The organism is Sphaerisporangium rhizosphaerae, from assembly GCF_042665155.1.
Taxonomy (GTDB): domain Bacteria; phylum Actinomycetota; class Actinomycetes; order Streptosporangiales; family Streptosporangiaceae; genus Sphaerisporangium; species Sphaerisporangium rhizosphaerae.
In genome coordinates, this window is record NZ_JBHTCG010000018.1 from 1 (window position 1) to 115,343 (window position 115,343).

Genomic DNA, 115,343 nt, shown 5'->3' on the forward strand with positions numbered 1-115,343 from the left:
GTGGTCGACATGTGGCCGCCGACACCCTCGATTACCGTCATGACCATCCCCCGAAGAAGTGAGCCCTCGCCCACAGATGACTTGCTTCCCAGCAAGATCACTTCCCACACCTAGAGGGATACCCCCGCCGGGCACGCTCAGCACGGAGTCGGCGGCGGTCGAGGCGTTGCCGTTGGTGGGCACGACCGACCACTCCGATGTGCGAGCGTAGCCGTTCTCGTTGCCGACCCAGCGCACGTCCGGCCCGCCGTCGTTCTCCATGACCGCGTTGGGCTGCAGCCTGCGGGCCATCGCGGCCCAGTCCGAGAAGTTGTAGGGCTGGTTGCGGCCGGTCGGGTTGGCTCCGTCCCACCACAGCTCGTCGATGGTGCCGTAGCGGGTCATCAACTCGTAGAGGGTGTTCTCGAAGTAGGTGTTGTAGTCGTCAGAGGTGAAGGTGAACGTCACCCCGTTGACGACCGAGGAGGAGTCGGAGGGGATGGTCACCTGCCTGGAGCGGCTGCCGTTGGCGAACTTCCCGCCGGACTGGTTCTCGTGCAGGTCGGCGGGAGACACGTACAGGCCGACCTTCAGTCCGTACTTGTGCATGGAGTCGGTGAAGTTCTTCACCACGTCGCCCCTGCCGCTCGACCAGGAGGAGGACGCGACGCCGAAGCTGCTGTACTTGGAGGGGAACAGCAGGAAGCCGTCGTGGTGCTTGGCGGTGAGGATCGCCCCCTTGAACCCGGCGCTCTTTATCGAGGCCGCCCACTGGTCGGTGTTCAGGCTGGAGGGCTGGAACGAGTTCGGGTTCTCGGTGCCGGTGCCCCACTCTCTGCCGGTGAAGGTGTTGATGCCGAAGTGGATGAAGTTGTACTGCTCGAGCCGCTGCCAGGCCATCTGACGCGACGAGGGGACGATGTCCGCGGCCTTGGCGATGATCGTGGCGGGCGAGTCCGACGACGCCACCGACGCGACCTGGACCGTGGCCGCGAAGGCGGGGGCGGCCGGGGACAACGGGGACAAGACCAGGCTGAGCACCGACACTGCTGTCAGCGCTCTCTTGGCCCGGCCGCGCATCCTGCTCGCTGAGCCGTGCAGATCTTGCGAATCCATGTACGGTCCTTTCTCGGAACCCTTGATCTCGCTTGTCGGCCAAGACGGCGGGGCCGGAGTGGGGTGTCGCGTCGGGGGGTGACGCCGGTCGGCCGTCTTGCGTACGGCCGGTCGGCTTCGGTGATCGGGCGATCGGTGGACGTCGAGGCACCGGGCCGCGTTGACGTTGCTCACCAGCGTCGTTGCCGCCGTGGCCGGCAACGGCTTTGAGATTCTCGAGTTGGGCGGTCTCGCCTTGGCCGTTGCCGTAGCCGGCTCATCCCGTGGCGCGGCCAGGGTGGCGGCTCCGATGCTCGACGCCGAAAGCGCAGGCGGTGGCCGCCTGCGCCCCGGACGGCAGGGCACCCCGATGCTCGCTGTCACGACGTGCTCAGTGGTCGTGACCAGTGCCATCGTGGTCCTGGACCAAGACCTCGAAGATCGCTGGCGCCGCCACCGCGCCGAGTGCCGTCCGTGACCGATGGCATTCAAGTCGCATTCTGCTGGTCCTTCGGATTCACAAGAGGGGTTGTCGCGATCCGGAAGCCAGGTCACGCCCACTTCGAGAGCCAGGGGATTTGCTGGCATAGACGTAGGATGTCTTTGTAGGCGGACAGTACGAACTGCCCTGTTCACCGTCAATCCCCACACCGGCTCCGAGCGAGGCGGTGATGCCGGGCACGCGGGTTCGCCCGCCCTCGGAATGGTGGTGATGCGGATCGGACCAGATCTATGTCGCCCCACGTCAAGGAGCGGATTCGCCGGTATCGCGCCAGGAGTGGTCGCCGTGGACCGCCTGGTCGCGGGCGCCGCTGTACGCCGGGCCGTAGGGAGGGAGATGCATGAAACTTACAAATCCGCGACGCTCCTGCCCTCACGTATGGCGCGCGCGACCCCAGTTAGATGGGATGTTCTGGCCGGAGTAGTGCTGATATACGGGTACATGCCGACGCGTGCTCACCGGCCGCAGGGGACCTCAGCGGCCGTGTGACGCCCTCGTAGGGGTGCTCCGCTCCCCGGCTGCTCATCCTCTGACACATCGCCGCACGCCGGCTGGAGAGATGATCCCCGCCTCCAACATGTACACCACTGACCGGTCGGACAAAGCCCGCAGTGGCGTCGTGGACGTCGTCTCATTCGGCTGTTGCCGCCAGGTGCATCCGGTGGTGGCCACGAAGTTGATCACTGCCTGAAATTTCACCTGTACATCCGAGGTTCTGGCTTGGAGCCGCTCGCGCCTTGAACCCGATCGCGGCCTGGGAATTCAGGTACAGAGTCCAGTATCTGCGCAGCGGCGATAGGCGGGGCCGCGAAGGAGTCCATTGATCGGATGTGTTGACGCGGACGGATGTGCTGAATAGCGTCCGGATCGGCAAGTGAACTGCGTCAAGATCGACAGCACCTGACAGCCGGGTGGATCATTCCGGGCGAAAGCAATCCGGACCTCGGATGTTAACGTTCACATCCCTCCGAGACAACGACGCCGCTCGGCCGCCACCGCGGTCGGCTCGCACCCCCCAGGAGGATCGTTGCATTCCCCCCCTCACTCCCGCAGGAAGGCATTGCTCGCCGTGATGGCGGCCGCGCTGGTGACGGTGCCGGTGGCGGCGCTGGCATGGGCGGCGCCGGCGTCGGCGGCGGCGTCGCCGTTGGTCAGCGCCTCCTCGGGCCGGTGTCTGGACGTGGCGGGAAACTCCGACGCGGCGGGTACCGCCCTGCAGATCTGGGACTGCAACGGGCAGGCCAACCAGGCGTTCGAGTTCACCTCGGCCGGTGAGCTGCGGACCTACAACGGCACACGGTGCGTGGACGCCAACGCCGGAGGCACCTCGCCGGGCACGAAGGTCGTCATCTGGTCCTGCAACGGGCAGAACAACCAGAAGTGGCGGCAGAACGCCGACGGGTCGGTCACCGGCGTGCAGTCGGGTCTGTGCCTGGACGTGAACGGCAACGGCACGGTCAACGGGACCGCGGTCATCCTGTGGACCTGCGGTGGCCAGGCCAACCAGAAGTGGAGCACCGCCGGAGGCGGCCCCAGCCCGACGCCCACCCCCACCCCGACCCCGACCCCCACGCCGACCCCGACTCCGTCACCCTCGCCGTCGACCAGCCCGCCGCCCGGCACGAGTGCACGGCAGAAGGTCAACTTCAACCGGGGGTGGAAGTTCATCCGTGCGGACGTGACCGGCGCCCAGAACCCCGGCTTCGACGACTCCCGATGGGTCCCGGTGGCGTTGCCGCACGACTTCGTCGCCCCCTACAACGTGGGCGGCTCCGCCGGCGGGGCGAGCTTCTATACGGGCGCGGGCTGGTACCGCAAGCACTTCACCGTTCCCTCGTCCTGGAGCGGGAAGCGCGTCGAACTGCAATCCGAAGGCGCGTTCTCGGTCACCGACGTGTGGGTCAACGGCACCAAGATCGGCACCCATCGGGGCGGCTACACCGGATTCGCCTTCGACATCACCGCCTCGCTCCGCACCGGTGACAACGAGATATCGATCCGGGTGGACAACCGCTGGCAGGCCGACCTCGCCCCCCGGACGGGCGACCACCAGTTCAGCGGCGGCCTCTACCGCGACGTCTCCCTGAACGTCACCGACAACGTCCACGTCACCTGGTACGGCACCTTCGTCACCACCCCGGCGCTGACCAACCCGACGTGGGACACCGGCAACGCCGCGTACTACCGCAACATCGACCTGTCGCAGTACCCCAGCGACACCGACCTGCGCGCGAACCTCGCCGCCCGCCGCTCCAACGTGAGGGCGCAGACCGAGGTCCGCAACGACGGTTCCGCCGCGGTCGACGTCTACGCACGCCAGGAGGTGCGCAAGCAGGGGTCGAGCACCGTGCTGGCGAGCTTCGACTCCCCGGCCAGGACGCTCGGCGCCGCGGCCACGACGACGCTCGACGCGCTGAGCGGTTCGCTCTCCAACACCTCCGCGATGCTGCAGGGTCTCGATCTGTGGGCGCCGAACAACCCCGCGCTCTACACCGTGACCACCTCACTGGTGGTCGACCGCACCCCGGACGGCGTGGTCGATGACGGCGCCGTGGTCGACGCCTACGACACCACGTTCGGGTTCCGCAGCGCGCAGTGGAAGGTGGACGGCTTCTACCTCAACGGCGCCAAGACGCTGCTCGTCGGCGCGGACGTGCACCAGGACCACGGCGGCTGGGCCAACGCCGTCCCCAACTCCGGATTCGACCGTGACGTCCGCCAGATCCGTGAGGCCGGCATGAACTTCATCCGGGGCTCGCATTATCCCCACGACCCGTCCTTCGCGGACGCCACCGACAGGCTCGGCGTCATGTTCTGGTCGGAGGCCACCTTCTGGGCGACCGCCACCGCCGGCAAGGAGCCCACGCCGACCGGCACCGTCAGCGACTACCAGGCGGACGGCTATCCGCAGAAGACGGCCAACCAGGCGGCCTTCGAGCAGAGCGCCATGGACGGTCTCCGCGACATGATCCGCGTCAACCGCAACCACCCCTCGATCATCAACTGGTCCATGGGCAACGAGGTGTTCTTCACCTCCTCCTCCACCCTGGGCAACGCCAAGGCGCTGGTGAGCAAGATGCGCGACTACTCCCACCAGCTCGACCCGACGCGCAAGGCGGGGATGGGCGGCGTGCAACGCAACTCGCTCGACCAGCTCTCGGTCAGTGACGTCGCCGGGTACAACGGCGACGGCGGGAAGATCACCAACACCTGGATGCCGAACGTCGTCTCGGAGTACGGCTCCTCCACCTCCGACCGGCCCGGCACCTACGACCCGACGTACGGCGACGTCAAGGACCCCTCCGACGGCACCAGGTTCAAGCTCACGACCGGCAGCGCCGGACTGGCGATCTGGGCGGGCTTCGACCACGGCACGATCTTCAGCCCCGCCTACGCCCGGATGGGCATGATCGACTACTACCGGCTGCCCAAGGACCAGTGGTACTGGTACCGGGCCAACAAGTCGAGGTGGTCGGGCAGCACCACCATCGCCGACCCCACGCCCGTGGCCCGCGAACAGTCCACCAGCGGAACGGCGACCCGGATGACGCTGGAGGCCGGCAGGAACTCCTCCACCACCATCACCGATGACGGCACCACCGACACCCAGCTCGTGGTGACGATGCGGAACTCCTCGGGCGCCTGGGTCAACGACACCCGCAACGTCACGCTGACCGTCACCAGCGGCCCGGGCATCCTGCCCGGCGGCAAGTCCTACACCTTCACCCCGAACATCTCGGCCTTCAACGGCAAGATGGCGATCGAGTTCCGCTCCTTCTACGCCGGCACGACCACCATCACGGCCAAGTCGTCCGGCCTGCCCGACGCCACCATCACCATCACGACCACCGACACCGTCGGAGCGGCGGGCGAGACCGAACCCGCCAACTTCGGCAACGCATCCCTCTGGGGCTGACCCACCCCTCACCGGGTGTATTGCGGGCGGCTTTCGCCCGGAATACCGCGGACGCCTCCGGCGAGTCAGGAAGTGCTTTCTCGGCTGGCCGGCGACGTGCTCGGCCAGATGCCGGACCACTACTGGACGGCCCCGGCCTGGGTGCGCTCCGGGATGCTCAAGGACCCCGCCCTCCCCGCGCCGGCACCCTCCACGCCGGCGCGGGCTTCGGCATGCCCGGCTGAATCCGCACCCCTGCTGACCAGGGGGCCTGCCGCGCGCCACATGCCGCACTCTCGAAGAAGCATCTTTCAGCGTGCTGAGTGATCGTCATATCAGCGCAGCATGCGACACTCGGCGCGGCTCTGGCGTCGTTCCGAGTCGCTGTGCACCTCGCTCCAGATCCGCCCTCGTGACCGCACACGATGGAAAGTTGATCTTGACATGACGAGCAATCCCAGCAAGGGCACCGGAACGCTGATCCAGGAACGGCGCGCATCGCCGACCACGTTGCGCCGGGTTCCCGACACCAGCCTGCGAGACCAGCTCGGCGGCGTGTTCGCGATGCGGAACGACCAGGTCGGCTTCCTCTCGCGAATGATCGACACCTACGGCGACATCGTCCGGATCCGGGTGCTCGGCATTAAGATGATCATGCTCAACAACCCCGACTACTTCGAGCGCGTCCTGGTCAGGAACCACGAGAACTACGACAAGAACACCTTCCTGTTCCGGGCCGTGGAGCCGATCCTGCGCGGCGGCCTCATCGGCAACGTGGGCGGCGAACCGTGGCGGCGGCAGCGCCGCATCATGCAACCCTCGTTCCACCGCCCCCAGGTCGCCGGGTTCGCACAGAACATGTCGGACGAGACCTCCCGCATGCTGCGGCGCTGGGACCGGGAGTACAAGTCGGGGGACGTCGTCAACGTCAGCACCGAACTCGGACAGCTCGCGATGCGCATCGTCTTCAGATCACTCTTCGGCGCGGACGTCGGATCCAGGGGAGACGCCATCGAGGAGATGTTCCTGGAGGCCAACCAGATCGTCGGCGCCTTCTTCCGATTCCCGTTCCCCCCGCTGAGCTTTCCCACTAAGGGCCATCGCCGCCTCAACGAGATCATCCGGACGATGGACGGCTTCATCTCCGACGTCATCCGCAAGCGCCTGGACAGCGACGAGGAGCACCACGACCTGCTGACGGCGCTGATGAACGCCGTCGACGACGAGACCGGCACCGGGATGACCCCGCTGCAACTCCACCGCGAGGTGCTGAACATCATCATCGGCGGGTACGAGACCACCAGTAACTCCGTGGCCTGGCTGGTCTACCTGGTCGGCCAGCACCCCGAAGTGCAGGAACGGCTGCACGCCGAGGTCGACAGCGTCCTCGGCGGCCGCGCGCCCACCTTCGACGACGTGCCACGGCTGACCTACACCCGCATGATCGTCGACGAGACGCTGCGCCTGTACACTCCGGCCTGGCAGACGATGCGGCGCGCCAACGAGGAAGACGAGATCGGTGGCTATCGCATCCCCGCGAAATCCGACATCTACCTCAACATGTTCACCCTGCACCGGCACCCGGACTTCTGGCCGTCCCCGGACACCTTCGACCCGGAGCGCTTCACCCCGGGACAGATCGCCCGGCGACCGCGCCACGCCTACATCCCGTTCGCCAGCGGACCGCGCAACTGCATAGGCAAGCACTTCGCGCTCACCGAACTCACCATCATCCTGGCCATGATCGCCCAGGCGTACCGGGTCGAGATCCCCGAGGACCGCCGCTCCGTGGAGATCGAGCCACTGATCACGATGCACCCCAAGGGCGGCATCCACACCCGGATGGAACGGCGATGACGGCCCCGCCCGCCACCGTCGACCACTGCCTCGACGTGCTCCTGCCGACGACCCTGGACGTGTTCCCGCCCCTGCTCAACGAGCACCTGCGCGTCGCGCGCGACCACCTCTCCGAGTGGGTGGTGGAGCACGACCTGGTCCGCAAACCCGCCGCACGGCGTCGCTTCGAGCACGCCGACTTCGCCTGGTTCGCCGCCGTGACCTATCCGGCCGCCGACGAGCGGGGCCTGTGCCTGATCGCCGACTGGTTCGCCTGGCTGTTCCTGCTCGACGACCAGTTCGACGACGGCGCCGTGGGACGCGACCCCGCGCGCGTTCAGGACCTGATGGGACAGCTGGCGGCCGTCCTCCTCCAGGACGGCGATGACCCGGGCACGGCTCGGCCGGCCATCGTGGCGGCGCTGGCCGATCTCTGGCGCAGAACGATCCCGCGCGCCACGCCCGCGTGGCGCGACCGCTTCGTCCACCACATCGCCGAGGGCGGCGCCGCGGCGATGTGGGAGGCGGGCAACCGCACCCGCGGACTCGTGCCGGACGAGGCCACCTACATCACCAAGCGCAGGCACACCGGAGCCATCTACGTCTGCATGGATCTCATCGAACCCGCCGACCTCGCCGAGGTGCCCGCGGCCGTATACGACCACCCGGCCTACCAGGACGCCCTCCGCGCGGCCTGCGACGTCGTGTGCTGGACCAACGACGTCTTCTCGCTGGAGAAGGAACTGTCGGTCGGCGAGTACCACAACCTGGTGCCGATCGTCGAGCGCGCCCGCGGCCTCACCCGCGCGCCCGCCGTCCAGCACGTCGTGAGCGCGATCGCCCGCGAGGTCGACCGCTTCCTGCTCGGCGAACGCGAAGCCCTGGCGGCCCTCCCCGGCCACGCCGCCGAAGCGGCGAGGAACTTCGCCGGGATGCGTTCATGGATGCGCGGCAACCTCGACTGGTCCGCCAGGACCAAGCGTTACCGCGACGCCGGCGAGGAGACCGCGCACCGGCCCGCCGACTACCTCGACGCGCTGGCCGAGGCGGGAACATGATCGAAAGCCCGGTGTCGACGGCGCCCCGTACCGCCGCGACCGAAACCCGCCGCACCCCGGCGCATGCGGGCATGCCCGTCCCGCGAGGCGTCCTGCACGCCCGCCTGCTGCTCCCGCCCGCGCTGACGTACTGCATCGACCGGCTGGAACCGCGGCTGCGCGACATGTGCGGTTACCAGCTCGGCGTCCACGACGAGCACGGACATCCGACCGGCTCGGCGCACGGCAAGCTGATCCGCCCGGCGTTCGCGCTGCTGTGCGCGAAGGCCTGCGGCGGCGAACTCGTCGACGCCGTCCCCGCGGCGGTCGCCGTCGAACTCGTCCACAACGCCTCCCTCGTCCACGACGACATCATGGACGGCGACCGGGAACGACGGCACCGGCCGACCGTATGGGCGCGGTACGGCATCCCCATGGCCATCCTCGCGGGCGACGCGATGTTCGCCCTGGCCTTCGAGGCGCTCGGAACACCCGAACGGCGGCCCGCCGACCACCACCTGGCCCGCACTCTGCGGGAACTGATGGCCGGGCAGAGCCGGGACCTGCGTTTCGAGCGGCTCGGCGCGCCGTCGATCGGCGAGTGCATCGACATGATCGAGGGTAAGACGGGGGCACTCCTCGGCTCGGCGTGCCGGCTTGGCGCGCTGTACGGCTCGGCCCCCACCCCCGTGGCGGAGGCGTTCGGGCGCTTCGGTCTCGACCTCGGGGTCGCGTTCCAGCTGCTGGACGACCTGCTCGGCATCTGGGGCGATCCGAAGGCCACCGGCAAACCGGTCGGTTCCGACCTGCAGGCCCGCAAGAAGAGCGCCCCGGTGGTGGCCGCGCTCACCGCCGGCCGCGCCGCGTCCCGGCGGCTGGCCGAGCTGTACCAGACGTCCGGGCCGTTCGAGACCGGCCAGCTCGTGCTCGCCGCCGAGCTCATCGACGCGGCCGGCGGGCGGGCCTGGGCACGCGAAGAGGCGCGGCGCCGCATCGACGCCGCCTGGCAGCACCTCGCTGCGGTGGACATTCCCGGCGAGGCGCGGAACGACCTCGAAGAACTCACGACATTCCTCATCGACCGAGAATGGTGACCGCCCATGACCAGCACGAACACCCCGGACCGTCCGGCCGAGGTCATCCGCAGATGGTTCGAATGCTTCAACACCCACGACCACGTCCGCTTCGCCGAGTGCTACACCGAGGACGCCGTCCTTGAGGACATCGCGCTCGGGCGTACCTTCAAGGGGCGCGAGGAACTCGCCGAGTTCATGCGGGTCTGGGTGGAGGCCTGCCCCGACACCCGCTGCGAGCCGGGAGAGGTCATCCTCGACGGCGACCGCGCCGCCGTGCCCTGGAACGGCACGGGCACCCTCCTCGGCACCTTCCCCCACCTGCCGGACACCGCCGTCAAGGGCAGCCGCATCGACAACCGCGGGCTCAGCGTCATGGAGTTCGCCGACAACGGCCTGATCAGCCGCCAGACCGACTATTACGACACCATGGCCATCCTTCGCCAGATCGGCCTCATCCCGCAGTGACCCCCTCGACACCTGGAGCGACCATGAACGCGCAACGCGTCGCCATGACCACCGAGGACGTGGGCCGGTTCTTCGACGAGAAGGGCGACGTGCTCAGCGAACTGCTCGGCGGCAACATCCATTTCGGGTACTGGCTCGGCCCCGACGACCCCAGCACCTTCGCCCAGGCGGCCGAACGCCTGACCGACCACATGATCGAGACGCTGGCGCCCAAGCCGGGGGAGCGGATCCTCGACCTCGGCTGCGGGAGAGGCCGCCCGGCGGTCCGGCTGGCCCGCGCGGCCGACGTCGAGATCATCGGGATCTCGGTGAGCAGGCGGGACATCCAGGTGTCCACCGAACTCGCCCGGGCCGAGGGCCTGCAGCACCGCGTGTCCTTCACGCATGCCGACGCCATGGATCTGCCGTTCCCCCCGGCGTCCTTCGACGCGGTCTGGGCCCTGGAATCCCTGCTGCACATGCCCGACCGCCTGCGGGTGCTCAAGAACATCGCCACCGTCCTGCGTCCGGGCGGCAGGCTGGTGCTCTGCGACGTCTCCGGCACCACCCCCACCACCACGGAGGCCCAGGAGGCACTCCAGGAGGTCCTGCGTGACTGGGCCGTCGAGTCCCTGATCACCCCCGACGAGTACGCCACCCTGATCGCGGAGGCCGGACTGGAGCTCAAGCAGATCACCGACGTCGGCGAGCGCACCCGCTACTCGCCGGCCAAGGTCGTCGACATGATGCGGAAGATGATCGAGGCCCAGGGCATCGCCGTCGACTCGGTCGACCTCCCCATGGACGTGTGGGAGAAGTCCTTCACCGCCTTCGAACACATGGGCTACCTCCTCCTCACCGCCCGACGCCCGATTTCCTGACTGCCCTCCCCTGCGGCCGCTTACTGCCGTGGGTCGTCGGCCAGGCCGCGCCAGAACCGCGCCTGGTGATTCGGGCCCGCTGGCGGTCCGCTCGGCCGGTGCGCGTCCGGCATCGGCTGCGGCTGCGCGGGCTCGTCCAGGTCCTCGGCCCACTCCTTGACCTGCTCGACGCTCGGACGGCGCCGGAGCAGCGCCCGGGGCGGTGGCTGTCGAAGGCGGACGGGCTGCTGAACGTCTGGTGGCGGCCGGCGCAGTGCGCGACGCGCAGGCCGGTCCACACCTCGGCGCGACCTCCGCAGGTACGAGATCCAGCGCCTCCTGATAGGCCGCGCCGTCACCGGCCTGCAGGTTCAGTGATCACGTCCTTCCGGCGAGCACCGCGCATCGCTTCCTGTGCCGTCGCTGTTCCGTCGGACACGGCGCGAGGACGGAACCGCCGGTCGCCGACGGCCCGCCGGGCGCGGTATCCGTCGGAGGCCTACCACGCATCCTCGCCGGCCGGCAACACCCTGGGGGTGGAGATAGGTGCACCTCGGCCGGGTACCCAAGCGGGTTCTTCCGACACGGCCACAGGCTCATCATCATGACCATGAACATTTCCAAGGCGAGCCGCAGAGTTCTGGCCGTGATCTCGGCGGCGATGGCCTGTTTGACGATGGGTGTGCCCGCCCAGGCGGATACCGCGAGATCCACCGAAGGCGCCGTCGTCAAGACCGACGCGGGCGCGGTGCGCGGCACCGTCGCCGCCGATCACCGCCTCTTCCAGGGCATCCCCTTCGCCGCGCCGCCGGTCGGCGCGTTACGGTGGGCGCCGCCGCGTCCGGCGCAGCCGTGGCGGGGGGTACGCGATGCCGCCCGGCCGGGGAACCGCTGCGCGCAGAACGCCGACGCCATCTCCGGGCTACCCGGCAGCGCCTCCGAGGACTGCCTCTATCTCAATGTCACCACGCCGCGAAGCTCGCGCGGCCTCCGGCCGGTCATGGTCTGGGTACACGGGGGCGGGTTCACCGGCGGCTCCGGCAGCGACTACGACGAGCGGCGCCTGGCCGTCCAGGGTGACGTCGTGGTCGTCACGATCAACTACCGGCTGGGCGCCTTCGGATTCTTCGGGTACCCGGGACTGGCCGGCTCGGGCGCCTTCGGGCTCATGGACCAGCAGGCGGCGCTGCGCTGGGTACGCCGCAACGCGGCGGCGTTCGGCGGGGATCCCGGCCGGGTGACGCTGTTCGGCGAGTCCGCGGGAGGTGACAGCATGTGCGCCCAGCTCACCTCGCCGGCGGCGCGCGGGCTCTTCCACCGCATGGTGATCCAGAGCGGGTCCTGCACCGAGCTGAACGTGCCCGACGTGATCTTCCCCGGCGTGGGCGCCGAGTACGACACCTGGAAGCCGCGCGCGCTCGCCGAGAGCATCGGCTCCCGGGTGGCGCCCCGGCTCGGCTGCGCCGATCCGGCCACGGCCCTGGAATGCCTGCGCCGGGTCCCCGTGGCCGACCTGCTGGCGCCGCAACAGCCGCCGGTGTTCTGGAGCCCGGCGTACGGCACGCCCACGCTTCCCGTACATCCCGCGCTGGCACTGCGCGACGGCGCGTTCAACCGCGTACCGGTGCTCGCGGGGACGACCCGCGACGAGGGCTCCTTCTTCGTCGCCACGTACCCGCCCCTGGACGAGACCGCCTACCGGGGCCTGCTCGCGGTGTCCTTCGGCGGCGACGCCGAACGGGTGGCCGAACTCTACCCGGCGGGAACCTCGCCACGTCAGGCCTTGGGCTCGGTGATGACCGACCGCGGCTACGCCTGCCCGAACCGGCGCAACGATCAGGTGCTCGCCCGCTGGGTGCCGGTCTACGGGTACGAGTTCGCCGACCGCGACGCCCCGCAGTCGTTCGCGTTCCCGCAGCCGCCGGACTTCCCGCTCGGGGCCCACCACGCCTCGGAGCTGCCCTACCTGCACGACATCGTGGGCCTGGACGTCACCCTGAGGCCGGACCAGCGACGGCTGGCGGACACGATGATCGGCTACTGGAGCCGCTTCGCCGCCGCGGGTAAGCCGGACGCCGCCTGGCCGCGGGTGCCGCTGGTGCGGTCGCTGGAACCGGGTGGCGTACGCACCGCCGACCTGAACACCCGGCACAACTGCGAGTTCTGGGATTCGCTGCTCTGAGCCGGCGGCTGGTGTCGTCGGCGGGAGGCGCGTCACGGCGACGATCGCCTGCCACCGTTGGATCAGCCCTGACGTTCGCCTGGGCCGACGCGTTCACTCCCTGAGGATGCTCTGCCAGCAGCATTCCACCAGGTCGCGCCGCTTGTAGGTCTCAGCGTCGAAGGCATAGGGCGGCCTCCATGGCTGCCCTTACGCTTGCGGTCGGCGATCTGGCCCTTGCGCTCGGGAATGACCGCCTGGACGCGGGGCGTACGCCATCGCCCGTCGCGCCGAGGAGTTGATGGTCTCCGTCAGCTCCTCGGCAGGCAATCGACGTCGGTGTCCCTCGGCTGCGAACGGCCGCCGTCAGCAGGCCGCCCTCGTCCAGTCAGGATTCGATGAACGCGAGAAGGTCGGGGTTGAGGACGTCCGCGTGGGTGGTCAGCATGCCGTGCGGGAAGCCTGGGTACGCCTTGAGCACACCGTTCGCGAGCAGGTCGACCGCGCGCGGCACCGAACTGGCGAACGGGACGATCTGGTCGTCGTCGCCGTGCATGACCAGGACCGGCACGGTGATCTTCTTCAGATCCGCGGTGTAGTCCTCCAGCCACGAGAAGACCGTCTCGTAGTGGGCCTGGGCGCTGCCGGCCATGCCCTGCCGCCACCAGTTCGCGATCACCGCCTCGGACGGCTCGGCGCCCGGACGGTTGAATCCGTAGAACGGACCCTCCGGCACTGCCCGGTAGAACTCCGACCGGTTGCCTAACATGCCGGACTTAACCGCATCGAACCACTCCTGTGGCTGACCGCCAGGGTTCGCGTCGGTTTTCACCATGTTCGGGGTCAACGAGGCCACCAGCACTGCCTTGGCGACCCGCTTCTCGTAGCGAGCGACATAGCGGGCCACCTCATGACGGGACTCTGTATCTGCCGATGATGTCATCCGCGCAGGTCATCGAGCTTGTTCGACTCCTCGTCAGACCTTCCGCGAGTACCTCCCCGATGTGCTGGAGCGTGCACCAGCGGCGTACATCTCGCCTGACCTGCCAGATCGGTGCGGTGCCCTTGAGCCAGCCTGGCCGGGCTGTGTTGACGAAAACGGCATGCGGAGGACCGATTCATCTCGGCCTCCGCTGCCTCTGTGCCGGTTTCGGTCAGCCCGCGATGAAGCGCCAGCCTTCGGTGACGGTCGGAGCGTTGGTGGTGCCCCGCTGGGTGCCCCGGTCGTAGCACTTCTCGCGCGGCCGGTTCTCGTTCGCCGGGGAGGAGTACACCGTTTGAACGTCGTAGACCACGTCGTAGGCCTGCACACCGTACTGCCCGGTCACCCGGCTGTGCGGGGGGACCACGAGGCTGGCGTTCACGCCGATGGCGGTGGTCCGTTCTTGCACGATCTGCGTGCTGACATTGGTCTGCAGATATTTGGTCAGCTCGGCCGTCGCGCCCACGGTGACGCTGATCCGCCAGGTCCGTGACTGCGATGAGCTGAACGTCGCATTGATCGGCGTGTCAAGGGTGTTGTCCACGATGCGGCCGTCGCTCACGTTGAACGTCGAGGCGGTGGAAACCGCGGTGTATCGGTACCCCGCTAAATAGGGGGTGCGGCCGTAGAACGCCAGTCGCCAAACGATAGTGGGGTCGGTAGGGCAGGAAATCTGCGGACCAGGCCCGTCGGCGTGCGCGACACCCGGTGTCACGGTCACACCCAGACCTGAGATCAGGGCCGTGAGCACCGTGAACGCGGTGAGTCTTCTCCGTCGTCCGTTTGGTTTTCCGGCCGCTCCCCGCCGCCGGTCGTGCGCTCTGCTTCGAATGCCGGCCAATCTCCACCTCCATGCGACTTGATTTCGGCCCGGTCCACAGGCGCGGCCGGGTCTTCCACCCGGCGCGCTGCCGAGCCGCTTTACGAGTGCTGCATTGAGGGGTACAAACGCATACTTTGATCGCTGTCCGGGCACCTGTCAACAGCCGGGATAGCGCCCGGTCACTCGGGTCTTCGGTGTCTTTATCCAGGCGATGAGAAAGGGCACCTCATGAAGGAGCGGTCCGCAGCGAGGAGTCTTACCTGGTGGCTCACGGCGTGCCGAGAAGGGCGCGGATGTGGTCGCGGAGGGTGGCCGCTCGGGTGGAGAGGGCTTGGAGGGCGACCGTCTCGGGGTCGGGTGGGGTAGGAGCGCCGAAGGTGAGCAGCGTTGTGAGTTTGTCGAGCATGTCGGCCATGCTCCGTAGGTCCGAGACGGTGAGCGACGGGTCGGGGAGGGCTTCGGCCAGGGGGAAGATGACAGCGGCGGCTTCGGCCGCGGCGCGGCGTTGCAGGAGCTGCTCGGCCTTCGGGTCGGGGTTCTGGGGGTGGACGGACGTCTCGTGGTGACGCAGGGAAAGGGCGGCCCAAATCGCGGCGATGTCGATGCGATGGTCGCGGTCGGTCAGGTGGGCGTAGACGAACCGGGCCAGTTCGGCCGCCTCGACGCTTGGGGCCGAGTCCGGACCACCGTAAGTGAGCAGGCCCAGAAGGCGGGTCAGTATGTCCGCCATGCGCTGCAGGTCCGAGACGGTCGGCGACGGGTCGGGCAGCGAGCGGGCCATGGGGAAGACGACGGCGGCGGCCTCGGCCGCGGTCGTCCGCTGGAGGAGCTGTTCGGCCACCGGGTCGGGATTGCCCGGGTTGAAGGAGACCTCGTGATGGAAGAGGGATTCGCCGGTCCAGGAGGCGGCGATGTCGAGCCGGTGGTCACGGTCGGTCAGGCCCCCGTAGAGGTGGCGGACCAGCGCGGCGGCCTCGCCGGCCAGGCGCGTCGTGGGCGATCCGAATGCCAGGAGCCCGGTGAGAACGGCGATCCGCGGCGCCAGAAGCGCGCGTTGCGCCTCGTCAGCTCCCGGGCGGGTCGCCAGGTAACGCAGGATCTCCCAGGCGTTGTCCGCCGCCGCGCGCTGGACGGGGATGTTCCCGGGATGCGCGGCCGTGGCGATCCCTAACCACATCTCGGCTATCTTCCGCAACGGCTCGATGGTGATGCCCGGATTGACGGCGATGACGTTCTGGAAATGGGTGACGCCGTTCTTCGTCGTCCGCAGGGCGTCATCGTACCGGCCCTTTTCGAACAGGTAACGGGCGCGTTCCCCGAACGCGGCGATCGTGTCCAGGTCCCACTGCGGGCACGCGGCTGAATTATCCAAGCGGGCCGGGTGCATGGGATCGCGGTAGTCGAGGACGAGCGCCGTCCGGCACTCGCCGGGGTTGCGGATCTCGATGTACCCGTCGAATCCGTCCGGCGAGAGAAGATGCGGCCCATCGACGAGTCTGGGCCGGCTGGAGAAGTCCGGCAGGAGGTCGTCGTCCTTCGACAGGACTCGCGCCTGGTATTTGTCGCCTTCGGTTCTCACGAGGAACGTGAATGTCGGCCCGTCGGGGGCGTGGAAGGTGTACTTCTCGCCGTACTCCAGCTCGCCCGGGTAGGAATTCTGACCGAGGGTCCGTTGTTCGAAGGTCTCGAAGTCGATGCCGACGGTGTCCGCTTCGACGGCGTAGAAGAAGCCGACGTTCTCCGGGGCCACGCCGTACAGCGACTGCAGGTCGCTCTCGTTGGAGACCGGCGCCCGGAAGGCGGCCACGTAGAAGCCGAGCGGCCCCATGCCCGGCAGGTCGACGTTCAGATTGAGCACGAACCAAGGCCCCGCGGGCGAGACGCCCGTCGCGTTCAGCCACCTTTCGGGGATCCGAAGATTGGCCCCGCAGGCGAACCCCTCATGCACCCCGGTATTGACCGGACGGCGCTTGTCCTGGATATCTGGGTAGCGGTCGAACCGGATGAGGTCGGCGAACGTCACGTCAGCGCGGGTGGGGAGCAATGCCGTCGACTGGGCGATGGCGACGCCATTGGTGCCCGTCGCGACCTGGACGTGCTCGTCGCTGCCGTAACCGCTGTTGAGGAACATCCCGCCCGCACTGACCACGAACGACGGCGACTTGTAGTAGATCTCGACGCCCGGGTCCGCCTCTTCGCCCAAGGTGAATGTGGGACGGCGGCCCTGGAAGAAAACGTGCTGGCTCGCCGGGTAGGGCGTCAGCGCCAGCAGGTACGCCGCGGCCGGCGGCCGGTAGGAGGACGTCCCCGCGATGAGCGCCTCGGCCACCCAGGCGTCGGGAAACCACCGAGAAGGCTTCCCGGAAGCCTCGGGCCGGCCCAGATACATCAGGAAGAAGCCGGTCTGCGGGTGCCCCGTCTTCCAGTAGAGGTCGTTGAACTCCCAGTCGTCGGGCCGGTTGAGTTCCTCCTTCTGCCGGCGGAAGGGGCCCACGTGGCGCAGCCGGCTGCTGGAGACGGCGAACTTCACCGCGGCGAAGTCGAGCAGGTTCCCCGCGCCCGTCTTGACGGCGGAGTCCGTCGAGAACTCCTGCAGGTTCAGCAGCGCATGCACCGACAGCCGCTGGTAGCTGCGCGAGTTGAACTCCATGAAGTCATGCTTGGCGATATTGTGCATGAAGATGAGCAGCCAGTCTCTCAGCCCATTCTCGAGGCTGTCGTAGATCGGCTCCCCTGTGCGCTCGAACAGCGCCTGGTTCACCAGGAACCGGCACGACTCGATCATCAGTTGGTGGTTCTCGGTCTCCGCGCCCAGGAAGCTGAATCCGAACCCTGTCACCAGGTGGGTCTCGGTCGTGATGTTGTGGCCGCCGTGATGCCCCTCCGGGACCAGGTCGTCGATGATGGAGGCGAGCTGGCCGGGCGACAGGAGCGCCGAGTAACGCCCGACGACGGTCATCAGGCCTTTCAGGGTCATGTCGTAGTCGCCGTCCGTGCCCATCTTCTTGACGACGATCGCGCGCAGGCACAACGCCACCAGGATGCTGCTGCGCGGCCGTCCAGGGCTCCGATGCGCCGGATCACGCGTCATTGAGTGCAGCAGTGCGAACAGGTGGAAGGTGACGTCCTCGCCGTCCGGCACCGCCCTCCAGTCGACTGGACGCGTCCGGAGGAAGTGGTCGGCCACCGCGTCCAGACGGTCGCTGTGCGCGGCGAACGCGTGATGAGGTGTCTCGTCGACCGCGGGCGGATCGAGCCACACGTCAAAGGCGTGAAAGACGAAGGGCACCTGCGCCTGGAAGACGTGGCCGACGAAATCGGTGATCCGGATCCGATAGGGCCGCGGCGTCCCGGGGGTGCGCGGGTCGACCCCTTCCCGGCCGGGAGAGAACCGGAAGTAGCCCGAGCTGTAGCCGTCGAAGGCCCAGCGGAAGGCGTCCAGATCCGTCGGCCTGACCCAGAAGCCGAACTCGGGATCGGGGTGCTCGCTGTCCGCGGGCGTCGCCTCGAAGCGCGTCTCCATCGAAATGGCGTCCGGGATGTGCCCCCAGTGCACTTCGACGGACCCGCCGGTCTGGTGCGCGACGACCGCCATCTCCGCGTCGATCAGGGGAAAGGTCGTGATGACGCCGTGCTCGAAGGTCTGCATGCGAGCGCCGTCCCCGCCGTCCGACTCCGTATCGACCGGACGTCCTAGTGGCCCTTCGACGCCACCGAAAAGCTGCCACCGATCGGCGATCCTGCCCAGGACCGCCGGATCGCCGGGATCAGGGGTGCTCGCCGCGCCCACGGTCAGATGGACGGGCCCGGTCCAGCCCTGCCGGCTTTCCTCGGAGCCGACCGTGGGATTGTCACACCCCTTGACCTGGAACGCGTATTCCCCCAACGCCGGCAGGAACAACCACTGCCGCCCCTTCTTCGAATCGTGGACCTTCATGTTCGCGTGCCCGTGCCCCGCGAACCGCGCGCCCGTGTCCCGCCGGTACAGCACGTCGAACCGGAAATAGTCGTAATGCAGATCCGACGTCGGCAGCAGGGTCCATTCGAAGCACGCCTCGTTCCCGAGCCGGAACACGCTGATGACCATCTCCTGGTCGGGCATCCACGCGATTTCCCCGCGCTCGAACGACTGTCTCCGGCCGCGAGCGCCGTCCGGTAGATCCATTTCCGGCCCCACCGGACAGCCGAAGGGGCCACTTTCAGCCCCTAGTGCCTGCCATCGGTCCCCCACCAGCCCGCCGACAGAGAATGCACACCCCATGACCGCTCCTCGCATACCGACTCCCCGTGCTGCCGAGTATGCGGCAGAAGATGCGCCCGCACCCGGCATTTTCCTCGCGGGGCCGGTCGGTGAGCACAGCCTGCGTGGCTTGGCCACGGCCGCCTGACGGACCGGGGCGCGATGGGAGAGTGGGACGTGCGGCGGGGGCGCGGTGGAGTCGCATTGGGACGACCGGGCGTTGGCGCGGTCCGGAAGTCCGCCTGAAACTTACAGGGGCATCCGTCGCGGACCAGCGCTTCGAGCGAGTCGTCTCCCGTTCTGTTGACGCACTCCCGCCTCCTCTCTAGCGTGAGGCCCCCGTGGGTGATCGACATTCAGTTGTTAACGCTAACAATTGGAGAGGTGTGGAGACAGGAGAGCCGGTCCTTTCCGATGTCTCCGACCGGCCCACCCGCCGTTCATCCATAGCCATTTCGCCCTCCTGCCCGTTGTTCCCGTTTCCGCTTCATGGCTGTCGGCTGCGGCGAGGTGGCCGTGACGTACGTCAGCACCACGATGCGCACAAGTGCACGTGTGTGCCCGGCAATTCAGATTCAGTGATGGGAGTTTCATGGCACTGATCATGGCCTCTGATGGTCACTCATCAGGACCATCGCGGAGCACCCGGCCGTTACACCGGTTGCTGATCGGGCTTGTGGTGACCGCGCTCACCGCAGTGGCAGCCCTCGTCTCCGCGCCGTCGGCCCATGCCGCCACCAGCCAGTTCCGGGGCATGAACTGGGCCGTGCTGGGTGACAACTTCAGCACCAGCCCGCTCGTCGTGCAGGGCCTGAGCCAGTCCGACAGCAACGCGACGGTACGGGCCAAGGCCAACTCGCTCTACGACTACATGGAATACATCATGGGGGTGAACACCGTCCGGTTGCCCATCAACACCCACACCGTGGCCAACACGACCTGGTGGAACTCCTACCGTGGCGCCATCGACGCCGCCACCGAGCGCGGATTCAAGGTCATCCTGGCCTATTGGGAGGACGGTGCCGCCACCGGCGGCAGGATCACCAACCTCTCCGCGTGGAACGCGATGTGGTCCAGCGTGATCAGCACGTACGGCTCGAACGGCAACGTCTACTTCGAGCCGATGAACGAACCGCACGGCTACTCATCGACGGAGTGGCGCAACGTCGCGGCGAACTGGCTCAGCTCGCACACCTCGGCGGTGCCCGGCCGGGTGCTCATCGGCGGCACCGGCTTCAGCCAGGACCTGCGGGACATCTGCAACGACAGCCGCTTCAACTCGACGCTGCTGTCCTTCCACTACTACGCCTTCTTCTACGGCGCGATGACCTACGACGAGTTTCGAAGCCACATCCAGACACGTCTGGGCAACTGCGCCTCCCGCGCGGTCGCGACCGAGTACGGCGCGCCGATGGCCACCGGCCTCAACTACGCCGACGCGAACAGCGGCGACAACTTCGTGCGTTACCTCCGCGCTGTGGCCCAGGTGATGCGGGACAACCAGATGGGCGGCACCTACTGGCCCGCCCTCGGCGGCAAGGTGACCGCGGGCCTCGGCTACGACCACTACTCGATGTACGCCCTCGGCGGCAGCGGCACCAACCTCACCTTGGCCGTCCGCAACCAGTCCGGCGCCGACCGGGTCCGCTACGGCTGGGGCGACGCCGTGCGCGACCCCACCCCCACTCCCACCCCCACGCCAGAGCCGGATACGTACTACAGCCTCACCGTGCGCCACAGCGGCAAGGCCATGGACGTCCAGCAAGCGAGCACCGGCAACAGCGCGCGCGTCGACCAGTACACCTACGGCGGCAACGCCTGGCAGCAGTGGAGGTTCCAGGACGCCGGCAGCGGTTACTGGCGCGTCATCAGCCGCCACAGCGGAAAGTGCCTCGACGTGACCAGCGCCTCGACCGCCGACGGCGCCGAACTCATCCAGTACACCTGCGGCACCGGCAACAACCAGCAGTTCCAGATGGTCGCCAACGGTGGCTACTTCCAGCTCCGCGCACGCCACAGCGGCAAGTGCGTGGACGTGCCTTCCGCCTCGACCGCGGACGGCGTGGTCCTCAAGCAGTACACGTGCAACACCGGCACCAACCAGCAGTGGTCGCGCACGGCCGTCTGACGGTCGTCTCGACGTAAGCGCGGATTCCGCGGTACAGCCCGCACGCCCCCGGTGCCGATCTCCTGCTGTGCGCTCCGTGCCGGGGGATCCGGATCGCGGCGCTGTGCGGTCGGCCCGGGGTGCGGTGTCGGTGTTGCCACCGGTCCGTTTCCCCGGGCCGCCGTCCTGAATCGGACGTGCGAATCTCGCCACCGCGGCGCAGGCCGCCGGCGCGTAGGCGGCGACGGGGAGGAGTGGCGTCCTCGACATGGGATGTCTACGGTCGGCTTTTTTGGGCTCATACCTTTGCCGGGGCGGCGGTCACCCGGTGATTCCGGGGTGCTCGGGGGGTGCGCGGTCGCGCGAGGTGCGGGGGAGAGGGGGCCGTCGTCATCCCATGTCACTGGGAAACTTTCAGAGCGGGCGCGTCACGCCCGGCCTCTTCCCGCGTCCGAAGAAGCCCTCCTCCGGCCGGCGCCGGCGTCGAAACTCCTGGTCCGGGGGCGACGCCGCATCGCGCTGAGGTAGAGGTCCGACCTGTCCCCGCACAGTATGGCGTCGGCCCCGCTTGACACCTGGAAATGCCCGCTTAACGTCGGGTGTCTGGCAACGAGATCCTTTTGCGAAGCAGGGGCGGCACCTCTGCGAGCAACGCCCTATTTCGGCAGCGCGGCGGCGCGCGTCATGCCTGACTGGACGTTCATGTCAGGAAGGAACCATCCGTCCAATGCCCCGACGTCCGTGGCTCCCGACGCCGGCCGCTCCTCTACGGTCCCCGGCTGCGCCCCGCGGTGTTCGCCGGGGCCGGAGCACCGTCCGCAACCCCTTCGGGATGGAGAAGCAATATGTCTGATTTGTCGCGTCGGCAAGTGCTGCGATTCGGCGCGGCCGGCGCCGGCGCCGCGATGTTGCCGTTCCAGTGGACGGCGGCCGCGCGAGCCGCGTCAGTGGCGCCCGCGCAGGTGGCCGCCGCGAACGATCTGGCGCTGTGGTACGACGAGAGCGCCGGGACCGACTGGTTGCGCGCGCTGCCGATCGGCAACGGGCGCCTGGGCGCCATGGTGTTCGGCAACGTCGACGTCGAACGGTTGCAGCTGAACGAGGACACCGTCTGGGCCGGCGGGCCGTACGACCAGAGCAACACGCGCGGCGCGGGGGCGCTGGGGCAGATCCGGCAGCTGGTCTTCCAGAACCAGTGGAGCCAGGCCCAGACCCTGATCGACCAGAACATGCTGGGCAGCCCGGCGGGCCAGCTGGCCTACCAGACCGTCGGCAACCTGCGGCTCACCTTCAGCGGCGGCTCCAGCGGCGTCTCGGGGTACAACCGGCTGCTGGACCTGACCACGGCCACCACGGCGACGACGTACGCGCAGAACGGCATCAACTACCGGCGTGAGACGTTCGCCAGCGCGCCCGACCAGGTCATCGCCATCCGCCTGACCTCCGACCGGGCCGGCTCGATCACCTTCTCCGCGACGTTCGACAGCCCGCAGCGGACGACACGCAGCAGTCCCGACGGCACGACGGTGGGCCTCGACGGCATCTCGGGCGACTTCGAGGGCAAGAGCGGCTCGGTGCGGTTCCTGGCGCTGGCCAGGGCGGTCGCCGACGGCGGCACCGTCACCAGCTCCGGCGGCACGCTGCAGGTGCGCGGCGCCAACAGCGTGACGTTGCTGATCTCCATCGGCTCCAGCTACGTCAACTACCAGAACGTCGGCGGCGACTACCAGGGCATCGCCCGCAACTACCTGAGCGCCGCCGTGGCCAGGACCTACGACGACCTGCGCTCGCGGCACGTGGCCGATTACCAGCGGCTGTTCGGGCGCACGACGCTCGATCTGGGCCGCACCTCCGCGGCCGACCAGCCGACCGACGTGCGCATCGCGCAGCACAACAGCACCAACGACCCGCAGTTCTCGGTGCTGCTGTTCCAGTACGGCCGCTACCTGCTGATCAGCTCCTCGCGTCCCGGCTCGCAGCCGGCCAACCTGCAGGGCATCTGGAACGACTCGCTGACCCCGCAGTGGGACTCGAAGTACACCATCAACGCCAACCTGCCGATGAACTACTGGCCGACCGACACCACCAACCTGTCGGAGTGCTACGAGCCGGTGTTCAAGATGATCAGCGAGCTCGCGGTCACCGGCGCCCGCACCGCCCGGGTGCAGTACAACGCCGGCGGCTGGGTGACCCACCACAACACCGACGCCTGGCGCGCCTCGTCGGTCGTCGACGGCGCGTTGTGGGGCATGTGGCAGACCGGTGGCGCGTGGCTGTCCAGCCTGATCTGGGACCACTACCAGTTCACCGGCGACGTCGGATTCCTGCAGCAGTACTACCCCGCGATGAAGGGCGCCGCGCAGTTCTTCCTCGACACCCTGGTGAGCGAACCGAGCCTCGGATACCTGGTCACCAACCCCTCCAACTCCCCGGAACTGCCGCACCACTCGGGCGTCAGCGTGTGCGCGGGCCCGACGATGGACAACCAGATCCTGCGCGATCTGTTCAACGGCTGCGCCCAGGCCAGCCAGGTGCTCGGCACCGACGCCGACTTCCGCACGCGGGTCCTGGCGGCGCGTGACCGGCTCGCGCCGATGAAGGTCGGCTCGCGCGGCAACATCCAGGAGTGGCTGTACGACTGGGTGGAGACCGAGCAGAACCACCGGCACATCTCCCACCTGTACGGTCTGCACCCCAGCAACCAGATCACCAAGCGCGGCACCCCCTCGCTGTACACCGCGGCGCGGCGGACGCTGGAGCTGCGCGGCGACGACGGCACCGGCTGGTCGCTCGCCTGGAAGATCAACTACTGGGCGCGCATGGAGGAGGGCAACCGGGCGCAGACGCTCATCCGTCTCCTGGTCACGACGGCGCGGCTCGCGCCGAACATGTTCGACCTGCACCCGCCGTTCCAGATCGACGGCAACTTCGGCGCCACCTCCGGCATCGCCGAGATGCTGCTGCAGAGCCACACCGGCGAGCTGAACGTGCTGCCGGCACTGCCGTCCGCCTGGCCGGCAGGGAAGGTTCAGGGCCTGCGAGGGCGCGGCGGCTACACCGTGGACGCGACGTGGGCCTCCGGCGCGGCCACCGAGATCCTCGTCAAGTTCGACCGCGACGGCACGGTCAACGTGCGCAACCGGATCTTCACCGGCACCTACCAGGTGGTCGACACCGCGACCGGCGGCGCCCTCACCGTCACCAAGCCCGAGACCGACGTCGTCAGGTTCACCGGCCAGGCCGGGCACACCTACAAGCTCACGGGCACCGGCACGACGACGCCGCCGCCCTCCACCTACGTGCGGGTCTCCAACGCCGCCACCGGGCTGGTGCTGGACGGCGCCGGCAACGTCGCTTCCGGGTCGAACCTGAAGCAGTGGGCCTGGAACGGCGGCAACAACCAGCAGTTCCAGCTCGTCGACCTCGGCAGCGGCTGGTACCGCATCGTCAACCGCACCAACGGCCTGGTCATCGACAGCCAGGGCAACGGGTCCAACGGCGCCATCGCCAAGCAGGCATCGTCGAACGGCAACAACAACCAGCAGTGGCGGCTCAACGACACCGGCAGCGGCCGCTACCAGATCATCAACCGCGCCACCGGCACGGCCCTGGACGGCATGGGCTACACCGGCGCCGGCTCCGACGTCGGCATGTGGACGCCGAACGGCAACGGCAACAACCTGTGGACCATCACGAACCTGTGACGGTCGCGGGCCCGCCGCACCTCTGAGCGGCACCACGCGCTGCGCCGCGACCGGCCACCGGTCGCGGCGCAGCGCCTCAACTGGTGGCGCCCCAGGTGAGCGACAGGCCGGTGGCGGCGCGTTCGGCGCGGATCTCCATCATGCTGCCCAGGATGGTGGCATGGTCCGACACCACGGGCGTGGCGTCGAGCGTGTAGGTGATCCGGTGGCTGACGAGCACCGGGCTGCCCTGCGGCTCGTCGAGATGGCGGGCGGCGGCGGCGTCGAGCAGACCGGGCCGCACCACCTCCGACGCCCGGGCGACCGTCACTCCCGCGTCGGCGAGGGCGGTGTAGAGGGAGACGACGGTGAAGTCGCGGTCGCGGATGCGGCCGGCCGCCGGCCGCCGGACCCAGGACACCTGGTGCACGGCGGGACGGCCCGCGAACTCGCGGACCCGTTCCAGCCGCAGGGCGGTGTCGCCGGGACGCAGCCGCAGCTCCGCGGCGATGCGGGCCGGAGCCCGGCGCACCGCCCGCCCGGCCACCGCGGTGCGCACGTCATGGCCCTGTTTGCGCAGGTCGTCGACCAGGCTGCGGAGCGAGTCGAGCTGGTAGGCCGTGTGCGGCGGGGCGACGAACGTGCCTCTGCCGGGCTGCTGCACGATCAGCCTCTCGTCGCTGAGCTCCCGCAACGCCTGGCGCAGCGTCATCAGGGTCACCCCGTAGGAGGCACTCAGCTCCCGTTGCGGCGGCAGGGCCTCACCGGGGGCGTAGTGTCCCGACCGGATCTTCGCGGCGAGGTCGGCGGCGATGGCGCGGTATCTCGCCTCGTGCCCGGCGTCGGGGGTCATCGTGGTCGGTCACACTCCTGGTCGAGGGCTCGCCGCAGGGTCGCGAGGAAGGCCCGCAGGTCGTCCGGCCCGGCGCCGTCGAGCACCCGCTGCATGACCGCGGCGCCGACCACCACGCCGTCGGCGTGCCGGCGGGCTTCGCGTGCCTGGTCCGGGGTGGAGATGCCGAATCCTAGCAAGACCGGCCGGTCGGTGAGGTCCCTGATCCGCTCGGTGAGCTCCGCCGCCGAGGCGGCGAGGGCGGCCCGCTCACCGGTGGTGCCCATCACCGACACCGCGTAGACGAATCCGCGGCTGCGGCGCGCGATCTCGGCCAGCCGCGGCCGCGGCGTCGCGGGCGACGCCAGCAGCACCGGCTCGATCCCGTTGGCGGCGGCCGCGCCGGTGAGCTCGTCCGCCTCGTGCACCGGCAGGTCGGGCACGATCAGGCCGCCGACGCCGGCCCGGCGCAGCGCCGCGCAGAACGCCTCGGGGCCGTCGTGCAGCACCAGGTTGTAGTAGGTGCTGGCGACCAGCGGCACGCCCGGATCACCGGCCTCGGCGAGGCCGGCGAGGATCCGGCGCACGTTCGCTCCCCGGCGCAGTGCCGCGTCACCGGCCTGCTGGATGGTGGCGCCGTCCAGCGTGGGGTCGGAGAACGGCAGGCCGACCTCGATGGCGTCCGCGCCGGCGGCGGCGAACGCCCGCAGATAGTCCGTCCAGCCGGCCGTGATCCCTCCGGTGATGTACGGCATGAGCAGGCCGCGGCCGGTGTCCCGGCGGGCGCGCAGGTGGCGTTCGACCGCGCCCGCGGCCAGGGTGGTGGGGTCGGTCACAGCAGCTCCTTCAGGATCGTCAGGTCCTTGTCGCCCCGGCCGGACAACGTCATCAGCACCGTCGATCCCGCCGGCAGGTCGCCGCCCGCCGCGCGGATCACCCAGGCGAGGGCGTGCGCCGATTCGAGCGCCGGGACGATGCCTTCGGTGCGCGCCAGCCGTACCGCCGCGCCGACCGCCTCCTCGTCGGTCACCGTGACGTAGCGGGCCCGGCCCAGGTCGCGCAGGTGGGCGTGCTCCGGGCCGACTCCCGGATAGTCGAGCCCGGCGGCGATGGAGTGCGGTTCGGTGATCTGCCCGTCGTCGTCCTGCAGGAACAGCGAGCGGCAGCCGTGCAGGACGCCGAGCCGGCCGCGGGCCGCCCCGGCGCCGCCCTCCGCCTCGACGCCGACCAGGCGCGCCGGGGTGTCGGCGAATCCGGCGAACGTGCCGGCCGCGTTGGAACCGCCGCCCACGCACGCGACCACGTGGTCCGGGACGCCGGTCCGCAGCTCGGCGGCGCACTGTTGCCGGGCCTCGTCGCCGATGATCCGCTGGAACTCCCTGACCATCCACGGGTACGGATCCGGCCCGACGACCGAGCCGATGCAGTAGTGCGCGTCGCCGGTCGCGCCCACCCAGTGCCGCATGGCCTCGCTGGTCGCGTCCTTGAGGGTGCGGCCGCCCGTGGTCACCGGGACCACCTCGGCGCCCAGGATGCGCATCCGGAACACGTTCAGCGCCTGCCGCTCGATGTCGCGCTCGCCCATGAACACCGTGGCCTCAAGCCCGAGCAGCGCGGCGGCGGTCGCGGTGGCCACCCCGTGCTGGCCCGCTCCCGTCTCGGCGATCAGCCTGCGCCGTCCCATCCGAGTGGCCAGCAGGGCCTGGCCGAGCACATTGTTGATCTTGTGGGACCCGGTGTGGGTGAGATCCTCGCGCTTGAGGTAGAGCCGTACGCCCAGCGCCTGCGACAACCGGCGGGCCGGTGTGAGCGGGGTGGGCCGCCCGGCGTGCACGGCGAGCAGCCGCGCCAGGGCGCCGCGGAAGCCCGGATCGGCCCATGCCTCCCGGAACGCCTCCTCCACCTCCCGGCACGCCTCGACCAGGGACTCCGGCGCGTACCGTCCGCCGTACCCGCCGAACCGTCCTCTCGCCCGGGGCTCGCCCATCGTCCCGTCCGGTGGGACCGGTTCCCGCCATGGCGACACCTCTCGCATGCCATGCTCCGATCGTTCTATAACTCTTGAGTGAGTTCTATAACAGTCAGTGTGGCATGGGAGGCGTGGAGGCGCCACCGCCGATGTCCGGTCCCAAGACGCCCGGCGGGCGGATGGGCCCTCGCTGTGAAACCCCTGGTGGTACACGATCAAAGGGCGAGGTCCGGACCGCCTGACGCGGCATGGCACTCGGTCATAATTGGCTGAGATCGCTAGGGAGGAGCGCCGTGACCGACACCCCGCGCGAGGGCGGATACCGGCCGGGCTACGAGGTGGCGGCCGAGCAGGTGCTGGAGCTCATCGCCCGGCTGGGCCTGCGCCCGGGCGACCGCATGCCGACCGAGAACGACCTGGCGCAGCGGCTGGGCACCAGCCGCACCGTCGTCCGCGAGGCGGTGAAGATCCTCTCCGCGCTCGGCCGGGTACGCGCCCAGAAGGGTCGCGGCCTGTACGTGGCCGACGACGAGGGAATGCTCGGCGCCGGGCGGCTGGCATCGCTGTTCCTCCCGACCGACCTCGACCACGTCTACATGCTGTTCGAGTTCCGGCGGGCGCAGGAGATGGAGACCAGCCGGCTGGCCGCCCACCGCGCCACCCCGGCGGAGCTGCGGGCCATCGAGGAGGCGGCCGAGGTGTGCCGCCACGGGTTCGAGACCGGACGCGTGGATGTGTTCAACGAGGGCGACGACGCCTTCCACGCCGCCATCGCCACCTCCTCGCACAATGTGTTCCTGCAGATCGCGGTGGGGGAGGCCCGCCGGCTCCAGGCCCAGTCCGCCATCATCGGGCTGCGCGGCTCCGTGGGCGGGCACGCGGCCAAGGCCGTCGAGGAACACGGCGCCATCTACCGGGCCATCCGCGCCGGCGATCCCGAAGCGGCGGCCCGCGCCGCGGCGGCCCACATCGACAACACGCTGGAGGACTACCGCAGGGAGATCCAGCAGCTGCTGTTCTCCTCGGCCGACGGTCACCACCCGGCCGCCCGCACCAGCGGTCCGGCTCCGCAGTGACTCCGGCCCGTCGTGGCGGTGGTCGCCACGACGGGCCGCTCGTGTCAGGTCAGGTGCGGGTCCACTTCTGGTTGGTACCGCCGTTGCAGGTCCACAGGATCACCGTGGTGCCGTTGGCGGTGCCGGCGGCGTTGGCGTCCAGGCACAGCCCGGACTGGACGTTGGTCACGCTGCCGTCGGCGTTGAGGTTCCACTGCTGGCTGGTCTGCCCGTTGCAGTCGCCGATGACCGCCCGGGTTCCGGCCGAGGTCCCGCCGTTCTCGGCGCTCAGGCACTTGGTGCCGTACACCTGGAGCTGCTTGGCGGAGGTGAGGGGCCACTGCTGGTTGGCGCCGCCGTTGCAGTCCCACAGCGCCACCTGGGTGCCGTTGGTCTGCGACTGGTTCGGCACGTCGATGCAACGGCCGGAGGCCTGTCCGCGCAGCAGGTTGCCGTTTCCGGTGCCGCCGCCCTGGCCCGGGGTGATCGTGAGGTTGTCGAACTGGGCGGTCTCGGTGGTGCTGGTGCCGATGCCGACCTGGCCCGCGCCCCAGGTGCCGTCGGTGACCGAGCCCACCTGGGCGCCGTCGATGCCGGCGGTGATGGTGCCGCCCGAGAAGCCGAGCGTCAGGGTGTGCCAGCGGCCGGTGCCGAGGGAGGCGACGGTCCCGCTGCGCAGCGTGGTCATCTGGTTGTCGATGTTGTTGCGCAGGATCTGCCAGGCGCCGCCGTCGGTGACGCGCAGGTAGTAGGCGTTCAACCCCTCGGGGCCGAAGGAGTGCTGGCCGCCGGCCCTGCCGATCACCTCGGCGTAGCCGCTCTGCTCGAGCAGCACGTCGGTGGAGACGGTGTAGTTGGCCCAGCCGAGATCGCCCAGCAGGGCGTAGGGGTGGGAGCCGCCGGTCCACAGGATCGGCTGGCGGGGGGCCATCTGGCGCACGCACTTCCCGGTGCGCCCGCCGCCGCAGCCGGTGACCTCGAAGGAGCCCTGCATGTCCTGCAGGTACTTCGCCTCACGGCCGGTGGCGTAGGAGTCGAAGGTGTCGGAGTAGGGCAGGGCCAGCGAGCCGCGGGCGGGGCTGGTGGCGGTGCCCTTGCCCTGGCCCGTCGTGGTGGTGATCGTGTACACGTAACCGGGCTGCACGGTCAGCGAGAACGCGCCGCCCGAGGGCGTGAGGTCGGTGGTGTGGACGAAGTGGTCGGAGGCGTTGCCGGAGTTGAGGTTGGTCGCCCACACGTGCACCTGGCCGGTGGACAGGCCTCCGGTGACGGTGAAGTTCAGCGTCTGGGCGGCGGTGGCGTCCATGGTCTCGATGATCGTGCTGTAGTCGGAGTTGTTGGCCGACTTCAGCGAGACGTAGCTGCCGTTGTTGCGGTTGCCGCCGATGTAGCCGGTGGAGGAGTCGAGGTACTTCCACCCCGGCGTGGTGAACTGCGTGGTCTGCGCCATCACCCAGGCGTTCTTGCCGATCGCGTAGTAACCCGACCACGGCTGGGGAGCCACCGCCACGCCCATCGTGGAGAAGGGCAGGTTCGGCGGGATCGCGGCGATGACCGGCCAGTTGATGTAGGCGGTCATCTTCCCGTCGATGTAGTCCCGGTTGATGCCCCGCGCCAGCGCCTTGGCGCCGTCGTTGTAGTCATCGGAGCCGTTCTCGCTGGCCCACAGCACCTTGCCGGAGTTGATGGCGGTGGTGGAGCTGGGGCAGTTCTGCTGGGCGCCGCGGTAGCCGCACACGTAGTGGCCGCCGAACACGTCGACGGCGTTGCGGAAGGCGGTGTTATTGGCCGCGTCGTTGGCCACGTCGAAGCCCCAGTCATCCGAGGCGATGATCTTGACGTTGCCGAATCCCCGGGAGTCCAGTGCGCTGTTCAGGTTGACGTACCAGTTGAGGTCGCGGCCCTTCTCGTTCCAGCCGCCGAGGTAGTCGATGGTCAGCCCGTGGCTGTTCTTGGCGCAGCCGAGCCAGTCGACCAGGTAGTTGATGGTGTCCTGGGACCAGAAGTTGCCGTTGCCGAGCCAGCCGGGCGCGCCCCAGGAGAGGCCGACCAGCTTGATGTTGGGGTTGCGGGCCTTGGCCTGCTCCATCAGCCACCACTCGTAGCCGCGGTTGCAGTCCAGGTCGGCGGAGGTGTGCCGGTGGCTCGGCTCCGCGCCGTCGGTGGAGTTGGTGTCCCCGCCGATCTCGACCTTCAGGATCTGCATCGCCGCGCCGTACCCGGGCTTGAACAGGTAGTCCAGGATCTGGCCTCGCTGCGGCTCGGGGTAGTCGATGAGCAGGCGGCTGTTGCCGCCGCCGCCGCTGATGGCGCCGACGCCGTCGAAGGTGCGGCCGCCGGAACCACCGTTGATCGTGATTCCGACCGCCGCCTGGGCGGCCGAGGCGCCTATCAGGGACATCATCGCGATGGTCAGCAGCGCGACCAGGGCTCTAGCGGCGACGCGCACCGTGCTTTCTCTTCGCCGGCTCATGGGGGTCCTTTCGGTGAGGGGCGAGATCGATGTGATGAGACGCCGGCCGGAGGCCGGCGTGGTCAGGGGTGACCGCGGCCTCGGGCACCGGCCGCGGGAGATGCCCGGCGGTGCGTGCCGCCGGCAGCTACCCGGCGCCCCGCGGCAGCGCGCACGCGCGTCATCGCGGGGTCGGCCGCGCCGGTCCCACCCGGTCGTACCGCGGTGATCGGCGTCCTGCGGGATGCGAGCGGTGGCAGAGCGGCGAGGGCGGCACCGGACCTCCGAGGCATTGTTAGCGCTAACAATCAGCGACGCGTCTTATGGACTCGACGTGACGGCTTGTCGGGCGAAGAAGACCGCTCGGCGCGGTCGACGTTCCCACGTCTCCGCGCCTGCCCCGAGAGATCCCCTCGGGCGGTATAGGTACTAATTACCGGCCTAAGGCTAAGGTCCGTCAAGCCGTAAGTTTCAGACTCAGCACATCGGGCTCCGCGTGCCGTGCGCCCTCTCCGGGCCCCGGCGTCGCGGTCGCACCCACCGAAACCCGTCCCCCGTGCGCTGCCTCGTGTGAAGTGCCGGACGCCATATGCCCTGCTCACCATCGGCAATGCCGGCCGGGGGCGCCTTCGGGTACGCGGGCGGTCGCCGCGGGGGCGCGTCGCGGCGGCCGCAAGGGACCGCCCCGGCGGTGCCGGACGGCCGAAATGTAAGTTTCACACTCACCGCTCGGTGACCACGCCGGCGAACTCGGCCGCGAAGCCGGCGGGCCACGGCCATGTCGGCGGCCATGTCGGCGGAGACGCCGCCGGAGCCTTCCCGTCACACCGCCGCATCCGGCCGCTCGGCTCGCCGGGACGGCATCGCCGTCCCGGTATATGTCGGCAGTATTGACGTGAGACGTCATACGAGTTACGTTTTCGCGCGGATAGTGATCAACGGCACATTCGTCACATATGCGGCGGGCGCACCAATGAACCACACCGTTCGACGCGGGCCGCCGTACAGCATCCCTGTGCCGAACGAAAGGAGCACACGTGCGTTCGTCACTCGTGTCGCACAGGCGAACATCGGTCGCGGCATCCGCCGCCCTGCTGATCACGATGGGATCACTCATCGCACCGGTCGCCGCGCAGGCCGAGGCGGCCAGGACGGGCCACACGATCGTGGTCGCCCCCGCCGGAGCCGCGAACGCCGACGACAAGGGTCCGGGCAGTGCCGGCCGGCCGTTGGCGACCCTTGCGGAAGCACAGAGACGGGCGCGCGAGGCGGCGGCCGAGGGGAAGCGCGACGTCACCGTCGAACTCCTCGACGGCACCTACCGGCTGACCTCGCCGCTGCGGTTCGACGCCGCCGACTCCGGCCGCGCCGGGCACACCGTGACCTGGAAGGCCGCGCGTGGAGCCAAGCCCGTACTGAGCGGCGCCAAGCCCGTCACCGGATGGGAACCCGACGATGCCGCCACGGGCGTCTACAAGGCCCAGGTCGGCAGCGGATTCGACAGCCGGCAGCTCTACGTCGACGGCGTTCTCGCACAGCGGGCGCGGACCAAGATCGCGCGCAGCGACATCACACTCAACGCGACCGGTTTCACCGTCAACAACCCCGCCCTGGGCTACCTGGCCACGCTGCCCGACCAGAAGCGCGTCGAACTCCAGGCGATGCTGTCCTTCACCAACCGGTTCGCGCCTGTACAGAGCATCTCGGGTTCCACGGTCGTCATGCAGCAGCCCGCGTGGGACAACAACACCTACGGCTACGACACCATCCAGTCGCCGCTCCGCACGCCGACGTTCTTCCTGCTGAACTCCAAGAGGTTCCTCGACGAGCCCGGCGAGTGGTACCTGGACACCACCGCCGGGACTCTGTACTACAAGCCGCTCCCCGGACAGGATCTCTCGCGTGCGCGCGTGGAGCTGCCGCGGCTGGAGTCGCTGCTCCAGGTGGGCGGCACCTACGACCAGCCGGCACGCGACCTGCGGTTCGCGGGCCTGACCTTCACCGGCACCACGTGGCTGCACCCGAGTTCGCCCGACGGGTACGCCAACCAGCAGACCGGCGTGTTCATCTCCGGTGTCCAGCCCGACCGTCCGGCCGACGCCTTCACCTCCTGCGGGTTCGGCTGCAAGGGATTCGAGGGCTCGCGCAACGGCTGGGCGCAGTCGTCCGCGGCGGTGCAGGTGTCGGCGGCCGAAGGCGTCCGGTTCACCGGTGACACCTTCGTGAACCTCGGTTCGCTCGCGCTCGGCATCGGCAACGACGCCAACGCCCACGCCTCCGGCGTCGGGCTGGGCGCGCACGACATCGCGGTCGAGGGCAGCACGTTCACCGCGAGCGCCGGCGGTGGCATCATGGTCGGCGGCGTACGGCCCGACGCCCACCACCCGTCCGACCCCCGCATGGTCAACAGCGACATCCGGCTCAGCGACAACCGCGTCTACGCGACCGCCCGCGAGTACCTGGACCAGGACGCGATCTTCGCCAGCTATGTCACGCGTCTGACCATCGAGCACAACTACGTCTCCGACATGCCCTACACCGGCATCGGGCTCGGTTACGGCTGGGGCGCCAACGACGCCGGGGGCAGCCCCGAGTACCTCAACCGCGGCCTCTACGACTTCCAGCCGGTCTACGACACGCCGACGACCTCCAGCGACGTCCGCGTCGTGGGCAACCACGTGCGCAACGTCGTCCAGACGATGTTCGACGCCGGCTGCATCTACACGCTCTCGGCGATGCCGCGCAGCACCATCGACGAGAACTTCTGTGAGAACAGCGGGCAGCTCGGGCTGTACTTCGACGAGGGTTCGCGGTACCTGAGCGCGAGCCACAACGTGTTCGTCAACACCGCCGCGCAGTGGGCGCACGCCAACAACCAGAACGGCAACCACACCGGCGACTTCACGCTCGTCGGCAACTACACGACCAACCCGGCCATCACCGGCATCGTCAACGGCAGCCGCGGGAACGTCGCCCGCGACAACGTCACCATCTCCGCCGGCAACCCGCCGATCGAGGCCGGCCGGGTGATCTACAACGCCGGCCCCAGGGGTCCGTACCGCGGGTCCCCGGACCCGCAGCGACCTCCGCTCGGCGCCTATCTCACGGTCGACCCGGCCAATGTGAGCGCCGGCGAGACCGCCACGCTCACCGCCACGGTGGCGAACGTGAGTGAGGGCCGCGCCGACAAGCTGAGCGCCTCGGTCACCGTCCCCGAGGGCTGGCGGGCCGAACCCGCCGGCGGTCCGGTGAAGCCCGGGCTCGCCCCCGGAGCCTCGGTCACCATGTCCTGGAAGATCACGGCGCCGGCGTCGTTCGCGGCGCCGGTCAGCCGCGCGCCGGTCGCGGTGTCGGTGAGGTTCCGGGCCGGCAAGACCGACTACGAGCTGAAGCGGTCGGCGACGGTGACCGCGCTCAACCCGCTGATCTCCCTCAAGGGGCACGGCTCGGTGCCGAGCCGGTTCGCCGAGGCCGCGGGCGCCTACGCCATCCTGACCTCCGGGACCGACATCTGGCAGGACGGCGGCGGCTCCTTCGACGAGTACGGCGCCCTCTACCAGGACGACGCGGTCGCGGGAACCACCACCGTGACCGCGCGGGTCACCCAGATGGACAACACCAACGCCTGGGCCAAGGCCGGTGTGGTGATCCGCAACGACCTCACCGCCGCCGCGTCGTCGCCCGGATACGCCGCCCTGGTCGTCACCCCTGGCAACGGGGTCGCCTTCCAGTGGGACGCCAACGGCAACGGGTACCTCGACTCCTTCGCCGGAGCCTCGGGGGTCAAGGCGCCGGCCTGGGTCCGTCTCGTCCGCGCCGCCGACGGGGTCAGCGGCTACCACTCCACCAACGGCACCGACTGGACCAAGGTGGGGCCGACCGTCACCCTGCCCGGCATCGCCGAGACGCAGGACGCCGGACTGATCGCCACCTCGCACGCCGCCGGCGTGACGGGGCAGTTCGGCTTCAGTGACTTCAGCGTGACCCGGTAGGGACGACGCGGTGGGGGTGCGCCGCCACAGCGGCGCACCCGCACCGTCGTCAGGGTGCCGCCGTCCTCACGGGCTGGTGCAGGTGAGGGTCGGTGTCGACGGGCTGCCGCCGCCGGTGAAGCCGAACGTCGTCGAGGCGGACGCCCCGAGCGAGCCGTTGTAGGAGGCGTTCTTCACCGTCACGGCGGAACCGCTGGTGCTCAGCGTGCCGCTCCAGAGCTGGGTGATGCTCTGCCCGCTCGCCAGGGTCCACTTGACGGTCCAGCCGTTGATCGCCGAACTGCCGGCCGTCACCGTGACCTCGCCCTGGAAGCCGCCCGACCAGGAGTTGGTGGTGCGGTAGACCGCGCTGCAGGCGCCGCCGGGGGTCGGCGTGGGCGTGGGCGTCGGGGTGGGAGTGGGGGTCGGCGTGGGGGTGGGGGTCGGCGTGGGGGTGGGCGTGGGCGTCGGGGTCGGCGTGGGGGTGGGCGTGGGCGTCGGAGTGGGGCTCGGGCCGCCGGAGCCGGTGAACTGCCACCAGTTCACGTTGAACAGGGTGCCGCTGCCGCCGGTGTACCTGAAGTACAGGTCGTGGGTTCCCGTCGCGCCGTTGACCGAGCAGGAGACGGTCGTCCACGCCTGCCAGCCGCCGGTGCCCGGGACGGAGCACGTCCCCACCAGCGTGCCGCTGGTGCCGTCCAGGCGCAGCTCGATCTTGCCGCCGCTGGCGCCCGAGGCGACCCTGGCGTTGAAGGTGGTCGCGCCGCTGCCGAAGGCCACGCCCTTGACCTTGACGTAGTCGCCGTTCTCGATCCAGCCGACGTTCATGCCGCCCTCACTGGCGGCCTCGGTCTCCACGCCGGACTCCCAGGCGATCGTCTCGGCCTCCTGCCGGACGTAGGGGTCGAGCGTGCCCACCTGGGGAGCGCCGGTCGTGGTCATGTTGATCGTGGGAATGGTGCCGTCGGATCGGTAGCTGAACTTCTCCACGGCGACCGAACGGGTGTAACCGCCGCCTCCCGGCAGCGCGCCATTGTGGTAGAAGAAGTACGAACCGCCCTTGTAGTCGATGACGCCGGGGTGGTTGGTGAAGCTGCCGCCCTGCGTCGGCATGATGGTTCCCCGGTAGGTCCACGGGCCGGTCGGGCTGGTGGCCGTGGAGTAGGCGATGAACTCCGAGCAGCACTTGGCCGCGAACACGATGTAGTACAGGCCGTCGCGCTTGTAGACCCACGGCCCCTCTTCGAACAGGGTCGGCCGGTTGGCGTCCCCACTGCGGCTGCCGAAGCCGGCGGTGGTGAGCTGGATCTGCGACACGCCGCCCGAGTAGGAGATCATGTCGGTGTTCAGCTTCACGTACGACAGGTGCGGGTTGCCCCAGTACAGGTAGGCCTGACCGTTGTCATCGATGAACACCGTGGGGTCGATCTCACCGTTCTCCACCAGCGGGCGGCCGATGGCGTCCTTGAACGGCCCGGTGGGACTGTCGGAGACCGCCACCCCGATGGCCATCCGGCCGGTCGACCGGTTGGTCGTCGGGACGTACCAGTAGAACTTGCCGTTGCGGTAGATCGTCTGGCCGGCCCACGCGTCCGACTTCGCCCAGCTGAAGGTGGCCACGCTGAGCGGCGAACCATGGTCGGTCCAGTTGACCATGTCGGTGGTCGACCACACCCGCCAGTCCTTCATGGTGAAGTACGTCGAGCCGTCCTCGTCGTGCCCGGTGTACAGGTACAGCCGGCCGTTGTACTCCAGCGGAGCCGGGTCCGCGGTGTAGACGGTCTGGACGATGGGGTTGTCCGCCCAGGCCGCGGCGGCCGGGAGCAAGGTCATCATGCACAGCAGGGCCGCGAGCCAGGCGGCTGCGCGCCTGAACCCCGCTCTGGCGGGCTGTGGAATCGCTGGTCTCACGTTCACTCCTGAGGTGGTGAATTTCTCCCTCTGCGCCCCGTCGTCCCGGGGAGCGGCCCTCTGGCGGGCGCCGGGCCCCGCACGTCTCCGAAGACGGGACCCGATGCCTGTTAGCGCTAACATCGGTGCATCGTGGTGCTCGTGCTCACGTGAGACGCCGGTGGCCCGCCTCGTCCGGCGATCACGATCGGCCCGGCGCCTGTTACCGCTAACACCAACCGCGTCGAGGCCGGGGTCGTGATTGGTGGTGTGCGGCGGAGCAAATACGACGCGGCCCGGCCCCGTCAAGGCGGTCCCGGGCCGCCGGGCGCTCCGCGCCCGCGTCTACCTGCGCCAAGCCGGCTTACCCACCCGGCCTCGGCCGTGAATATTTCAGCGGTCCCGTCCGGGGCGCGAGCCGCCCCGGAAAGGACCGCACCGGACGGGGCCGGAGGATGTCAGGCGCGGGCCCAGCGCTGGTTGGCGCCGCCGTTGCAGTCGTAGATGACGATCTTGGTGCCGTTGGCCGTGGCGTTGTCGGCCGCGGTCAGGCACTTGTTCGCGCCGACGGCGGTGATGGTGCCGTCGGAGTTGAACCGCCACTTCTGGTTGTTCTGCCCGTTGCAGTCCCAGATGATCACGCTGGTGCCGTTGGCCGTGCCCGCGCCGTTCACGTCCAGGCACTTGTTGCCGTAGACCCGCAGCTCACTGGCGCTCGTGGAGCTCCACTGCTGGTTGGTCTGGCCGTTGCAGTCCCAGATGATGACGCCGGTGCCGTTCGCGGTGCCGGCGTTGTTGACGTCCAGGCACCGTCCCGACGCCGTGCCCTTGATCGAGCCGCCCGCCGGCAGGGTGGGCGTGGGGGTCGGGCTGGGCGGGGTGCCGCCGCCGGACACGATGTACATGGCGGCTCCGTGGGCGGGCACCGAGGCGCTGATCGTCCCTGCGGAGGAGCCGGTGGTGTGCGCCCACAGGTCGCGCACCGAGTAGGAGGATCCGGAGCCGAGCCCGAGGGCGGTGGCGGTGGTGGAGACGGTCGCGGTGCTGGTGCCGCGGTTGAGCAGGACGGTCGCGACCGAGCCGTTGGACATGGGCTTGCGCCACACCTCCAGGTTCCCGTTGTCGCTGATCTTGGTGCCCTGCCTGCCGCCCCAGTCCTGGTTCACCGCGATGACCTCGGTGTTGGTCAGGGTCGTGCGGGTATCGGAGCTCATCGAGCGGATGTCGTTGCCGGCGATGAGCGGGGCGTTCAGCAGCGCCCACAGGCTGAAGTGCGCCCGGCCCTCGGTGGCGGTCAGCGAGCCGACGCCGACCTCCAGCATGTCGGGGTCGTTCCAGCCGCCGGGCCCCGAGTAGGCGTCCAGCCCGACCTGCTGGTCCAGCAGACCGGTGATGGAGTTCCAGTTGGCCTGGATGTCACCGGTGGTCCGCCAGGAGTTGCCCGTCGCCATTCCCCAGGTCCAGACGCTCTCCTGGCCCCAGTTGCACAGGCTGTACAGGATGGAGCGGCCGGTGGCGGCCAGCGCGTCACGCATGGCGGTGTAGCGCTGCTGGCCGTTCTTGCCCTGGTGGTCGCCGCAGTTGTCGTACTTCAGGTAGTCGATGCCCCACGAGGCCCATAGGTTGGCGTCGCGGCGCTCGTTGCCCAGGGCGGCCGGATACCCCGCGCACGTCGTCGTGCCGGCCGAGGAGTAGATGCCGAGCTTCAGCCCCTTGCCGTGCACGTAGTCGGCCAGGGCCTTGATGCCGCTGGGGAACTTCTGCGGATCGGCCACCAGGTCGCCGCTTCCGTTACGGCTCTTGGTCGACCAGCAGTCGTCGATGTTGACGTACTGGTAGCCCGCCGCCGCCATGCCGCTGGACACCATGATGTCGGCGGTCTGCCGGATGAGCGTCTCGTTGACGTTGCAGCCGAAGCTGTTCCAGTCGTTCCATCCCATCTGGGGGGTACGGGCCAGCCCGTTCTCCAGCGCGGCGACCGGCGACGTCGCGCCGCCGACCGCGACCAGGGACCCGGCGGCCAGTGACGCCGCCAGCGCCCATTTCAGAATCCTGCGCATCTGATTCCTCCGTGATAAGCCGATGATCGTGGTCGTTGCCGTTCGTGTCCCAGAGGCCCGCGCGATGGAGCGGCCGCCGTCACCACGGCCGGCGGGACGGCGCCCATGCGCGGCGGCCGGTCGCGGCGAGGGTGGCGGACGGGATGTTAGCGGTAACATGCACTGGACGGGGCCGGCCCCTCGCTCGTGGACAGGTGATGCGGCGGAGCCAATACGATGTGCTGAGCTGCGTCAAGCGCCGGCCCGGGTGATCGCCGGCACCGCGCGGGACTCCGGCCGCTCCTTGCTGGGCCGGATCACATCATCCGCGAGCGCCTTGTGCTGAAAGTTTCATCGTGATGCCGCACCGATGCGCCACTTGTTTGAGCTCGGGGGACGCGGAGGGGATCGCCGGAGCGCCCCACCCCCTGTGGCAGGTGTTATCGCTTGCGCCACGAGGTGAAGGGAACCCTTGCAAACATAATACGTATGGTCTTATATTTCGACCCGATGAACAGCTCGTCAACATGACCGTCCAGACAGGGACACTCCTATGGTCGATAGCACAAAGGCGGGACGTACGCGCCGATGGATGGGCATCGCCGGTGCCGGGTCCATCGCCATCGCACTGACGGTGGCCGGCTGCAGCGGCGGCGGCGGCGCCTCCTCCGGGTCCAACGGGGCTCCGAAGGCCGCGCAAGATGACAAGGCCCCCATCACGGTGTGGGTGGACGCCGACCGGTCGAAGGCGGTGGACGCCTTCAAGAAGGCCAACCCCGACGCCAAGCTGAACGTGGTCACCTATGACGGCTCGGCGAACGGCTCCAACTCCTTCCGGACCAAGATCCAGCTGTTCGACCAGGCGGGCAGCGGCTGGCCGGACGTGGTCTTCTCGTCGCAGAACAACGACGCGGCGTGGGCGAGCCAGAAGACCAACGGCAAGCAGGCGTACGCGGCCGTGCTCAGTGACGGGCTGGTTCCGCAGAGCACGCTCGACAACTTCACCAAGGGCTCGCTGAACCCATGCACCGTCGAGGGGAAGGTCTACTGCCTCCGCAACGACCTCGCGCAGGTGGTGCTCTGGTACAACAAGAGCCTGTTCGACAAGTTCGGCTACTCCGTCCCCACGACGTGGGAGGAGTACCAGGCGATCGGTGAGAAGGTCGCCCAGGAGCACGCCGGCTACATCGTCGGGACCGTCGGAGACGCCTTCGCCCCAGAGATCTACATGTGGAGCGGCAAGTGCCAGGCGAACGGCGTCACCGGTCCCAAGGAGGTGACGGTCAGCACCGGCACCAATGAGTGCAAGCGGGTCGCCGCGATGCTCGACACGCTGGTCAAGAACGGCACCACCCCCAACATCAGCGTCTTCACCCCCGAGTTCGTGAAGAAGTACGCCGACAAGGTGCTCATGATGCCGGGCCCGGCCTGGTACGCGGGCGCCATCTTCAACAACCCGCAGTCCCTCAACGTCCCGAAGGGTCAGCTCGGCGTCGCCGCACCGCTGGCGTGGAAGGGCGAGGAGGCCGCGACCGGCAACGTCGGCGGCGGCACCTGGTTCGTCAGCAGCCACTCCAAGAACCTCAAGGCGGCCGAGAAGTTCGTCGAGTTCGTCACGACGGCGGACGACTACCAGGTGAACCTCGCTCCCGGCTTCCCGGCCTACGCCCCGGCCGCGGACAAGTGGATCAAGAAGCAGGAGTCGAGCGGCTACTACGCCGGCGACCTGCAGGCGCTGGTCAAGGCCGGCTCGGAGATCTGGACCGGATGGGGTTCGGGGATCTTCAGCCAGGAGGCGATCTGGGCCAAGACGGTCACTCCCGCGATCGCCGGCGGCAAGAGCCTGGTCGACCTGCTTCCCGAATGGGAGACCGCCATCAAGAACCAAGCCCAGGTCAATGGTTACACGGTCAAGTGAGATGACGACGGCGGGCGAAGCCGCCCCGCCGGTGGTGAACGCGCACAGGCGGCCGGTCGGCCGCGGTGACGGCGCGGAACGCAGCGCGATGAGCTACGCCTTCATCGCCCTGTACGCGATCCTCGCGGTCGCGTTCGGGATCCTCCCCGCGTTCTACGCCCTCTACCTCGCGTTCACCACCGGCGACGGCGGCTTCGCCGGCGTTGACAACTTCGTCAAGGTCGTCGGCGACTTCCGTTTCCTGCCGGCCGTCACGCACGTCGCGCTCTACCTGGTCATCTGGCTGGTCGCCCTGGTGGTGCTGGTCTCGTTCCTGGCCATCGTCGTGCACGCGGTGCGCGTGCGGTGGATGAGCCGGACGCTGCGCTTCATCTTCTACCTGCCGGGCGCCCTGGCGGGCGCCTCCAGCGTGCTGCTGTGGCTGTTCGTGCTCGACCCGACCGCGAGCCCGGTATCCGGGCTGCTCCACCTGCTGGGCTTCTCGAGCTTCGTGCAGACCATCGTGCCCGGCAACCTGCCTCCGGTCTTCGCCATCATCGCCTTCTGGACCGGCGCCGGCGGCTGGATCGTCATCATGTACGGCGCGCTGAACAACATCAGCCACGACGTGATCGAGGCGGCGCGCATCGACGGCGCGACCACCGTGCAGATCGCCTGGCGCGTCCAGCTGCCGCTGCTGCGCAAGTGGATCTCCTACATGGGCATCATGTCGCTCGCCGCCGGCACGCAGCTGTTCGTCGAGCCGCAGTTGCTCTCGCAGGCCAGCAACGCGGTGGTGCCCAACGACTACTCGCTCAACCAGCTCGCCTACCAGTACGCCTTCCAGCAGAACGACTTCAACGGAGCGGCGGCCATCTCGCTGCTGCTGCTGGTCATCGCCCTCGCGCTGTCGGCCGTCTTCGTGACGCGCGGCGGCCTGTTCGAGAGGGGCTGAGCCCATGACGACAGTGGACGCCGGCCGCCACGCCAAGAGCCGCAGCGGCCTCGGCGGGTGGAGCGGCCGCACGATCGTCGCGGTCGTGGTCGTGGTCTTCGTGCTCTTCTTCGCCATCCCGATCGTCTGGCTGCTGCTGGCGACGACGAAGTCGGCGCGCGGGCTCATCATCGACAGTCCGTTCCTGCCCGGAAGCCTCGGCGAATTCGCCGCCAACTGGGACCAGCTGTTCGGCTTCCAGGACGGCGCGGTGACCGCCTGGGTGGGCAACTCGGCGCTGTACGCGCTCGGCGCGCTGGTCATCACGCTCATCGCCAGCATCCCGGCGGGCTACGCGATGGCCCTGACGGAGTTCCGCTTCCGGCGGCTGCTGCTGGTGCTGACGCTGATCGTGATGCTGATCCCGAACACCGCGCTGGTGCTGCCCATCTTCCTGGAGCTGAACGTGGTGGGGCTGATCGGCAGCCCGCTCTCGGTCATCCTGCCGATGTCGTTCTTCCCGTTCGGCGTCTATCTCACCTACATCTACTTCTCGACGAGCGTTCCGCGCGACCTGCTCGCGGCGGCCCGCCTCGACGGGTGCAGCGAGCTCCAGGTGTTCACGCGGGTCGCGCTGCCGCTGGCCGCGCCGATCATCGCGCTCGTCGCGTTCTTCAGCTTCGTGCAGAGCTGGAACAACTTCTTCCTGCCCTTCGTGATGCTGCCCTCGAGCGAGGGGTACCCGATCCAGGTCGGGCTGACCTCCCTGCTCGCCTCGACCCCGGCGTTCAACCCCAGCTCCGCCGGGGCCCAGTCCGTGCAGTTGCCGACGCTCGCGCTCGCGACCGTCATCTCGGTGCTGCCCGTGCTGATCGTCTTTCTCTTCGCGCAGCGCTTCCTTGTCGCCGGCATGACGGCGGGCGGCACCAAGGAGTGAGCCGAAACCCTGCCAAAGGAGCAATGTGAAGGTCACCGGCTATCGCAGCCTGACAACAGAGCACGACTGGGGACGCCTGATCGGCGACGCCAACGGGGTCATGCCCGAGCCGCGTACCGAGGTGCACGTGCTGATCCTCGAGACCGACAGCGGTCTCGAGGGGGTCGGACTCGGTGCGCACGGCGACATCGACCGCGTCTTCGGCGCCGTCGAGGGCGAGGACCCCCGGGCCGTCTCGGCGCTTTACGACCGGATGCTGGCCCGGGTGTTCAAGACCGGCCACTCGGGCGCGACGTTCGGCGCCATCGGCGCGATCGACATGGCCCTGTGGGACCTCAAGGCGAAGGCGGCCGGCGAGCCGCTCTGGCGCACCCTCGGCGGCCTGGACCGGTTCGTCCCCGGCTACGCCTCCGGGCTGGACATCGCCCTCGACGACGACGCCCTGGTACGCCTGTACGAGCGCTTCGCCGACCGCGGGTTCAGCGCCGGCAAGCTCAAGGGCGGCCGCAATCTGGCGCACGACCTGCGCCGGCTGGAGGCGCTGCGGGACGTCCTCGGGCGCAATTCAGCGCATCCCGCCCTGATGTTCGACGCCAACGAGTCGTGGAACCGTTCGCAGGCGGTCCGGTTCGTCACGGCGCTGGAGCGCACGGTCGACCTCACCTGGATCGAGGAGCCGGTGCGGCGCTGGGACGCGGCCGGGCTGGCCTCGGTCCGGCGGGGCATCCGCGCCGCCGTCGCGACCGGCGAGAACCTCACCGGCCTCGAGCAGTACCGGCCGCTGCTGGACGCCGACGCCGTCGACATCGTCCAGGTGGGCAACGTGTGGGGCATCACGCACTTCCTGCGCGTGGCCGCCGTGGCCCACAGCCTCGACCTGCCGGTGAGCCCGGTGGCCTACCACGGCAACCCCCTGGCGCACGCCGCCGTGGCGGTGCCCAACCACCTGACCTTCGAGGTCCAGGACCTCTCCTCGCCGGTCGGTCTCACGATCGACCAGGAGTTCGCGGACGGCGGGATCGTCCTCGGCGACGAGCCGGGCATCGGCATCCGGGTGGACGAGGAGCACATCAACGCCGTGCGCGCCGCCAACCCGCCGGCCGCCACCACCGGGCCGCATGTCCGTCCCAACCGGGCGGGTCTGCGCATCGTCCCCGACTCGCGTCAGGACGAGCCCATCGGCGCCCCCGCGGTGGAACGGGTGGGGTCGTGAGCGCCGGGCGCCGCGTCGAGCGTCACGCCCTGGTCGTCGGGGTCCGGCCGGAGCGCCGCGAGGAGTACCTGGAACTGCATCGCGACGTCTGGCCACAGGTGGAGCAGACCCTGCGCGAGGCGAACGTGACCAACTACTCCATCTTCATCGTCGGCGACACCCTGTTCGCCTACTACGAGTACGTCGGCGAGGATCACGCCGCCGACATGGCCCGCATCGCCGAGGACCCCGTGACACGCGAGTGGTGGACCCACACCGATCCGTGCCAGGTGCGCATCGTCGAGGAGCGCGATCCCGGCGCCCTGTGGCAGCCGCTCGACGAGATCTGGCATCTGCCGTGAGCGGTTCCCTCGACGCGCACGTCCATCTCTGGAACCGGCGGACCGACCCCCAGCCGTGGATCGACCCGGCGACGATGGCGGCGATCGACCGGGACTTCGCGCCCGGCGATCTGGAGCGGATGCTCGATTCGACGGGCATTCAGGCCGCCGTCGTCGTGCAATCGAGCAACAGCGCCGCCGAGACGCGGCGGCTGCTGGCCCACCCGAGCCCGCGCATCGCCGGGGTGGTGGGCTGGATCGACCTCACGGGCGATGTCGCCGCGCAGGTGGACGCGCTGGACCCCGCCGCGCGCGCGAGGCTGGTCGGGATCCGCCACCTGGTGCACATCGACCCCGACCCCGGCTGGCTGTCACGGCCCGAGGTGGCGACGGGGTTGAAGGGGCTGGCCGCGCGCGGCCTCGGCTTCGATCTGGTCGTGCGGTCGTGGCAACTGCCGTCGGCCGCGGCCGTCGTGTCCGCGCACCCTGAGGTCCGCTTCGTCGTCGACCACCTCGGCGGGATCGCCGAGACCGGCGACACCGCCGGCTGGGAGGCCGGCCTGCGCGAACTCGCCGCCCGGCCGAACGCCTACGCGAAGATCTCCGGGCTGGCCGGGATGCCGCGCGACGGCGACCGGGCGGGGCTGCGCCGCGTGGTCGGCGTGGCGCTGGAGGCCTTCGGCCCGCAGCGGCTGATGTACGGGTCCGACTGGCCCCTCGCCGAGCTCGGGGCCGGTGCCGTCGCCTGGCGGGGCGCCGTGGAGGAACTGATCGGCCAGTTGGCCGTGCCGGAAAGACAGGCGATCTGGTCGGGCACCGCGTCGGCGTTCTACCGGATCGGCGCCTGACGGCGGGGCGCGAATCGGCTGGACCGGGGGCCGCCGGGGCGTGCCCGTGATCGGCCCCGGCGGACCGCCGCTTCACTGACCTCGCCGACCTCGTGCGCGGCGGTGTGGCGTCCCAGGCGGGGCGTCAGGTGACCGGGACGGCCGTGACCGGAGTCACCGCTGCACGCGCACGGGTGCGCCCGGTGCTATCGCTGCACGCACAAGTGCGCCCGGTGCTATCGCTGCAGGCGGACGGGTGCGCTTCTACCGGTGCGGCGGACCAGCCACGCCTCGGTGATGTGCGTGAACATCGCCTCGGCGGCGCCCGCCGGGTCCCTGGCCGCGATGCGCTCGTAGACGCGCCGGTGGCCCTGGTTGGAGGCCACGCACAACGCGGGCTCGGTGCGGCCCATGTAGCGGGCGGTGTTGATGGCCTGCTTCTCCAGGGAGCGGACCACACCCCGGGCGATGCGGTTGCCGGATCTCTGCATGATCGTGTCGTGGAAGGCGCGGTCGTGGTCGGCGTAGGTGAGCGGATCCTCCACCAGTTCGTCCATGCGGTCGACCAGAGCGCGCAGCCGCTCGACGGTCTCCTCGTCCGCCAGGCGCGCGGCGACGTTCGCCATGTCGGACTCCAGCAGGCGCCGGGTGACGACGAGGTCGTCGAGGATGGCCAGGGACTCGTCTTCGGCGATGGTCACCCCGAGGACGAGCTCGTCGAGCATGTCCCAGTTCGTCGGCGGAGTGACGAGGGTGCCGAAGCCCTGACGGACCTGCACCAGGCCCTTCTCCTGGAGGATCTTCACCGCTTCGCGGATGACGGTCCTGCTGACCGAGAAGGTCTCGCACAGGTCGGCCTCGCGGGGCAGCGCCACGCCGGGAGGGTGCACTCCGCGTACGATGCGTTCCACCAGCTCGGCGGTGACCGCCTTGGCGAGATTGGCCGGTCGTCGCGCCCACGCCGGGGGAGTGGTAGCACTCACCTCTGCATGCTGTGATGCCGTCATGTCCCCTCCGGATGGCGCGCCGCAGACGGCGTCACGACTTGACCCCCACTGTACTCCACCGTAAAGACATTACACATCATACGGGTGATGTTTGGCGAGCCCCCCTGTCCGATGTCGCTCTGGTCAGAGCCTCGGCCGTGATCGCCGCCGGTGCGCCGTGACGAAGAGCCCGGCAGGCGGTGGTCGCGCGCGTCGGAGCGGAGGCGGCCGGGCCGCCTCCATGAAGCTTTCATGCCCCCGCGGGTCCGCATCCCTGCGGAGCGGTGAACGGGCCCGGCGGCTTGGCCTGCGCGTCTACCGGGCGTGCCGCCGAAGCCTGGTCCCCGCCTCCGCTCTCGCGCGGCGGACGCGGCCGCGGACACCCTATTGACGGCTTACGTCATACGAATTACCTTCCGCAGCAGAGGGCCGGGATCACCGGCCGCTCTGGGGAAAGTGAGCGGCGATGGGCGGCGGGCGCCGTGGCCGGCGGTGCCGGCCACGGAGCGGCCGCGCGCCTCCCGGCACCGCTTGACGAAGACCTGCGCCGAACCCGCTGGACCGGCTTCGGTAGGGCGTTCCGCCTTCCGCACCCCCCCACCCCTATCAGGAGGTCCCATGTTGCAATTGTCGAAATCCGTGGTGCGGAGGTTGGTGTCGGCCGGGGTCGCCGCGCTGGGACTGACCGCCGCGGCCGCGCTGGTGGCGCCCGTCCTTCCCGTCTCGGCGGCCACCACGACGCTCTACGCCTCCCCTTCCGGCACCGGCACCGACTGCACCGCCGCCCAGCCCTGCTCGCTGACCGGCGCGCAGAGCGCGGTGCGGTCGCGCGTCGGCGGGATGTCCGGTGACATCGTCGTGGAGCTGGCCGACGGGGTGTACCGGCAGTCCGCGCCGTTGCGGCTGACCGCGGCCGACTCCGGCGCCAACGGATACCAGGTGGTGTGGCGGGCGGCCGCTTCGGCGCACCCGGTGATCAGCGGCGCCAGGGCGGTCACCGGCTGGTCGATCGCCGACTCGGGCAAGAACATCTGGCGGGCCGGCGTCGGGACCGGGATCGACGCCCGGCAGCTCTACGTCAACGGCGCCCTCGCCACCCGCGCGCGCACCCAGGTCAACCGGGGCGACTTTACCGCCGGCAGCACGGGCATGAGGTTCAGTAACTCCGCCCTGAGCTACCTGAACAACCTCGCCAACCAGAACCGGGTCGAGATGGAGAGCATCGGCTCCTTCACCGACCGCTACGTGCCGGTGCAGAGCATCAGCGGCGGCATGATCACGATGCAGCAGCCCGCCTGGAACAACAACAACTTCGGCTACGACGTCTTCGCCAGCCCGCACCGGGCGGGGCCGCTGTACCTGGAGAACGCCTACGAGTTCCTCGACTCGGCGGGCGAGTGGTACATCAACCCCGGGACCGGCGTCCTGTACTACATCCCGGCCTCCGGGCAGAACATGAGCAACCTCAGCGTCGAGCTGCCGGTGCTGCAGTCCCTGGTCGACGTCGGGGGCACCTACGACGCGCCCGCTCACCACATCACCTTCAGCGGCATCACCTTCACCGGGACGAGCTGGCTCGGCCCGAGCAGCAACCAGGGATTCGTGGACCAGCAGACCGGCTCCTACATCGCCGGGAACTGGAACTGGCCGAGCTTCGGCTCCTGCAACGAGGGCTGCCAGCAGTTCGAGGCCGCCCGGCCGAACTGGTTCCAGATGCCCGCCGCCGTCCAGGTCTCCGCGGCCAACAACATCACCTTCACCGACTCCCAGTTCACCAACCTCGGCCAGACCGCCATCGGCATCGGCAACGACGCCAACGCCCACGCCAGCGGGGTAGGCCTGGGCGCGAGCAACATCACGGTCACCCGGTCGGAGATCGCCCGCAACTCGGCGGGCGGCATCGTGATCGGCGGCGTGCGCGCCGACGCGCACCACCCGAGCGACCAGCGCATGGTCAACCGGAACATCACCGTCAGCAACAACCGCATCCACGACCTCGGCCTGGACTACCGCGGCATCGTCTCGGTCCTGCCCACCTATGTCAGCACCGCCCTGATCTCGCACAACGAGGTCTACAACCTGCCCTACACCGGCATGTCGATCGGGTACGGCTGGGGCGCCAACGAGCCGGGCGGCAACACCTCCTACACCAACCGCGGTCTGTACAACTACCAGCCGCGGTACACCACGGCGACCACCGCCTCCAACAACCAGCTCGTCGGCAACTACGTGCACGACGTGATGCAGCAGATGACCGACGGCGGGTGTATCTACACGCTCTCGTGGAACCCGAGCGCGGTGATCAGCGACAACTACTGCCTGCGGACCAACGGCTTCTTCGGCGTGTACTTCGACGAGGGCTCCAAGTACTACACCGTCCGCAACAACGTGTTCTCCTCCATCGGCACCTGGGCGACCGCCAACTACTGGGGCGGGGAGAACATGGGCAACTTCACCGTCACCGGCAACTGGACGAGCAACAGCAGCACCAACATCACCAACGGCGACCGCGGCAACGTCGTCAACAACAACGTCACCGTCTCAGGCGGCAACTGGCCGTCGGGCGCCCAGTCCGTGATGGCGTCGGCCGGACCCCAGAGCGGCACCCCCTCTCCCTCGCCGTCACCGAGCCCGGGCACGGGGACCGCGATCAGGGGCACCGGGTCGGGCAGGTGCCTGGACGTGCCCAACTCCAGCCAGACCAACGGCACCCAGGTCGACATCTGGGACTGCAGCGGGCAGGCCAACCAGAAGTGGACCTCCACCAGCGCCGGTGAACTGCGCGTCTACGGCAGCAAGTGCCTGGACGTGAACGGCGCGGGGACCGCTGACGGCACCGCGGTCATCATCTGGGACTGCAACGGCCAGAACAACCAGAAGTGGACCTTCAACAGCAACGGCAGCGTCACCGCCGTCGGCTCCGGCAAGTGCCTGGACGTGTCCAACAACGGCACCGCCAACGGCAGCAAGATCCACATCTGGACCTGCCACGGCGGGACCAACCAGCAGTGGACCCGCAGCTGAGCCTCCACGGCTGAGACGCGGCGGCTGAGATCCGGCGACCCCGCCGAGGCGACCTGCCTCGGCGGGGCTTGCCGGTCCGTGTCGGAGCGCTCTCAACCGCTTGGACGTCGCTCGCCCGCGCCGTCCACCGCCGCGGACCGCGAGCACTGATCATAACAATTCAACATACGTCATACATCCGACGTCTCATCTGTAGCCCCAGAGGACAGGCGCCGGTCAGATCGGAAGCAGCGGAAGCAGGGCGTTGAGGCGGCCGGAGGCGAAGCCGGACAGGTCGAGCGAGCAGAAGGTGAAGCCGGCGTCGCGGACGGCGGCGTCGATGCGGGTGCGGAGCTCGGCCGCGCGGGGGATCTCCTCGCTCGGGACCTCGACGCGGGCCAGCGTGCCCTGGGCGTGGGCGCGGACGCGGCAGACGGGGAACCCCAGGTCGCGCAGGGCGGCCTCGGCGGTCTCGATCTTGCGCAGGATCTCCGGGGTAACCGGGTCGCCGTAGCTCACCCGCGAGGCCAGGCAGGGCGCGGCGGGTTTGTCCGCCGTGACCAGGCCCAGCTCGTGGCTGAGGGCGCGGACGTCGGCCTTGGTCAGCCCCGCGTCGACCAGCGGGGTGACGGCGCCGCGCTCGGCCGCCGCGCGTTGACCGGGCCGGTGGTCGCCGAGGTCGTCGAGGTTGGTGCCGAGCGCCATGCGGGCGCCCATCGCGGCCGCCAGCGGGGCGAGCGCGTCGAACAGCGCCGACTTACAGTGGTAACAGCGGTCGCGGCCGTTGGCCGCGTACTCGGGCCGCTCGGCCTCGTCGGTGCAGACCTCCAGGTGCGCCAGGCCGTGGCGCCGGGCGAACGCGCGGGCGGCCGACCGCTCGGCGGCGGCCAGGCTGGGGGAGACCGCGGTGACCGCGAGCGCCCGCGCGCCGAGCACGCGGGCGGCGGCGAAGGCGAGCAACGCGGAGTCCGCGCCGCCCGAGTAGGCGACGACCAGAGCGGTCTCGGCGCTCAGCCGGTCGTTCAGCCGGCGCAGGAGGTCATCCATCTGTGATCCAAACATCCGATCAATGTGACGTGAATAATGGTGCCATACGAGGTCGTCGGCGATCTGGACGATCCACTCGGGGTGTGAGGCTTTACCGCGACCCGATGAATCTGCCAGGCTCGCCATAATTCGTACCATCCCTGAACCAAGCGGAAGAAGGCAGTTCGTGAAGCTGTTGCGAGTGGGCCCGGCGGGCGGAGAACGTCCCTGCGTGCTCGCGCCCGACGGCCGCGTCCTGGACCTGTCGTCGATCACACCGGACATCGACGGCGGGTTCCTGGCCGGGGGCGGCGTCGAGCGGGTGCGCTCGGCCCTTTCCGAGGGCGGCCTGCCCGAGGCCGGGCCGTACGAGCGCGTGGGCGCCCCCGTGGCCAGGCCCGGGAAGGTCGTCTGCATCGGCCTGAACTACTCCGACCACGCCGAGGAGACCGGGGCGGCCGTCCCGGCGGAGCCGGTGGTGTTCATGAAGGCGTCCAACACGATCGTCGGCCCCGACGACGAGGTCCTGGTGCCGCGCGGCAGCGTCAAGACCGACTACGAGGTCGAGCTGGCCGTGATCATCGGCCGCACCGCCCGCTATCTGTCCTCGCCCGAGGAGGCGGCGGAGGTGATCGCCGGATACGCCGTCGCCAACGACGTCTCCGAGCGCGAGTTCCAGATCGAGCGCGGCGGCCAGTGGGACAAGGGCAAGTCGTGCGAGACGTTCAACCCGCTCGGCCCGTGGCTGGTCACGGCGGACGAGATCGGCGATCCGCAGGCGCTCGCCCTGCGGCTGTGGGTGAACGGCGAGCCGCGCCAGAACGGCGACACCAAGAACCAGATCTTCGGCGTGCACCACGTGGTCTGGTATCTCAGCCAGTTCATGGTGCTGGAGCCGGGCGACGTGATCAACACCGGCACCCCGGCGGGAGTGGCGATGGGCATGGGCCCGGAGGCGTACCTGCGCGAGGGCGACGTGGTGGAGCTGGAGATCGACGGCCTGGGCCGCCAGCGTCAGCGGATGGGGCAGGCGTGAGCGGCGGCCGAGCGCTTCCCGGGCGCACCGGCCCGCGCGCGTGCGAACCGGCGCGGGAGGGACGATGAGCGGGGGCGAGTTCGACGGGCTGGTGGCCGTGGTGACCGGCGGCGCCTCCGGCATCGGGCAGGCCGTCGCGGAGGAGCTGTCCGCGCGCGGCGCGCAGGTCGCGGTCCTGGACCTCAGGGACACCGAGTTCGTCTGCGACGTCACCGACGATGCCGCCGTCCGCCGGGCGGTCACGGCGGTCGCCGAGCGGTACGGCCGCATCGACGTGCTGGTGAACAACGCGGGCATCGGCGCGCAGGGCACGGTCGCCGACAACGACGACGCCGAGTGGCTGCGGGTGTTCGACCTCAACGTCGTGGGCATGGTTCGCGTCACGCGCGCGGCCCTGCCGTACCTGCGCCGGTCCCCGCACGCGGCGGTCGTCAACACCTGCTCGATCGCGGCCACGGCCGGACTGCCCCAGCGGGCGCTGTACTCGGCGTCCAAGGGCGCGGTGCTCGCGCTCACCCGCGCGATGGCGGCCGACCACATCCGCGAGGGCATCCGCGTCAACTGCGTCAACCCCGGCACCGTGGACACCCCCTGGATCGGCCGGCTGCTGGACGCCGCCCCCGACCCGCAGGCCGAACGGGCCGCGCTGGCCGCCCGGCAGCCGCACGGCCGCCTGGTCGGCGCGCAGGAGGTCGCCGCCGCCGTCGCCTACCTGGCGAGCCCCGCCTCCGGCTCCACCGTCGGCATCGAACTGGCCGTCGACGGCGGCATGGCCGGCCTGCGGCTACGGCCGACGGGTTCATGAGAGCCGGCCTCGGGGCGTACGGGCTCGGCACCGCACCGCTCGCCGGGCTGTTCGCCCCGGTGGAGGAGGCGCAGGCGGAGCGGACGCTGGCCGCGGCGTGGGAGTCGGGGATTCGCTACTTCGACACCGCGCCGCACTACGGGAGCGGGCTGGCCGAAGAGCGCCTCGGGCGTTTCCTGCGGGGACTGCCCGAAGGCGCCGGCGAGGCGGTCGTGTCCACGAAGGTCGGCCGGGTGCTGGTTCCCGGCGACGGCGAGGAGGACGGCTTCCCCGGCCGGACCGGGTACAGGCGGATGCGGGACTACAGCCGCGACGGCGTCCTGCGCTCGCTGGAGGACAGCCTGCGGCGCACCGGGCTCGACCGGTTCGACCTGGTGTTCATCCACGACCCGGACGACCACTGGGAGCAGGCCGCGGGCGAGGCGTATCCGGCGCTGGCCGAGCTGCGCGACCAGGGCGTGGTCGGCGCAATCGGGGCCGGAATGAACCAGGCCGAGATGCTGACCCGGTTCGTCCGGGAGACCGATGTCGACGCGGTCCTGGTGGCCGGCCGCTACACGCTGCTCGACCGGTCGGCGGCGGCGGAACTGCTGCCCGAGTGCGAGCGTCGCGGCGTCGCGGTCATCGCGGGCGGGGTCTTCAACAGCGGTGTGCTCGCCGGGGGCGCCACCTACGACTACGACGCCGCCCCACCCGAGGTCCTCGCACGGGCCGGCGAGCTGGAGCGGATCTGCGCGTCGTACGGGGTGCCGTTGCCGGCGGCGGCGCTGCGGTTCCCGCACCGGCATCCGGCCGTGACCACGGTGCTGATCGGCGCGCGCAGCCCGGAGGAGATCACGCAGGACGTGAAGCTGACCGAGACGGACCTGCCGGACGCGCTGTGGAAGGAGCTGGACCATGCGGGTTGACCTGGCCTACGGCACCGGCGGGCTCGCCGTGGACCTGCCGGACGAGCGCACCACGGTGATCACCCCGGTGGACAGGGCCGCCGCCGGTGACGAGACGGCGGAGCTGCGGCGCGCCCTGCGCGAACCGGTCGCCGGTCCGCCGTTGCGTGAACGGGTGAGCCGCGGGCAGACCGTCGCGATCTCGGCGTGCGACGGCACCCGGCCGCAGCCCCGCCATCTGATGATCCCGGCGATCCTGGCCGAGCTGGACGGCGTCGTCGACCTGGACGACGTGGTGATCCTGGTCGCCACCGGCACCCACCGGGGCAACACCGACACCGAGCTGCGGGCGATGTTCGGCGATCAGGTGGTGGACGCGGTGCGCATCGTCAACCACGACGCGCGCGACGCCTCGTCGCTGCGCTGGATGGGCCGCTTCGGCAAGGACGTGCCCGTCTGGCTCAACCGTGAGTGGGCCGACGCGGACGTGCGGATCACGACCGGCTTCGTGGAGCCGCACTTCTTCGCCGGCTTCTCCGGCGGTCCCAAGCTGGTCGCGCCCGGGCTCGCCGCGCTGGAGACGGTGCTGACGCTGCACGACGCGGCCCGCATCGGCGACCCGCGCGCCACCTGGGGGGTCATCGAGGGCAACCCCGTCCACGACGACGTCCGGGCGATAGCCGCCGGGACCGGGGTCACCTTCGCCCTGGACGTCGTGCTCAACCGCGAGCAGAAGATCGTGCGGGCGTTCGGCGGCGACCTGGCGCCGATGCACGCCGCCGCCACGGCCGCCGCCCGCGCCGCGGCGATGCGGCCGGTCGCCGAGCCCTTCGAGGTGGTGGTGACGACCAACGCGGGCTTCCCGCTCGACCAGAACCTCTACCAGGCGGTGAAGGGCATGAGCGCCGCCGCCCAGGTCGTCCGGCCCGGGGGGACGATCATCTGCGCCGCCGAGTGCCGGGACGGGTTCCCCGACCACGGCTCCTACCGGGAGGTGCTCACCTCGGCCGCCTCGCCGGAGGCGCTGTTCCAGGAGATCTCGCGCCGCACGGTGACCGTTCCCGACCAGTGGCAGGTGCAGATCCAGGCCCGCATCCAGCGCGCCGCCCGCGTGATCATGCACACCTCGCACCTGAGCGACGCCGATCTGGCCACGGCCCACCTGGAGCAGACCGACGACATCGCCGCCACCGTAGAATCCTTGCCGGGCCGGGTGTGCGTCCTGCCGGAGGGGCCGATGACCATCCCGTACCTGGCCGAGGAGGTGTAGTGCTCCGCCGTCCGTCGATCCGCCCGTCGATCTGCCCGCCGATCCGGTCGCCGCTGCCGGGGGCCCGCGCCGCCCGGCCGGGCGGCGTCCGCCGCACGGGCCTCGCATGAGCGAGTCGACGGACCTCGGGTACGCCCGGGTCGACATAGACAGGGAGGCCCGCCAGGGGCTGCCCGAGATCGTCTACGGTCCGGGAAAGCAGGTGGCCGAGATCGCCGGCATCGTCACCGCCCTGCTCGACCGCAACACCGGCCCGGTCCTGGTGACCCGCGTCGAGCCCGGCGCCGCCGCGGCCGTGCTCGCGCTGGTCCCCGGCGGCCGGTACGAGGAGGCCGCGCGCCTGCTCGTCTGGCGTGAGGCGCGGCCGATCGGCCACACGGTGGCGGTGGTCACGGCGGGGACGGCGGACGGCCCGGTGGCCGCCGAGGCCGCCGCCGTCGCCGCCGCGCTCGGCCTGCGCACCACGATGGTCAGGGACGTGGGGGTGGCGGGAATCCACCGGGTGCTCGCCGCCGCCGGCGACCTGCGCGCGGCCGATAGCGTGATCGTCATCGCCGGCATGGAGGGGGCGCTGGCCAGCGTCGTCGGCGGGCTCGTCGAGACGCCGGTGGTCGCGGTGCCCACCTCCACCGGCTACGGGGCCGCGCTGGAGGGCGTGACCGCCCTGCTCGCCATGCTCACCTCGTGCGCGGCCGGGATCACCGTGGTCAACATCGACTCCGGGTTCGGCGCCGCGCTGGCGGCCTACCGCCTCACCAGGCGGCCAAGGTGATCCTCTACCTGAATCCGTTCACCGGCCTGGCCGGCGACATGCTGCTCGGCGCGCTCCTGGACGCGGGCGCCTCGATCGACGCCGTGCGACGGGCCGTCGCCATGACCGGCCTGACCGGCTGGCGGCTGGAGGCCGAGCGGGTGCGCACCGGCGCGCTGGTCGCCCTGCGGGTCCGCATCGACGTCGACGACGACGCCACCGAGCGCCCCGCCTCTGCCCTGATCGAGATGGCCTCCCGCGCCGGACTGCCCGTCGCCGAGGCGGCGCTGGCCGCGATCGCCGAGGCGGAGGGCGCACTGCACGGAGTCCCGGCCGCGGAGGTCCACCTGCACGAGCTCGGCGGGCACGACTCGCTGATCGACATCGTCGGCTGCGCGGCGGCGCTGGGGGACCTCGGTGTGACCCGCGTCCACTGCGCGCCGCTGCCTCTGGGCGGCGGCACCGTGCGGACCCGCCACGGCACGCTCCCCGTCCCCGCTCCGGCCACCCTCGCCCTGCTCAAAGGGGCACTGGTGCGGGGCGGGGAGGCGGGGGAGGCGGTCACGCCGACCGGGGCGGCCCTGCTGCGGGCCGCCGGCGCCGTGTACGGCCCGGCGCCGGAGATGGAACTGCTCGCCACCGGATACGGCGCCGGAACCCGGGTGCTGCCGGACCGGCCCAACGTGACCGTGGCCATGGTCGGCCGGTCCCTCGCCGCGCCGGGCCGCCAGGTCGTCCTGTCGACCAACCTCGACGACGTCACCGGAGAGGTCCTCGGGCACGTGATCGCGCGCGCCATGGCCGCGGGCGCGGCCGATGCCTGGGCCACGCCCGCCGTCATGAAGAAGGGCCGTCCCGCGCACGTCCTGCACGTGCTCGCGCCGCTCGAGTCGGCCGAGCACCTGCAGGAGCTCGTTCTCGCCGAGACGGGGAGCCTCGGCCTGCGCCGCCACGTGGTCGAGAAGGTCGCGCTGCCCCGGCACTTCGAGACCGTGAAGCTGTACGGACACCAGGTGCGGATGAAACGCGGGCCGTGGGGCGTCAAACCCGAGCATGACGACCTGGTCGTCCTGGCCGAGGCCACCGGAAGGCCGCTGCGGGAGCTGGCGCGAGAGGCCCTCGACGCCCTGTGACCCGCGTGCGGGCACTTCCGGTGTCCTCTATCTAACAGGCGGAGCGAACCGAGGTCAGCGGTAGCCGGCCGCGGTGATGCTGGCGTGGACGGCGTTCTCGGTGGCGTCGGAGGGGTAGCCCGCGACCATGGCCCCCTCGTAGAAGGTGCCCGCGCTGAGGTTGGCGCCGCCGCCCGGCTTGCAGCAGTCACCGCCGCTGCCCAGGACGATGGCCCCCTGCTTCTTCATCGGGCTGTATCCGTTGGGCAGCGAGCCGTCCCACAGGGTGGTCAGGCCGCCGGACTGCGCGTTGCCGCCCTTGATGGCGAAGCGGGAGGTGCCGTTGTTCTTCAGCGTCGCGGTGACGAACTTGCTGTTGAACGCCCGCTGGTTGGGGTTCCAGGAACTGCTCCCCCCGGGGAACAGGCCCCACTCCAGGTCGGCCTGGACCCAGGGACCGGAACCTGAGCAGCCGCCGAACCAGCAGCTGGTGCCGAAGTAGATCGCGTCCATGGCCCCGGCGGCGTCGGCCTTGCGGGTGGTCTCGCTGTTGCCGTAGTCGAAGCAGCATCCGCTGTTGACGTGCGTGCCGCTGGTCACCATGTACATGCCCTCGGGGGCGGTGCCGGTCGGGACGCCGGTCAGGTGGCCGTCACGCCAGTAGCTGTTGCCGGGGTTGATGTACAGCGAGTACGCCTTGCTGTTGCCGACCGTCAGCGACTCGGTGGTCGCCCGGGCGGGGCTGCTGGACGTCGAGCCGGGAACCTGGCTCGATCCCTGGTACCACAGGTCGTTCCCCCGGCCCGACTGGTCGAACAGCACGGTGATGACGCACGTGGTGCCCGAGCAGAAGGAGTCCTGGGACGCGGCGTTGGCGACGCCGCCCGTGCTCAGCACGCCGATGTTGCGGGTGGTGTTGTCCGACGAGCGCCTGACCTGGTACAGGTTCCCGTTGTAGGCGCTGTACAGCGCCCGCGTCGTGCTGTGCGCGGCCACACACGGGGTGCCGCCCGAGGCGTAGATGTCACACGGCAGTCCGGTGCCCGGCGAGGGGGTGGTGGTGGGGGTGACCGTGGGAGTGGGCGTGGGGGTCGGCTGGGCCGAGGTGGTCCACCTCTGGTTGCTCTGGCCGTTGCAGGTCCACAGGATGACCGCGGTGCCGTTGGCGGTGCCCCCGCCGTTCACGTCCAGGCACAGTCCCGACTGGACGCCGGTGATCGACCCGTTGGAGTTCTGCCGCCACTTCTGGTTGTTCTGCCCGTTGCAGGACCAGATGACCACCTGCGTGCCGGTCGAGGTCTGGTTGTTGTAGGCGTCCAGGCATCGCGTGCCGTTGAAGGTCCGCAGCTCCCCGGCCGAGGTGAACTCGAACGCCTGGTTGGCCTGACCGTTGCAGTCGTAGATCTGCATCGCCGACCCCTGCGTGTCGACGTTGCCCCGCACATCCAGGCAACGCCCCGACGCCGCGCTGACCAGCGGCGCCGTCGCCGCCGACGCCGGCACCGACCACAGCAGCGTGGCCGCCAGCAACGTCATGAGACAGGCGGCCATGGCCAGCGGCGACCATGTCCGGCGACGGCCGGACGGGGGAACGGGTGATGAGCGCATTGTTCAACTCCTTGGGGGGTGGAGGCACGGCGGTGACAGGGCTCGTGCACGCCGTGGCCGCCTCGGGGCCGGCGATCGCCGTGTCCCGGGCGGAAGGGTCACCGTGCGCGCGGCCGGAGGGGGCGCGGCACACCCGTGACCGGCGAATCGATTCGCGATTCAGGTCTTCTTCCGTCCGGCCGGAGCGGGCGGACGGCATTGTTAGCGCTAACACATCGGGACGGGCCAGCGCTCCCTTCCGTCGGCTGAGCCGGAGGTGCCTATGCGCACCGAAGCACATAGGACGGGCCGCGTTCTGTCAAGATCCAGCCAGGGTCGTTTAGTCGCATTTGTCGGCAATAGGCGGAGTTATCTGCCCATTTCTCGGTCCGCGGATGTGTTTGTTGGTGAGCGGCGGTGAAACGTTCATCGGTGACGGCGGGCGCTCGGTGCCGAACCCGCCGGGTGGACGCGGCCGACGCACCCGCCGCCGCCGCAAAACGGCTCGTCGTGCCTTGGTGTTTTTCGCGCAGGTTTCCGCGCTCGCTCGCGGCGGACGGGGCACCGAAACACCCCATTCATGTCTCCGACACCCGCCATTGACATCGCGCCGCAGCGAAACCTAAGCTGCGTGCGAATCGGTTCGATGGATCGGTTGTCCCCCCAGCACGAGCCGTCCGCCGGGCCGAGCTGCTCACATTCGCGCCCGCCGCCCGGAGCCTTTCGTGAGGAGTGCGAGATGAACATCGGCGTGTCGTCAGGCAAGTCATCCGCGGACACCACCCCCGGCAGGCGGCGCAGACGCCGGTACGGCCTGGCCGCCCTGCTCTCCTTCGGCGCGCTCGTGGCCGCCTCCGTCCTGCCGACGGCGCCGGCCCAGGCCGCCGACCAGTCCATCACCGTCAACTTCTCCACCGCCGGCGGCGCACCGACCTACCGGGCCTCCGGCTGGATCTACGGCATGACCGAGAACGGCGCCGCGCCTGCGGACAACTTCTTCACCGACGTGAAGTTCCGGTACATGCGCGCCGGCGGGGCGCAGCTGGACAGCCCGGGCGGCTGGGTGTCGGGCAAGTACGACCGCCGGTGGAACGCCACCCGCGCCCAGTTGCTGCGCACCCGGTCGCTCGGCGGGCAGTTCGTCCTGCTGGTCCACGACCTGTGGGGCGCCGACGGCTACCCGATCTCCCGCTTCCCCGGCGACAACGGCAACTGGACCGACTTCGACAACTTCCTCACCCGCCTGATCAGCGACGTGCAGGCGACCGGCGCCCCGGTCCAGTGGGACCTGTGGAACGAGCCCAACATCACGATCTTCTGGAACCGTCCCCAGTCGCAGTACTTCGAGATGTGGCGGCGCGCCTACCAGCGCGTCCGCGCCGCGTTCCCCTCCCAGCCGATCGTGGGCCCGAGCCTGGCCGGCGTCCCGTCCACCGGCGGCTGGTGGACCCAGTACCTCGACTACGTCAAGGCCAACAACGTGGTCCCCGACATCGTCAGCTGGCACTCGCTGCCCGGCGACCCGGTGGCGAACGTGGCGACGGCGAACACCACCCTGGACTCCCGCGGCATCGCCCACTCGCGCCCTTACCAGATCAACGAGTACGGGGCGTCCAACGAGCAGAACCCGGCCGACGGCGCGTGGTACATCGCCCGCCTGGAGAGGGCCGGCGCCGACGGCCTGCGCGCCAACTGGGCCAGCGGCGGCAACCTGCACAACGACCTGGGCAACCTGCTGATCCACAACTCCTCGGGGCAGTACCAGACCAAGGGCGAATGGTGGGTCTACCGCTTCTACGGCTCCCAGACCGGCCAGATCGCCTCGGTCACCCCGAGCGCCAACTACGACGCCTTCGCCACCAAGGCGAGCGGCAACGCCAAGGTGCTGGTCGGCGGCGGCACCACCACCGGGAACGTCGCGGTCAACCTGCAGGGCCTGAACACCACCAGCGGCATCGTGGAGAACAACCAGGTACGCGTCCTCGTCGAGCGCATCCCCTACAACGGCGGCGGCGCGGTGAGCGGTCCGGTCACCGTCCAGAACTCCGTGGCGACCCTGTCCGGCAACGCCACGACGGTCAACCTGCCGCACACGAGCGTCGACGACACCTTCACCATCACGCTCCTGCCTCCCTCCTCAGGCCCCGGCCCGAGCCCCACACCCAGTCCCAGCCCCAGCACCGGGGCGTCATCGGTGCTGCGCAACGTCAACGCCGGCCGGTGCCTGGACGTCCCGAACTCGTCCACCACCAACGGCACCCAGCTCAATCTGTGGGACTGCGGCACCGGCGCCAACCAGCAATGGACCCTGACCTCCGGAAAGCAGCTGCAGGTGTACGGCAACAAGTGCCTGGACGCCAACGGGCAGGGCACAAGCAACGGCACCCAGGTGATCATCTGGGACTGCAACGGACAGACCAACCAGCAGTGGAACGTCAACTCCGACGGCACCATCACCGGTGTGCAGTCCGGCCTGTGCGTGGAGGCGAGCAACTTCGGCACGGCGAACGGCACGAAGGTCCAACTGTGGTCCTGCACCGGCACGACCAGTCAGAAGTGGACCCGGAGCTGACCCGGCCGGCGCCGGCCCGCCGGGCATGACGGACTCATGACGCGGGAACGGCACCACGCCCGTGAGTGCGACGGCCCGGCGGCGGGATCTCCCGCCGCCGGGCCGGCACGCGTCCGAGCCGGAGCGGAGCCGATGCCGCCGGGCGGACGTGCGTCACGTCATGAGGTCGAATGATCTCCGCCGGTAGGTATTTCACACCTATTTTCGATGCTCGTCGAATCGATTCGTCATCGACCGAAACCTTCTGACCCCGCACCTCCAGGGAGCACGTCCGCACGCCGCCGTGCCGGAAGCGTTCTTCGCGGGCTCGATTCGACCTACGATGTGCGTGTCGGGTCGGTTGGGGTGAGGAGCGCCGTGAACATCGGGGAGATCGCCAGGCGGTCGGGGGTGTCGCGTAGCACCGTCTCCTACGCCTTGAGCGGCAAGCGTCCGGTGTCGCAGGACACGCGGCGGCGCATCCAGGCGGTCATCGACGAGCTGGGCTACCGGCCCAACGCCGTGGCCAAGGCGCTCAAGGAAGGCAAGACCCGCACTCTCGGGCTGGTCATCCCTCCGGCCAGCAGGCGGCTGACCGACATGCAGCTCGGCTTCGTGGCCAGCGTCGTCGACGCCGCGGCGCGCGCCGACCTGGACGTGCTGCTGTCGCCGTCGGGGGGCGAGCACGACCGTTCCTTCGAGCGGGTGGTCGGCGGCAGGCGGGTGGACGGCGTCATCCTCATGGAGATACGGCTGGAGGACGACCGGGTCACCCGTCTGCAGCAGAGCGGGCTGCCGTTCGTCGGCATCGGCCGCACCGGCCACCCCGAAGAGATGTCCTGGGTCGACATCGACTACGAGACGCTGATCGCCAGGTGCGTGCACCACCTCGCCGACCTGGGGCACCGCCGCATCGCCCTGGTCAACCGGTCCGCGGAGCTGGTGGCGGCCGGGTACGGCCCCGGCCACCGCGCGCAGGCCGGCTTCACGCGCGCGGTGGCCGAACGCGGCCTGCACGGCGTGCAGAGATGCTGTGCCGACGAGGCCCAGTCGGGGGTCACCTGCGTCGAGCGGCTCCTTGACGACCACCCCGATCTGACCGCCGTCGCCACGATCAACGAGGCCGCCATGCCGGGCATGTACCGCGCCCTGGCCCAGGCGGGCCTGGCGGTGCCGCGCGACTTCTCCATCATCGGCGTCGCGGCCCGCGACTGGGCGGAGAACCTGCACCCGCCGCTCACCGCCGCCGACGTGCCCGCCGACGAGCTCGGCGCCCGCGCCGTCGAGATGCTCATCCAGCGCATCGCCGATCCCGCCATCCCGCACCGCCACGTCCTGGTCGCCCCTCCCGTCTCCCTGCGCGGGACCACCGGCCCCGCCGGTCGGCGGCCGGAGGCGGGAGATCCGGGAGCGCGCTGACCGGTGACCCGGCCGCGGGAGGCGGCCGGTGTTCGGGCCGGGGCCGGTTATGAGGGACGGGACCGGTGTTCGGGACGGGGTCGGTTATGGGGGACGGGACCGGTGTTCGGGACGGGGTCGGGGGAGAGGCGGGGCCGGGAGATGCGTCGGGCCGGCCGGTGGGGCGGCTACTGGAACGAGGCGTCGTCGATCGAGAAGCCGTCGGTGCCCGCCGCCGTCTCGACGTAGAAGCTCGCGCCGGTCAGCGTCCCGCTCCACGACACGGTCGCCGTGCCGGAGCTGGGTCCAGCCGCTGGAGGTGACCGCCGCCGCGGGGGTGAGCTGGATGTAGCTGGTCGTGCCGCCGGCGGTCACCGCCAGGGTCGCCTTCGCGCTGGGCGTGCCGCTCTGCGCGCGCACCCAGACGCTCGTGGTGTAGCTCTTGCCGTTGGTGAGCTTGGAGGTCACGTCCTGGGTCGTGCCGTTCCACGACGCCGTGCGACCCGTGATCGCCAACGAGCGTGCGCCGCCGTGCGGCGTGGTGGTGCTGGAGGAGAGGGTTCCGCCGGAGGCGCCCCAGCCCGTGGTGCCGCCTTCCATGTCGCCGTTGGTCAGCAGGTTGCCGCCGCCGCTCGTCCCGCCGGCGAACTGCCAGTAGTTGACGTTGAACAGGGTGCCGGAACCGCCGGTGAAACGCAGGTACAGGTCATGGGTGCCGGTGGCGCCGCTGACGGGGCACGAGACGGTCGTCCAGGTCTGCCAGCCGCCGGTGCCGTTGACGGTGCAGGTGCCGACCAGGGAGCCGTTGACGCCGTCCAGGCGCAGTTCGATCTTGCCGCCGCTGTTCGCCGAGGCCACTCTGGCGTTGAAGGACGTCGCGCCGGAACCGAACGCGACCCCCTTGACCTTGATGTGGTCGCCGTTCTCGATCCAGCCGACGTTCATGCCGCCTTCGCTCGCGGGTTCGGTCTCCACGCCGGACTCCCAGGCGATGGTCTCCGCTTCCTGGCGGGTGTAGGGGTTGAGCGTGCCCACCTGGGGCGCCCCGGTGGAGGTCATGTTGATCGTCGGGATGCTGCCGTCGGAGTTGTAGGTGAACCTCTCGACCGCGACCGAACGGGTGTAACCGCCGCCGCCGGGCAGGGCGCCGTTGTGGTAGAAGAAGTAGGAGTTGCCGTTGAAGTCGATGACCCCCGGGTGGTTGGTGAACGAGGCGCCCTGGGTCGGCATGACGGTGCCGCGGTAGGTCCACGGCCCGGTGGGGCTGGAGGCGGTCGAGTAGCCGATGAACTCCGAGCAGCACTTGGCGGCGAAGACGTTGTAGTAGGTGCCGCCGCGCTTGTAGACCCAGGGGCCTTCCTCATACAGGGTGGGACGGCTGGTGTTGCCCGTGCGGGTGCCGAACCCGGAGGTCGTGAGCGGGATCTGGGTGGGGGAGCCGCTGTAGGAGATCATGTCGGTGTTGAGCCGGACGTACCACAGGTTGGGGTTGCCCCAGTAGAGGTAGGCCTGGCCGTTGTCGTCGATGAACACCGTCGGGTCGATCTCCCCGTTGCGCACGAGGGCGTGCCCGATGGCGTCGGTGAAGGGGCCGGTGGGGCTGGTGGAGACGCCGACGCCGATGGCCATCTGGCCGCTCGCGCGATCCTTGACCGGGACGTACCAGTAGAACTTGCCGTTGCGGTAGACGGTCTGGCCGGCCCAGGCGTCCGAGGCCGCCCAGGAGAAGGTGGACAGGCTCATCGGCGAGCCGTGGTCGGTCCAGTTGACCATGTCGGCCGAGGACCAGACCCGCCAGTCCTTCATGGTGAAGTAGGTGGAGTTGTCCTCGTCGTGTCCCGTGTAGAGATAGACCCGGCCGTTGTAGACCAGCGGAGCGGGGTCGGCGGTGTAGATCGTCTGCACGATCGGGTTGTCGGCCCTGGCGGGCAGGCCGGGCAGGAGTGTCACGGCGCACAGCAGGCCGATGACCAGCAGCAGGCCCCGTCCGAGCCGGTGCCCGGCTCGGAGCTGGAAGGCGGTTCTCAACGTCGACTCCAGAATTGTTAGCGCTAACAACTGAGGTGATGAACCCGTGCCGGGATGGCGGGCCGGTGGAAGGGGGTGACAGCCAGGCAGCCCGGCGGCGAGGATTTCGCCGCCGGGCTCCCGGTTCGTACGCCGCGAACGGTGATGGTCAGACGCGGGTCCACTTCTGGTTGTTCTGGCCGTTGCAGGTCCAGATCTGGACCTTGGTGCCGTTGGCGGTGCCGCCGCCGTTGACGTCCAGGCACTTGTTGGCGCCGACCGCGGTGATGCTGCCGTCGGAGTTCAGCCGCCACTTCTGGTTGTTCTGGCCGTTGCAGTCCCAGATGATCACGGCGCTGCCGTTGGCGGTGCTGCCGCCGTTGACGTCCAGGCACTTGTTGCCGTAGACCCGCAGCTCGGTCGCGCTGGTCGCCGTCCACTGCTGGGCGGCCGATCCGTTGCAGTCATAGAGCACCGCGGCGGTGCCGTTGGTCTGCGACCCGCCGTTGACGTTCAGGCACCGGCCCGACCCCACGCCCCGGAGCGCGTTGCCGGTCGGCGTCGTGCCGCCCAGCTCCTTGATGCGGACGTTGCGGAAGGCCGCCGTGTCGCCGGACCCGTGGTTCTGGATGCCGATGTACCCCTGCTGGAGGGAGCGCACCGAGTCGGTGTTGGTGAAGTCGTTGATCTTCACGCCGTTGAGGAACACCTGCAGCCGCTCGCCCTCGACGAGCAGCTCGTAGGTGTTCCACTGACCCGCCGGGTTCAGCGCCGCGTCGCGGGCGGTGGTGTCGGCGGCCTTGGCCCCGTTGACGGCGCCCGTCGTGTAACCGGCGGTGTCGCTGGCGTCGATCTGCACCTCATAGCCGTTGCTCAGGGCGGCGTTGGGGTCGCTGGTGGACGGGAAGCCGATGACCACCCCGGAGTCGGAGTCGCCGGTCAGCTTCCAGTCGAGCTTGAGCGAGTAGGACTTGAACTCCTTGGCGCTGTACCACAGCATGCCGAGGCCGTCCTGCGAGGTCAGCGTGGCGTCGCTGTTGGCGAAGGACCCCGAGCCGGCCTGCGACCAGCCGGTGGTGGAGCCGTTGTACAGGGTGGTGTACCCGGTCTCCGGACGGCAGTCGGCCTTCACCGCTCCGGCGGCGTAGCGGATGCCGCCGAGGAGCAGCGTCCGGAAGTTGGTCTCGGAGAAGGAGTCGATGGAGTGCCCGAGGCCGGTGTAGAAGGCGCGGCCGGCCGACTGCGGGTGACACCAGGTGATGGGGTGGTCGCCGCTCATGGAGCCGCCGCTGTAGCTGGACTCGTCCAGGTTCTGCAGCACGTGCACGCTGGAGCGCGGGTTGGTGCGGTAGTTGTACCACTCGTCGGTGCGCGACCAGGTGGCCCCGAGATGGGACGTGGCGGCGTGCGCGCGGTCCTCGGTGCGCACGGTGGCCCGCTGGATCGCGGGGTGGTTGTTGAACCAGGCTCCGACCAGCCCGCCGTAGTAGGACCAGTTGTACTCGGTGTCGGCGGCGGAGTGCACGCCCACGTAACCGCCGCCGCCGTCGACGTAGGACTGGAAGGCGCTCTGCTGGGAGTCGTTCAGCACGTCTCCGGTGGTGCTGAGGAAGACGACGGCCTTGTACTGCGCGAGGTTGCCGGAGTTGAACGCGTTCGCGTCCTCGGTGGCGTCCACCGAGAAGTCGTTGGCCGTGCCGAGGTCGCGGATGGCCTGGATGCCGGCGGGGATGGAGTCGTGCCGGAACGCGGCGGTCTTGGAGAACACCAGCACCTTGTAGCTGGCGGCGTGGGCGGGGGCGACGGCGATGCCGGTGACGGCGGCGGTGGCGAGCGCGGCCACCAGCGCCAACCGGCGCGGGGCCGACCTCTTGCTGCCGCTCCCTGCGCTTCGCCCGGGGATCAGATGTCGGAGCATGGGGGGTCCTTCCAGGTCGTGACGGCGTGACGCGGCCGGGGGCCGCGCCACGACGTCACACGAGCCGATGAACGGGGAGGGTCAGACGCGGGTCCACTTCTGGTTGTTTCCGCTGTTGCAGGTCCAGATCTGGACCTTGGTGCCGTTGGCGGTGCCGCCGCCGTTGACGTCCAGGCACTTGTTGGCGCCGACGGCGGTGACGGTGCCGTCGCTGTTGAACCGCCACTTCTGGTTGTTCTGCCCGTTGCAGTCCCAGATGATCACGGCGGTGCCGTCGGCGGTGGCGCCGCCGTTGACGTCCAGGCACTTGTTGCCGTAGACCCGCAGCTCGGTCGCGCTGGTCGCCGTCCACTGCTGGGCGGCCGATCCGTTGCAGTCCTGGATCACCGCGGCGGTGCCGTTGGTCTGCGACCCGCCGGTGACGTACAGGCACCGGCCCGACCCCGTGCCCTTGATCGTGGTGGAGGTCGGGTTGGTGACCGTCCCGGTGTCCAGGGTGAAGGCGTCCAGGTCGAACAGGTAACCGCCGCCGGTGGAGCCGCGGAAGACCAGGTACAACGTGGTCGCGCCCGAGGGAGCGCCGCTGAGGTTCGCCGTGGCGTCGACGTAGGTCTCCCAGTTCCCGGTGACCGGCACGGTGACGGTGCCGAGCAGGGTGCCGCTCGCCGAGCCGGCGCGCACCTCGATGCGGCCGCCCGCGCCGGCCGAGGCCACGCGTGCGGTGATCTTGGTGGCGTTGTTCAGCGTGTACGGCTGGAAGGAGATCCAGTCGCCGTCGTCGATGTAGCCCACGGTGTTGCCACCCTCGGCCGGGGTGTGGGCGGTGGCCTGGACGCCCTGCTGGGCGCCGAAGTGCTCGGCCTGGCGGTGGCGCGGCTGCAGGGTGCGGGTGCTGGTGGTGGTCAGGCCGCCCTTGTCGGTGTAGGAGGCCACGAACACGCCGTAGATGTTGGCCGCGGCGTCGTGCTCACCGTCGGTCGGCACCGTCAGGGTGCCGCTGCAGCCGTTGGCGGTGGTGATCTGGTGGCGGTGGCTGTCGTGTCCGAGGAAGTAGGTCACCGACACCGTCGAGCAGTCGATCGTGCCGTCCTCCGGGTCGCTGACGCTGACCGTGAAGGGCACCGTGTCGCCGAAGGAGAACAGCTGGCCGTCACCCGGGCTCGTCAGCGTGACCGTCGGGGCCGTGTTGCCCACGCTCACGCTGACGCTCGCGCTTCCGGTCAGCCCCTGCGGGTCCCGGACGGTCAGCGTCGCGGTGTAGGAGCCGTCGCTCGAGTAGGTGTGGCTCGGGTTGGCCGAGGTGGAGGTGCTCCCGTCGCCGAAGTTCCACGAGTAGCTCAGCGTGCCGCCCTCGGGGTCGGAGCTGCCCGAGGAGGAGAAGTTCACCGTCAGCGGCGCGGGTCCCGAGGTCTTGTCGGCGGCCGCCTTGGCGATCGGGTTGCGGTTGGCCGCCGTGCCGATGTACTCGATGCGCCACAGCGCCTGGTTGTTGCTGCCCGTCCCGTAGTCCAGGACGTACAGGGCGCCGTCGGGGCCGAAGGCCTGGTCCATCACCTGTGTGCCCGACCAGGGGAACGCGGAGATCTCGCCCCGCGAGCCGTCGCTCTTGACCTCGATCGCCTTGATCCACCGGCGGCCGTACTCGCCGGCGAAGAACCTGCCGTCCAGCGACGACGGGAACTTGACGGAGGAGTTGAGCGAGGCGTCGTAGCGGTAGACCGGGCCGGCCATCGGCGACTCGGAGCCGCTGCCGAACTCCGACGGGGAGCCGGAGTCGCCGCCGTACTTGATCCAGGCCGGCTTGGCCGCGGGAAGGGTGGTCAGGCCGGTGTTGCGGAAGGAGTTGTTGGTGGGGCCGCCGGAGCAGTTGTACTTCGGACCGGTGCTGTTGCTGTTGAAGTCCCACTCGTTGTAGGTCTCGCTGCTGGTGTTGGTGCCGGTGCAGTACGGCCAGCCCATGTTGCCCGGGCCGGTGATCCGGTTGAACTCCACCTGGCCGCTCGGCCCGCGGTTGGAGTTGGTCGAGCCGGCGTCAGGGCCGTAGTCGGCGACGTAGACCACGCCGGTCGCCTTGTCCACCGACATGCGGAACGGGTTGCGAAGGCCCATGGCGTAGATCTCGGGGCGGGTCTTCGCGGTCCCCGGCGGGAACAGGTTGCCGCTCGGGATGGTGTAGCTGCCGTCCGACTCCGGGTGGATCCGCAGGAGCTTGCCGCGCAGGTCGTTGGTGTTGCCCGCCGTGCGCTGCGAGTCGTACTGCGGGTTGCGGTTGGTGCGCTCGTCGAGCGGCGCGTACCCGGCGGAGTCGAAGGGGTTGCTGTCGTCGCCCGTGGTCAGGTACAGGTTCCCCTGGGCGTCGAAGTCGAGGTCGCCGCCGACGTGGCAGCACAGGCCGCGGTCGTTCGCGACGACCAGCACGACCTTCTCACTGCTCATGTTGAGCGTGTCGTCGGAGTTGAGGGTGAACCGCGACAGGTGCAGCTCGCCCTTCCAGGAGTCGAACTGCGACTGCGTGCCGGTGGCCGGCGCGTCGCCGCTCGGCGTGCTCAGCCGCGGCGAGAAGTACAGGTAGACCCACCGGTTGGTGGCGAAGCCGGGGTCCACGGCGACGCCCTGCAGACCCTCTTCGTCGTGGGTGTAGACGTTGAGCTTGCCGGAGACCTTGGTGTTGCCGTTGACGTCGGTGACGCGGAGTGTGCCGTCGCGAGCCGTGTGGAGCACCGACCGGTTCGGCATGACGGCCAGCGACATCGCCTCGCCGAGCTCGTTGCCGCCGGAGGCGAGGTTGATCTGCTGGTAGTCGGACGCGGGGATGGTCAGCGCGTTGGCCGCCGGAGCGGTGAGAACGAGGGCTCCCGGAGCGACCAGCGCGAACGCGGTCAGCAGCGTGAGCCACCAACGTCGGGACATAGGGGGATGGGTCCTTCCTGCCGTGCGAAACGCCATGGTTTGTCGAGATCAGCTCGCGCATGCTCTGCGCGCGGAGGCGACGGACGTGCGCGCGAGTGGGGGCCGCCGCCCGCGCGCACGTCCGTCCGGGGTCACCCCCGGCGCCTCTCAGTTACGGGTCCACCTCTGGTTGGCGCCGCCGGTGCAGGACCACAGTTCGACCAGCGTGCCGTTGGCCGTCGCCTCGCCGGTGACGTCCAGGCACAGGTTGGACTGCACGCTGGTGACCGTGCCGTCGGCGTTGAGGTTCCACTGCTGGTTGGTGCCGCCGCTGCAGCCGTTGATGACGACCCGGGCGCCGGCGTTGGTGCCCTGGGCGTCCAGGCACTTGGTGCCGTACACCTGGAGCTGCTTGCCCGAGGTCGCGATCCACTGCTGGTTGGCCTGCCCGTTGCAGTCCCAGATGGCCACCTGGGTGCCGTTGGTCTGCGTCTGGCCGGGGACGTCCAGGCAGCGGCCCGACGCCATGCTCCGCAGCACGTTGGTCGGGGTGCCGCCCGAGCCGGGAGTGATGGACAGGTTGTCGAACTGCGCCGTCTCGGTCGCGCCGGTGGCGAGGCCGACCTGGCCGGCGCCCCACATCGTGTCGGTGACCGTGCCGACCGTCACGCCGTCGATCGCGGCGGTGATCGTGGACCCGGAGAACCCGAGGGACAGCGTGTGCCAGCGGTTGGTGCCGAGGGCCGCCACGGTGCCACTGCTCAGGGTCGTGGTGGCGTTGGAGGCGGTGTTGCGCTGGATCGACCAGGCGCCGCCGTCGGTCACCCGCAGGTAGTAGGCGTTCTGCCCGGCCGGGCTGTAGTGCTGGGTGCCGCCGCGGCCGATGAGCTTGACGTAGCCCGACTGCTCCAGCAGGACGTCGGAGGAGACGGTGTAGTTGCTCCAGCCCACGTCGCCGAGCAGCGCGTAGGGGTCGTAGTCACCGTCCCACGTGATCGGCATGCGCGGCGCCATCTGGCGCACGCACCTGCCCGCGCGGCCCCCGCCACAGGCGGTCACCTCGAAGGCCCCCTGCTGGTCCATCAGGTACTTGGCCTCCTTGCCGACCTCGTACCCGTCGTAGTTGTCGGAGTAGGGCAGCGGCATCGAGCCCTGGGCGGGGCTGGTGGCGGTGCCCTTGCCCTGGCCGGTGGTGGTGGTGATGGTGTAGACGCGGCCGGGCTGGACGGTCAGCGAGAAGGCGCCGCCCGAGGGGGTGATGTCACTGCCGCGCACCATGTGGTCGGCGGAGTTGTTGGAGTTGAGGTTGGTGGACCACACGTGCACGGTGCCGGTGGACAGGCCGCCGTTGACGGTGAAGTTCAGCGTCTGGGCCGCGCCGGCGTCCATGGTCTCGATGATCGTGCTGTAGTCGGAGTTGTTGGTCGACTTCAGCGAGACGTAACTGCCGTTGTTGCGGCTGCCGCCGATGTACCCGCTGGAGGAGTCGAGGTACTTCCACCCCGGCGCGGTGAACTGGGTGGTCTGCGCCATCGTCCAGGCGTTCTTGCCGATGTTGTAGTACCCCGACCACGGCTGGGGCGCGATGGCGACGCCCATCGTGGGCCACGGGATGTTCGGGGTGATGGCGGCGACGATCGGCCAGTTGAGGTAGGCGGTCATCTTGCCGTCGATGTAGTCGCGGTTGATGCCGCGCGCGAGGGCCTTGGCGCCGTCGTTGTAGTCGTCGGACCCGTTCTCGCTGGCCCACAACTGCTTGCCGGAGTTGATGGCGTTGTTGGTACTGGGGCAGTTGGTCTGCGCGCTGCGATAACCGCACACGTAGTGGTTGCCGTAAATGTCCACGGCGTTCCGGAACGCGGTGTTGTTCACCGCGTCGTCGGCCGAGCCCCAGTTGGTGTCATCGGCCACGATCTTGACGTTGCTGAAACCGTTGGAGTCCAGGGCGGCGTTCAGGTTGATGTACCAGTTGAGGTCGCGCCCCCGCTCGTTCCAGCCGCCGAGGTAGTCGATGGTCAGCCCGTGGCTGTTCTTCGCGCACTTGAGCCAGTCGACCAGGTAGTTGATCATGTCCTGGGACCAGAAGTTGCGGTTGCCGATCCAGCCCGGCGCGCCCCACGAGAGGCCGGCCAGCTTGATGTTGGGGTTGCGGGCCTTGGCCTGCTCCATCAGCCACCACTCATAGCCCCGCCCGCAGTCCAGGTCGGCGGAGGTGTGCCGGTGGCTCGGCTCGGCGCCGCTGGTGGAGTTGGTGTCGCCGCCGATCTCCACCTTCAGGATCTGCACCGCGGCGCCGTACCCGGGCTTGAACATGTAGTCCAGGATCTGGCCGCGCTGGGGCTCGGGGTAGTCGACGAGCAGCCGGCTGTTGCCTCCGCCGCCGCTGATGGCGCCCACGCCGTCGAGCGTGCGGCCGCCGGAACCGCCGTTGATCGTGATCGAGACGGCGGCGTGCGCCGAGGAGACGCCGATCAACGAGAGGGCGGCGGTCAGCAGCGCGACCACGAGCGCCGGGAGGAATGCCCTTGTTCTACTTCGTCGGCTCATGTAGCGAACCCCTTCTCGGGTCGTCTCGGCAAGGAGGTCGGTCCGAACGAGCAGGTGCGAACGAGGCCGGATCCGGTTGACCGGTCTGGCGTTCTCGCGCATACCTGAACCTCCAGTGCTGGTCTCGATGGGATACGCGGGGGAGCTCCGTGCGTCACGACATGGGGCATCGTCGGCCCGTGTCTCAGCCGGGGCTCCTGCCGCTTCACCACCGGCCCGGCAGGAGGCAGCCGCCGTGAGTGCTCAGTGTGGAAATAAGTATGAAACATGTCAAGAACGTATCGGCGAACCGATTCGACCCCATTGAGGACCGTGCGGCCCGTGTGAGCCGGTCCCGCATGTCGTCGACGCGAGACCGCCCGTCGGAAGGAGGCCGCCGCCTCTGAACGTTTCATCGCCGGGCGGTCCCGGACCGGTCCTCGTCCAGCGCGTCAGATCTCGCCGGCGAGTCGCGTGGGGACCTGGCCGGGATGGCGGCAGGCTGACACCTTCACCGGCGGCCGGCCGCGACCGCTGCGCATCCGTATGGAGCGCGCCGCCGGTTCTAGGGCGTGGCGCAGATGGCCGAGCCGATCAGCGAGGTCACCGCGGCCGGGTGGGAGATCAGCGTGAGGTGCGACCCGCCCTCGAACCGGCTGACCCTGGCGTGCGCCCGCCGGGCCATGGACAGTTCCGCGGACGGGGTGATGATCCGGTCGCCGGTGCTGATGAAGTACCAGGACGGGATCGACTTCCACGCCGCGGCCGTGGCCGGCGTCGTGAACGCGCTGGTCGAGGCGGCTCGCTGGGACGCCCACAGGCGCAGGGCGGTGTCGCGCGGCAGGTCGGAGGCGAACGAGCGGACGAAGACGTCCCTCTTGAGGTACAGGTCGGCCGCTCCCTGAGGCGCGCCCGGGTAGGGGACCTTGTCGTAAAGGGAGCCGGGATCGGCGTTGAGCGCGGAGTCCGGCCCGCTGAGCCGGCCGGTGGTCTCCCCGACGTCCGGCGCGGCGGCGTCGACGTACACCAGCGCTTTGACCCCTGGAACGCCCGCCGCGGCCTCGGTGATCACCGAGCCCCCGTAGGAGTGCCCGACGAGCACGATCGGGCCGGAGATGGTCTTCAGGAAGTCCGCGACGGTCGCGGCGTCGCTGCCGAGGCCGCGCAGGGGGTTGGCGATGGCGCGCGCGACGTAGCCCGCCCGGCGCAGGGCGTCCACCTCTCCGTTCCAGCTCGAGGTGTCGGCCCAGGCTCCGTGGACCAGGACGACCGTCGGCTTGGGCCGGCCCGGCGACCGGCACGGCAGAGGGGTGCTCGTGAGGGCGGACGACGCTCGCGCCGTGGCGGCGGCCCGGGCGCCTGCCGTGGGCGCGGCGGCCACCGACGCGCCGGCGACCGACGCGGCGACCATGGTGAGCGCGGCCACCGATCTCGTCGTCTTCCCAGCGCGTGCGCGGTTCATCGGTCCCCCCGGGCGCTCTCCTGATCGCCATCGTGTTCCGGGGGCACGGCGGGTGCCACCGCTCACCCTCGGACTCCACTGACGAGAGTCTGCTCCCCGGGAGGCGGGGAACCAACCCGGAGCCGGCCAAGACATGGCCAGCCTTCCCCTGACCTGCTCGGCCGTCCCGCGGGAGGCGGGTCGTAGGGCGCACGGCGGCGCGAGTCGCCTTCTCCCGGGCAAAGGGTCCACGGGTCGCCAGATGGTATTGAATGAAACTGTATCGAGTGATACGATCGTTGATGTGACGAACTCGGATGCGTCGAGCGGAGGGGGCGTTGATCATGGAGGTGTACGAGGCGGTCACGAGCCGCAGGGCGGTGCGCGGATTCACCGGCCGGGAGGTCCCGAGGGAGCTGCTGGAGCGCGTGCTGGCCGCCGCGGCCTGGTCGCCGTCCGGATCGAACCTCCAGCCCTGGCACGTCTACGTGCTGACCGGCGAGCCGCTGGCCGAGCTCAAGAGGCGCGCCGGCGAGCGCCTGGCCGCGGGCGACCCCTGGGACGAGCGGGAGTACGAGATGTACCCGGCCACGCTGAAGTCTCCGTACCAGGAGCGCCGATCCGCCTTCGGCCGGGAGCGCTACAGCGCGCTCGGGGTCTCGCGCGAGGACTGGGAGGCGCGCCAGAGGGCCGCGGGGGAGAACTGGCGGTGCTTCGGCGCACCCGCCGCCCTGTTCTGCTACATCGACCGCGACCTGGGCCGGCCCCAATGGGCCGACGTGGGGATGTACCTGCAGACCGTCATGCTGCTGCTGCGGGCCGAAGGGCTGCACAGCTGCCCGCAGATGGCCTGGTCGGTGTACCGCAGGACCGTCGCGGAGATCCTCTCGCCGCCGGACGAGCTCATCCTGTTCTGCGGCATGTCGATCGGGTTCGAGGACGTCACGGTGCACCACGTCCGTACGGGCCGGGCGCCCCTCGACGAGACGGTCACGTTCGTCGGAGGCCGGCCACCGGAGCGTCACCTCGCGGCCGAGGCCGTCAACGGTGACGGCCGCACGTTTTGACCATGAGAGGAAACGCATGACCTACACCGTTGGTTACATCGTCGGGAGCCTGTCCCGGAAGTCGATCAACAGGACGCTCGCTGTCGCCCTGAGCCGTCTGGCGCCGCCCGACCTGCGCCTCACGGAGATCCCCATCGGCGAGCTGCCCCTCTACAGCCACGACCACGACGCGAGCTATCCCGCCGTGGCCCGGGAGTTCAAGGACGCGATCGAAGCCGCCGACGCCCTGCTGTTCGTCACCCCGGAGTACAACCGGTCCATCCCGGGCGCGTTGAAGAACGCCATCGACTGGGCGACCCGGCCCTATGGGTCCAACGTGCTGAAGGGCAAGCCGTCCGCGATCATCGGAGCCTCGCCGGGGCCGATCTCCACCGCGGTCGCGCAGCAGCACCTCAAGACCATCCTGTCGTTCACCGACTCCCCGGTGATGGGTCAGCCCGAGGCCTACATTCAGTTCACCAAGGGATTGATCGACGAACAGGGCGACATCCAGGTGCCGTCCACCGCCGCGTTCCTGACCGAATATCTGCGGGCCTTCGCAGTCCATATCCGGCGTCATCACGACATGTCTGACATCCAGCCCCGCTGAGGGCGGCCCTTCGTCATCGCCGGCGCCGGCCGGGCCGGCCCACCTGTCACCGACGGGAGGAGAACAATGTCCCTGATCGTCAGCGAGATCCTGCTCTGCACGGCCATCACCGCGGCGTTGGCCGTGGTGCTCCTGTACCGGCGGACACCGGTCCTGTGCCGGATCTGCTCGCCGCAGGAGCGGCGGTCGCTCGTCCTGCTCGTCCGCGACGAGATCGACGAGGAGGAGTACCGTCGCCGGCGAGTCTCGGCCGGCCGGGCGCCGGGCAGGTCGGTGCACATGTGCGGCGCGGCGGGCGGCCGGCGAAGCGGCGAGGCGGTGCCATGAGTCCCGGCTCGTCGTCGCGGCGCCCGCGCTCGACCCCGGCCCGGCTGACCGTCCTGGCCATGGCCACGGCGAGCGCCCTGCTGGTGCCGATGGGCATGGTCGGGGCATCGGCCGCCGAGCACGGCATGACGGTCTCCCCCCTGGCGCCGTGCTGGGCGTTCCGGTTGTTCTGGTCCGCCCACATCGTGCTGCTGATCCTGTTGGCCACGGCGGTGACCTGGAAGATGACCAGCCGCACGCTGGTCCCCGTCCAGCTCATGCGCGCGCGACTGGCCGCGATCAACGTCAGCGATCTGAGCACGCGCATCCCGCAACCGTCGGGCCGCGGCGAGATCGCCCAACTGGCGCGAACCATCAACAACACGCTCGGGCGTCTGGAGCAGGCCAAGGCCTCGACCGACCGGGCGCTGCAGCGGCAACGCCAGTTCGCCTCCGACGCCTCTCACGAGCTGCGCACCCCGCTGGCCGGCCTGCGCGTGCGCCTGGAGGAGGCCCAGATGCATCCCAGCGGCACCGATCTGCCCGACCTGATGGGGCACGCGCTGGAGGACCTGGACCGGGTGCAGGGCATCATGACCGACCTGCTCCTGCTGGCCCGGCTGGGCGCCACCGCTCCCCAGGCCACCCAACGCGTCGATCTGACCGGCCTCGTCCGCGCCGAGACCGCCCGGCGTACCGATCGTCACCCGGTCTCCCTGGACCTGGCCGACGGGATCGTCATCGACGCCGTGCCGGGGCAGATCGCACGAGTGCTGACCAACCTGCTGGACAACGCGCAGCGGCACGCCGCCGGTCAGGTACGGGTGCGGCTTCGCCGCTCGGCGGCGCAGGCCGAGCTGGTGGTGAGCGACGACGGCGACGGCGTGCCTCCGGCCGACCGGGAACGCATCTTCCAGCGGTTCGTCCGCCTCGACGCCGCCCGTAGCCGCGACCGCGGCGGCACCGGCCTGGGCCTGGCCATCGCCCGGGACATCGCCACCGCCCACCACGGCACCCTGAGCGTTCACCAGGCCCCGATCGGCGGGGCGGGCTTCGTCCTGCGCCTGCCGCTGAGCGCCCCGGCCGAGCGGCCCGGCCCACAGCCGCCGGCCGCGGAGTAGACCGCCCCGCCGGACACCGGTGCCACACGGTGGTCGAACGGGCTCAGGGGCGGCAGGACGGCGCTGCAACGCCGCCCTGCCGCCCCTGAGCCGGTCACTCCGCGGGTGCGGCCAGGACCGGGGACCGCCGCGTGGGTCAGCCGGTCGCCGGGGGGATGTTCTGGTTGAGGTGGAAGAAGTTGGTCGGGTCGTACTGGGCCTTGACCGCCCGCAGCCGGTTCCAGGTCTCGCCCGGGTAGGCGTCGCGCACCCGGTCCTGGCTCTCGTCGCCCAGGAAGTTGACGTAGGCGCCGGAGTCGCTCTGCCGGATGGCCGCCATGAAGTCGGCGACCCACCTCTCGCGGACGACCCGCTCCTCGGGACCCTCGTAGAACGCCGCGACGTTCACCATGATCTTGCTGTTCCGGTGCGCGAACGCGGTCGCGTCGGCCGGCACGCGGGGCACCGCCCCGCCGAGCACCCGGAGCTGGATGGCCCGCATCGAGGCGTCGGAGGAGGCGAGGTAGTCGATGATCGTCTCGGCCATCTCCAGGTCCACGCCGTCCATGAACATCGTCGAGGCCGCCGCCGAGGGCTGCTCTCCGTGCTCCTCCGGCGGGAACATGGCCGAGTACGGGATGCGCTGGATGAAGTCGGCGAGCGGCGTGGCCAGCGCGCGGAACGGCGCGAGGATCCGCTCGCCGTCCTCCTCGGGCCCGGAGTGGACCAGGAAGGCCAGCACGATCATCGAGCCGTGCAGCTCCTCCGGCAGGAACGGCATCGGCGGCGCCGGCATGACGTTGGCGATGGTGGACAGCTCGTCCGGCGCGGCCTCCGCCGCCGCGATGAACCCGGCGACGACCTCGGCGGTCGCGGGCAGCACCAGGATGCCGCCGTGGACCGACGACAGCGGGTACAGCTTGAAGCGGAGCCGGGTGACCACGCCGAAGTTGCCGCCGCCGCCGCGGATGGCCCAGAACAGGTCCGGGTGGTGCCGCTCGTCGACGAGCAGCACCTCGCCGTCCGCGGTCACGATCTCGGCGGCCAGCAGGTTGTCGATGCTGAGCCCGTGCTTGCGCACCAGGAACCCGATGCCGCCGCCGAGCGTGATGCCGCCGATGCCCACCGAGCCGGTGTCGCCGAAGCCGGTCGCGAGGCCGTGCGCCTCCGCCGCGACGGTGTAGGCGCCGGCGGTCGCGCCGCCCTGAGCCCACGCGGTGCGGCCCTCGGCGTCGATCTCGATCTCGGACAGGTCCTGGAGGTCGAGCACGATGCCGCCCTCGGTGACGCTGTGCCCGGCGTTGCTGTGGCCGCCGCCGCGCACGGCCAGTTCCAGGCCCGTCTCGCGGGCGAAGGTGACGACGCGCACGACGTCGTCCACGTCGGCCGGCCGGACGACGGCCAGCGGACGGCGGTCGAACCCGCCGTAGACCCTGCGTGCCTCGTCGTACCCCTCGTCATGGGGCTCGGTCACGCTGCCACTGAGGACTGTACGAAGGTGCGAAATCGTGTCAATCGACACATTTACCGACATAAGGAAAACCCCTCCGAAGCGGCCTGTTCACCCGCTCGTCGCTGACAGAGAGCGCGCTCGCGTTCCGGCGATGACGGTGTCATCGGCCAGGCAGTCACTCCCACGCATGATTCCGCCCGGCGCTTCACCCCCACAACCCGAATAGGGGTGGGGTGGGGTACCCGCCCTGGGGGTGCGCGAGACGCGTCCGCGCCGCCGCGAGGGCCGGCGGTGCATGCGGCGGCCACCGTCACCAGGCACCGTCACCAGGGCCGGTCGCTCGTGCGGTTCTCAACCGCCGCGAGGGCCGGCGGTCCGGGCGGTCACACCTGGGGGCGCGGCTCGCGGGCGGCGGCGAACCTGCGCAGGGAGTCCAGGGCGGAGACGCCGTAGACCGCCTCCACGGCGTCGGCCAGCAGGTGGCACATCCGGAACCTGTCCAGCGGGGTCAGGCCCATGCGGGTGAGGTGCAGGTAGGTGTAGTTCAGCAGCACCCGGTAGCGCAGGAAGCCGGGGTCGGTGAAGACCGCCTCGTGGTAGGCCGCGCTGTCGAAGATCAGGCGCTGCAGCTCGCCCGGCTCCCGCCGCGGCACCGGCAGGTCGCCCAGCCGGGCCTCCAGTGCCTCGCCCGGCCGGGTCATCGGCTGGGGCAGCCGTCCCTGGTCCATCAGCGCGCCGGCGCGGGCACGGTAGCGCTCGAGCAGCGCGGCCCACTCCCGCACGAACGGAACGGGCGGCGCGGCCGGGTCGTCCAGCGCGGCGACCACGTCCCGCACCCGGCCCGTCAGCGCCTCCCGCCGCTGGGCGAAGTCGCGCTCGAAGCCGGCGCGCGCGGCGTCGGGGTCGGCCGCCCACGTGATGAACCCTTCGGCGTGCATGCGGTACGACAGGTAGCTGCGGGCGATGGGGTGGGAGGTGTGCGCGACGGTCAGCATCAGGCTCAGAGCCAGGCCGAGCTTGCCGTCCTCGCCCGCGCGCACATGGTCGAGCATGGCGAACAACAGCGGGGTGCTGTCGGCGTAGAACGCCGTGAGCAGCTCCACCGCCTCCTCGCTGCCGAGCACGTGCCGCCGCGAGTCGTACGGCGCGTCGCGGATGGAGTTGTCCGGCGGCCACGGCGTGAGCGGCCCGTGCTCCTGCTCCCGCACGGCCATCAGACGGTGCCGGGTCAGGCTCTGGTCCGGGTCCAGCACGGTCGTGGACGGATGCTCGCGCAGGTAGGCGCCGACGACCTCGTCGATGCGCGGGCGCACCACCTCCCGCCACACCCGCGGCGCGGCCCTGACGTTGATCCGCAGGTGCGGGCCCTGCCTCCAGTGGCGCAGCACGTACGCCGCCTCCACCCGGCCGCGCAGCCCGTCGAGCAGCGGCCGCACGGCGTCCAGCAGCAGGCCGTCCTTGTCGGGGGCGTGGTAGTAGACGTGCGCGCAGTGCCAGGCCGGGGCCTGGTTCACGGGCGAGCCGGTCAGGGGGACCACCTCCGGGAGTCGGAACGGCCGGCCAGGGCGGTGAGGGCGCGGGCGGCCAGAAAGGACACGTGGTGCTCCGTGCCGGCGCGCAGACCGAGCCGGTTGTGGAACAGGTGGGCGCACCGCAGCAGGATCAGCGGCACCGTGCGCCGCTCGGGCGGCACCGCCATGGCCAGGAAGGCGTGCGGGGACCCGGGGTCCGCGGGGGCGCACCTGCCCGCGGCGCGCAGCGCGCCGAGGTCGTCGCGCAGGGCGCGCACCGAGGACGCCCACGTGCCGAGCAGGCCCTCGCCCGGCTCCGGCAACGCCCACAGCGCGCGGGTCTGGGCCAGCACGGCGTCCCCGCGGCGCAGCCAGTCGTCCTCGCCGCCCGGGGTCCGGGGCCGCCGGTTCGCCTCCTCGGCGGCGGCGGCGAACCTGCCCGCGGCGGCGGGCAGGTCGGGTTCGCAGGCCGCGAGCACGATGGTGAGCGCGGCCAGCCCGATCGCGGCACGCCGTTCCATCGTCGCGCCCGCCTCCAGCACGTGGAGGGCGAGCGCGCTGGACACCGCGAAGTGCCGCTCCGCGGCGGCCACGCAGGCGTCGTCGCCGTAGGCGTCGTGCTCGGGCCGGTAGGCGATGAACTCCACCGAGTCGGGGCGGCGCAGCCGCTCGTCGTACCGCTCGCGCCGCTCGCCCCTGGCCACGGTCGCCGCGAAGGCGCGGTAGGCGTCCGCGTCGACAGGGGGAGAGGGCGACGCGGCGAAGTAGGCCGTCGCGCGTTCGCGTACCAGGTCGCGGACGTGCGCGGCCCGCGAGGGGTCGGGGACCCACAGCCGCAGCCGCACGTGCTGGCCGCCCTCCCAGTAGCGGAGGAAGAAGTACCGGTAGGCGGTGCCGTCGGCGGCCGGCTCCCGCACCACCGGCGCGACCACCCCGGTGAGCAGCGCGTCGATGTCGCCGAAATGGAACAGATGCGCACTCACCCAGCCCCCGGGGGCCTCCCCCTCCCCGTCCACCGGCGCCTCCCGGTCCACGCGCGTCTCCCCGTCCACCGGCGCTTCTCCGCTCATCCGCGTCCGCCCGCCCGCCCGCGCCTCCCGGTTCACCGGCGCCTCCGGGCCTGTCCCCGCCTCCGGACCTGTGCCCGCCTCCGGGCCCGTCCGCGTTCCGGTCATCGGCCGGGGCCTTCGGAGAGCTGGACGACGTACTCGGTGACGCGTCGCCCGGTCCCGTACAGCGGGGCGTCGGCCGGGTCGGGCAGGGCCTCTTCCAGCACCATCAGCGCCTCCGGGTCGCGCAGCGAACGCAGGAACCCGGTCAGCAGCAGCATGTCGGTCACATCGACGTACATCGGCTTGCGGTCCTTGCTCAGCAGCCCCACCAGCAGACCGTCCCCGAGGCCGACCACCCGGGCGAAGAACCGGCGGGGCACGCCGTGCGACTCCAGCCACGCGGCCAGGCGCGGCAGGTAGGCCGCCTCGCCCTCGCCCTTGGCCGGCACGGGGAACTCGCCCGCCCGCAGCCGCCAGGCCGTCCGGCCGAGCGTCACCCGCCCGACGTCCATCCGGGGCCAGCGTTCCACCTCGCCCTCGGCCGGCGTCTCGCCCCGGGTGCGGAACACCCACCCGGGCACCATCGCGACGGAAGGCTCGCCGAACGCCCGCACGAGGAACTGCAACCACGGCGGCAGCCAGTGCTGGGCGGTCATCCCGAGGTGGACCGGCCGTACGGCGCGGCCCTCGCCGTCGAGCAGCGCGAGCCGGTCCCGCATGGGGTCGTAGACGGCCGTCAGGTCGGCGGGCGCGAGGAGCGGCAGCCCGGCGTCCCCGGCCGTGAAGGGGTGGTCGAGGGCCAGGTCGGCCGTGGCCGGGCGCACGTTGAGCCCGCCGCCCACCAGGCCCCGGCACTCGGCGACCAGCACCTCGCGCTGAGCGGCCCGCAGCTCCGCGGCGGGCGGGGCGTCCCCGCCGGCCAGCGTGACCAGCCGGTGCAGGCGCGACAGCCCCCGGCCGTATCCGGCGGACACCGAGTTGACGACGGCGCGCACGCCGTCCGGCCCGTCCGGCACGGCCTGCAGGTAGCAGCAGATCGAGCCGGGCGGCCGGACGAAGCGCGGCCAGGAGGCGGCGAAGCCGGACAGGCGGCCGGCGGTGACGTCGACCACGGCCTCCCGCGCCGAGGGGCCGGCCCCGGCCAGGTCCCAGAACCGCCGCCGCAGCTCCGACAGCTCGCGCAGGCCCGGCGGGGCCTGCTCGCCCGGCGTCGCGCGCGGGACCGCCACCGGGTTGCGCAGCATCTCGCGCAGCAGCGCGCCGCCGGTCCCGGGAGTCGCCGCGTGCACATCCCGGTAGAGGTCGAGGGCCCGGATCCGGCCGCCGGCGCCGTGCCGGCCGAGGAAGAAGGCGGTGGCGGCGATCTTGACGGGCAGGTCGGGATCGAACAGGCCGATCAGCCCGCGCACGGCGTCGAGGTCGTCGCACACTCCGCGCCAGGCCGCGGCGTCCAGCCGTCCCGCGACGCCGGGGATGACGGCGCTGTGCCAGAGCAGGTTCTTGGCCGGCAGGGACGGCCCGCCCGTCCCGGCCGGCAGCACCTCCTCCAGGACCTCCCGCACCACGGCGGCCGGATCACCTTCCGGGCCGCCTTCCGGACCGGTGGCCGGCGGTGGCGCCGCGGAGAGGCCGGTGTGCCGTGAGGCGGCGGGGTGCCCGGGCAAGCGCCGCAGGGCTTCGGCGGCCCGGCCGACGGGCGCCGCGTGGGGTGAGGCGCCGTCCTCGGCGAGCCAGGACGCCAGCCGTCCCACAGGGTCGGCCGACTGCTCGTCGTACGGTGGCACCAGCTCAAGCAGGCCTGCGTCGACCAGCGGCTCGATCCCGGAGGCATCGGCGATCATGGGGAAGGGGTGCCCGCCCACCCAGCCGAGCGCCTGACGCACGCCGGGGCTCGCCGGCACGCTGGACAGCGGTTCGGTGGGTCCGGGGCCGAGGAACCAGACCCGTCCGCCGCCGTCCGCCGCCGACGGGTTGATCCGCAGCCGCGCGCGCCGCCGCACGGAAGGATGCCGGGCGAGCGCGGCCCACAACGGGCGCAGGACGGCCCGGTCCAGCTCGGCGACCTCGTGCCACAGCGGCTCGCCGCAGGTCTCCACGGCGGAGCCGCCCGCCGTCCAGCGGCCGAGCCCGCTGAGGGTGAACGTCGCGTACGGGCTGGTCTTGACGGTCGCCCTCGCCAGGTACTTCGCCAGCCGCAGCAGTTCCTGCCGGTCCGGCGGGCGGTCGGCCGGCCCGGCGAGCCAGGCGTCGAGGCGGGCGGCCAGCACCGGGCTGCCCTGGGAGAGCCCGCGCCGGAAGCCGTCGTCGGCGACCGCCTCGCGCAGCAGCGCGACCTTCTCCCGGGACTCCTCCGCCAGCACGGCGGGCAGCGCGTCCCGCAGCGCGTCCGCGCGGTCCCTGCGGGCGGTCCACTCCCTGACGCGCGCGGCGAGCTTTTCAGGCAGGGCGGCCAGCACCTCGGCCGAGACGGCCCGGCCGGACGGGCGGCGCCCGGAGTACACCGCGCGCCGCAGCGCGACCAGGCGGGACTTGAGCGGCCCGCCCGCCGCGCCGCCGATCACCTCGTGCAGCGGGGCGGACAGTTCGGCGCCCTCCCGCCTCAGCCACGCCGAGATCTCCGCGAGCTCGTCCACGAGCTCCCAGGTGCGGGTGCAGCGCATCCGGTCCAGCCCCGCCAGGGACAGGCCCGCGACGCGGACCGCGAAGACCGGCGACACGGCATAATCTCGACAGGCGAGCCATGCCGGGTCGCCGCCCCCGCCTGCGGGGGCGGACTGCGCTACGTGGGTCAACGGAAACGCATCTCCTCGTGTGGTTCGCCGGGGGGCCGAGGGCGCCCGTGGAGTGGGCGCCCTCGGCCCTGCTCATCTCACCGGCGTGCCCGTGGGCTCACCGGTCCTGATATTCGGTCGTGCCCTGCCGCTCTACGCCTCGGGGGCCCAGCAGCTGGTGGCCGACAGGTAGGACGAGCAGTAACCGGTGTAGGAGGAGGCGCCGGTCTCGATGGTGCCGTGGCCCTCCACGACGATGGAGTCGGCGGACAGCACGTCGATGGAGTCGACCTCGAGACCGCGCAGGTCGAGGTTCAGGTTGTTGTTGGACATGTCGTTCTCCTTCTGCGAAAGATCATTTGCGGTTTCGATCGCGTACCGGCCGCGGACCACGGGGTCACGGCCGTCATCGGGGGATGGGCGTCACCTCCTCGCGTGCGGTGGGCGGGATCTGGCGGGCCAGGAGCGGCCCGCCGGTCAGGGGCGTGCCCGTCGCCAGGAACGACAGGCTCCGCAGCGGAGTGGCGGCGATCCCGAGCACCTCGTCGGTGGTGTCGTTGGCGCCGTCGGAATGGATGCGCGCGGCCAGACCCAGCGCGGCGGCGGCCAGGGCCGCCCGATGGACGACCAGGCCCGCCTCGATCTGCTGCAGGCGGTACCAGCGGTCGCCGAACAGGTCGACGCCCGCCAGCGGGTCGCCCACGGGGACGAGCGCGGCTGCGGCCCCGCGCAGCGCGACGCGGGTGTTGGGCAGCAGGCGTGCGCCGGCCACGGCGGCCACCCGCTCCGCGCCGGCGACCTCGACCAGCTCGCGCCGCTCCGGGTCGTACCAGTACCCGCCGGGGGGCAGTCCGTCCACCCGCAGGGCCAGCAGGCACAGGGCGGTCGCCGCGGGCCCTTCCCCGGCATCGGGCAGGTCGGCGGGGTAGCCGCCGGCCGCGGCCGCCAGGATCGCGCCGAGCGCGCCTCCCGGGAGGGCGACCGGCCGGTACCCGGCCGTCGGGGACGCCCGGCGCGGCACCCCGGCCGCCAGGCGCACTTCGGGCGCCGGCTCGGGGAGGGGGATGACGGTCCCGGTCCCTGCCGGTGGACGCGGCCGCAACCGGCTCGCCCCGCAGGACGGGGCGGCATCGGGAGACGGTACGGGAGCTGAGGACGGTGTGGCCATGGATGCCGGGGCGGCCCCGGGGGAGGGGACGGTGCCGGGGGAGGGGGCGGGGCGGTGGCGGGCCGCACCGGCGCGGTGCAGGCCGGCGGCGGGACCGTCGGGCATCGGCAGGGGGAGCGGCGTGCTCTCCTTCGCCACCGCTCCCGCGAGGGGCGCGACCTGCCGCTGGGACGGACGCGGGGGCGAGAGCGGCGCGCCGTCGTTCGAGGCCGAGGGCGATGAGGCCGCTGATGCGGCGGTGGGCGGCAGGGTGAGCGCGAGCACGGCCAGTGTGGCCTCGCGCGCGCCGTCGAGGCCGAGCAGACGGTCGAGGTCCGCGTCGGGGAAACGCAGGCGGGCGCGGGCGGTCATGCCCAGCCGCCCGGCGACGGCCATCGCCTGGGCGAGCAGGACGCCCGTCTCCTGGCAGATCAGGCGGTAGCCGAAGTCGCCGTACTTGAACATCGACCGCCAGAACACCGCCGACAGCACGAGAGTGACGTCCGGCGTCGCCGGATCGGCGAGCAGGCCGCTCAGGGCCGGGATGTGATCGCCCGGCCGCACCCGTTCCAGAGCGTGGTGCACCGGGTCGTAGTGGTACAGGGCGGCGGGCAGGCCGGGGACGCGCGGCTCCCCGGCCGCGACGTACGCCTCGACGGGGTACAGCCCGCCCCCCGAGGGCGCGGGACGGCCGACGAGGAGCATGGGCGGCCCGCCGAGCGGATCGCCGAGGTCGTTCAACTCGTGCGACCACACGAGTCTGGCCACGCCGAGCAGCTCCCGCAGCAGCTCGCCGACCAGGTCGAGCGCGGGGCCGTTCCGGGGGGCGGTCCGGCCGGGCGGGTCGAGGGCCGTGTCGTCTCCGGTGGCCCTTTCACCGGGCGGGTTCGGGGGCGTGTCGTTCCGGGTCGTCCAGGGCAGGATGGTGCGCTCGGCGTCCGGGTACCGCTTGTGGCGGGTGGGGGCGTTGGCGCGGTCGATGGACAGCGGCCCACGGTTCCGCATCGCGGCCAGGTAGAGGCGGGTGGCGTCGCCGGGGGCGCCCGTCGCCGTGGTGCCGTGCATCCGGTCTGCCTCTCTTCCTTCGCCGGTCCTGCGAACTCCTGGTGTGCGGACTTTCGATGCGCGCATTCCTGGTGCTGGTGCGGTGGTCGAGGCCTGGCCGTGGTCAGGGGAAGGGGTGAGGGTGGGGGTTCAGCTCGTCGGGCCGCAGGTCGTCGTCCCGGTAGCCGAGCCTCCGGGGCAAGGACAGCAGCCGCGGCAGGCCGTGGGTGCGCCGGTGCCGGTGCCCGAACGTCATCGGCATCGCCCCCGGCACGATGACCTTCGCGCCGGAGAAGCCGCCCGCCCGCGCCTCCGGAGAGGTGATGTCGACGGCGATGACGTCGAGCCCGCTCGCCAGGTAGCGCCCGGCCAGCTCGGCCAGGTCCGCCGTGAGGTCGTCGTGCTCGGGCCAGCCCAGCCGGGCCGTGACGTCCGCCACCGTGAGCGCGGGCCCGTCGAGCGGGAGGAAGCCCAGGCGCGCGAACGCCTCGGGGTGGCCGTACAGCAGGGGATGGTGCTCCAGCAGCCGCACCTCGCCGGAGTCGGCCGCCAGCCGGGCCGCCTCCCGCGGGTCGTACCGTTCGATGTGCCCCTCCAGCATCGGGCCGAGGTCGTCCAGCGCCCGGCGCAGCGCCCGCTCCGGCGACAGGTGGGCGGCGGTGCCGCACAGCGCCCGCGGCCGGTCCGGCCGGCCCGTCGCCTCGACGGCCATCACCCAGAACACCGGCACCCGTTGCTCCAGCATGGCGACGAAGGCGTGGACGTCGTAGCCGAGCCGGTCCCGCACCCGCTGGGCCAGCATGGGGATGCGCCGGTCGGCCGCCGACGCCAGGTCGACACGCGGGATGGGCATCCGGGCGTACCAGGTGGTGAGGAACGCGTCCCGCTCGGCCACCTCCAGCAGCCCGTACAAGATCGCCTCCGCCGGGTTGCCGCCGAGGGCGCACCCGTTGGAGCATTCGTAGGCGAACCCCAGGTCGCCGGCCGGACGAGGCCCGAAGTAGGCGTAGCTCTCCGGCACCAGCACCGGTTCGTCGCGGCGGAAGGAGTACGCCCACACCCATGCGGTGGGCCGCTCGGGATGAAAGCGGGTGAACCAGAAGTCGGGCTGGTCGTACCAGCCGTCGGGGTAGAGACCCAGCGTCCGCGGGTCCAGGGCGCGGCCGGCGAGGTCGGCGTACGCGGCGCGCACGGCGGTCCGCCTGCCGCGCGGATGGATGCCCGCGATCCGCTCCAGGGCCTCGGCGATCGCCGTCGCCCGCGCGGAGGGGAAGTCGTCGCTGCGGCCGTACCCGTGGTGGCTCTCGTGCGCGGTGCGCGCCGGGCTGAGCCGGGCGACCGCCATGGGGCCGCCCCCGCGCTCCTCGGCGACCAGGGCCTGAACGATCCCGGTCTCCGGGTCGACGAACCGCCGTTCCAGCTCGGCCGCTCTGCCGCTGATGCCGCCGACGCGGAAGGACGCGGGGTGCGGCTTGGGCGCCGGCTCGGGGATGTAGCGGCCGGCGTGCGGGCCGTCGTCCGGCCTGGCGCCGCAGTCCGGGCACAGCGGGTCGGCCAGGAACCCGTGGCGGCGCACCAGGCCCGTCGGCACGTGGATCCTGAGCAGCGCGCCGGCGGTCCGCGCGGACGCGGGGTCGCGTCGCAGCCGGTCGGCCTCGTCGGCCACCAGCGCCGCCACCGTCCTGGCGAGGAGCGGGGTGAGCAGGGCGCAGGGCCGGGTGTCCAGCTCCGCGCCGTGCCGCTCGCGCAGCGCGTCGCGTCCCACCGCGTCGGGCCGGTTGCCGGCGCGCCGCCGCGCGACGCAGGTCGGGCAGCCGGGGGCGGCCGGGCGCACCGCCGGGCCGATCAGCACCCAGCCCGCGTCGACCCGGACCGGCAGCCACGGCACATCCTGCTCGGCCGCCCGCCGCGCCACCGCGGGATAGGACCGGACGTCATCGGCGTCGGTCGCGATGACGATCGCCCCCACCCCGCGGCCGGCGAGATCGGCGGGACCGGCGGCCATGAGGCGGGAGCGGATCGCCGCGTACAGCCTGCCCGTTCCCAGCACCGTCACCGGACCAGGAGGCTCGGCGGGCGCGGTCGCCGGAGCGGTGTCAGTCGTCAAGGAGCACGACCTGGGTGACGAAGGGGAGCAGCCGGGACGCCTCGGGGTCGCCGTCCAGCGGCACCGCGACCGGCACCCTGCCGGCCGCGCGCAGGGCCCGCGTCATCACCCGCACGGCCTCCTCCGGGTCGCCGGACGGCGCCCACAGGGGGCGCGCGGCGGAGTACGCGCTCTGCCGTTCGGCACGGGACTGCCAGGCCAGCAGCAGCCGCTCCAGGCCGTCCCGCAGGGCGGCCTGCGCCGTGGCCGCCGCCGACACCAGCACCGCCCCGCCCGGGACGGTGAAGGCGTGCGCGGGCACCCCGAGGATCGACGTGCAGTCGCGGACGTCCAGCGGCACCCCGGCCAGCCGGAGCCGGCGCGCCAGGGCCCCCGCCACCGGATCGGACAGCAGACCGGCCGGCGGGTCGGCCGCCGGGCCGGCGACGAAGTCGGTCGTCAGGTCGGAGGGCGCGCCCGGTGTGCCCGCGGTGCCTCCTGTCAGGCGGGCGACCAGCAAGGACTCGACGTGGGCGCGGAGTCCGGCGGCGAGCGCCTCCGGCCAGGTGAGGCCGGCTCCGGTGCCCTCGGGAGCTCGGAGCATGCCGGTCCCGGTGAGCCGCAGGGCCGCCACGGGGACCGCGCGCGGCCGGCCCTCCGGCAGCTCCACCCCCCACACGACGCCCTGGCCTCCAACGTCCCCGCCCCTGGCGTCCCGGCCTGCGATGTCCTCACGCTCGGCGTCCCGGCGTGGGACGTCCTCGTTCCCGCCGTCCTGATCTGGGACGTCCTCGTTCCCGCCGTCCTGGCCCATGGCGCCCCGGCCCATGGCGTCCTGGCCCATGGCGCCCCGGCCCATGGCGTCCTGGACCATGGCGTCCCGGTCTGCGGTGTGCGGGCCGTCGGTGTCCGCGGCGGCGAGGACGCCGTAGGTGGCGAGCGCGGCGAGCAGGCAGCGCAGCCGCGCCGTCCGGCGGTCCTCGCCCCATCCGACGACCTGCGGGGGCGGCGCCCACCCGGGCAGCGCGCCCAGCGGGTCGGAGACCGTCGCCTGACAGACCGGGAGCGGGGTCTGCGCCAGTCCTTCCTCGTCCAGCGCGCCGATGAGGCCGAGCCGGGAGTTGATCGCCTCCGCCGCCCGGTCCGGCAGCTCGCCCGCGCCGACCACCGCGGCCGACGCCAGGGACTCGGCCAGCGCCCGCGCCGCCTCGGGGCCACGGGCCCGCCGGGTGACGACACGAGGATGGGGGACGAACCGGTGCGGAAAGGTGTCCAGGTTGCGCAGGTCGACCCGGGTGAGCGCGGGCTCGGGGGCGGCGCCGACGGCGTCCAGGCCGGTCAGGTGGGAGAAACAGGCCAGGGCCGGCATGGCGGCGACGACCTCGGGCAGCGGGCCGACCAGCAGGTTCTCCCCGGATGCGGCCGGGGTCGCGGCCGGCAGCGCGGCCAGCCGGTGCCAGCCGGACTCGACGGCCGTCACCGAGGGCCTGCCCACCTGGCTGAGCCACACCTCCGCGGGGCGCACCAGGGCCTGGCCCGCGGGGATGCCGGCCGCCTCGCAGGCGCGGGCGGTCCGCACGAGCGCGCCGATGTCCGTGCTCACCTGGAGCAGGACGTCGGCGTCGTTGGCGATGACGTCGGGCAGGGACGCGCCCGGGACGATCCGCACCTCCTGCGCGGGATCGCGGCGGGCCTGCTCCACCGTCCGGCCGATCGCGGCGGGGCCGGGGCCGGCCACGCTGATCCGGCGCCAGCCGGTGCCGACGCACGCGGCCAGCAACGCCGTCAGCAGCGGCCCGTCACCGGCCAGCACCAGCCGGGAGCCGCGAAGCCGCTCGAACCGCCATTCCGGGGAATCGAGCACGTAGCCGATGAAGGCGATCTCCTCGGCGTACACGCGGCGCTCGTGCTCGGTCAGGCCGTGCGGCCGCGAGCAGCGCGCGTCCACGACGAACCGCTGCTCCGCCAGCCGGCGCACCAGGTTCTCCACCATGTCGCGCTTGTCGCCCGGCAGTCGCTCGGTCAGCTCGGCCAGGGTGTGCTCCCCGGTGAGCGCCGGGGCGAGCCTGCTGAGCCACGCGTACGCCTGGCGGCCCCGCAGCACGCATGCTCCGTAGTCGCTGTGCACGTAGACCCCGTCCGGACTCTCGACGAAACGCACGTCGTCCGACAACCGTGGCCGCATCGCCATATCGGCGCGTGGGAGCGCTCCCATGGGTCCTAATATTAAGATCCTATGACCGAAATGTAAATCTTCCGCACGTCGCCCATCATGTGTAGAATCGCGCGAATTTCGGATAGGGGTAAGCCGTAATTCACACTTCCCTATCGGAAGTGCATGGAAAATCGTCTGTCCGATATGTCGATGTTGGACGGCGTGCGGGCGCTGTTGGGTTTGTGTCGGCATCGAGCGCGCGACTCGTCCTTGAAACATCATCGATGGTGCTACATGGGACGATCGGCCGGATCGGGGGGAATTCGGAGGCCGAGTAAGGTCGGCCCATGTACTCGACGCAGGTCTCTCAGCACGTGAATGCGCCCCGGTCGGCCGTCTACCAGGCGCTGGTGAATGAGGAGGCGATCGCGAAATGGCGGGTGCCGGAGGGCATGAGGAGCCACGTCCACGAGTTCGACGCCAGGGAAGGCGGGGGATTCCGGATCTCGCTCACCTATGACGCGCCCGGGCCGACCGGCAAATCGGCCTCGCGCACCGATACCTACCACGGCCATTTCGCGCGGCTCGTTCCGGACGAGCGCACGGTGGAGGTCTTCGAGTTCGAGACCGGCGATCCCTCGCTGCGCGGCACCATGACGATGACGACGACGCTCGCCGACGCCGGCGGCGGCACCGAGGTCGTCATCACGCACGACGGGATCCCCGACGGCGTGCCCCCGGCCGACAACGAGATGGGGACGCGGATGGCGCTGGCGAAGCTCGCCGCGCTCGTCGAGGAGGGCCGGTCACCGGCTCCCGGCGCGACCGCCGAGTAGGCCGGGCGCACGAGGGACGCCGGGCGCGCGGGGGACGCCGGGGACGCCGGGGGACGAGGTCGGCGCCGAGCGGGCGGAACGCGGAAGCCTTGGCGCCGGCAATGCCGGTGACCGGGCCTTTTCCTCGCCGGTCCTCCCTGTTTCGTCCTTTTTGGTGGATTTCGTCCGTCCCGCTCACCCGCCGATCCGTGCATGTCGGCACTTCCCCGATCGGGCGACCGGCCGCCGAATACGACCCGCGCCGACGGGCCGTTTCGGTGTGATCAGACCGTGACCGGCGTTACCTTGACGACAAGTGCTGTTAACGCTCACAGTCGTGCCAGGCCGATTGAGAGGAGTAGCCGGTGGGACCAAGCGCCGGGTGCCGCCCGTCCGTCATGGTGGACATGGCGAAGGCGGCCGGCGTTTCGCACCGGGCGGCGTCGCGGGCCGGGTTCACGGGCCCGCGAGCTCTCCTTTCACGACCATCATGCAGAAACTCGGGGCCGTGGGCAGGCACGGCATCGACGTGCTTCTCCGGCCCGCCGGGGCGGAGGATCCGTGCGCGGGTGAGCGCGACGTGATCTGTTCCGTCACCCGTGGCCAGGAGGGATGCGGCGATCGTATGCCGGCCGTCCATGGGAGTTACACGCATGGTTGACGCGGTTTCGCCGTGTTAGCGTTAACATCCAGAAAGGAAACCCCCCGTGTATAAGAAGATCTCGGCACTGGTGCTGGCCGGTGTCACGACGCTGGTCATGGCAGGGTGCGGCAGCGGTTCGGGCGGCACGGACAGTGCCGGCACGAGCGGCTCGGGCGACAAAAAGATCGTCATGGGCTTCGCCCAGGTCGGCGCGGAGAGCGGCTGGCGCACGGCCAACACCAAGTCGATCCAGGAGTCCGCCAAGGAGGCGGGCATCGAGCTGAAGTTCTCCGACGCCCAGCAGAAGCAGGAGAACCAGATCAAGGCGATCCGCTCCTACATCCAGCAGAAGGTGTCGGTCATCGCCTTCTCGCCGGTGGTGGAGTCCGGCTGGGACACCATCCTCAAGGAGGCCAAGAACGCCAAGATCCCGGTCATCCTGACCGACCGGGCCGTGGACTCCCCCGACAAGAGCCTGTACAAGACCTTCCTCGGCTCCGACTTCGTCGAGGAGGGCAAGAAGGCCGGGCAGTGGCTGGTCGACCAGTACAAGGACAGCAAGGACCCGGTCAACATCGTGCAGCTCGAGGGCACGACGGGCTCCGCCCCGGCCAACGACCGCAAGGCCGGCTTCGAGCAGGTCGTCACCGATCCCAAGTTCAAGGTGATCGCCTCGCAGACCGGTGACTTCACCCGGGCCAAGGGCAAGGAGGTCATGGAGGCCTTCCTCAAGGCCAACCCCAAGATCGACGTGCTGTACGCGCACAACGACGACATGGCCCTCGGCGCGATCGAGGCCATCGAGGGCGCGGGCAAGGTGCCGGGCAAGGACATCAAGATCATCTCGGTGGACGCGGTCCACGACGGCATGCAGGCGCTGGCCGACGGAAAGATCAACTACATCGTCGAGTGCAGCCCGCTGCTCGGCCCGCAACTCATGGACCTGACCAAGAAGGTCCTGGCCGGCGAGGAGGTCCCCGCCCGGGTCGTCACCGAGGAGACGGCCTTCACCCAGGAGCAGGCGAAGCAGGCGCTCCCCGAGCGCAAGTACTGATACCGCGCCGGGCCGCCCCGTCCAACCGGGGCGGCCCGCCGGCTGAGGAGGAGAGGGGCGCCTGATGGACGCACCCGCGCCGATCCTGCGCATGAGGGGGATCGGGAAAGAATTCCCTGGCGTGAAGGCGCTGGACGGGGTGGACTTCCGGCTGTTGCCCGGAGAGGTCCACGCCCTCATGGGAGAGAACGGCGCCGGCAAGTCCACCCTGATCAAGGTGCTCACCGGCGTGTACGACATCGACGCCGGCGAGATCGAGCTGGAGGGTCGCCAGGTGGCCTTCTCCAGCCCGCTCGCCGCGCAGCAGGCCGGCATCAGCACCGTGTACCAGGAGGTCAACCTCTGCCCGAACCTCTCGGTCGCCGAGAACATCTTCATCGGCCGTGAGCCGCGCCGCCTCGGCCGCATCCGGTGGAAGGAGATGCGGCGCCGGGCCGCCGAGCTGCTGGGCCGCCTGGACCTCGACATCGACGTCGCGGCCCCCCTGTCGGCGTACTCGCTGGCCGTGCAGCAGATGGTGGCCATCGCGCGGGCGGTGGACATCGACGCGCGGGTCCTCATCCTCGACGAGCCCACCTCCAGCCTCGACGCGAGCGAGGTCGCCCAGCTGTTCCGGGTGATGCGGCGGCTGAAGGAGCAGGGCATCGCGATCCTGTTCGTCTCGCACTTCCTGGACCAGATCTACGAGATCGCCGACCGGATGACGATCCTGCGCAACGGCCGGCTCGTGGGGGAGCACCTCACGAGCGAGCTGAGCCAGGTGGACCTGGTCGGCAAGATGATCGGCCGCGAGCTCGCCGACCTGGAGCGGCTGGAGGGCAGGCCGCCGGCCCGCGAGGGCGCGCGGCTGGTGGAGGCGGACGGCCTGGGCCGCACCGGGGCCATCGAGCCGTTCACGCTGACCATCCACCAGGGCGAGGTGGTGGGCCTGGCCGGACTGCTCGGCTCCGGGCGCACCGAGATCGCCCGGCTGCTGTTCGGCGCCGACCACGCGGGCACCGGAACGCTGCGCATCGACGGCGAGCCGGTCAACCTGCGCAGCCCCCGGGCGGCGATCCACCGCAAGTTCGCGTTCTGCTCGGAGAACCGGCGCGAGGAGGGCCTGGTGCCCGACCTCACCGTGCGGGAGAACATCGTCCTGGCGTTGCAGGCCGCCCGCGGCTGGACCCGGCCGATCCCCCGGCGCAGGCAGGACGAGCTGGTGGGCAAGTACATCACCGCGCTCAACATCCGCCCCGCCGCACCTGAGCTGCCGGTCAGGAACCTCAGCGGCGGCAACCAGCAGAAGGTTCTGCTGGCCCGGTGGCTGATCCTGGAGCCTCGCCTGCTCATCCTCGACGAGCCCACCCGCGGCATCGACGTCGGCGCCAAGGCGGAGATCCAGCGCCTGGTGGCCGAGCTGTCCGACGGGGGGATGGCCGTGCTGTTCATCTCCGCCGAGCTGGAGGAGGTCCTGCGGCTCAGCCACAAGGTGGCCGTGCTGCGCGACCGCAGACTCGTCGCCGAGGTCGAGAACGACGAGCGGTTGACCACCGACGCCCTGACGGAGACGATCGCGAGCGGAGGCGCGTCATGACCGAAAACCTGCGACCGTTCCTCAGGCACCGCCTGTTCTGGCCCCTCGCGATCCTGGTGGCGTTGCTGCTGCTCAACCTGGTCTTCACCGACCACTTCTTCAACGTCGAGATCAAGGACGGCCACCTCTACGGCAGCCTGATCGACATCGTCAGGTTCGGCGCGCCCCTGATCCTGGTGGCGCTCGGCATGACGCTGGTCATCGCGACCAGCGGCATCGACCTGTCGGTGGGATCGGTCGTCGCGATCTCCGGAGCCCTCGCCTGCCTGCAGATCAGCGACCTTCGCGACCAGAACTCCGTGGGCGGCGTGATGGGGGCCGTCGGCATCGCCCTGGCCCTGTCACTGGTGCTCGGAGCGTGGAACGGCCTGCTCGTCGCGGGCGTCGGCATCCAGCCCATCATCGCGACGCTGATCCTCATGGTCGCCGGCCGCGGCCTGGCCCAGCTCATCACCGACGGCCAGATCATCACGATCAACAGCTCGCCGTACAAGCTGATCGGCGGCGGCTACTGGCTCACGTTGCCCTTCGGGATCATCATCGTGCTCGCGGTGCTGGCGCTGACCGCGTTCCTCACCCGCAGGCTCGCCCTCGGCATGCTCATCGAGTCGGTCGGCGGCAACGCCAAGGCCAGCCGGCTGGCCGGCATCCGGGCACGCGGCGTGATCCTGACCGTCTACACCTTCTGCGGACTGTGCGCGGGGATCGCCGGGCTGATGATCAGCTCGAACGTCTCCAGCGCCGACGGCAACAACGCCGGCCTGTGGATCGAGCTGGACGCGATCCTGGCCGTCGTGATGGGCGGCACGTCCCTGTCGGGCGGCCGTTTCTCGCTCGGCGGCACCGTGATCGGCGCGCTCATCATCCAGACGCTGACCACGACGATCTACTCGATCGGCGTGCCGCCGGAGACGACGCTGCTGTTCAAGGCGCTCGTGGTCACCATCGTCTGCCTGATCCAGTCCCCGGCCTTCCGCGCGAAGGTCTTCCACCGCCGCCGCCGCCGGCCCGCCGGGGCGCCTCCGGTGGCAGAAGAGAAGGTGAGGGTCACGGCATGACCATCGCGACAGTCCTGGGTTCGTCCCCGGTGCCGCGCAAGTACGTCCCCGTCCTGGTCACGGCGGCGCTGTTCGCCGCCATGTTCGTCGTGGGCGGCATCAGGTACGAAGGGCTCGCGACCGGGCAGGTCATCCTCAACGTCTTCATCGACAACGCGTTCCTGCTCGTCGTCGCGGTCGGCATGACGTTCGTGATCCTGACGGGCGGCATCGACCTGTCGGTCGGTTCGGTGGTGGCGCTTTCCACCATGGTCGCCGCGACGTTGCTGAAGCAGGGCTGGTCACCCTGGGCGGTGATGGTGCTCGTGGTGCTCATCGGCTCGGTTCTGGGCCTCGGCATGGGCGCGATCATCCACTATTTCGAGATCCAGCCGTTCATCGTGACGCTCGCCGGGATGTTCCTCGCCCGCGGCCTGTGCTACACGATCGGCACCGCGTCGATCCCGATCGACGACCCCACCTTCACCGCCTTCGCCCAGACGCAGATCAACTTCGGCGACATGTGGATCTCACCCAGCGTGGTGATCGCGGTCGTGGTGGTGGCCGTCGCGGCCTACGCGCTGCACTACACACGGCTCGGCAGGAACGTCTACGCCACCGGGGGCAACGAGCAGTCGGCGCTGCTCATGGGCCTGCCCGTGGCTCGGACGAAGATCGCGGTCTACACGATCAGCGGTTTCTGCTCGGCCCTGGGCGGCCTGTTGCTGTCGTTCTACATGCTGTCCGGCTACGGCCTGCACGCGGTGGGCATGGAACTCGACGCCATCGCGGCCGTGGTGATCGGCGGCACGCTGCTGACGGGCGGCACCGGCTACCTGCTCGGCACCGTGCTGGGAGTGCTGGTGCTCGGGCTGATCCAGACGATCATCAGCTTCGACGGCACGCTGAGCTCCTGGTGGACGCGCATCGTCATCGGGCTCCTGCTGTTCGTCTTCATCCTGATGCAGCGCCTGATCACGGCCAGGAGGCGGTGACCGCGGAGCCGGCGGGCGCCGCGGTGTGACGCGCGGAACGGCCGTCCCTGATGCCGGCGCATGCGCGCCGGCATGTGGTCTCCCGGGCCCGTCCGGACGGGCGGCGAGCGGCGGTGTCACGCGTTCATCGCACTCTGGTCACATTCGCCGGAGGTCAGCGGAACGGGCCTTCGTTCCCGTCGACGATGGTCGTTCATGAGATGGGAGCGTGGGCCCGGCCCGGTGTGGGCGGCTGTGTGCGGTCTGCTGGTGATCGGCGCCGCGGCGGCCTCGGGGTCGCCGCAGATGAAGCTCGGAGACGTCGACCCGGTCGGCGCGGTCATCGGGCTGTCGGGGTTGGCGTTGACCGTGGTGTCGGTCTGGCTGGCGGTGCGGGCGCAGCGCGTCAGTGAAATGGACCTGGACCATTGGGCCAGGCGGCTGGCCGTCGAGGTGCGAGGCGCGGAGACCGGTGAGCTGAGGAAACTGCTGGGCGACGACGACCAGGCCGACAAACCCATCGACGTGCGGTTCGTGCTGTCGCCCACCCGCGCCCACCAGGCCGGCGGGGTCCAGCCGTCCGGGTGCCTGACCGAGGTGGTGGAGTACTACCGGCGGCTGCGGCCCGGGCGGCTGGTGATCACAGGTGCGGCCGGGGCGGGGAAGACGGTACTGGCCCTGCGCCTGCTCCTGGGACTGCTGGCCGCCCCTGCCCCAGGAGACCGGGTCCCGGTCCGCCTTTCCGCGACGCAGTGGGACACCGCCACTCCGCTACCGGCGTGGGTGGCCGCCCACCTGGTCACGGTCTTCCGGATGCCGCGACGTACCGCCGCCGCCCTGGTGAAGGCGGGACGCGTACTCCCGGTGATCGACGGGCTGGACGAGATGGACATCGGCGCGCCCGGTCACACCTCCCGCGCCGCTGACGCCCTGCGTGCGCTGAACTCCGCCCAGGACGGCCTCGGCAAGATGGAGGTGGTGCTCACCTGCCGCACCGACCAGTATGCCGCCCTGGATGACGCGCACGTGAGGGTCCGGGCCCAGGACGCCGCCCACATCCGGATCGAGCCCGTGGACACCGGCACCGCGCAGACCTTCCTGGAGACCCGGGTGGGTGCCGAGGACCTGGTGCGATGGGGGCCGGTCCTCGACGCGCTGGACTTCCACCCCGACGGCGCCCTGGCCCGCGCGTTGGACACCCCCTGGCGGCTCACACTGGCCGTCACCGTCTACAGGCGGCTCGACCCGGTCACCGGCGCCTACCTGCGGGACCCCGCTGAACTCACGGCGCCGGATCTCGACACCCCCGCCAAGGTCGGCCGCCATCTGCTGGCCGCGTACATTCCCGCCGCCACCACCGCCGCCGACGCGGCCGGCCGCAATCTCCGGCATTACTCCCCGGATCAGATCCACCGGTGGCTGGCTCATCTGGCCCGTTACCTGAACGGCAATGCCGAGAAGGGGCCGTTCGCCGGAAGGGTGCTCAGCGGCACCGACCTGGTCCTGCACCAACTGTGGCCCCTGGCCGGTGATCGCCCACGCGTCCTCGCGCAGTCACTCGCCGGTGTCTCCACCTTCGTGTTCCTCGCGGTGGTGCTGTTCGCCTTCCACGTGCCACATCGGCTGACGCTGGCCTTCATCGGCGCCTGGGGGCTCACCCGAGTGATGGGCGTGCGGTGGCCCGAACCCTGGCGCATCGAACTTCCGCGGATGAGAACGCCTCTCGGACACCGCAAACTCGTGGGCGGGGCCATCTCCGGCCTGGTGGCCGGAGCGGTTCTCGGGCTCGTGGTCGGGTTCACCCGCGGGTGGGCGCCCGGCCTCGCCGGGGGACTCACGTTCGTCATCGTGGGCGGGCTCGGATTCTGGTTCCTGAGCCCCGGCGCCGGAAGGGTGGTGGATCCCCGCGATCCGATACGCAACGACCTCGCATGCTCACTCGTTCTCGGGCTACAGGCCGCATTGCTGTTCGTGCTCATGTGGTACTGGCTCATGGGCGAGTTCACGAACGGGCTGTTCTGGCTCCTCTCGCCTCTGGTCTGGGTCTGGTTCGTCCAGGCCGGTCGCCGGGCGGTGACGCGTTATCTGATGCTGATCCTCTGCACGCGCGGCCGGTTGCCCTGGCGCCTCGGCCGGTTCCTGCACTGGTGTCATGAGGACGCGGGGCTGCTTCGCGTGGCAGGCGAGGCCTACCAGTTCCGGCACCGTGAACTCCAGGACCACCTGGCCCGCTTCCCGGCCCCCTGACCCCTGGCCCCGCACGGCTCACCGCGACCCGCGTTCCGTGCGGCGCGCCGGGGCCCGAACCGCGTCCCGCGCCTGTACGTTCCGGGGGAGGAGTCTCCCTTACCCCCCAGGAGCGGAGGTCGGCATGCGAGCTGACGAGACGGGCGCGACGCGCCGTTCGGTGATCGTGCGGAGCGTGGCGGGCGGGTTCGCCGCCGTGCTGGCGTTGATGGGCGTGCGACCGGCGAGGGCGTCGGCGGGCACGGCCTCACGCGAGGACGCGACCGGCGAGACCGCGGGCGCGGTGCTCGCCAGGACCAAGAACATCCCGGTTCGCGGCGGGAAGATCATCAAGGGGAAGTACGTCGTCACCCAGCCCGCGAAGGGGGTGTTCCGCGTCTTCAGCGCCAAGTGCACCCACCAGGGATGCGCGGTCGCGAGCGTCAGCGGCGGGACGATCAACTGCCCGTGCCACGGAAGCAGGTTCTCGATCTCGACCGGCGCCGTGGCGCGCGGCCCGGCCGACCGTCCCCTCCCGCGCAAGAGGATCACCGTCTCCAAGGGCGTCATCCGCCTGAAGTGACGGCCGCACCCGGTGCCCCGCCCCTGGCCGACGCCGGGCACCGGGTTCTGGGCGCGAAGCCACCTCGCCGACCTGGACGCGGCCCAGGCACGGCTCCGCGACGGCGACTACGGGGTGTGCCAGGGCTGCGGGCGGCCCATCAGCCCCGAACGCCTGAAGGTCCGCCCGGCGGCGAAGTCCTGCGTTCCCTGCGCCGCCGCTCACCGCTGAGGGCGTCGCCCCCGGGCGGCCGGAACACGTCGGCGACACCACCGGGGACGCCCTGCCGGGCGCGGGCCATGCCGGGCTCCACCGTAAGCTTGGGCAAGTTTTTTCCTGGAAGCGCTCCAGTTTGGCGTAGCGTTGATGCAGGTCAGAGGCTTACCTGCCTTCCCCGTCGCCGGCGAACGTCCTGATCGGAGCGTCCACGACATGTCCTCCTCGCCGCAGTCCCGGCCCGCCTCCCCACTGTGTCCGCCGGCCGAGCCGGCCCACCGGCGCCGCTCCTGGTGAGCGTGCTCCTCGGGCGCCATGGCCTGGACCGGGACATGATGTGGCGCCGCCTGACGCACCCGCGGTCGATCCGGGCGAGGTGCACCCTGATGGCCGTGGCGCTGTCGGCGGTCTTCGTCGCCATCGGCGGGGCGAGCGTCGACGCGGCGATCCGCTACAAGGTCGAGGTCGACACCTTCGAGGCCACCAAGCGTGTCGCCAGCCAGTGGAGCGCGGCGGTGCGCAACGGCGCGGTGCCTCGCGTCATCCCGGCGTCCGCCGCGGTCGATCTCATCCAGGTCGTCGACGCCGCCGGGCGCGTCCTGCACGCCAGCAGGGCCGTCTCCGGCAAGCCGCCGCTCAGCACGCTGCGCCCCCCGGCCGACGACCGGTTCCAGAACCTCACCGAGTGCACGGGCGACGAGGGATGCGCGATGCTGATGGCGATCCGCGTCTCCCCGGCGGCCGACTCCCCGGTGGTCTACGCGGGCGTGCCCGAACCGGCCATCCTCGCCACCAGCGAGCTCGACTACGGCCTCGCGGTCGCCGGCCTGCCCATCCTCGGGCTCGTCGGGTGGATCACCTGGGTCATGCTCGGCCGCACGCTGCGCCCGGTGCAGACCATCTGCGAGCGGATGTCGGAGATCACCGGCACCGACCTGAGCCGGCGCGTCCCGCTGCCGCCCGGCCACGACGAGATCACCACGCTCGCCGTGACGGCCAACCAGACGCTCTCCCGGCTGGAGATCGCCGTCAAGCAGCAGCGCCGCTTCGCCTCCGACGTCTCCCACGAGCTGCGCTCCCCGATCACCGGACTGCGGGTGCGGCTGGAGGAGGCGCTCAGCCACCCCGAGGACGTCGACCCCCAGGAGGCCATGCGGGCGGCCCTGGCGACCACCGACCGGCTGGAGGCGATCGTCGGGGACCTGCTGGTGCTGGCCCGCCTGCGCGCCGCCGAGCCCGCGCCGCACGAACCGGTGGACCTCACCGCCATGGTGTACGAGGTCGTCGAGGACCGGGTGTGGAACGTCCCGGTGCGCGTCCGGGACGGCGGCGCGGTGTGGGTGGCGGGCTCGCGGGTCCAGCTGATGCGCGTGGTGGAGAACCTGGTGACCAACGCCCAGCGGCACGCCCGCACCGAGGCGGGCGTGAGCGTGTGCGCGACCGAGGGAGAGGCGCGGCTCGTCGTCACCGACGACGGGGACGGCATCGCGCCGAAGGACCGCGAACGCGTCTTCGGCCGCTTCGCCCGCCTTGAGGAGGGCCGTCGCCGCGACCCCGCGGGCAGCGGCCTGGGGCTGGCCATCTCCCGGGAGATCGCCGAGGCCCACCATGGGACGCTGCGCATCGAGGACTCCCCGCGCGGCGCCCGGTTCGTCCTGCGGCTCCCGGTACTGGAGCGGTGACCCGCCGCCGTCGCGGGAGCCTCGCGCCGAACGGGCGAGCGCCGGGTCCGGGTGCTCGGAGCCCCGTACGATGGTGACCACGACAACGAGGCCGGGTTTCGGCGATGGAGCAAGCGTTGGTGTCTCACTCGATCGAACGGCGGGTCACCGTCGCCGACATAGCCGCCGAGGCGGGGGTGTCACGGGCGACCGTCTCGAAGGTGCTCAACGGCCGTTCGGACGTGGCTCCGTCGACGAGGGCGCAGATCGAGGCCATGCTCACCGCGCGCGGCTACGTCCCCACCACCCGCACCAAGCGGGCGGTGCCCGCGGTCAGGCGCGCCGGCCTGATCGAGATGCTCTTCCACGACGCCGGCACTCCCTGGGCGGCCGAGATGATCCGCGGCGCGGAGGAGGCCGCCCGGGCGGCGCGGGCGGCGATCGTGGTGTCGGTGCCGGACGGCGGCCCCGGCCGAGGGCGGCAGTGGCTGGAGGACATCGCCGGCCGCGCGCCGCGCGGCATCATCCTCGCCCTGTCGGAGCTGCCGGCGGCCGACCACAAGCGCATCGTCAGGCTCGGCGTGCCCGCGATCCTCGTCGACCCGGTCGGTGACGGCGAGTCCGACCTGCCCTCCATCGGCGCGGGCAACTGGGGCGGCGGGCTGGCCGCCACCCGCCACCTGATCGACCTCGGCCATCGCCGCATCGGGCTGATCACCGGGCCGATGCGCTTCCTGTGCAGCCAGGCGCGCCTGGCCGGCTACCGGGCGGCGCTGGAGCGGGCCGGCATCCCGGCCGACGAAGGGCTCATCGAGCACGGCGACTTCCACTACGCCTCCGGACTGCGGCTGACCCTGTCCCTGCTCGACCGGCCCGGCCCGCCGACGGCGGTCTTCGCCGCGAACGACGAGCAGGCGCTCGGCGTCTACGCCGCGATCCAGCAGCGGGGCCTGCGCGTCCCCGACGACCTCAGCGTCGTCGGCTTCGACGACGTGCCGATGTCGCAGTGGGTCACGCCGCCGCTGACCACGGTGCGCCAGCCCATCGCCGAGCTGGGCGCCCTGGCCGTCCGCACGCTGCTCGCCCACCAGGACGGCAGCGGGGTCCCCGAGGGCCGGGTGGAGCTGTCCACCAAGCTGGTCGTGCGAGGGAGCACGGCCCCGCCGGTCCGCCGCCCGGCTCCCTGACCGCCGCGCCTTGCCGCACGCCTGGAGTTTCGTGGTTCTCGGTCAGGTCAGATCACGAACCTGTTCGGCAGGCGGCCGCGGCATCCGGGCTCGGCCTGGAAGATCGCGCCGGCGCCCGGCAGGTCGCGCAGCTCGTCGGGGGAGAGCCCTTCGGTGGAGGTGGAGATCACCAGCAGGTCGAGGCCGGGTCCGGCGAAGCAGCAGGAGGTGACCTGCGGCACCGGCACGGTGACCGTGCGGTCCAGCGCGCCGCCGGGGCCGAAGCGGCACACCCGCGAGCCGCCGTAGAAGGCCACCCACACGCCGCCCTCGGCGTCCACGGTCAGCCCGTCCGGCACGCCGGGCAGGGCCGAGGTGTCGGCGAAGACGCGCCGGCCGGACAGCTCTCCGGTGGTCACGTCGTAGTCGAACACGTCGACACGGCGCGTCGGGCTGTCCACGAAGTAGCACAGGGCGGCATCGGGCGACCAGTCGAGGCCGTTGGCGATGGTGACCCCGGTCAGGACGGTGCGCAGCGACCGGTCGGGGTCCAGGCGGTACAGGCTCGCCGCGCCCGGCGCGGCGTCGTAGGCCATGCTGCCGGCGAAGTACCGCCCGGCCGGGTCGACGTTGCCGTCGTTCATCCGGATCTCGGGCCGGTCGGCGAGGGGCGAGGCGAGCCGTTCGACCAGTTCGCCGTGCGCCGCGAGAGCCATGCCGACGCCGTCGGCGACCAGGACCGTCCCGGGGCGGGAGGTGGGGTGCACGGCGGTCACCGGGGCGGGCAGGTCGGCGAAGGAGACGGCTCCGGTCGCGACGTCGGCCTCGAACAGCCGCCCGCGCGGGATGTCGACGAACCGCACCAGGCCCGCCGCGTCGTCCCAGACCACGCCCTCGCAGTGGACGCCGGACACCGGCAGCCACGGCTCGGCGGTCAGGTCGCCGCCCGTCCGGGGCGTCACGGCGCGGGCGGCGCGACCGCCGCCATGGCGCGGCGGTGCGCCTCCACCAGCCGGGACAGCATCGCGTCGGTGGCCGGGTCCGGGCGGGTCTCGCCGGGGTGGGCGGCGCGCCACCCGGCCAGCCGGCGCGCTCCCTCCGGCCAGGTGACCGTCGGGTGGAACGCGGGAACGAACCGCTTGATCTTGGTGTTGTCGAACACCGCGCTGTGCGACAGGTCGCCGACGATCAGCTCCGACCAGAACCAGTCGGGGGCCACGACCGGCAGGAACTCCGAGGGCAGGTGCAGCGGGCGGACCGGCGTCCCGGCGGTCCTGCCGATGACGTCGTAGATCTCGTTCCAGGTCAGCGCCTCGTCGGAGGTGATGTGGAAGTCCTCGCCGACGGCCTGCCAGTTCCCCGCCAGGCCGGCCAGGCCGACGGCGAAGTCCCGCGCGTGGGTGAGGGTCCAGGGATTGGTCCCGTCGCCGGGCACGACGATCTCCTCGCCGCGGGCGACGCGGTCCCAGGCGGTCCAGCCGCCCGGCAGCGGCGGCTGGGCGTCGTCGTAGGTGTGCGACGGCCGCACGATCGTCACCGGGAAGTCGCGCTCGTCGTAGGCGCGGCGCAGGACGTCCTCCGCGGCGATCTTGTCGCGCGCGTAGGCCAGGTAGGGGTTGCGCCGGGCGGTGGACTCCACGGTCGGCACACGGCGCACCGGCTTGTGGTAGATGGAGGCCGAGCTGATGTGGATGTACTGGCCGGTGCGGTCCTGGAACAGCTCGACCGCCGCGGAGGCGTCCCTGGCGTCGAAGCCGAGGAAGTCGACCACGCAGTCGAAGGTCTCACCGTCGAGGGCGCCGCGCAGGGAGCCGGCGTCGCCGACGTCGGCGATGATGGAGGTGACGCCCTCCGGCAGGGGCCGGCGCCCGGCCGTGCGTCCCCGGTTGAGGACGCTCACGTCCTGGCCCCGGCGCACCGACTCGGCCACGCAGGCCGAGCTGATCGTGCCGGTGCCCCCGATATAGAGGACCTTCATGCCGGACTCCCGCTCTGTGGGATCGCGGCCGGCCCCGCGGCCTCGCCGCGCCCCAGGCCTCGAACCCGTTCGCCGCGACGCCGGTCAGCCGGTCGTCGTCGCGGACACCGATCTCCTCCGGCGGCTCGGCGAGGGAACGCTCTGGATCGGTGTGTACCGAATGGCACCGGTGGCTCCTTCGAGCAGAGCGGTCAGAGAGACGACGGCCGATGTGGGTGGAGAACTTTCGGAAACTGCCCGAAACATCGACGGCACGATGCCTCAACGTAGAACGCCCGGTCGGCGAACGTCAAGGGCGGTGTCCTCGGCGAAACGCCAGGAGGACGGCGGTCCCGGCGGTGTCGGCCCGGCCACGCGTGACGTTACGCCGCGCCGGCAGTTTCGAGGAACTTTCGATCGGAGGCCGGTCGCGTCGTCCGCCGATCGAGGCCCGTACGCCTCTGCGGAAGCACCCGCGTGACGGCGCACAAGCGAAGCGCCGGGCCCGAATCGGGCCCGGCGCGTCGTGAGAGCGGCTCAGGCGGCGTTCCGCGCCGGCCGCGGCCCCGGGAGGGCGCCGCGGCCGGCGTGGAACCGGCGGTTCAGCGTCCGGTCACCGTGAAACGGCCGGTGAGCGGGCCCAGGACGACCGTGTAGGCGCCCGGGGCGCTGCGGCGCACCTCGAAGGACAGGCGCACGGCCGCTCCGGCCCGCACCTGGACGGTCTGGCGCCGTTCCACCTGGTCACCGACCCGCAGGACGGCGTCGTAGCCGCCCGCCTTCTCGCCGACGTTCTTCACCCACGCGCTGACCCGCACCGGGCGTCCGGGCCGCACGGCGTCCGGGCTCACCTCCAGCTCGCCGAGCGCGAAGCGCGGCTCGGGGCCGGGAGTGCGGTCGCGGACGAACACGTCGGAGTGCCGGTTGGTGTCGCCCTCGACCAGGTTCGCCGAGGAGCTCTGGAAGGCGACGTAGCGCCCGTTCCCGCTGATCGACGGCACCTCGCTGGAGCCGTCGCCCTCCACGCCCTTCGGGCCCGTCGAGACCCGCTGGGTCGTGCCGGCCTTCAGGTCGCGCACGAACACGTCGGTGCGCCCGTTGACGTCCGGGCCGGCGAGGTTGGCCGCGTAGCTGTAGAACACCACCGTCTGCCCGTCGGCGCTGGGGGAGGGGGCGAAGGACCAGTCGTCGCCCGGGCTCCCGTCGGAGGCCGCCGACACCAGCGCGTTCGTGCGGGCCTGCCGGTCGTAGCGGTAGATCTGCCACCCCTTCGGCCCGGCGCCGATGTAGACCACCATGCGGCCGTCCGCGCTGATCTTCGGGCTGCTCGGCTCGACGCCCTCGGGAGTGGTGAGCGCCTCGGTCGTGCCGGCCTGCCGGTCGCGGACGAACAGGTTGGTGCTCCCGTCGTCCTGGCCCGGCACCAGGTTCGTGGCGTTGCTCTCGAACGCGACGAACCTGCCGTCCGCGCTGATGGTCTGCTCGCGCGAGTTGCCGTCGCCCTGGGCGCCGCCCGGGCCCACCGAGACGCGCTCGGTCGTGCCCGCCTGCCGGTCGCGGACGAAGACGTCGGTGCGGCCGTTGGTGTCCCCGGCGACCAGGTTCGTCGCGTCGCTGTTGAAGACGGCGAAGCGGCCGTCGGAGCTGAACGCCGGCTGCGAGGACAGCCCGTCGCTCAGCGCGCCGCCCGGCCCGACCGAGATCAGCTCGGTCCTGCCGGACTGCCGGTCGTGCGCGAAGGCGTCGGTCTGCCCGTTGGTGTCGCCGGGCACCAGGTTGGTCGCCCCGCTGCTGAACCCGACGTACCTGGCGTCACCGCTGAGGGTCGGGGTCAGGGAGAAGGCGTCCGCCTGGGTTCCGTCGGAGGCCACCGACACCCGCTCGATCGCCCCGGTGCGCAGGTCGGTGACGAAGACGTCCAGGTCGTCGTTGGTGTCGCCGGGGACGAGGTTTCCGGCCACGCTGGCGAAGGTCACGGCGCTGCCGTCGTCGCTCAGCTGCGGCCACCAGCTCTCGTTGTCGCCCTGGTGACCGTCGACGCTCAGGGAGACGCGCTGGGTGTCGGGCGAGCGGGGCAGGGCGATGTCGGCCCGCGCCTGGCCCTTGCCGCGCACGGTGACCCGCTGCGGGTCCGACCGGGACACGCCCGGGGCCACCGCGGCGATCCGGTAGTCGCCCTCCGGTACCTCGGAGATGGTGTAGGCGCCGTTGAGGCCGGTCGTGGCCGCCAGGGTGTCGGGCACGCCGAGGACGGTGACCGTCGCGCCCGGCACGGTGGAGCCGGTCGGGCCGTACACCACCCGGCCGGTGATCTTGCCCCGGGGAGTCTGCTCGAGCGCCGTGCGCAGGTCGGTCATGCGGTCGGCCTGGACGCGGACGCGTGCCGTGGCCGGCTTGTAGCCGAAGCGGGTCAGCGTGAGGTCGTAGGACCCGGGAGCGAGCCGCATCTCGAAGCGGCCCTGCGCGTCGGTGGTGGCGGTCCGGACGTCGCCGGCCCGGGTGACGGTGACGCCGGCGAGCGGCTCGCGGGTCTTGCCGTCGGTGACCGTGCCGCGCACGCCGCTGGTCAGGGCGGCCTCGGTGACGGCGGCGTAGGCGTCGATCCGTCCGGCGCCATAGCGGGCGTTGGGGCGCTCGCCGTAGCGCTCGTCGTCGAGCGAGGTGCCCGCCAGGATGTCCAGGGCCTGGTCCACGGTGAGTTCGGGACGGGCCTGCAGCATGAGCGCGACCGTGCCGGAGACGTGCGGGGTCGCCATCGAGGTGCCGCTGAGCGTGCCGTACTCGCCGCCGGGGAGGGCCGAGAGCACGTCGACGCCGGGCGCCGAGACGTCGGGGACGATGTAGGAGTCGGGCCAGTCGCCGGGCGCGTCGACCCAGTCGTCCCTCCTGACCGCGCCACCGCAGGAGAAGTCCGGCACGCTGTCGTCGGCGTCGGTCGCGCCGACCGACACCGCCTCGTACACGTTGCCGGGGCTGCTCGACCCGCCGGGCAGGCATTCGTTGCCGATGGCGAAGGACGGGAAGGCTCCGGCCCGGTAGATGTTCCTGGCCGGCTCGATCATCTCGTCGGAGTAGCCCTCGCCTCCCAGTGACATGCTGACGACGTCGGCGGGCTTGCCGGCCGGGCGGCCGTGGGCGTCGTAGGGGGCGATCGCCCACTGCATGCCGGCGATGACCTGGGCGAGCGTGCCGTTGCCGCCGGGAATGACCAGGCCGGCCATCAGGCTGACGCCGGGCGCCACGCCGATTCGCGTGCCCGAGGCGTCACCGCCGGCGATCGTGCCGGCGACGTGGGTGCCGTGGTAGGAGCTGTCGTGCGGCGTGGAGGCCACCGGGGTGCCGTCCGGGGCGAACTCGATCCAGCCGCCGGGGTAGGCGGGGTCGGCGGCGTCGTCGGTGGCGAGTTTGCCGGTGAGATCCGGGTGGGAGATGTCGATGCCGGTGTCCAGGATCGCGACGCGCACGCCCTTGCCGGTCAGCCCGCGCTCGCTCTCCACCCGGTCGGCGCCGATCTTGGCGATGCCCCACGTGGGCTCGCCCGCCTTGGCGGCCCGGCGCGCGGCGGCGGGCTTGGCGGGCCCGGTCTCGGGGGCCTTGAGCTCGAAGTTGGGGATGACGCGCTCGACCAGGGGCAGCGCCGCGACCGCGTCCAGCGTCGCCAGCGTGGCCCGGATGAGGACCATGTTCTTCAGCCAGAAGGTGTTGACGACCTGATCGCCCTGCGACTTGACCAGTCGCACGACCGGGGCCTGCATGGACGCGGCCGTGCCGGTCAGGCCCTCACGCACCTCCGCCGGGCCGGAGGCGTCCGGCGGCAGGTCCGGGCGGGCGCCCAGCACGACGACCGCCTCGATGCGGCCGTCGGAGCGCAGCCGCGCGTTCTTCATCTGTTCGGCCAGCTCAGGGGCGATCTTCCCCCGGTGGGCCGGCGCGCCCGGCGGGTCGGCCGCCATCGCCGGGCGCGCCGGCAGGGCGGCGGCGACCGCTCCCAGCAGCACCAGCACGGCGAGGATGAGGCGGTGCCCGCGATTTCGCAGGGCGGACGACGACATGGGGGGCTCCTTGCAAGAATCTAGGACAAATCTGACGAGCATGAACGCTGGCATCAGTCGTCATCCGCTGACAAGCTGAGCGAACGGCGAGTTCCCGTCAGGTGGCGGGAAGACGACAAGGCGCAGGCGGCGCCGTTTCCCCGAGGTGACGGGGAGGTTTCGCGAGGAGAACGGGCGTGCTCGAGGCGATCGGACTGAGCCGGCAGGACGAGATGGTGTACGACGCGCTCGTCCGCCGGACGCGGGCGACGCTGACCGAGCTGGTCCACGACTGCCACCTGCCGGTCGCGGGCGCCCGCCGCGCCCTGCGCACGCTCGTCGACCTGGGCCTGGCCACCCGCTCGGCCGGGCGCCCCGTCCGCTACGTCGCCGTCTCGCCCGACAGCGGGCTGGAGGCCGTCCTGCGCGAGCGCGAGGCCGGATTGCACGACGTGCGCCTGCACATCCGCACGCTGATGAAGATGTACCGGGCGGGCGCCCGATTCGCCCACCCCGGCGAGCTGATCGAGGTGGTCTCCGGGCGCGACGAGGTCAACCACCGCTGGGTGCAGATGCAGCAGAACACCAGCGCCCAGATGCGCGGCTTCGACCGCCCGCCCTACGCCGCCCCGCAGGGCCACACCGAGTCCAACCACGTCGAGCTCGCCCTGCTCAAGCGCGGGGTGAAGTACCGCGTCATCTACGACAAGAGCGCGCTGGAGCTCCCCGGCTGGCTGGAGGACGTCACGACCGGCATGCGCCACGGCGAGCAGGCCAGGATCGCCGCCGACCTGCCCATGAAGCTGGCGATCTCCGACGACCGGCTGGCCATGCTCCCGCTGATGCGGCCCGGCGACGAGGCGCTCACCGCCTCCTACCTCATCCACCCCTCGCCGCTGCTGGACGCGCTGGTCGCGCTCTTCGAGGCCACCTGGACGCGCAGCGTTCCCGTCCAGCACACCGGGCCGGCGACGCAGGAGCTGTCGGAGGAGGAGGCGCGGCTGCTGACCCTGCTCGCCGCCGGCGCCACCGACCAGGCGGCCGGCCGGGTCCTCGGCTGGAGCGAGCGCACCGTCCAGCGCCACGTGACCAAGCTGATGCGGCGCGTCGGGGCCCGGACCCGCTTCCAGATCGCCATGGAGGCCACCCGCCGCGGCTGGATCTGACCCCGCGCAGGTCACCGAGGCCGCCACCGAGGGCGCCACCGAGGGCGCGGCCGAGGGCGCGGCCGAGGGCGCGGCCGCGCATATCGACCGGCCGTCCGGGGAACGCGGCCGCTATGGACGGGGACCGGCGGCGCCCGGGATGATCGTCGGAAGGCGGCGCGGCGCCCCGGGCGAGGAGCCGGCCGGGCTCGAGTGGGCGAGGCGAGAGGTGCGACCTGCCATGACGAGGCCGAACTGGGCGGACTACCAGTACGAGATCTACCTCAACGGCATGGCCGGGACGCGGCCCCGGCTGCCGACCGACCTCACCCGGCTGGAGGAGCTCGCCGAAGGCACGCTCGGCCCGGGCCCGTACGGCTACGTGGCCGGCAGCGCGGGCGACGGCAGCACCGCCCGCGCCAACCGGGCCGCGCTGGACCGGTGGCGCATCGTGCCGCGCGTGCTGCGCGACGTCCACGAGCGCGACCTGTCGGTGGAGGTGCTGGGACGGCGCATCCCCGCGCCGCTCGCCCTCGCCCCGGTCGGCGTGATGTCGGTCATGCACGCCGACGCCGAGACGGCGGCCGCGCGCGCCGCCGCCGCCCGGGAGGTGCCCTTCATCCTGTCCTCGGCCTCCAGCACCCCGATGGAACAGGTCGCCGAGGCGATGGGCGACGCCGAGCGGTGGTTCCAGCTCTACTGGCCGAAGGACCCCGAGGTGGCCGGCAGCTTCCTCGCCAGGGCCCGGGCGGCCGGGTACACCGTGCTGTTCGTGACGCTGGACACCCCGATGCTGGGATGGCGCCCCCGCGACCTCGACCATGCCTACCTCCCCTTCCTGCACGGCGTGGGCACCGCCAACTACTTCACCGACCCCGCCTTCCGGCAGGGCCTCGCCAAACCGGTGCACGAGGATCCCGAAGGAGCCGTCCGGCATTTCCTCGGCCTGTTCGGCGACCCCGCCAAGACCTGGCCCGACCTCGCGTTCCTGCGCGAGCGCTGGGACGGGCCGATCGTGCTCAAGGGCGTTATGCACCCCGACGACGCCCGCCGCGCCGCCGACGCGGGCGTGGACGGCGTGGTCGTCTCCAACCACGGCGGGCGCCAGGTGGCCGGGTCCGTCGGCGCCGCCGACGCCCTGCCCCGCGTCGTCCAGGCGGCAGGCGACCGGCTCACCGTCCTGTTCGACAGCGGGGTGCGCGGCGGGGCCGACGTCTACAAGGCCCTCGCGCTGGGCGCGAGCACGGTGCTGCTCGGCCGGCCCTACGCCTACGGGCTCGCCCTGGAGGGGCAGGCGGGCGTCGACCACGTCATCCGCTGCGTGCTGGCCGAACTGGACCTGGCCCTGGCGCTGTCCGGGCACACCGGCCCGGGTTCGCTGACCCCCGGCGACCTGGTGAGGGAGTCCCCGTGACCGCCGGGGAGAACGCCGTCTTCTGACGCGGGCGCCGCTCGCGCGGCTCGTCGTCGGTGCGACCTGGCATTGTGGACGGATGGGTTTCGAGGGCTTCCCCGACGAGGGGTTGATGTTCTACGAGGGCTTGGAGGCGGACAACTCCAAGGCGTACTGGATGGAGCGCAAGGGGGTGTACGAGGCGGCGGTGAAGGGGCCGATGCAGGCGCTGATGGAGGAGCTGGCGGGGGAGTTCGGGCCCGGGAGCCTGTTCCGGCCGTACCGCGACGTCCGGTTCGCCAAGGACAAGTCGCCGTACAAGACCCATCAGGGCGCCTACGTGCGGGCCGGCGGGGAAGGCATCGGGTACTACGTGCAGCTCGACGCCGACGGCCTGTACACCGCCGCGGGATGGTTCTCCCCCGCGCCGGACCAGGTGGAGCGGTTCCGCGCGGCCGTGGACGACGACAAGGCGGGCGCGTTGCTGGAGGAGATCCTCCACGGGCTCGGCGCCGCGGGCATGGCGATCGAGGGCGACCGGCTCAAGACCCGCCCGCGCGGGGTCGACCCCGGCCATCCCCGCCTGCACCTGTTGCGGCACCGCTCGCTCCACGTCGGCCGACGCCGGCCGCCGGAGGACTGGCTGCACACCCCTGAGGCGCTCGACCGTGTGCGGACGACCTGGCGGTCGCTCGGTCCGCTGGTCGACTGGCTGGCCACGCACGTCCGGCCGTCGGAACAGCCGCTGCGCCGCAGGTGAGAGCGGGGATGGCGCCGTGCTCGGCTGCGGGGCCGCGGCGGTCATGGCGGGACGTCGCCGCGGCGCTTCGCCGGTGACGGCGGGGTCCGGGGTGATCTCACACTAGAAACCTTCCTTTTAGTGACAAACTACACATCATGGGATGATTGGGATTATTCGCTCAGAGGGGCGGGTTGAGCCGGGCGTAACACGCAGGAAACGTCCAGGTCCGGAGACACCGGACGGACGTGCGTGTCGAGGAGAAGATCATGAACACGATCGCTCGGCGCATTGCCACCGCGATGACCGCCCTCACCATCACGGGCGGTGCCCTGCTCGCCTCCGGCGGCGCGGCCTCGGCGGCGGTACAGACCGGTGTGACCCAGAGCGATACCGTCGCCGATCGCGGCCACGGTGAGCACGGGCACGGCGGCCGTCACCTCTGGGACGGCCACCGGTGGTGGTACCGGTACACCGGCCACGGTGACTGGTACAGCACGGACCACGGCAGGCACTACCGCTTCGACGGGCACCGCTTCTACAAGTGGAGCGACGGCAAGTGGAAGTCGCTGTCGTCCGACTACGCCAAGCACCACGGGTTCGACCGCGGGGACTTCCCCCGTGACCGGCACCACCACGGCCACTCCGGCCACGGTCACGGTCACTCCGGCCACCACCACGGGCACTCCGGTCACGACGGCCGCTGATCACCGTGAGGTGACCGGGCCGCGATCGGAGGCGCCGCCGTTCACGGTGGCCACGCCCCGATAGCGGGCCGGTGAGCGGGAAGAGGCGCACGGTGCGGTGCCGGCGGCCGGGGAGACCCCCACGGCCCCGCGCCCGCCACCGGCGCCCTTCCCCCCACCACGCCGCGTCCCGCCGCGCGGATCATCCACGCTCCCATTCCGCCCCATCCGCTTTTCCGGTCATCGATCCGGCGCGGTGCGGTAGAACTCGGCTGCGGTGAAGGCGGCGGGGACGCCGAGTTCGGCGGCCACCGCGGTGATCGCGGTGGCGCCGACGGCGAGGTCGGCCTGGCCGTCGGTGGTGAAGTACGGCGCGATGAACGCCTCGTAGTGGGCTCGGGCCTCCTCCGCGGTGTGCCGGCCGAGGAATGCCCGGATGTGCCGCACCGTGGTGTCGGGATCTTCGTGAACCACCCGCAGGGCGCGCCGGTGGGCTCGTACGACGGCCTGGACCGCGGGATCGTCCGGCCGGATGAAGCCGGGGTCGACGGCCACGCCTACGGTGGGGATCTGGAAGAGGTCGCCGACCCAGGCCAGCACCCACCAGCCGTGCTCGGCGGCCACCGCCTCCGGTGCCATGGTGCTGCCGACCAGGGCGGCGTCGATCGTGCCGTCGTGCAGCCGGCGCAGGTCCATGCCGTAGTCGCCGGGTGGGCGGACGACGGTGTGGACGTCGCGGTCCGGGTCGAGGCCGGCCCGGCGCAGCACGATCCGGGCGAAGCACCCGGGCGCGGTCCGGGGGCCGTGTACCGCCAGCGTCCGGCCGGCCAGGTCGGCCAGGGAGGTCGGGCCGACGCGCGCGAGGAACCAGAACAGCGGGCGGTGGGTGTTGACACTGAGTGCGACCCAGGGGGTGCCGTCGGACAGCCGGGACAGCAGTGCCCTGCCGAGCCCGATGGTGGCGCCGCGGCGCAGTCGTTCCTCCTCCCAGGAGCAGCCGTCGCGCAGCGCGACGTGGACGCCCTCGTCGGCGTAGTAGCCCTGCTGGTCGGCGATGTAGGCGACCAGCTCCTCGTGCAGGCCCCGCCCGACGTAGGCCAGATCGATCGTGTACATGAACGTCGTCCCTTGATCGTGCCACGCCACGCGCCCCGCGCGGCGGATCATGGTGCCCGAGGTGACGGTGTGCGGAATGCCGTCCTGCCGTGAGCCGGGCCGGGGCCGGGATGGCTCCGTGTGCGCGGGCCGGCGGGGCGTCAGTACATGGACATCCCGCCGTTGACCGCGGCCGTGGTGCCGGTCATGAAGGCGTTCTCCTCGCCGGCGTAGAAAGCGACCGCCTGGGCGACGTCGGCCGGGTGTGCCAGGCGGCCCAGGGGGGTGGCGGCCACCTGCCGCCGCTTCTGCTCCTCGCCCATCACGCTCGCCATGCGGGTGTCCTCCACCGGGCCGGGCTCGACGACGTTGACCGTGATGCCCCGCGGGCCCAGCTCCTGGGCGAGGTACCGGGCGAACTGCGCCAGTGCGGCCTTGGCCGTGCCCAGTGCGATCATGCCCTCGCGGGGGCGGCGGCTGAGGCCGGTGCCGAGATAGACGATGCGTCCCCAGCTCTGTTCGATCATGGCGGGCAGAACGGCCTTGGTCACCACGAACGCCGCACGCATCTCGTCGTCGAGCTTGCCGCCCAGTTCGTCCCACGTCATGTCCTGGAACGGCTTGATCGCATACGGGGTGAGCGCATTGTGCACGAGCACGTCGATGCCGCCCCATGCCTCCTGGACCCGCACGATCATGCTCTCGACCGCCGCCGTCTCGCGCACGTCGGCCCGCACGGCCATGGCCTCGCCGCCCGCGGCCTCGATGCCGGCCACGACCTCGCCGGCCGCCGTGACGCTGCGGAGGTAGTTGACCACGACGCGCATTCCTCGCGCGGCCAGAAGGTGCGCGGTGGCGGCACCGATTCCGCTGCTCGCCCCTGTCACCAATGCCACCCTGCCGGTCGCCCTGGTCACGGGCCACCTCCTGCTCACCTGGGACAACTCGTCGAGTCGCTGGTGGGCCACTGCGTTCGGCCGGCGTCGCTCCGCTCCGTGGCGAGCCTCGCGTGCCTGCCACGGCCTTCGACGAACCTCTCACAGCGCACATACCGGACACCTACTGCTGTGCCCGTCTGACCACGCCGTAACCCGCCGGGGATCGTGTCCCGCTCATCCGCCCGCGGGAGGAGCTGCGGGCAGGCGGGCCGCGATGCCGTCCAGGAGGAAGTCCAGGCCCATGGCGAACTGTTCCTCGGGCCCGGCGCCCGAGGGCCGGGCCAGCCAGGCGGTCAGGTGGGGCAGGCGGCCGTCCGCGGCGGCCAGATCGTGCAGCGTGGCGATGGCGGCGTGCAGGCGCGCGCCGTCGTCCAGCCCGTAGCGCCGCTCGAACCGGGCCTCGGTGTCCTGCTGGAGGCCGCTGCCGAACACGTGCCGGTCGAGCAGCGCGGCGTACGTCATCGCCTCGGCGACGCTCGCGCCCCGCCGGACCAGCACGGCGAGCATGAACTCCAGCCTGCGCATGACGTGCGGCCCGGCCGGGGGGCGGGTGTGCACGAGCAGCGCGCACCACGGGTGGCGCCGGATCACCCGCCAGGTGTCCACCGAGACGGTGCGCAGGTCGGCCCGCCAGTCGTCGCCCGGTTTCTCGGGCAGCGGGACCTGCGCCGCGGCCGCGTCCAGCATCAGATCGACGAGGCCTTCTTTGCTGTGCACGTAGCGGTAGAGCGCCATCGGCGTGCAGGGGCCGAGTCGCGCGGCGACCGCCTTCATCGTCATGGCCTCCAACCCCTGCTCGTCGGCGATGCCGATGGCGGCGGTGGACGCGCTGCTCGACCAGCTCGACGGCGACGAGGAGGTCTGGATCACGCTGTGCTCCAGCTCCCCGTGGGCGACCCGGGAGGCGACCGACTTCCTGCCCCCCTCGCCCGCGCGCGACCTGTCGGCCTACGCCCGGTTCGTCCGCGAGGTCGTGCGCCGCTGCGCCGGCCGGGTGCGCTACTGGCAGTGCGACAACGAGCCGAGCAACACCGGCCTGCTGTGGGCCGGCACCGCGGAGGAGTACCTCACCCAGCTCCAGGCCATGTACACGGCGGTCAAGCAGGCCGACCCCGGGGCCGTCGTCGTGCTCGGCGGCTGTGGGTACGACGTGCTGAGCGCCGAGGAGGACGGTGAGCCGCGGCGGTTCTTCGAGCACGTGACCCGCTCGGGCCGAGACGCCTTCGACGTGTTCGACGTCCACCTGTACGGGGAGGCGGCCCGGGTCCCCGGGCACCTCGCCACCGCGCGCGAGCTGATGCGCGCCCACGGCTATCTCAAGCCGATCGTGGCCGGCGAGTACGCGGCGCCCATCCCGTTCGAGTTCCCCGAGGTCGGGGCCGTCCTGTACCAGGCGCTGGCCGAGGCCTTCGCGCAGGCGCCGCGCACGCAGAGCACGGCCGAACTCGCCGAGCGCGAGCAGGGCGGCACCCCCGAGCGGCGCGCGATGACGGCGCTGTACGAGCGCATGCCCGAGCTGCCGCCCAAGCTGCAGATGTTCATGGAAGGGTGCCCCGGCGAGCTGGAGGCCAAGCGCCACCGCGTCAGCCGCCGCCAGCTCGTCATGGGCACCGTGCCGGCACTGGCCGAAGGCGTGCGCCGGACGGCGTACTGGACCTCGCGCCGGAGGTCACCGCGCCGGTGGACCCCCGCCAGGTGATGCACCTGATGTTCGGCAAGCTCGCCCTGATGGAGTACAAGGGCGCCGACCTGGCCGTGCGCCGTCCGGCGGGGGACGCCTTCGCCCTGATGGCCGAGCGCCTCACCGGAGTGCGCGGTGTGCGGCGGGCCGAGATCGCCGGCCTGCCCGCCGGCGTGCGGGCGTTCGAGGCCGACCGCGGCGGGCGGGGGCCGCTGCTGGTGCTCTGGGACGAGCGCGACATGTTCGACGGCGAGGACGAGCCGCCGGTCACCGTCACCCTGCCCTGGTCCGCCCCGACGGCGACCGCCGTGGACGCGCTGGGCGGCCGCCCCGTCACCGAGGCCGGCGACAAGACCCTGCGCCTGCCGGTGTCCCTCACCCCCGTCTTCCTCACCGCCTGAAGCACCCGGCGCCCCGCGGTGGACCGGACCGCAGGGTCGAGGGGCGATCTGAAGGGGCGGGGGAGCCGCGATGACCGGGGGTGCCGGTCGCGGCGCGGCGGCTCGCGTCAGCCGGGGCGGTGGAGGGTGAAGTCGTCGAAGGACACCATGAGGGACCCGCCGCCGGCCTCGGGCACCTCGGCCGTCAGGCCGACCTGGCTGTGCGGCCCCTCAGGCGGCGCCCGCGCGTCGAGGACGTCGAACAGCCGGTCGCCGTCGATCCACATGCAGACCCGCGTGGCGGCGCCCTCCCGCCGGCATGACGCCTGCACCTGCACATCGTGTCCCACCCGCGGCGGCGCCGCTCGCACGGGGGGCGCCACGTTGAGGCGGGTGCCCGAGACGGTGCGCACGATCCGCGCGGCGCCGTCGAGGCCGAGCAGGAAGGTGTACCCGTTGGGCACGTCCTCGTCCCATCGGCACACCAGGCCGAACCCGCCTCGTCCGCCCGTCGCCTCCCGCACCCGCGCCGTCACGCCGGCCATCACGCCGGGGTCGGCGGTCGTCTGGGCCCGCTCCTTGGGGGGGACCGGCGACAGGGCCAGGCCGCGCGGGTCGGCCGCGTCGGCGAGGATGGTGTAGACCCCGCGGGCGATCTCGTACCCGTGGGTCAGCCGGTCGGCCCCCCGCGCGCCGGGCTGGAAGTCGTAGCCGTCCCAGTTGCCGCGCGTATCGAAGTCGTCCTGGTAGAGCAGCGCGCCCTCCGCGGGCGCCCGGCCGCCGGAGCCGGAGGCCAGCGAGCGCACCAGCACGACCGCTATCGGGACCAGCACCACCA

80 protein-coding genes and 1 pseudogene (1 of these 81 running past the window's edge) are annotated in these 115,343 nt (G+C 71.1%); 47 read left to right on the forward strand and 34 right to left on the reverse strand.

Going from position 1 to position 115,343, the window contains the following annotated elements; translation table 11 throughout:
• Positions 1-1,095 (reverse strand): alpha-L-fucosidase (locus ACFQSB_RS24345; protein WP_380829301.1); only part of this gene is annotated, 1,095 nt, incomplete at its 3' end.
• Positions 1,096-1,255: 160 nt separating this feature from the next.
• Here ACFQSB_RS24345 and ACFQSB_RS24350 point away from each other — a divergent pair.
• From ACFQSB_RS24350 to ACFQSB_RS24380, 7 genes are all read left to right on the forward strand, one after another.
• Positions 1,256-1,552 carry a hypothetical protein gene (locus tag ACFQSB_RS24350; RefSeq protein ID WP_380829302.1) on the forward strand — a complete coding sequence of 99 codons (297 nt, stop codon included), beginning with the start codon at positions 1,256-1,258 and terminating at the stop codon, positions 1,550-1,552.
• A gap of 1,051 nt (positions 1,553-2,603) precedes the next feature.
• Entirely contained in the window at positions 2,604-5,492 is a 2,889-nt protein-coding gene (locus ACFQSB_RS24355; RefSeq protein WP_380829303.1) for a ricin-type beta-trefoil lectin domain protein, read from the forward strand.
• Between the two features lie 423 nt (positions 5,493-5,915).
• A complete protein-coding gene (locus ACFQSB_RS24360; protein WP_380829304.1) occupies positions 5,916-7,328 on the forward strand; it encodes a cytochrome P450 in 1,413 nt (470 codons plus the stop codon).
• Complete coding sequence (locus tag ACFQSB_RS24365) at positions 7,325-8,365, forward strand: terpene synthase family protein (protein WP_380829305.1); 1,041 nt, start codon at positions 7,325-7,327, stop codon at positions 8,363-8,365. Before ACFQSB_RS24360 ends, ACFQSB_RS24365 begins: the two co-directional genes overlap by 4 nt.
• Positions 8,362-9,438, forward strand: a complete 1,077-nt coding sequence (locus ACFQSB_RS24370; protein ID WP_380829306.1) for a polyprenyl synthetase family protein — start codon at positions 8,362-8,364, stop codon at positions 9,436-9,438. The genes ACFQSB_RS24365 and ACFQSB_RS24370 overlap by 4 nt, the downstream gene beginning before the upstream one ends.
• A 6-nt stretch (positions 9,439-9,444) precedes the next feature.
• A complete protein-coding gene (locus ACFQSB_RS24375) occupies positions 9,445-9,885 on the forward strand; it encodes a nuclear transport factor 2 family protein (RefSeq protein WP_380829307.1) in 441 nt (146 codons plus the stop codon).
• Positions 9,886-9,908: 23 nt separating this feature from the next.
• Positions 9,909-10,745 (forward strand): SAM-dependent methyltransferase, encoded by an 837-nt coding sequence (locus tag ACFQSB_RS24380; protein ID WP_380829308.1) that lies wholly within the window; start codon positions 9,909-9,911, stop codon positions 10,743-10,745.
• Here ACFQSB_RS24380 and ACFQSB_RS40490 read toward each other — a convergent pair.
• Positions 10,720-11,034: pseudogene (locus tag ACFQSB_RS40490) on the reverse strand (FDXHR family putative zinc-binding protein); the annotation flags it as partial. The gene ACFQSB_RS24380 and the pseudogene ACFQSB_RS40490 sit on opposite strands and share 26 nt — an antisense overlap.
• Positions 11,035-11,328: 294 nt before the next feature.
• Between ACFQSB_RS40490 and ACFQSB_RS24385 the strand changes: the two are divergent.
• Positions 11,329-12,906 (forward strand): carboxylesterase/lipase family protein, encoded by a 1,578-nt coding sequence (locus ACFQSB_RS24385; protein WP_380829309.1) that lies wholly within the window; start codon positions 11,329-11,331, stop codon positions 12,904-12,906.
• Between the two features lie 367 nt (positions 12,907-13,273).
• On the opposite strand, the gene ACFQSB_RS24390 is transcribed toward ACFQSB_RS24385, so the two are convergent.
• The 3 genes from ACFQSB_RS24390 to ACFQSB_RS24400 all read right to left on the reverse strand — a co-directional run bounded on the left by ACFQSB_RS24390 (position 13,274) and on the right by ACFQSB_RS24400 (position 19,068).
• The gene (locus ACFQSB_RS24390; RefSeq protein WP_380829310.1) at positions 13,274-13,792 is read right to left on the reverse strand and encodes an alpha/beta hydrolase; all 519 of its coding nucleotides are present in this window, start codon (positions 13,790-13,792) and stop codon (positions 13,274-13,276) included.
• A 247-nt stretch (positions 13,793-14,039) separates the two neighbouring features.
• Positions 14,040-14,618 (reverse strand): hypothetical protein, encoded by a 579-nt coding sequence (locus tag ACFQSB_RS24395; protein ID WP_380829311.1) that lies wholly within the window; start codon positions 14,616-14,618, stop codon positions 14,040-14,042.
• Between the two features lie 340 nt (positions 14,619-14,958).
• Entirely contained in the window at positions 14,959-19,068 is a 4,110-nt protein-coding gene (locus ACFQSB_RS24400; RefSeq protein ID WP_380829312.1) for an LGFP repeat-containing protein, read from the reverse strand.
• A 559-nt stretch (positions 19,069-19,627) separates the two neighbouring features.
• On the opposite strand from ACFQSB_RS24400, the gene ACFQSB_RS24405 reads away from it, so the two are divergent.
• Positions 19,628-21,058, forward strand: coding sequence for an RICIN domain-containing protein (locus ACFQSB_RS24405; protein WP_380829313.1), 1,431 nt, complete (start codon positions 19,628-19,630; stop codon positions 21,056-21,058).
• A gap of 848 nt (positions 21,059-21,906) precedes the next feature.
• Positions 21,907-24,741: a glycosyl hydrolase family 95 catalytic domain-containing protein gene (locus ACFQSB_RS24410; protein ID WP_380829314.1), complete on the forward strand. Its 2,835-nt coding sequence runs from the start codon at positions 21,907-21,909 to the stop codon at positions 24,739-24,741.
• Between the two features lie 76 nt (positions 24,742-24,817).
• On the opposite strand, the gene ACFQSB_RS24415 is transcribed toward ACFQSB_RS24410, so the two are convergent.
• From ACFQSB_RS24415 to trpB, 3 genes are read right to left on the reverse strand one after another with little or no spacing between them, the layout of a single operon-like run.
• Positions 24,818-25,573, reverse strand: coding sequence for a GntR family transcriptional regulator (locus tag ACFQSB_RS24415; RefSeq protein WP_380829315.1), 756 nt, complete (start codon positions 25,571-25,573; stop codon positions 24,818-24,820).
• Positions 25,570-26,388, reverse strand: coding sequence for a tryptophan synthase subunit alpha (trpA, locus tag ACFQSB_RS24420; RefSeq protein WP_380829316.1), 819 nt, complete (start codon positions 26,386-26,388; stop codon positions 25,570-25,572). The genes ACFQSB_RS24415 and trpA overlap by 4 nt, the downstream gene beginning before the upstream one ends.
• Complete coding sequence (gene trpB, locus ACFQSB_RS24425; RefSeq protein WP_380829317.1) at positions 26,385-27,539, reverse strand: tryptophan synthase subunit beta; 1,155 nt, start codon at positions 27,537-27,539, stop codon at positions 26,385-26,387. The genes trpA and trpB overlap by 4 nt, the downstream gene beginning before the upstream one ends.
• 275 nt (positions 27,540-27,814) lie before the next feature.
• Between trpB and ACFQSB_RS24430 the strand changes: the two genes are divergently transcribed.
• Positions 27,815-28,597: a FadR/GntR family transcriptional regulator gene (locus tag ACFQSB_RS24430; RefSeq protein WP_354926802.1), complete on the forward strand. Its 783-nt coding sequence runs from the start codon at positions 27,815-27,817 to the stop codon at positions 28,595-28,597.
• 49 nt (positions 28,598-28,646) lie between these two features.
• Here ACFQSB_RS24430 and ACFQSB_RS24435 read toward each other — a convergent pair whose 3' ends face one another.
• Positions 28,647-31,049, reverse strand: a complete 2,403-nt coding sequence (locus tag ACFQSB_RS24435; protein ID WP_380829318.1) for a ricin-type beta-trefoil lectin domain protein — start codon at positions 31,047-31,049, stop codon at positions 28,647-28,649.
• A gap of 1,016 nt (positions 31,050-32,065) precedes the next feature.
• Between ACFQSB_RS24435 and ACFQSB_RS24440 the strand changes: the two genes are divergently transcribed.
• Positions 32,066-35,020 (forward strand): NEW3 domain-containing protein, encoded by a 2,955-nt coding sequence (locus ACFQSB_RS24440; RefSeq protein ID WP_380829319.1) that lies wholly within the window; start codon positions 32,066-32,068, stop codon positions 35,018-35,020.
• Between the two features lie 66 nt (positions 35,021-35,086).
• On the opposite strand, the gene ACFQSB_RS24445 is transcribed toward ACFQSB_RS24440, so the two are convergent.
• Both ACFQSB_RS24445 and ACFQSB_RS24450 read right to left on the reverse strand, forming a co-directional pair.
• Entirely contained in the window at positions 35,087-36,910 is a 1,824-nt protein-coding gene (locus tag ACFQSB_RS24445; protein WP_380829320.1) for a family 43 glycosylhydrolase, read from the reverse strand.
• 437 nt (positions 36,911-37,347) lie between these two features.
• Entirely contained in the window at positions 37,348-38,949 is a 1,602-nt protein-coding gene (locus ACFQSB_RS24450) for a ricin-type beta-trefoil lectin domain protein (protein WP_380829321.1), read from the reverse strand.
• Between the two features lie 532 nt (positions 38,950-39,481).
• Here ACFQSB_RS24450 and ACFQSB_RS24455 point away from each other — a divergent pair.
• From ACFQSB_RS24455 to ACFQSB_RS24480, 6 genes are read left to right on the forward strand one after another with little or no spacing between them, the layout of a single operon-like run.
• Positions 39,482-40,846, forward strand: a complete 1,365-nt coding sequence (locus ACFQSB_RS24455; protein ID WP_380829322.1) for an ABC transporter substrate-binding protein — start codon at positions 39,482-39,484, stop codon at positions 40,844-40,846.
• A gap of 1 nt (position 40,847) precedes the next feature.
• Positions 40,848-41,780: a carbohydrate ABC transporter permease gene (locus tag ACFQSB_RS24460; protein WP_380829323.1), complete on the forward strand. Its 933-nt coding sequence runs from the start codon at positions 40,848-40,850 to the stop codon at positions 41,778-41,780.
• Between the two features lie 4 nt (positions 41,781-41,784).
• Positions 41,785-42,696 (forward strand): carbohydrate ABC transporter permease, encoded by a 912-nt coding sequence (locus ACFQSB_RS24465; RefSeq protein WP_354835867.1) that lies wholly within the window; start codon positions 41,785-41,787, stop codon positions 42,694-42,696.
• Positions 42,697-42,721: 25 nt separating this feature from the next.
• A complete protein-coding gene (locus ACFQSB_RS24470) occupies positions 42,722-43,909 on the forward strand; it encodes a mandelate racemase/muconate lactonizing enzyme family protein (RefSeq protein WP_354835865.1) in 1,188 nt (395 codons plus the stop codon).
• Positions 43,906-44,250 carry an L-rhamnose mutarotase gene (locus ACFQSB_RS24475; protein ID WP_354835863.1) on the forward strand — a complete coding sequence of 115 codons (345 nt, stop codon included), beginning with the start codon at positions 43,906-43,908 and terminating at the stop codon, positions 44,248-44,250. Before ACFQSB_RS24470 ends, ACFQSB_RS24475 begins: the two co-directional genes overlap by 4 nt.
• Positions 44,247-45,077, forward strand: a complete 831-nt coding sequence (locus ACFQSB_RS24480; RefSeq protein WP_380829324.1) for an amidohydrolase family protein — start codon at positions 44,247-44,249, stop codon at positions 45,075-45,077. Before ACFQSB_RS24475 ends, ACFQSB_RS24480 begins: the two co-directional genes overlap by 4 nt.
• Before the next feature lie 215 nt (positions 45,078-45,292).
• Here the strand turns inward: ACFQSB_RS24480 and ACFQSB_RS24485 are convergent, their stop codons facing one another.
• Complete coding sequence (locus tag ACFQSB_RS24485; protein WP_354926784.1) at positions 45,293-46,039, reverse strand: FadR/GntR family transcriptional regulator; 747 nt, start codon at positions 46,037-46,039, stop codon at positions 45,293-45,295.
• A gap of 621 nt (positions 46,040-46,660) precedes the next feature.
• Between ACFQSB_RS24485 and ACFQSB_RS24490 the strand changes: the two genes are divergently transcribed.
• A complete protein-coding gene (locus ACFQSB_RS24490; protein WP_380829325.1) occupies positions 46,661-49,066 on the forward strand; it encodes a ricin-type beta-trefoil lectin domain protein in 2,406 nt (801 codons plus the stop codon).
• 216 nt (positions 49,067-49,282) lie between these two features.
• Here the strand turns inward: ACFQSB_RS24490 and larE are convergent, their stop codons facing one another.
• A complete protein-coding gene (gene larE / locus ACFQSB_RS24495) occupies positions 49,283-50,092 on the reverse strand; it encodes an ATP-dependent sacrificial sulfur transferase LarE (protein WP_380829326.1) in 810 nt (269 codons plus the stop codon).
• A gap of 166 nt (positions 50,093-50,258) precedes the next feature.
• On the opposite strand from larE, the gene ACFQSB_RS24500 reads away from it, so the two are divergent.
• The 6 genes from ACFQSB_RS24500 to larC all read left to right on the forward strand — a co-directional run bounded on the left by ACFQSB_RS24500 (position 50,259) and on the right by larC (position 55,953).
• Positions 50,259-51,107 carry a fumarylacetoacetate hydrolase family protein gene (locus ACFQSB_RS24500; protein WP_380829327.1) on the forward strand — a complete coding sequence of 283 codons (849 nt, stop codon included), beginning with the start codon at positions 50,259-50,261 and terminating at the stop codon, positions 51,105-51,107.
• A 64-nt stretch (positions 51,108-51,171) separates the two neighbouring features.
• On the forward strand, positions 51,172-51,912 hold the full coding sequence (locus ACFQSB_RS24505; RefSeq protein ID WP_354926776.1) for an SDR family NAD(P)-dependent oxidoreductase: 741 nt from the start codon (positions 51,172-51,174) through the stop codon (positions 51,910-51,912).
• Complete coding sequence (locus tag ACFQSB_RS24510; RefSeq protein ID WP_380829328.1) at positions 51,909-52,820, forward strand: aldo/keto reductase; 912 nt, start codon at positions 51,909-51,911, stop codon at positions 52,818-52,820. The genes ACFQSB_RS24505 and ACFQSB_RS24510 overlap by 4 nt, the downstream gene beginning before the upstream one ends.
• Positions 52,810-54,069, forward strand: a complete 1,260-nt coding sequence (gene larA, locus ACFQSB_RS24515; RefSeq protein WP_380829329.1) for a nickel-dependent lactate racemase — start codon at positions 52,810-52,812, stop codon at positions 54,067-54,069. Before ACFQSB_RS24510 ends, larA begins: the two co-directional genes overlap by 11 nt.
• A gap of 106 nt (positions 54,070-54,175) precedes the next feature.
• Positions 54,176-54,841: a nickel pincer cofactor biosynthesis protein LarB gene (gene larB / locus ACFQSB_RS24520; RefSeq protein WP_380829330.1), complete on the forward strand. Its 666-nt coding sequence runs from the start codon at positions 54,176-54,178 to the stop codon at positions 54,839-54,841.
• Complete coding sequence (larC, locus tag ACFQSB_RS24525) at positions 54,838-55,953, forward strand: nickel pincer cofactor biosynthesis protein LarC (protein ID WP_380829331.1); 1,116 nt, start codon at positions 54,838-54,840, stop codon at positions 55,951-55,953. Before larB ends, larC begins: the two co-directional genes overlap by 4 nt.
• Before the next feature lie 54 nt (positions 55,954-56,007).
• Here the strand turns inward: larC and ACFQSB_RS24530 are convergent, their stop codons facing one another.
• A complete protein-coding gene (locus ACFQSB_RS24530) occupies positions 56,008-57,540 on the reverse strand; it encodes a lectin (protein WP_380829332.1) in 1,533 nt (510 codons plus the stop codon).
• A 718-nt stretch (positions 57,541-58,258) separates the two neighbouring features.
• Here ACFQSB_RS24530 and ACFQSB_RS24535 point away from each other — a divergent pair.
• Entirely contained in the window at positions 58,259-60,091 is a 1,833-nt protein-coding gene (locus ACFQSB_RS24535) for an RICIN domain-containing protein (protein WP_380829333.1), read from the forward strand.
• Between the two features lie 357 nt (positions 60,092-60,448).
• Positions 60,449-61,489: a LacI family DNA-binding transcriptional regulator gene (locus ACFQSB_RS24540; protein WP_380829334.1), complete on the forward strand. Its 1,041-nt coding sequence runs from the start codon at positions 60,449-60,451 to the stop codon at positions 61,487-61,489.
• Between the two features lie 84 nt (positions 61,490-61,573).
• Here the strand turns inward: ACFQSB_RS24540 and ACFQSB_RS24545 are convergent, their stop codons facing one another.
• The 5 genes from ACFQSB_RS24545 to ACFQSB_RS24565 form a co-directional block, all read right to left on the reverse strand.
• Positions 61,574-63,496 (reverse strand): family 43 glycosylhydrolase, encoded by a 1,923-nt coding sequence (locus ACFQSB_RS24545; RefSeq protein ID WP_380829335.1) that lies wholly within the window; start codon positions 63,494-63,496, stop codon positions 61,574-61,576.
• A 148-nt stretch (positions 63,497-63,644) separates the two neighbouring features.
• Positions 63,645-65,393 carry a lectin gene (locus ACFQSB_RS24550; protein WP_380829336.1) on the reverse strand — a complete coding sequence of 583 codons (1,749 nt, stop codon included), beginning with the start codon at positions 65,391-65,393 and terminating at the stop codon, positions 63,645-63,647.
• 81 nt (positions 65,394-65,474) lie between these two features.
• Positions 65,475-68,303, reverse strand: a complete 2,829-nt coding sequence (locus ACFQSB_RS24555; RefSeq protein ID WP_380829337.1) for a PQQ-dependent sugar dehydrogenase — start codon at positions 68,301-68,303, stop codon at positions 65,475-65,477.
• A 147-nt stretch (positions 68,304-68,450) separates the two neighbouring features.
• On the reverse strand, positions 68,451-70,829 hold the full coding sequence (locus tag ACFQSB_RS24560; RefSeq protein ID WP_380829338.1) for a ricin-type beta-trefoil lectin domain protein: 2,379 nt from the start codon (positions 70,827-70,829) through the stop codon (positions 68,451-68,453).
• A gap of 544 nt (positions 70,830-71,373) precedes the next feature.
• Positions 71,374-72,270 (reverse strand): alpha/beta hydrolase, encoded by an 897-nt coding sequence (locus ACFQSB_RS24565; RefSeq protein ID WP_380829339.1) that lies wholly within the window; start codon positions 72,268-72,270, stop codon positions 71,374-71,376.
• Positions 72,271-72,566: 296 nt separating this feature from the next.
• Here ACFQSB_RS24565 and ACFQSB_RS24570 point away from each other — a divergent pair, with 296 nt between their 5' ends.
• The 4 genes from ACFQSB_RS24570 (at position 72,567) to ACFQSB_RS24585 (ending at position 75,332) form a co-directional block, all read left to right on the forward strand.
• The gene (locus ACFQSB_RS24570) at positions 72,567-73,316 is read left to right on the forward strand and encodes a nitroreductase (protein WP_380829340.1); all 750 of its coding nucleotides are present in this window, start codon (positions 72,567-72,569) and stop codon (positions 73,314-73,316) included.
• Complete coding sequence (locus tag ACFQSB_RS24575; protein WP_380829341.1) at positions 73,297-73,905, forward strand: NADPH-dependent FMN reductase; 609 nt, start codon at positions 73,297-73,299, stop codon at positions 73,903-73,905. Before ACFQSB_RS24570 ends, ACFQSB_RS24575 begins: the two co-directional genes overlap by 20 nt.
• A 66-nt stretch (positions 73,906-73,971) precedes the next feature.
• The gene (locus ACFQSB_RS24580) at positions 73,972-74,232 is read left to right on the forward strand and encodes a hypothetical protein (protein ID WP_380829342.1); all 261 of its coding nucleotides are present in this window, start codon (positions 73,972-73,974) and stop codon (positions 74,230-74,232) included.
• A complete protein-coding gene (locus ACFQSB_RS24585) occupies positions 74,229-75,332 on the forward strand; it encodes a sensor histidine kinase (protein WP_380829343.1) in 1,104 nt (367 codons plus the stop codon). Before ACFQSB_RS24580 ends, ACFQSB_RS24585 begins: the two co-directional genes overlap by 4 nt.
• A 136-nt stretch (positions 75,333-75,468) precedes the next feature.
• On the opposite strand, the gene ACFQSB_RS24590 is transcribed toward ACFQSB_RS24585, so the two are convergent.
• From ACFQSB_RS24590 to ACFQSB_RS24625, 8 genes are all read right to left on the reverse strand, one after another.
• A complete protein-coding gene (locus tag ACFQSB_RS24590) occupies positions 75,469-76,785 on the reverse strand; it encodes an FAD-binding oxidoreductase (protein ID WP_354930868.1) in 1,317 nt (438 codons plus the stop codon).
• 362 nt (positions 76,786-77,147) lie between these two features.
• Positions 77,148-78,302 carry a thiopeptide maturation pyridine synthase gene (locus ACFQSB_RS24595; protein WP_380829344.1) on the reverse strand — a complete coding sequence of 385 codons (1,155 nt, stop codon included), beginning with the start codon at positions 78,300-78,302 and terminating at the stop codon, positions 77,148-77,150.
• Positions 78,290-79,327: a lantibiotic dehydratase C-terminal domain-containing protein gene (locus ACFQSB_RS24600; protein ID WP_380829345.1), complete on the reverse strand. Its 1,038-nt coding sequence runs from the start codon at positions 79,325-79,327 to the stop codon at positions 78,290-78,292. Before ACFQSB_RS24600 ends, ACFQSB_RS24595 begins: the two co-directional genes overlap by 13 nt.
• 119 nt (positions 79,328-79,446) lie before the next feature.
• Entirely contained in the window at positions 79,447-82,119 is a 2,673-nt protein-coding gene (locus ACFQSB_RS24605; protein ID WP_380829346.1) for a lantibiotic dehydratase, read from the reverse strand.
• 132 nt (positions 82,120-82,251) lie between these two features.
• Entirely contained in the window at positions 82,252-82,431 is a 180-nt protein-coding gene (locus tag ACFQSB_RS24610) for a hypothetical protein (protein WP_354835813.1), read from the reverse strand.
• A gap of 73 nt (positions 82,432-82,504) precedes the next feature.
• Positions 82,505-84,310: a SagB/ThcOx family dehydrogenase gene (locus ACFQSB_RS24615; protein WP_380829347.1), complete on the reverse strand. Its 1,806-nt coding sequence runs from the start codon at positions 84,308-84,310 to the stop codon at positions 82,505-82,507.
• Positions 84,311-84,413: 103 nt separating this feature from the next.
• On the reverse strand, positions 84,414-86,396 hold the full coding sequence (locus tag ACFQSB_RS24620) for a TOMM precursor leader peptide-binding protein (RefSeq protein WP_380829348.1): 1,983 nt from the start codon (positions 86,394-86,396) through the stop codon (positions 84,414-84,416).
• Positions 86,386-88,590: a pentapeptide MXKDX repeat protein gene (locus tag ACFQSB_RS24625; RefSeq protein ID WP_380829349.1), complete on the reverse strand. Its 2,205-nt coding sequence runs from the start codon at positions 88,588-88,590 to the stop codon at positions 86,386-86,388. Before ACFQSB_RS24625 ends, ACFQSB_RS24620 begins: the two co-directional genes overlap by 11 nt.
• Positions 88,591-88,877: 287 nt before the next feature.
• Here ACFQSB_RS24625 and ACFQSB_RS24630 point away from each other — a divergent pair, with 287 nt between their 5' ends.
• The 10 genes from ACFQSB_RS24630 to ACFQSB_RS24675 all read left to right on the forward strand — a co-directional run bounded on the left by ACFQSB_RS24630 (position 88,878) and on the right by ACFQSB_RS24675 (position 100,481).
• Positions 88,878-89,366 carry an SRPBCC family protein gene (locus tag ACFQSB_RS24630; protein ID WP_380829350.1) on the forward strand — a complete coding sequence of 163 codons (489 nt, stop codon included), beginning with the start codon at positions 88,878-88,880 and terminating at the stop codon, positions 89,364-89,366.
• Between the two features lie 686 nt (positions 89,367-90,052).
• On the forward strand, positions 90,053-91,042 hold the full coding sequence (locus ACFQSB_RS24635; protein ID WP_380829351.1) for an ABC transporter substrate-binding protein: 990 nt from the start codon (positions 90,053-90,055) through the stop codon (positions 91,040-91,042).
• Positions 91,043-91,163: 121 nt separating this feature from the next.
• Positions 91,164-92,618: a sugar ABC transporter ATP-binding protein gene (locus ACFQSB_RS24640; protein ID WP_380829352.1), complete on the forward strand. Its 1,455-nt coding sequence runs from the start codon at positions 91,164-91,166 to the stop codon at positions 92,616-92,618.
• A complete protein-coding gene (locus tag ACFQSB_RS24645; RefSeq protein WP_380829353.1) occupies positions 92,615-93,676 on the forward strand; it encodes an ABC transporter permease in 1,062 nt (353 codons plus the stop codon). Before ACFQSB_RS24640 ends, ACFQSB_RS24645 begins: the two co-directional genes overlap by 4 nt.
• Entirely contained in the window at positions 93,673-94,650 is a 978-nt protein-coding gene (gene yjfF, locus ACFQSB_RS24650) for a galactofuranose ABC transporter, permease protein YjfF (RefSeq protein WP_354930898.1), read from the forward strand. Before ACFQSB_RS24645 ends, yjfF begins: the two co-directional genes overlap by 4 nt.
• A gap of 195 nt (positions 94,651-94,845) precedes the next feature.
• Positions 94,846-96,876, forward strand: coding sequence for an NACHT domain-containing protein (locus tag ACFQSB_RS24655; protein WP_380829354.1), 2,031 nt, complete (start codon positions 94,846-94,848; stop codon positions 96,874-96,876).
• Positions 96,877-97,000: 124 nt separating this feature from the next.
• Positions 97,001-97,438, forward strand: coding sequence for a Rieske (2Fe-2S) protein (locus ACFQSB_RS24660; RefSeq protein ID WP_380829355.1), 438 nt, complete (start codon positions 97,001-97,003; stop codon positions 97,436-97,438).
• A gap of 12 nt (positions 97,439-97,450) precedes the next feature.
• Entirely contained in the window at positions 97,451-97,648 is a 198-nt protein-coding gene (locus tag ACFQSB_RS24665) for a TraR/DksA family transcriptional regulator (RefSeq protein ID WP_380829356.1), read from the forward strand.
• A gap of 371 nt (positions 97,649-98,019) precedes the next feature.
• Positions 98,020-99,315 carry a HAMP domain-containing sensor histidine kinase gene (locus ACFQSB_RS24670; RefSeq protein WP_380829357.1) on the forward strand — a complete coding sequence of 432 codons (1,296 nt, stop codon included), beginning with the start codon at positions 98,020-98,022 and terminating at the stop codon, positions 99,313-99,315.
• Between the two features lie 119 nt (positions 99,316-99,434).
• The gene (locus ACFQSB_RS24675; protein WP_354930913.1) at positions 99,435-100,481 is read left to right on the forward strand and encodes a LacI family DNA-binding transcriptional regulator; all 1,047 of its coding nucleotides are present in this window, start codon (positions 99,435-99,437) and stop codon (positions 100,479-100,481) included.
• Positions 100,482-100,528: 47 nt separating this feature from the next.
• Here ACFQSB_RS24675 and ACFQSB_RS24680 read toward each other — a convergent pair whose 3' ends face one another.
• The 3 genes from ACFQSB_RS24680 to ACFQSB_RS24690 form a co-directional block, all read right to left on the reverse strand.
• Positions 100,529-101,422, reverse strand: a complete 894-nt coding sequence (locus ACFQSB_RS24680) for an SMP-30/gluconolactonase/LRE family protein (RefSeq protein ID WP_380829358.1) — start codon at positions 101,420-101,422, stop codon at positions 100,529-100,531.
• Positions 101,419-102,438, reverse strand: coding sequence for an NAD-dependent epimerase/dehydratase family protein (locus tag ACFQSB_RS24685; RefSeq protein WP_354835783.1), 1,020 nt, complete (start codon positions 102,436-102,438; stop codon positions 101,419-101,421). Before ACFQSB_RS24685 ends, ACFQSB_RS24680 begins: the two co-directional genes overlap by 4 nt.
• A gap of 581 nt (positions 102,439-103,019) precedes the next feature.
• Positions 103,020-106,469: a S8 family serine peptidase gene (locus ACFQSB_RS24690; protein WP_380829360.1), complete on the reverse strand. Its 3,450-nt coding sequence runs from the start codon at positions 106,467-106,469 to the stop codon at positions 103,020-103,022.
• A gap of 176 nt (positions 106,470-106,645) precedes the next feature.
• Between ACFQSB_RS24690 and ACFQSB_RS24695 the strand changes: the two genes are divergently transcribed.
• From ACFQSB_RS24695 to ACFQSB_RS24710, 4 genes are all read left to right on the forward strand, one after another.
• Positions 106,646-107,614, forward strand: coding sequence for a helix-turn-helix transcriptional regulator (locus ACFQSB_RS24695; RefSeq protein WP_380829361.1), 969 nt, complete (start codon positions 106,646-106,648; stop codon positions 107,612-107,614).
• Positions 107,615-107,834: 220 nt separating this feature from the next.
• Positions 107,835-109,007 carry a lactate 2-monooxygenase gene (locus ACFQSB_RS24700; protein WP_380829362.1) on the forward strand — a complete coding sequence of 391 codons (1,173 nt, stop codon included), beginning with the start codon at positions 107,835-107,837 and terminating at the stop codon, positions 109,005-109,007.
• A gap of 79 nt (positions 109,008-109,086) precedes the next feature.
• A complete protein-coding gene (locus ACFQSB_RS24705; RefSeq protein ID WP_380829363.1) occupies positions 109,087-109,746 on the forward strand; it encodes a DUF2461 domain-containing protein in 660 nt (219 codons plus the stop codon).
• A gap of 248 nt (positions 109,747-109,994) precedes the next feature.
• The gene (locus tag ACFQSB_RS24710) at positions 109,995-110,432 is read left to right on the forward strand and encodes a hypothetical protein (RefSeq protein WP_380829364.1); all 438 of its coding nucleotides are present in this window, start codon (positions 109,995-109,997) and stop codon (positions 110,430-110,432) included.
• A 219-nt stretch (positions 110,433-110,651) separates the two neighbouring features.
• Here ACFQSB_RS24710 and ACFQSB_RS24715 read toward each other — a convergent pair whose 3' ends face one another.
• From ACFQSB_RS24715 to ACFQSB_RS24725, 3 genes are all read right to left on the reverse strand, one after another.
• Positions 110,652-111,527 (reverse strand): ABC transporter substrate-binding protein, encoded by an 876-nt coding sequence (locus ACFQSB_RS24715; protein WP_380829365.1) that lies wholly within the window; start codon positions 111,525-111,527, stop codon positions 110,652-110,654.
• Positions 111,528-111,667: 140 nt separating this feature from the next.
• On the reverse strand, positions 111,668-112,423 hold the full coding sequence (locus tag ACFQSB_RS24720) for an SDR family NAD(P)-dependent oxidoreductase (RefSeq protein WP_380829366.1): 756 nt from the start codon (positions 112,421-112,423) through the stop codon (positions 111,668-111,670).
• Between the two features lie 195 nt (positions 112,424-112,618).
• Positions 112,619-113,314, reverse strand: a complete 696-nt coding sequence (locus ACFQSB_RS24725; RefSeq protein ID WP_380829367.1) for a TetR/AcrR family transcriptional regulator C-terminal domain-containing protein — start codon at positions 113,312-113,314, stop codon at positions 112,619-112,621.
• On the opposite strand from ACFQSB_RS24725, the gene ACFQSB_RS24730 reads away from it, so the two are divergent.
• A complete protein-coding gene (locus ACFQSB_RS24730; RefSeq protein ID WP_380829368.1) occupies positions 113,265-114,143 on the forward strand; it encodes a hypothetical protein in 879 nt (292 codons plus the stop codon). The genes ACFQSB_RS24725 and ACFQSB_RS24730 overlap by 50 nt on opposite strands.
• Positions 114,125-114,526 (forward strand): hypothetical protein, encoded by a 402-nt coding sequence (locus tag ACFQSB_RS24735; RefSeq protein WP_380829369.1) that lies wholly within the window; start codon positions 114,125-114,127, stop codon positions 114,524-114,526. The genes ACFQSB_RS24730 and ACFQSB_RS24735 overlap by 19 nt, the downstream gene beginning before the upstream one ends.
• 107 nt (positions 114,527-114,633) lie before the next feature.
• On the opposite strand, the gene ACFQSB_RS24740 is transcribed toward ACFQSB_RS24735, so the two are convergent.
• Positions 114,634-115,343: the final stretch of a serine/threonine-protein kinase gene (locus ACFQSB_RS24740; protein ID WP_380829370.1), read on the reverse strand. The gene runs 1,222 nt beyond the window's last position; 710 of the gene's 1,932 nt are visible here — the last part of the coding sequence; its start codon lies off the right edge, out of view; the stop codon is at positions 114,634-114,636.

What these genes read in the sequence shown, in the direction of transcription:
- ACFQSB_RS24370 (WP_380829306.1), top strand. Translation starts at nt 8,362, where the DNA reads ATGATCGAAAGCCCGGTGTCGACGGCGCCCCGTACCGCCGCGACCGAA.
- ACFQSB_RS24685 (WP_354835783.1), bottom strand. Translation starts at nt 102,438, where the DNA reads ATGAAGGTCCTCTATATCGGGGGCACCGGCACGATCAGCTCGGCCTGC.
- ACFQSB_RS24415 (WP_380829315.1), bottom strand. Translation starts at nt 25,573, where the DNA reads ATGACCCCCGACGCCGGGCACGAGGCGAGATACCGCGCCATCGCCGCC.
- ACFQSB_RS24655 (WP_380829354.1), top strand. Translation starts at nt 94,846, where the DNA reads ATGAGATGGGAGCGTGGGCCCGGCCCGGTGTGGGCGGCTGTGTGCGGT.
- ACFQSB_RS24460 (WP_380829323.1), top strand. Translation starts at nt 40,848, where the DNA reads ATGACGACGGCGGGCGAAGCCGCCCCGCCGGTGGTGAACGCGCACAGG.
- ACFQSB_RS24465 (WP_354835867.1), top strand. Translation starts at nt 41,785, where the DNA reads ATGACGACAGTGGACGCCGGCCGCCACGCCAAGAGCCGCAGCGGCCTC.
- ACFQSB_RS24715 (WP_380829365.1), bottom strand. Translation starts at nt 111,527, where the DNA reads ATGTACACGATCGATCTGGCCTACGTCGGGCGGGGCCTGCACGAGGAG.
- ACFQSB_RS24535 (WP_380829333.1), top strand. Translation starts at nt 58,259, where the DNA reads ATGAACATCGGCGTGTCGTCAGGCAAGTCATCCGCGGACACCACCCCC.
- yjfF (WP_354930898.1), top strand. Translation starts at nt 93,673, where the DNA reads ATGACCATCGCGACAGTCCTGGGTTCGTCCCCGGTGCCGCGCAAGTAC.
- ACFQSB_RS24385 (WP_380829309.1), top strand. Translation starts at nt 11,329, where the DNA reads ATGACCATGAACATTTCCAAGGCGAGCCGCAGAGTTCTGGCCGTGATC.
- ACFQSB_RS24690 (WP_380829360.1), bottom strand. Translation starts at nt 106,469, where the DNA reads ATGTCGTCGTCCGCCCTGCGAAATCGCGGGCACCGCCTCATCCTCGCC.
- larA (WP_380829329.1), top strand. Translation starts at nt 52,810, where the DNA reads ATGCGGGTTGACCTGGCCTACGGCACCGGCGGGCTCGCCGTGGACCTG.
- ACFQSB_RS24580 (WP_380829342.1), top strand. Translation starts at nt 73,972, where the DNA reads ATGTCCCTGATCGTCAGCGAGATCCTGCTCTGCACGGCCATCACCGCG.
- ACFQSB_RS24570 (WP_380829340.1), top strand. Translation starts at nt 72,567, where the DNA reads ATGCGTCGAGCGGAGGGGGCGTTGATCATGGAGGTGTACGAGGCGGTC.
- ACFQSB_RS24560 (WP_380829338.1), bottom strand. Translation starts at nt 70,829, where the DNA reads ATGAGCCGACGAAGTAGAACAAGGGCATTCCTCCCGGCGCTCGTGGTC.
- ACFQSB_RS24550 (WP_380829336.1), bottom strand. Translation starts at nt 65,393, where the DNA reads ATGCTCCGACATCTGATCCCCGGGCGAAGCGCAGGGAGCGGCAGCAAG.
- ACFQSB_RS24705 (WP_380829363.1), top strand. Translation starts at nt 109,087, where the DNA reads ATGGGTTTCGAGGGCTTCCCCGACGAGGGGTTGATGTTCTACGAGGGC.
- ACFQSB_RS24450 (WP_380829321.1), bottom strand. Translation starts at nt 38,949, where the DNA reads ATGCGCAGGATTCTGAAATGGGCGCTGGCGGCGTCACTGGCCGCCGGG.
- ACFQSB_RS24435 (WP_380829318.1), bottom strand. Translation starts at nt 31,049, where the DNA reads ATGAGCCGGCGAAGAGAAAGCACGGTGCGCGTCGCCGCTAGAGCCCTG.
- ACFQSB_RS24710 (WP_380829364.1), top strand. Translation starts at nt 109,995, where the DNA reads ATGAACACGATCGCTCGGCGCATTGCCACCGCGATGACCGCCCTCACC.
- trpB (WP_380829317.1), bottom strand. Translation starts at nt 27,539, where the DNA reads ATGGGCGAGCCCCGGGCGAGAGGACGGTTCGGCGGGTACGGCGGACGG.
- ACFQSB_RS24700 (WP_380829362.1), top strand. Translation starts at nt 107,835, where the DNA reads ATGACGAGGCCGAACTGGGCGGACTACCAGTACGAGATCTACCTCAAC.
- ACFQSB_RS24505 (WP_354926776.1), top strand. Translation starts at nt 51,172, where the DNA reads ATGAGCGGGGGCGAGTTCGACGGGCTGGTGGCCGTGGTGACCGGCGGC.
- ACFQSB_RS24365 (WP_380829305.1), top strand. Translation starts at nt 7,325, where the DNA reads ATGACGGCCCCGCCCGCCACCGTCGACCACTGCCTCGACGTGCTCCTG.
- ACFQSB_RS24630 (WP_380829350.1), top strand. Translation starts at nt 88,878, where the DNA reads ATGTACTCGACGCAGGTCTCTCAGCACGTGAATGCGCCCCGGTCGGCC.
- ACFQSB_RS24490 (WP_380829325.1), top strand. Translation starts at nt 46,661, where the DNA reads ATGTTGCAATTGTCGAAATCCGTGGTGCGGAGGTTGGTGTCGGCCGGG.
- ACFQSB_RS24625 (WP_380829349.1), bottom strand. Translation starts at nt 88,590, where the DNA reads ATGGGAGCGCTCCCACGCGCCGATATGGCGATGCGGCCACGGTTGTCG.
- ACFQSB_RS24565 (WP_380829339.1), bottom strand. Translation starts at nt 72,270, where the DNA reads ATGAACCGCGCACGCGCTGGGAAGACGACGAGATCGGTGGCCGCGCTC.
- ACFQSB_RS24375 (WP_380829307.1), top strand. Translation starts at nt 9,445, where the DNA reads ATGACCAGCACGAACACCCCGGACCGTCCGGCCGAGGTCATCCGCAGA.
- ACFQSB_RS24645 (WP_380829353.1), top strand. Translation starts at nt 92,615, where the DNA reads ATGACCGAAAACCTGCGACCGTTCCTCAGGCACCGCCTGTTCTGGCCC.
- ACFQSB_RS24455 (WP_380829322.1), top strand. Translation starts at nt 39,482, where the DNA reads ATGGTCGATAGCACAAAGGCGGGACGTACGCGCCGATGGATGGGCATC.
- ACFQSB_RS24555 (WP_380829337.1), bottom strand. Translation starts at nt 68,303, where the DNA reads ATGTCCCGACGTTGGTGGCTCACGCTGCTGACCGCGTTCGCGCTGGTC.
- ACFQSB_RS24670 (WP_380829357.1), top strand. Translation starts at nt 98,020, where the DNA reads ATGGCCGTGGCGCTGTCGGCGGTCTTCGTCGCCATCGGCGGGGCGAGC.
- ACFQSB_RS24380 (WP_380829308.1), top strand. Translation starts at nt 9,909, where the DNA reads ATGAACGCGCAACGCGTCGCCATGACCACCGAGGACGTGGGCCGGTTC.
- ACFQSB_RS24585 (WP_380829343.1), top strand. Translation starts at nt 74,229, where the DNA reads ATGAGTCCCGGCTCGTCGTCGCGGCGCCCGCGCTCGACCCCGGCCCGG.
- ACFQSB_RS24360 (WP_380829304.1), top strand. Translation starts at nt 5,916, where the DNA reads ATGACGAGCAATCCCAGCAAGGGCACCGGAACGCTGATCCAGGAACGG.
- larB (WP_380829330.1), top strand. Translation starts at nt 54,176, where the DNA reads ATGAGCGAGTCGACGGACCTCGGGTACGCCCGGGTCGACATAGACAGG.
- ACFQSB_RS24615 (WP_380829347.1), bottom strand. Translation starts at nt 84,310, where the DNA reads ATGCACGGCACCACGGCGACGGGCGCCCCCGGCGACGCCACCCGCCTC.
- ACFQSB_RS24610 (WP_354835813.1), bottom strand. Translation starts at nt 82,431, where the DNA reads ATGTCCAACAACAACCTGAACCTCGACCTGCGCGGTCTCGAGGTCGAC.
- larE (WP_380829326.1), bottom strand. Translation starts at nt 50,092, where the DNA reads ATGGATGACCTCCTGCGCCGGCTGAACGACCGGCTGAGCGCCGAGACC.
- ACFQSB_RS24530 (WP_380829332.1), bottom strand. Translation starts at nt 57,540, where the DNA reads ATGCGCTCATCACCCGTTCCCCCGTCCGGCCGTCGCCGGACATGGTCG.
- ACFQSB_RS24510 (WP_380829328.1), top strand. Translation starts at nt 51,909, where the DNA reads ATGAGAGCCGGCCTCGGGGCGTACGGGCTCGGCACCGCACCGCTCGCC.
- ACFQSB_RS24660 (WP_380829355.1), top strand. Translation starts at nt 97,001, where the DNA reads ATGCGAGCTGACGAGACGGGCGCGACGCGCCGTTCGGTGATCGTGCGG.